The organism is Undibacterium paludis (assembly GCF_022568815.1).
Classification (GTDB): Bacteria; Pseudomonadota; Gammaproteobacteria; order Burkholderiales; family Burkholderiaceae_D; genus Undibacterium.
Genome location: NZ_JAKZHX010000006.1, coordinates 230,687 through 343,540, shown reverse-complemented (window position 1 = coordinate 343,540; position 112,854 = coordinate 230,687). Strand labels below are relative to the sequence as shown.

At 51.2% G+C, this 112,854-nt stretch carries 86 protein-coding genes and 1 tRNA gene (1 of these 87 running past the window's edge); 30 read left to right on the top strand and 57 right to left on the bottom strand.

The features are described from left to right. Positions 1–1,269 precede the first annotated feature (1,269 nt). From LZ463_RS12780 to LZ463_RS12725, 12 genes are all read right to left on the bottom strand, one after another. Positions 1,270–4,443 carry a transglutaminase-like domain-containing protein gene (locus tag LZ463_RS12780; RefSeq protein ID WP_241456116.1) on the bottom strand — a complete coding sequence of 1,058 codons (3,174 nt, stop codon included), beginning with the start codon at positions 4,441–4,443 and terminating at the stop codon, positions 1,270–1,272. 82 nt (positions 4,444–4,525) lie between these two features. After that, positions 4,526–5,410 carry a choice-of-anchor A family protein gene (locus LZ463_RS12775; RefSeq protein WP_241456115.1) on the bottom strand — a complete coding sequence of 295 codons (885 nt, stop codon included), beginning with the start codon at positions 5,408–5,410 and terminating at the stop codon, positions 4,526–4,528. Between the two features lie 33 nt (positions 5,411–5,443). Beyond that, complete coding sequence (locus LZ463_RS12770) at positions 5,444–12,523, bottom strand: carboxypeptidase regulatory-like domain-containing protein (RefSeq protein ID WP_241456114.1); 7,080 nt, start codon at positions 12,521–12,523, stop codon at positions 5,444–5,446. A 431-nt stretch (positions 12,524–12,954) separates the two neighbouring features. Continuing rightward, complete coding sequence (locus tag LZ463_RS12765; protein ID WP_241456113.1) at positions 12,955–13,590, bottom strand: hypothetical protein; 636 nt, start codon at positions 13,588–13,590, stop codon at positions 12,955–12,957. A 48-nt stretch (positions 13,591–13,638) separates the two neighbouring features. Beyond that, a complete protein-coding gene (locus LZ463_RS12760; RefSeq protein WP_241456111.1) occupies positions 13,639–16,860 on the bottom strand; it encodes a transglutaminase-like domain-containing protein in 3,222 nt (1,073 codons plus the stop codon). A 205-nt stretch (positions 16,861–17,065) separates the two neighbouring features. Further along, complete coding sequence (locus LZ463_RS12755; protein ID WP_241456110.1) at positions 17,066–17,293, bottom strand: helix-turn-helix domain-containing protein; 228 nt, start codon at positions 17,291–17,293, stop codon at positions 17,066–17,068. Between the two features lie 183 nt (positions 17,294–17,476). Then, positions 17,477–17,568 (bottom strand) — tRNA-Ser (locus LZ463_RS12750). Between the two features lie 93 nt (positions 17,569–17,661). Then, positions 17,662–18,912, bottom strand: a complete 1,251-nt coding sequence (locus LZ463_RS12745) for an aspartate kinase (protein WP_241456109.1) — start codon at positions 18,910–18,912, stop codon at positions 17,662–17,664. Between the two features lie 722 nt (positions 18,913–19,634). Further along, the gene (locus LZ463_RS12740; protein ID WP_241456108.1) at positions 19,635–20,201 is read right to left on the bottom strand and encodes a DUF1415 domain-containing protein; all 567 of its coding nucleotides are present in this window, start codon (positions 20,199–20,201) and stop codon (positions 19,635–19,637) included. A 111-nt stretch (positions 20,202–20,312) separates the two neighbouring features. After that, entirely contained in the window at positions 20,313–21,002 is a 690-nt protein-coding gene (aqpZ, locus tag LZ463_RS12735; protein ID WP_241456107.1) for an aquaporin Z, read from the bottom strand. Between the two features lie 279 nt (positions 21,003–21,281). After that, positions 21,282–22,868, bottom strand: coding sequence for a malate synthase A (gene aceB, locus LZ463_RS12730; RefSeq protein WP_241456106.1), 1,587 nt, complete (start codon positions 22,866–22,868; stop codon positions 21,282–21,284). A 32-nt stretch (positions 22,869–22,900) separates the two neighbouring features. Then, a complete protein-coding gene (locus LZ463_RS12725) occupies positions 22,901–23,581 on the bottom strand; it encodes a haloacid dehalogenase type II (protein ID WP_241456105.1) in 681 nt (226 codons plus the stop codon). 145 nt (positions 23,582–23,726) lie between these two features. Here LZ463_RS12725 and LZ463_RS12720 point away from each other — a divergent pair, with 145 nt between their 5' ends. After that, positions 23,727–24,632 (top strand): LysR family transcriptional regulator, encoded by a 906-nt coding sequence (locus tag LZ463_RS12720; protein ID WP_241456104.1) that lies wholly within the window; start codon positions 23,727–23,729, stop codon positions 24,630–24,632. Positions 24,633–24,641: 9 nt separating this feature from the next. Here LZ463_RS12720 and LZ463_RS12715 read toward each other — a convergent pair whose 3' ends face one another. Next, on the bottom strand, positions 24,642–26,249 hold the full coding sequence (locus tag LZ463_RS12715) for a hypothetical protein (protein ID WP_241456102.1): 1,608 nt from the start codon (positions 26,247–26,249) through the stop codon (positions 24,642–24,644). 217 nt (positions 26,250–26,466) lie between these two features. Between LZ463_RS12715 and LZ463_RS12710 the strand changes: the two genes are divergently transcribed. Continuing rightward, entirely contained in the window at positions 26,467–28,923 is a 2,457-nt protein-coding gene (locus tag LZ463_RS12710; protein WP_241456101.1) for an HzsA-related protein, read from the top strand. Positions 28,924–28,972: 49 nt separating this feature from the next. On the opposite strand, the gene LZ463_RS29100 is transcribed toward LZ463_RS12710, so the two are convergent. From LZ463_RS29100 to LZ463_RS12685, 4 genes are all read right to left on the bottom strand, one after another. Further along, the gene (locus LZ463_RS29100) at positions 28,973–30,676 is read right to left on the bottom strand and encodes a methyl-accepting chemotaxis protein (protein WP_277624040.1); all 1,704 of its coding nucleotides are present in this window, start codon (positions 30,674–30,676) and stop codon (positions 28,973–28,975) included. Positions 30,677–30,892: 216 nt separating this feature from the next. After that, positions 30,893–31,096 carry a cold-shock protein gene (locus LZ463_RS12695; RefSeq protein WP_007878889.1) on the bottom strand — a complete coding sequence of 68 codons (204 nt, stop codon included), beginning with the start codon at positions 31,094–31,096 and terminating at the stop codon, positions 30,893–30,895. Positions 31,097–31,371: 275 nt separating this feature from the next. Next, complete coding sequence (locus tag LZ463_RS12690; RefSeq protein ID WP_241456099.1) at positions 31,372–32,157, bottom strand: enoyl-CoA hydratase/isomerase family protein; 786 nt, start codon at positions 32,155–32,157, stop codon at positions 31,372–31,374. Positions 32,158–32,226: 69 nt separating this feature from the next. After that, entirely contained in the window at positions 32,227–32,706 is a 480-nt protein-coding gene (locus tag LZ463_RS12685) for a thioesterase family protein (RefSeq protein ID WP_241456098.1), read from the bottom strand. A gap of 189 nt (positions 32,707–32,895) precedes the next feature. Here LZ463_RS12685 and LZ463_RS12680 point away from each other — a divergent pair, with 189 nt between their 5' ends. The 5 genes from LZ463_RS12680 (at position 32,896) to LZ463_RS12660 (ending at position 39,289) form a co-directional block, all read left to right on the top strand. Beyond that, a complete protein-coding gene (locus LZ463_RS12680) occupies positions 32,896–34,098 on the top strand; it encodes an acetyl-CoA C-acetyltransferase (RefSeq protein ID WP_241456096.1) in 1,203 nt (400 codons plus the stop codon). Between the two features lie 24 nt (positions 34,099–34,122). Next, complete coding sequence (locus LZ463_RS12675) at positions 34,123–36,273, top strand: 3-hydroxyacyl-CoA dehydrogenase NAD-binding domain-containing protein (RefSeq protein ID WP_241456095.1); 2,151 nt, start codon at positions 34,123–34,125, stop codon at positions 36,271–36,273. A 155-nt stretch (positions 36,274–36,428) separates the two neighbouring features. Continuing rightward, a complete protein-coding gene (locus LZ463_RS12670; protein ID WP_241456130.1) occupies positions 36,429–37,823 on the top strand; it encodes an MBL fold metallo-hydrolase RNA specificity domain-containing protein in 1,395 nt (464 codons plus the stop codon). Between the two features lie 36 nt (positions 37,824–37,859). Further along, positions 37,860–38,297 carry a hypothetical protein gene (locus LZ463_RS12665; protein WP_241456093.1) on the top strand — a complete coding sequence of 146 codons (438 nt, stop codon included), beginning with the start codon at positions 37,860–37,862 and terminating at the stop codon, positions 38,295–38,297. Continuing rightward, positions 38,294–39,289, top strand: a complete 996-nt coding sequence (locus LZ463_RS12660; protein ID WP_241456092.1) for a CapA family protein — start codon at positions 38,294–38,296, stop codon at positions 39,287–39,289. Before LZ463_RS12665 ends, LZ463_RS12660 begins: the two co-directional genes overlap by 4 nt. A gap of 14 nt (positions 39,290–39,303) precedes the next feature. On the opposite strand, the gene LZ463_RS12655 is transcribed toward LZ463_RS12660, so the two are convergent. After that, positions 39,304–39,603, bottom strand: a complete 300-nt coding sequence (locus tag LZ463_RS12655; protein WP_241456089.1) for a 2Fe-2S iron-sulfur cluster-binding protein — start codon at positions 39,601–39,603, stop codon at positions 39,304–39,306. Positions 39,604–39,729: 126 nt separating this feature from the next. On the opposite strand from LZ463_RS12655, the gene LZ463_RS12650 reads away from it, so the two are divergent. After that, positions 39,730–40,068 (top strand): hypothetical protein, encoded by a 339-nt coding sequence (locus LZ463_RS12650; protein WP_241456086.1) that lies wholly within the window; start codon positions 39,730–39,732, stop codon positions 40,066–40,068. An 85-nt stretch (positions 40,069–40,153) separates the two neighbouring features. On the opposite strand, the gene LZ463_RS12645 is transcribed toward LZ463_RS12650, so the two are convergent. From LZ463_RS12645 to LZ463_RS12630, 4 genes are all read right to left on the bottom strand, one after another. Continuing rightward, entirely contained in the window at positions 40,154–40,450 is a 297-nt protein-coding gene (locus LZ463_RS12645; RefSeq protein ID WP_241456084.1) for an SCP2 sterol-binding domain-containing protein, read from the bottom strand. A gap of 102 nt (positions 40,451–40,552) precedes the next feature. Continuing rightward, positions 40,553–41,218: a class I SAM-dependent methyltransferase gene (locus LZ463_RS12640; RefSeq protein ID WP_241456082.1), complete on the bottom strand. Its 666-nt coding sequence runs from the start codon at positions 41,216–41,218 to the stop codon at positions 40,553–40,555. Then, positions 41,211–42,014 (bottom strand): HAD family hydrolase, encoded by an 804-nt coding sequence (locus LZ463_RS12635; RefSeq protein ID WP_241456081.1) that lies wholly within the window; start codon positions 42,012–42,014, stop codon positions 41,211–41,213. Before LZ463_RS12635 ends, LZ463_RS12640 begins: the two co-directional genes overlap by 8 nt. Continuing rightward, positions 42,011–42,952 carry a CysB family HTH-type transcriptional regulator gene (locus LZ463_RS12630; protein WP_241456079.1) on the bottom strand — a complete coding sequence of 314 codons (942 nt, stop codon included), beginning with the start codon at positions 42,950–42,952 and terminating at the stop codon, positions 42,011–42,013. The genes LZ463_RS12635 and LZ463_RS12630 overlap by 4 nt, the downstream gene beginning before the upstream one ends. Before the next feature lie 325 nt (positions 42,953–43,277). Here LZ463_RS12630 and LZ463_RS12625 point away from each other — a divergent pair, with 325 nt between their 5' ends. Further along, positions 43,278–45,494, top strand: a complete 2,217-nt coding sequence (locus tag LZ463_RS12625) for a patatin-like phospholipase family protein (protein WP_241456077.1) — start codon at positions 43,278–43,280, stop codon at positions 45,492–45,494. A 65-nt stretch (positions 45,495–45,559) separates the two neighbouring features. Here the strand turns inward: LZ463_RS12625 and LZ463_RS12620 are convergent, their stop codons facing one another. Together LZ463_RS12620 and LZ463_RS12615 are read right to left on the bottom strand one after the other, a co-directional pair. Further along, entirely contained in the window at positions 45,560–46,726 is a 1,167-nt protein-coding gene (locus LZ463_RS12620) for an ABC transporter substrate-binding protein (protein WP_241456075.1), read from the bottom strand. 71 nt (positions 46,727–46,797) lie between these two features. Continuing rightward, positions 46,798–47,781, bottom strand: coding sequence for a fumarylacetoacetate hydrolase family protein (locus tag LZ463_RS12615; RefSeq protein WP_241456073.1), 984 nt, complete (start codon positions 47,779–47,781; stop codon positions 46,798–46,800). A gap of 188 nt (positions 47,782–47,969) precedes the next feature. Between LZ463_RS12615 and LZ463_RS29095 the strand changes: the two genes are divergently transcribed. Next, positions 47,970–49,703, top strand: coding sequence for a methyl-accepting chemotaxis protein (locus tag LZ463_RS29095; RefSeq protein WP_277624038.1), 1,734 nt, complete (start codon positions 47,970–47,972; stop codon positions 49,701–49,703). 112 nt (positions 49,704–49,815) lie between these two features. Here LZ463_RS29095 and LZ463_RS12600 read toward each other — a convergent pair whose 3' ends face one another. Continuing rightward, positions 49,816–50,916, bottom strand: a complete 1,101-nt coding sequence (locus tag LZ463_RS12600; protein WP_241456072.1) for a hypothetical protein — start codon at positions 50,914–50,916, stop codon at positions 49,816–49,818. A 405-nt stretch (positions 50,917–51,321) separates the two neighbouring features. On the opposite strand from LZ463_RS12600, the gene LZ463_RS12595 reads away from it, so the two are divergent. Then, entirely contained in the window at positions 51,322–53,163 is a 1,842-nt protein-coding gene (locus LZ463_RS12595; protein ID WP_241456071.1) for a DUF885 domain-containing protein, read from the top strand. A gap of 282 nt (positions 53,164–53,445) precedes the next feature. Next, on the top strand, positions 53,446–54,330 hold the full coding sequence (locus LZ463_RS12590; RefSeq protein ID WP_241456070.1) for an HDOD domain-containing protein: 885 nt from the start codon (positions 53,446–53,448) through the stop codon (positions 54,328–54,330). 70 nt (positions 54,331–54,400) lie between these two features. Here LZ463_RS12590 and LZ463_RS12585 read toward each other — a convergent pair whose 3' ends face one another. From LZ463_RS12585 to prpB, 7 genes are all read right to left on the bottom strand, one after another. Next, positions 54,401–56,290 carry a propionate--CoA ligase gene (locus LZ463_RS12585; RefSeq protein WP_241456069.1) on the bottom strand — a complete coding sequence of 630 codons (1,890 nt, stop codon included), beginning with the start codon at positions 56,288–56,290 and terminating at the stop codon, positions 54,401–54,403. Positions 56,291–56,329: 39 nt separating this feature from the next. Further along, the gene (locus LZ463_RS12580; RefSeq protein WP_241456067.1) at positions 56,330–57,049 is read right to left on the bottom strand and encodes a hypothetical protein; all 720 of its coding nucleotides are present in this window, start codon (positions 57,047–57,049) and stop codon (positions 56,330–56,332) included. A 122-nt stretch (positions 57,050–57,171) separates the two neighbouring features. Continuing rightward, entirely contained in the window at positions 57,172–58,362 is a 1,191-nt protein-coding gene (gene prpF, locus LZ463_RS12575) for a 2-methylaconitate cis-trans isomerase PrpF (RefSeq protein WP_241456065.1), read from the bottom strand. A 124-nt stretch (positions 58,363–58,486) separates the two neighbouring features. Continuing rightward, positions 58,487–61,081 carry a Fe/S-dependent 2-methylisocitrate dehydratase AcnD gene (acnD, locus tag LZ463_RS12570; protein ID WP_241456062.1) on the bottom strand — a complete coding sequence of 865 codons (2,595 nt, stop codon included), beginning with the start codon at positions 61,079–61,081 and terminating at the stop codon, positions 58,487–58,489. Positions 61,082–61,159: 78 nt separating this feature from the next. Continuing rightward, on the bottom strand, positions 61,160–61,639 hold the full coding sequence (locus LZ463_RS12565; protein ID WP_241456061.1) for a GNAT family N-acetyltransferase: 480 nt from the start codon (positions 61,637–61,639) through the stop codon (positions 61,160–61,162). Between the two features lie 22 nt (positions 61,640–61,661). Next, positions 61,662–62,810, bottom strand: a complete 1,149-nt coding sequence (gene prpC / locus LZ463_RS12560) for a bifunctional 2-methylcitrate synthase/citrate synthase (protein WP_241456060.1) — start codon at positions 62,808–62,810, stop codon at positions 61,662–61,664. A gap of 97 nt (positions 62,811–62,907) precedes the next feature. Then, positions 62,908–63,798 carry a methylisocitrate lyase gene (gene prpB, locus LZ463_RS12555; RefSeq protein WP_241456059.1) on the bottom strand — a complete coding sequence of 297 codons (891 nt, stop codon included), beginning with the start codon at positions 63,796–63,798 and terminating at the stop codon, positions 62,908–62,910. A gap of 208 nt (positions 63,799–64,006) precedes the next feature. Here prpB and prpR point away from each other — a divergent pair, with 208 nt between their 5' ends. The 9 genes from prpR to LZ463_RS12510 all read left to right on the top strand — a co-directional run bounded on the left by prpR (position 64,007) and on the right by LZ463_RS12510 (position 73,117). Next, positions 64,007–65,596 (top strand): propionate catabolism operon regulatory protein PrpR, encoded by a 1,590-nt coding sequence (gene prpR, locus LZ463_RS12550; protein ID WP_241456058.1) that lies wholly within the window; start codon positions 64,007–64,009, stop codon positions 65,594–65,596. A 124-nt stretch (positions 65,597–65,720) separates the two neighbouring features. Beyond that, positions 65,721–66,086, top strand: coding sequence for a response regulator transcription factor (locus LZ463_RS12545; RefSeq protein ID WP_241456057.1), 366 nt, complete (start codon positions 65,721–65,723; stop codon positions 66,084–66,086). After that, positions 66,083–66,694 carry a chemotaxis protein CheC gene (locus LZ463_RS12540; RefSeq protein WP_241456055.1) on the top strand — a complete coding sequence of 204 codons (612 nt, stop codon included), beginning with the start codon at positions 66,083–66,085 and terminating at the stop codon, positions 66,692–66,694. The genes LZ463_RS12545 and LZ463_RS12540 overlap by 4 nt, the downstream gene beginning before the upstream one ends. Next, the gene (locus tag LZ463_RS12535) at positions 66,694–67,722 is read left to right on the top strand and encodes a sensor domain-containing diguanylate cyclase (protein ID WP_241456053.1); all 1,029 of its coding nucleotides are present in this window, start codon (positions 66,694–66,696) and stop codon (positions 67,720–67,722) included. The genes LZ463_RS12540 and LZ463_RS12535 overlap by 1 nt, the downstream gene beginning before the upstream one ends. Positions 67,723–67,841: 119 nt before the next feature. Beyond that, positions 67,842–68,675, top strand: a complete 834-nt coding sequence (locus LZ463_RS12530; RefSeq protein ID WP_241456129.1) for a putative selenate ABC transporter substrate-binding protein — start codon at positions 67,842–67,844, stop codon at positions 68,673–68,675. Beyond that, entirely contained in the window at positions 68,675–69,538 is an 864-nt protein-coding gene (locus tag LZ463_RS12525; RefSeq protein WP_241456051.1) for a phosphonate ABC transporter ATP-binding protein, read from the top strand. Before LZ463_RS12530 ends, LZ463_RS12525 begins: the two co-directional genes overlap by 1 nt. A gap of 43 nt (positions 69,539–69,581) precedes the next feature. Beyond that, a complete protein-coding gene (locus LZ463_RS12520) occupies positions 69,582–70,412 on the top strand; it encodes a PhnE/PtxC family ABC transporter permease (RefSeq protein WP_241456050.1) in 831 nt (276 codons plus the stop codon). A gap of 44 nt (positions 70,413–70,456) precedes the next feature. Continuing rightward, the gene (phnE, locus tag LZ463_RS12515; protein ID WP_241456127.1) at positions 70,457–71,239 is read left to right on the top strand and encodes a phosphonate ABC transporter, permease protein PhnE; all 783 of its coding nucleotides are present in this window, start codon (positions 70,457–70,459) and stop codon (positions 71,237–71,239) included. Positions 71,240–71,506: 267 nt separating this feature from the next. Then, a complete protein-coding gene (locus LZ463_RS12510; RefSeq protein WP_241456049.1) occupies positions 71,507–73,117 on the top strand; it encodes a methyl-accepting chemotaxis protein in 1,611 nt (536 codons plus the stop codon). 1 nt (position 73,118) lies between these two features. Here the strand turns inward: LZ463_RS12510 and LZ463_RS12505 are convergent, their stop codons facing one another. The 9 genes from LZ463_RS12505 to LZ463_RS12465 form a co-directional block, all read right to left on the bottom strand. Continuing rightward, on the bottom strand, positions 73,119–74,693 hold the full coding sequence (locus LZ463_RS12505) for a hypothetical protein (protein WP_241456048.1): 1,575 nt from the start codon (positions 74,691–74,693) through the stop codon (positions 73,119–73,121). Between the two features lie 164 nt (positions 74,694–74,857). Further along, positions 74,858–75,529 carry an OmpW/AlkL family protein gene (locus LZ463_RS12500; RefSeq protein ID WP_241456047.1) on the bottom strand — a complete coding sequence of 224 codons (672 nt, stop codon included), beginning with the start codon at positions 75,527–75,529 and terminating at the stop codon, positions 74,858–74,860. Between the two features lie 14 nt (positions 75,530–75,543). Further along, complete coding sequence (locus LZ463_RS12495) at positions 75,544–77,070, bottom strand: alpha/beta hydrolase (RefSeq protein ID WP_241456046.1); 1,527 nt, start codon at positions 77,068–77,070, stop codon at positions 75,544–75,546. 314 nt (positions 77,071–77,384) lie between these two features. Then, positions 77,385–80,546, bottom strand: coding sequence for an efflux RND transporter permease subunit (locus LZ463_RS12490; RefSeq protein WP_241456045.1), 3,162 nt, complete (start codon positions 80,544–80,546; stop codon positions 77,385–77,387). A 3-nt stretch (positions 80,547–80,549) separates the two neighbouring features. Beyond that, positions 80,550–81,758, bottom strand: a complete 1,209-nt coding sequence (locus LZ463_RS12485; protein ID WP_241456044.1) for an efflux RND transporter periplasmic adaptor subunit — start codon at positions 81,756–81,758, stop codon at positions 80,550–80,552. Between the two features lie 131 nt (positions 81,759–81,889). Continuing rightward, positions 81,890–82,366, bottom strand: coding sequence for a DoxX family protein (locus LZ463_RS12480; protein WP_241456041.1), 477 nt, complete (start codon positions 82,364–82,366; stop codon positions 81,890–81,892). Positions 82,367–82,418: 52 nt separating this feature from the next. Then, positions 82,419–83,231 carry an HvfC/BufC N-terminal domain-containing protein gene (locus LZ463_RS12475; RefSeq protein WP_241456039.1) on the bottom strand — a complete coding sequence of 271 codons (813 nt, stop codon included), beginning with the start codon at positions 83,229–83,231 and terminating at the stop codon, positions 82,419–82,421. Continuing rightward, positions 83,228–84,115: an MNIO family bufferin maturase gene (bufB, locus tag LZ463_RS12470; RefSeq protein ID WP_241456037.1), complete on the bottom strand. Its 888-nt coding sequence runs from the start codon at positions 84,113–84,115 to the stop codon at positions 83,228–83,230. The genes LZ463_RS12475 and bufB overlap by 4 nt, the downstream gene beginning before the upstream one ends. A gap of 27 nt (positions 84,116–84,142) precedes the next feature. Then, a complete protein-coding gene (locus LZ463_RS12465) occupies positions 84,143–84,397 on the bottom strand; it encodes a BufA1 family periplasmic bufferin-type metallophore (protein ID WP_241456036.1) in 255 nt (84 codons plus the stop codon). 224 nt (positions 84,398–84,621) lie between these two features. On the opposite strand from LZ463_RS12465, the gene LZ463_RS12460 reads away from it, so the two are divergent. Continuing rightward, the gene (locus LZ463_RS12460) at positions 84,622–84,891 is read left to right on the top strand and encodes a hypothetical protein (RefSeq protein WP_241456035.1); all 270 of its coding nucleotides are present in this window, start codon (positions 84,622–84,624) and stop codon (positions 84,889–84,891) included. 42 nt (positions 84,892–84,933) lie between these two features. Continuing rightward, on the top strand, positions 84,934–85,152 hold the full coding sequence (locus LZ463_RS12455) for an RNA-binding S4 domain-containing protein (protein WP_241456034.1): 219 nt from the start codon (positions 84,934–84,936) through the stop codon (positions 85,150–85,152). Here LZ463_RS12455 and LZ463_RS12450 read toward each other — a convergent pair. The 3 genes from LZ463_RS12450 to mobB form a co-directional block, all read right to left on the bottom strand. After that, positions 85,140–85,568 carry a hemerythrin domain-containing protein gene (locus LZ463_RS12450; RefSeq protein ID WP_241456033.1) on the bottom strand — a complete coding sequence of 143 codons (429 nt, stop codon included), beginning with the start codon at positions 85,566–85,568 and terminating at the stop codon, positions 85,140–85,142. The two genes, LZ463_RS12455 and LZ463_RS12450, sit on opposite strands and share 13 nt — an antisense overlap. Before the next feature lie 140 nt (positions 85,569–85,708). Further along, positions 85,709–85,909, bottom strand: coding sequence for a YjfB family protein (locus tag LZ463_RS12445; RefSeq protein ID WP_241456032.1), 201 nt, complete (start codon positions 85,907–85,909; stop codon positions 85,709–85,711). A 24-nt stretch (positions 85,910–85,933) separates the two neighbouring features. Beyond that, positions 85,934–86,500, bottom strand: a complete 567-nt coding sequence (gene mobB / locus LZ463_RS12440) for a molybdopterin-guanine dinucleotide biosynthesis protein B (RefSeq protein WP_241456030.1) — start codon at positions 86,498–86,500, stop codon at positions 85,934–85,936. Positions 86,501–86,695: 195 nt separating this feature from the next. On the opposite strand from mobB, the gene LZ463_RS12435 reads away from it, so the two are divergent. The 3 genes from LZ463_RS12435 to LZ463_RS12425 all read left to right on the top strand — a co-directional run bounded on the left by LZ463_RS12435 (position 86,696) and on the right by LZ463_RS12425 (position 89,431). Then, positions 86,696–87,760: an ABC transporter substrate-binding protein gene (locus LZ463_RS12435; RefSeq protein WP_241456029.1), complete on the top strand. Its 1,065-nt coding sequence runs from the start codon at positions 86,696–86,698 to the stop codon at positions 87,758–87,760. Positions 87,761–87,992: 232 nt separating this feature from the next. Next, complete coding sequence (locus LZ463_RS12430) at positions 87,993–88,583, top strand: outer membrane beta-barrel protein (RefSeq protein ID WP_241456028.1); 591 nt, start codon at positions 87,993–87,995, stop codon at positions 88,581–88,583. Positions 88,584–88,852: 269 nt separating this feature from the next. Continuing rightward, entirely contained in the window at positions 88,853–89,431 is a 579-nt protein-coding gene (locus LZ463_RS12425; RefSeq protein ID WP_241456027.1) for a porin family protein, read from the top strand. A 91-nt stretch (positions 89,432–89,522) separates the two neighbouring features. Here LZ463_RS12425 and ppc read toward each other — a convergent pair whose 3' ends face one another. The 4 genes from ppc to edd all read right to left on the bottom strand — a co-directional run bounded on the left by ppc (position 89,523) and on the right by edd (position 96,814). Further along, complete coding sequence (gene ppc, locus LZ463_RS12420; protein WP_241456026.1) at positions 89,523–92,309, bottom strand: phosphoenolpyruvate carboxylase; 2,787 nt, start codon at positions 92,307–92,309, stop codon at positions 89,523–89,525. 203 nt (positions 92,310–92,512) lie between these two features. Then, a complete protein-coding gene (pgi, locus tag LZ463_RS12415; RefSeq protein WP_241456025.1) occupies positions 92,513–94,147 on the bottom strand; it encodes a glucose-6-phosphate isomerase in 1,635 nt (544 codons plus the stop codon). Between the two features lie 137 nt (positions 94,148–94,284). After that, positions 94,285–94,926, bottom strand: coding sequence for a bifunctional 4-hydroxy-2-oxoglutarate aldolase/2-dehydro-3-deoxy-phosphogluconate aldolase (gene eda, locus LZ463_RS12410; RefSeq protein ID WP_241456024.1), 642 nt, complete (start codon positions 94,924–94,926; stop codon positions 94,285–94,287). Positions 94,927–94,972: 46 nt separating this feature from the next. Next, positions 94,973–96,814: a phosphogluconate dehydratase gene (edd, locus tag LZ463_RS12405; protein ID WP_241456021.1), complete on the bottom strand. Its 1,842-nt coding sequence runs from the start codon at positions 96,812–96,814 to the stop codon at positions 94,973–94,975. Positions 96,815–97,146: 332 nt separating this feature from the next. Here edd and zwf point away from each other — a divergent pair, with 332 nt between their 5' ends. From zwf to LZ463_RS12390, 3 genes are read left to right on the top strand one after another with little or no spacing between them, the layout of a single operon-like run. Continuing rightward, positions 97,147–98,607, top strand: coding sequence for a glucose-6-phosphate dehydrogenase (gene zwf, locus LZ463_RS12400; RefSeq protein ID WP_241456019.1), 1,461 nt, complete (start codon positions 97,147–97,149; stop codon positions 98,605–98,607). 14 nt (positions 98,608–98,621) lie between these two features. Then, positions 98,622–99,296, top strand: a complete 675-nt coding sequence (gene pgl / locus LZ463_RS12395; protein WP_241456017.1) for a 6-phosphogluconolactonase — start codon at positions 98,622–98,624, stop codon at positions 99,294–99,296. A gap of 22 nt (positions 99,297–99,318) precedes the next feature. Continuing rightward, on the top strand, positions 99,319–100,215 hold the full coding sequence (locus LZ463_RS12390; protein ID WP_241456126.1) for an SIS domain-containing protein: 897 nt from the start codon (positions 99,319–99,321) through the stop codon (positions 100,213–100,215). Here the strand turns inward: LZ463_RS12390 and LZ463_RS12385 are convergent. The 5 genes from LZ463_RS12385 to LZ463_RS12365 all read right to left on the bottom strand — a co-directional run bounded on the left by LZ463_RS12385 (position 100,208) and on the right by LZ463_RS12365 (position 107,355). After that, positions 100,208–101,443 (bottom strand): PepSY-associated TM helix domain-containing protein, encoded by a 1,236-nt coding sequence (locus tag LZ463_RS12385; protein ID WP_241456015.1) that lies wholly within the window; start codon positions 101,441–101,443, stop codon positions 100,208–100,210. The genes LZ463_RS12390 and LZ463_RS12385 overlap by 8 nt on opposite strands. A gap of 15 nt (positions 101,444–101,458) precedes the next feature. Beyond that, on the bottom strand, positions 101,459–103,639 hold the full coding sequence (locus LZ463_RS12380) for a TonB-dependent siderophore receptor (protein ID WP_241456013.1): 2,181 nt from the start codon (positions 103,637–103,639) through the stop codon (positions 101,459–101,461). 422 nt (positions 103,640–104,061) lie between these two features. Beyond that, positions 104,062–105,084, bottom strand: coding sequence for an SRPBCC domain-containing protein (locus LZ463_RS12375; RefSeq protein WP_241456011.1), 1,023 nt, complete (start codon positions 105,082–105,084; stop codon positions 104,062–104,064). A gap of 50 nt (positions 105,085–105,134) precedes the next feature. Continuing rightward, complete coding sequence (locus tag LZ463_RS12370; protein WP_241456010.1) at positions 105,135–106,145, bottom strand: acyl-CoA desaturase; 1,011 nt, start codon at positions 106,143–106,145, stop codon at positions 105,135–105,137. 412 nt (positions 106,146–106,557) lie between these two features. Next, the gene (locus tag LZ463_RS12365) at positions 106,558–107,355 is read right to left on the bottom strand and encodes a hypothetical protein (protein WP_241456008.1); all 798 of its coding nucleotides are present in this window, start codon (positions 107,353–107,355) and stop codon (positions 106,558–106,560) included. 295 nt (positions 107,356–107,650) lie between these two features. Between LZ463_RS12365 and LZ463_RS12360 the strand changes: the two genes are divergently transcribed. Continuing rightward, a complete protein-coding gene (locus LZ463_RS12360) occupies positions 107,651–108,493 on the top strand; it encodes an HDOD domain-containing protein (protein ID WP_241456005.1) in 843 nt (280 codons plus the stop codon). Between the two features lie 51 nt (positions 108,494–108,544). Here the strand turns inward: LZ463_RS12360 and ribA are convergent, their stop codons facing one another. The 4 genes from ribA to LZ463_RS12340 form a co-directional block, all read right to left on the bottom strand. After that, positions 108,545–109,177, bottom strand: a complete 633-nt coding sequence (gene ribA / locus LZ463_RS12355) for a GTP cyclohydrolase II (RefSeq protein WP_241456002.1) — start codon at positions 109,175–109,177, stop codon at positions 108,545–108,547. Between the two features lie 274 nt (positions 109,178–109,451). Continuing rightward, positions 109,452–111,329 (bottom strand): dihydroxy-acid dehydratase, encoded by a 1,878-nt coding sequence (gene ilvD, locus LZ463_RS12350; RefSeq protein WP_241455999.1) that lies wholly within the window; start codon positions 111,327–111,329, stop codon positions 109,452–109,454. Between the two features lie 303 nt (positions 111,330–111,632). Next, positions 111,633–111,953 (bottom strand): hypothetical protein, encoded by a 321-nt coding sequence (locus LZ463_RS12345; protein WP_241455997.1) that lies wholly within the window; start codon positions 111,951–111,953, stop codon positions 111,633–111,635. A 9-nt stretch (positions 111,954–111,962) separates the two neighbouring features. After that, positions 111,963–112,854: the 3' portion of a class 1 fructose-bisphosphatase gene (locus LZ463_RS12340; protein ID WP_241455996.1), read on the bottom strand. The gene runs 110 nt beyond the window's last position; 892 of the gene's 1,002 nt are visible here — the last part of the coding sequence; the start codon falls outside the window, past its right edge; its stop codon occupies positions 111,963–111,965.

The window sequence follows — 112,854 nt, the reverse complement described above, 5'->3', positions numbered from 1 at the left end:
GTAATTGAGAGTCTTTTCTCCCCCAACTTGTAAATATTTGCATCAATGACGCCCCTCAAAACTTAAATATATATTCTTGCGGACACAATTCATGTTTGAACACAAAACGACACCGAGATGTTCCTGGGGAAGTAAAGCCGCCAGCGCGAAAAGTCAACAATGCTTCCGCTTAATCCATTTGGGATACTGATGCGATTCACGCGACCACAGGCTGAAGCAAAAGGCACGGCAGCATTTTGAAACAAGTGTGTGATGGCGCAGTAAACCTGATCGCAATGTGTTGCGAGTATGCTGTTCGACTGCTTTAGTACCGAGGGCTAATTGGTGACCTCACCTATGTTTTTCAACTAAGCCCAAATATCTATCGATTTCTGTAAAAAATGCAGATCGAACCAGATGCCAATAAGTGGTTAATCGAACGCCGAACAGAGCAAGGACAGAATTCAAGCACACGATAGTTTTGAAATTTTAAAATATTGAATATAACTAAATGGCAACAGAATCAATAAAGAAAAAACGAAATAACCAACCAAGTGGCCATTTTTAATTTTCAAGGATTTGTCTATAAACTTAAAATAAACAAACGGAAAAGCATAAAACAAAACAAACCACGTTAAGCTTAGCGCCACAAAATTAGCTAAATGATTTCCGCAATAAATTATTACAAAAAACTCGTTTGTCACATATGTCATCAAGACAGCGACTCCAAACCAACGCGCGAGTTGCCTTAACTGCTTTACAAACAATTGAGCATATGTACTAACAGAACACACAAGCAACAATATAGCCCACGCCGCCCAAAGCTGGATACTCATTCGAAGCCTTTCTAATTAAAAGTCAAATTTAACAAAGTCAAAGCGATGAAATTGATGATTGTATAAATCCGGCAAGTGTCACAATAAGTTTTTTGTTCGCACTGATTAAAATATAGTCAGCTCAGTGTTCGACTAAAACAAAACCTCCGCTGTTTTCTGCAAAAAGTGCAGAACTGGCGGAGGGATTTGGTTTAACTAAACGCTGAACACGGCAACAGGGGAAGACAAACAACTAAAAACGATCAATTACTGTTTACGGCTTAATTTATTCCATATCGCCCAAGTCAATATCCAATCCAATGCACCTAAAATCGCTATCCAGAGTCGAGCATATTCAACTGGAACAAAATGCGACGAAAATATAATTAAGGCATTCCCTCCCACAAAAATTAGCAGGACAATTGCTATCCTTGCAAATAGCGTCAACTTTGCACTAACAACATCCATTTTCCCACTAGACATATACCTCCCTAATTCGATCAGTGTAAAACGCATATTTAACATTTAACCAAGACATGATTAAAAATATCAAAATACCAAAAATTGGTCCACCCCAAATTGCAGCCATACCTGTAGACATTTCTCCGTAACCAAGATTTGCCAAGTATCCTCGAGTATCGCCTTGTTCCATATTTTGAATGGCAATTACTTGAAGAAATCCAAGAAGAGTTAGCAAGATGGGCAATAAATATGCAGAGCATAAAATGAACAGTGGGATTAACATTAAATAAATGCCAACACTCATAAATAAAACAGTTAGTGTTGGACCAACCCAACCTCCATTTGCGCCACCTGAAATCTTATAAGCACTTGCACCGGTATCTGAATCAGTAATCAAATAGCCACATCCCGTCCACCCAAATGTACTTATATTCCTTTCATGAACAGTCACTTCTTTTCCTACAGCTAAAGCGTTAGTAATTTCAGATTTTATGTCTTGATTGATCTGCAAGTTTTGAAGCACCAAGCTATGAATCGCGGCATTTGAAGAATTAAGTGTGTATATTTTTTGTCCTTGACTAGCAGCAACGGCGAGTGCTTTTACTGCCGATATCCCCTGTATTTGATCTGTATCAGCTAAAGAACCCGCTTTGACTATTGCCTCTAAAGTCATATGTTCTTCTGCCGATGCAGCCATTCCAATTTGACGAACGAAATTCTTCTTAATGGTACTCACATTATATTTCACCTCCACTTGAGAGTGGAGGTAGTCAATATCAATCATCAAACCAGGAAAATTGACATTTCTTATAATACTAAAAAAATAATTCGGTTCCACAGCAGTGTAAACACGCCCATAACTGGGTAAACGAAAAATTGAGACATTATCTTCAGACAGTCCGATTAGGTGGTCTCTGACATTCACATTAACAAAATAGCTAATGATTCCAGCTTCTAGAAAATCACCAGTAATTTCATCCTTCGTTAGGTTACTTATTATTGAAGTGTCACTTGGCTTTTGTTGAAACTGCGTCAGCTTGTCTTTAGTGGCCGTAATTCTGTCTTGCAAAATCTTAAGCTGCTGTGGACTCACCCCCTGCAAATCAAGCCCAATCGCATCATACTCACCCACAGTAACGTCATTGTCATCCCCACCGGCCCAGACACCCGTACTTGGATTGAAATACTGGTTGGCTTGCTTTACCGAACTACCCATCGCAAAACTGTTGGCACTGGTGGCAACAACCTGCCCTTCCACCCTGAATTCTGCTTTCATGTTCAACAAATAGCCCGGCAAAGAAGTCGGCAGTTCGCCTGGTTGTATTGGTGTGCCATCCGTATGTGCTTTTGGCATATAGCTGTTGATCAAATCCTGGTCTGCCTGCGTCGCTGGCACAAAGCTTAACGTGATTTTCTTGCCCGCCAGTTGCGGTGTACTACGGTTCAATTCGATGACGGGGGTATCGCTGGTGCTGATGCCATCTGCCGGGTAGAGGTTGGTCTTGAACTTCCAGCGCAGATTGTCTGGCAGGGTCTGGAATTCACTGCCTGTGGTGACTACCCTGTAAGGCAAACTCCCCAGCAGGATGCCATAGGTTTCTGTCTTGATCTTTTGTGTTCCCAGTACGTCACCCACGGTGGCATTGGCTTTTTGGCTGTTGATGTAGTTTTGTACCTGGGTCTGGTAACTATTAATCTGCGTTTGCAGATTGGTCTGATTCAAGTTTTGCACATAACCACCTGCTTCATTGACAGTCGCGCCTTGTTGTATCTGAGTGAGTAAATCCTGGCTGTTGACCGGGACTTTATTCCTGATATCCATACCCGCAGTAAACTGATACTGTTTGAAGCTCGCATCCATAGTCACCCAGGTATTTGGATTCTTATTGACCGCACCACGACTAGGGGTGTAATCCACAAAGGCTTCCACCCACACATGCTCCATACGTACAGCAACAATCTTTCCGCCATTATTGAGGCCGATATTGGGGATGCCACCCTGCCCTAACAAACTCTGCGCTGCTTCAATCTTAGTGACGCCGCCTACCCAGTTCATGACTTTGTCTGCTGGCACGTCTATTGTCCCGTAAACATAGCGCGCTGGTATGCCTGCCGAGCGATACAAGGCTATCAGCAGGCTGGCCGTATCAAAGGCATTGCCGCGTTTGTTTTGCAATGTCAGTTCACTGCCCTGTATGCTGCCGTAACTGGGGATGAAACTGATGTTGTTTCTGACCCAATTATAGATTTGTACGGGGTTATTGCTCAAAGCGGCTGCCTGGGCCTTGATGGCTGGTGTCAGTTGTACGTCTTCTGTCTCAGCGGTGTCTTGTGCAGTGGGGATGGCTGGCAAAGTGGCCTGGGCCAGTTGTAGTCCATCGGGAATTTTACCTGCCAGCATGACTTTGTCATACTTGGGTGGGAACAGGCTAGCCTGGTATTGGGCCTTGCTTTCGTTGGGCTTTCTGACTTTGTTGCTGGGGCTGCCGAAGGGCAGCTTGTTGGGGTCTGTATATTGATGCGGTTTGGTATTGGGGTATTTGTCCATAAAGCCGCTCAGATCAGTCAAGGCTGTCTGGCGGTCACTGGTCTGCCCCTTGTCGTCAGCCTGGACTACCCTGTCCATGATTTTGTTGAATTCGGTCTGGCGGCTTTGATAGTCACTAACGGCCTTGCGATGACGTGCCAGTATCTCTGCGGGTAGCTTGGCATCCTTGAGGTGCTGTTCTGTGTCTTTAAAGCTTTGGTCTATATCATTGTAGATTGCTTTGATCTGTGTGTTGGCATTACGTATGCTGCTGACACGCTGGTTAAGCAATGTGGTGTTGCTATTGGTTGTTGCCGCTAAGGCGAGCAGGCCCGTTTTGGCTAGGGTATTGCTTGATGCGTTGACTACTGGCGCTGTCGCCTTGACGTCATCCTGGATCTGTTTGAGTAACTGGCTTAGGCGTTCCTCTAGACTTGCTGGTTTGGTGACCGCATTGCTGTTGCCGCCCGTTGCCAGCGCCGGGAATTTGCTTGACGCAAGCCCACTTGCGCCACTATTTCTTCCACCCAAGGCATTCTTTGCCTGGTCTGCCACAGCGCGTGCTTGTGCCGCTACCGAACATGGGTACAGCGTCAGGCTGCTAAAGGTGACTAAAACCAGACTGGAGATGCTGCGTTGTATGGTGTTGTTGCGGAACATAGTGTGCTCTTCTTAATGGGTCATTCAAGCGACTGGGTCGCTTTTTTAATATTTTTTACTGCCTGGCTTGTCTTGAACCAGCTCAATTGGTCGGCACAAACAGGGTGGAACCGACTGCCATATTGGTATCCCAACTCGCTGCAATGACAGTACCTTCTATCTTGCCGCCTGAATTCTTGATGCAGGCAAAGGGCGCCAGGATGCTGCCAAATACACCTGCATTGTTAAAGTTGATCAATTCAGCATCGTACATATTGAAGAGAACCTTGCTGTGGCGGTTGATGAATTCTGTCATGGTGATGCCAAACTTTAGGGTACGCTGGGCGTCGCTTGCCACATTGAGGATAATGTAGGCGCTGGGCTTGACGTTGACGAGGTCAAAGTCGTGAGTGCTGATGACATGATCAGCGGTAAGATTGAAGATTTCTATGTCACGGTTGCTGCCAGTCAGGGTGACGCGAGCATAGGTCTGGCTGACCGTACCTGTCGCTGGCGTGGTGCGTATCTGCTGCGACAGCACGCTCAGGTAGGCGCGTTCGGCTTCAAAATCAATGGGGCTGATAGCGACCTTGCGGAAATCAAGATAGGTCGCTGCCTTGGAACCGAGCGTACCGGCATACACAGCATAGGCATTGTTTTTGTTATTACCAAGGCTGCCACCGTAGGAAGTGAGATTACCGGCAACGACCATGACGGGATTGGTATCGTTGTAGTTGACACTGCCACCCACTGTGCCGCCAGGGGTGTTGAGTATGCCACCGACTGCCATGCGACCATCGACGTTGGTGATGTTGCTAACATTGCCAAAGACGAAAGCTGCATATTGCCCTGCGACGCCGAGGTCAATCTGTTGTGCACCCGCCAGGGCTGGCGACAAGATCAGCCCTGCTGAAAGGCACAGGAGCACTGCATTACGCGCAAGCAGGCGTAAGCTGAAGTTGAAAGGCTGTTGTAAGTGTAATGTCATGATCATTCAATTCTTCTGTTTTTACCGTCACGCTTAACGCGCAACTTGCCTCTCAACCACGGCAATGAGGTTGGCCAGGGATTTGCTGGCCGGGCCTATGCCGGTTTCTATGTTCTTCATCTTCGCCTGTACCGTAATCAGCAGACGCAGGGCTTTGTCCATGCCGTTACTGCCCATGGCGGTATTAACCTGGTTCAGCAAGTCAATGATGGCTGTGCGTTGCGCAAGCTGTGCTGGCGTTGACAAACTCAAACCTTGTATCAAGCTGATGGTTTGCGCATTGATCTGGCTGGCGCTTTGTACCTTGACTGCCTGGTCTTGTGACTTGTATGGCGTTGCATTGCCACCGTTGACCATGCTGACGGCCAGGTTGGTGTTGTAGGTACCAGCAGATACGGGCGCCTGCCAGCGTACGGATACTACTGTGTCGGCAGCAGAGGCGGCAGTCAGGTTCCAGGTGGCGGTGACGTCGCCATTGGCATTGCTGCCTATTGTGGCGGCTGGCGTGCTGGACTTGACCACAGAACCGGCAGGCAGACTTTGGACGATGCGTACAGGTTGGGCTGCTCCGGCATTGGTGATGGTGCTGTTCATTGTGCTGACGTCACCTGGCAGCAATGCGTTCAGATCAACAGTTGCCGGGTTCAGATAATCCAGGCTCTGCTTGATCATGGCTGGCCAGCGGCTTTCATTGGCTTGCGCTTTCAAGGTGTCATTCCAGTCAAAACCAAATGCCAGGGTTTTGCCATTGCCATAGTTGGCGCTGACGATACCTGGACTGGTGGTTGTGCCTTTCAGTGTTGCCTCTGTCGTGCCACCTGCCGTTGCCAGTTTGATCTGGGTAGCAGGTCCGGTCAGATCAGCACCACTGAACACGCCGCCAGCCAGGCTTAGTTGTTGCAAGGCTGTTGCATAGGCACCGTTATTGGTGACGCCTGAACACTGCGCCAACTGGGTATTGGTTGCCGTCACCAGGCTGTCAAGCATAAAGCCTTGACCACGTTTGATCGCGGCCAGCAATTCAGACGCAGCAGGCTCTGGCAATGCACTGGCGCCGTTGCTGACCCAGTAGGTGCTGTAATTACCGCTACGCAGTTGCGTCAGGAAAGTTACTGCGTCAGTGCTGATAGTGTGGCTGATCCCCTGGTTTGACAGGACAGTGTCTAGTGCACTTGCCCTGCTGGCATCGCACTGCGCCAGAGTCGCGGCATTTTCTGTCGGGAATTTGGTGGCAGCACATTTACCCAGCAGTTCATCCGCAGCGCGTTTGCAGGCACTGTAGACGAGCACGTTTTGCCATGGCGTTGCTGCCTGCTTGATGTTCAGACTGACGACGGAAGGAGTCAGTGTAAAGCTGACCTGAGCCAGTGTCAGGGTGTTGCTGCCGACTTTGGCGCTGAGGGTGGCCGTATACTGGCTGCCTGCTGTACCAGCAGTAACCCAGTCCGTTGTACCACTGAACTGTGCTGCCATGCCCAGATTGGTGTTATACGGGAAGCTGGCAAGTGCTTTTTGGCTGCTGTCAGTAATGCTGATTGTCAGCGGCAGATTAGGTAAATCAGCATTGCCCTGGTTGCTGGCGGTGAACGGGAAGCTCACTGTATTGCCAACCGGAACCTGGCTGGCAGAAGCGGTTATGCTGCCTTTCAGGCCACTACCGGTCGTGGCAGTAGAAGCGACCAGGAACCCGCCACTGGCTTGCGCCAGAACAGTGTTACCAGCATCACTGACGACGACTGAGGTCGTATATTGACCGGCCGGGGCAGCGCTGAGGCTGATGCTGTAGTTGTAGTCTTGCGCCGCATTGACTGCCAGGCTGGTCAGACTCTCAGTTTTGGTGAAACGGGTACTACCGTCAGGATTTTTGACGGTGACCTGTACTTGCAGGCTGGCCGCCGCAAGAGTTGTTGAGAGGTTGCTGATTTTGTCGTGCAACTTGACGGTATCAGTCGGTGCGTAACTGGTTTTGTCATTGTCAATAACAGCGCCGAGTTTGTACTGTGGAGCCGTGACACTGATGTTGGTTTGTGCCAGTGTGACAGTATTGGCACCGAAACTCGCTGTCAACGTAGCGACATACGTCGTGTCATTGCTGGCGCTAGCTACCCAGCTTGTGTTACCAGTGAAGATACCGCCTTTGTCGAGATTGGTCGTGTATGGGAACTGGGCAATAACTTTTTGGCCAACCGGGTCAATGATGTTAACACTGAGTGTCTGGTTTGTCAGGGCGCTATTACCCTGGTTGTTGACACTGAAGTTGAGCGTTAATGTGCTACCCGCCTGTACCTTGGACGGAGTAACTGTCACAGTGCCAGTGAGACCATTACCGTTGCTGGCGGAGGATGTCACTACAAAGCTGGTCGTGGATTGCACCGTAGTGGTGCCAGCGGTTGCAACAACCTTGACCGCATACTGACCAGCAGGCGCTCCCGCCAGCGCAAGGCTATAGGCGTAATTTTTGCTATTCGCTGACGGCAGTTGGGCCAGAGTTTCGGTTTTACTGAAACGTACTGTGCCATCCGGATTGGTCACGGTAGTGACAACCTGAATATTATCGACCGGCAGGTTTTGTGCAAGATTATTGATGGTGTCGCTCAACTGCACTGTATCTGACGGTGCGTAGCTGATCTTATCAACGGTTACCTTGGTGCTCAGCACTGTGCCAGGGCTAACGATGTTCAATGCCGTCACTGCCTGAACATATGGCTGACCAGCAGCATCAAGGATTTGTGCTACCAGCTGGTATTTACCAGACAGGGTTGTACCCGTGTTCCAGACAGCGTTGACATTTGCTTGTGCGCCAGCCACAACTTTAATTGTCTGCGCTGGCAAACTCGCCACATTGATACCATCGATTGTTTGAATGCTGAATTGTACCTGGGCATTATTATCAAGACTGCCGAGATTGCTGACCACCGCGCTCACCTGCGCATTGCTGTTGGATTGGTAGCTGGCCTGGTCGGCCATGACAGTGATGCCGAATTTGCCCGGCAAATTGGCCAGATTCAGTGAAACACTGTTATTAGTCAAATCAAAATCTTCTAACGAGTGTATGCCTGTGCCGTCATCATCCGCAACAACCACGAGGGTCTTGATATCGGCGACAGAGCCCGTGAAGCTGAGGCTAACATCCTGGTATTCATTGACGTTCAGGTCAACACTGGTCACTGCTGTACCCAGCAGAGTGCCGCCTGTTCCAGCTTGCCCGCTGTAATAAGCTACTTTGGTACCCGCCAATATCGGCAACAAACCTGCATTACCAATACGAACAGTGAAAGTGGATGGTTTCGTGGCGCCCTGATCATTGACCCGTATATAGGATGCAGTGATATCAGGCACGGCTGTAGCTGGTGCGCCAACCCTGGCATTGAGGCGATAGTTATTGCCGACCTCCCAGCTATTCTTTTCAAAACGCGGGACGCTGCCATCGTCGTTGATATTGGTAATGTGGTAGCTGTGCTGGTTCCAGATCTTGCGCACGGCAACCCAGGAGTTATTCACGTCACTGAATGCGCGCAGACCATGGAAGATTCCCGGACCATTGGGGAATGTCCATTGATTTGCGGCGATCAATATATCTGCATGGCCGTCACCGTCCACGTCAACGATCACTGGCTCTTCAAAGGCCGTGCCGCTGGAATTGGGTGTTTCAAATAAGGATTTTCCGTCTGCACCACGGTATACACGCAGCGCGATTTCATCACCATAGACAACCTGTGCCTGACCATTGCCCGCAAAGTCAAATGCTGAAGATGACGTAGCCGCAGAAGTCAGGTCTTGCACGACGTTACTCCACAAGATCGAACCATCCCCACGGAACACAGTATAACGAGATGCCGTTGCGACGCCAATTTCCGGGATACCGTCGCCATCAATATCAGCCACAATAGGTGCACCACCTTGCCCACCACCAGGAATATTGACTGGCCCCCAGATGATGTTGCCGTTGTGATCGAGCAAGCTCAACTTACCATTGCCAACAACCGCAATTTGCGGGTACTGGTCGCCAGTAAAATTACCTACCGCATCAAGCCCGTCACCTACTGTGGTGTTTTTCCACAAGGTGGCGCCATCACTGCCGCGATAAGCTTGCGCACCTGCCAATACAACTGGATTACCATCGAGATTGATGTCGGCCACAATAGACAGCGCACTAAATGAGTAGCCGCCATAGCTGACACCTTTATAGTCACTGCTACTGCCCTTCCAGCGTGTAGTACCGTCTGAATTGAAGACCATGTTACCAAGCACGATTTCAGGCTTACCGTCATGATCAAGATCGGCAATTGATGGGCCACCCCAGAACAGCCAGTCAGCCCCCATGGAACGGTCTGCGCTGAGCCACTTGAGTTTGCCGGTGTTATCGATTGCCATCAAGCCACCGCCCTCTCTCACTGCAACGATAGATACCTTGCCATTGCCATCGAGGTCAGCACCAGCCAGCGAGGAGTGCGGCATCGTGCGCAAAGTAGGGTCTGAAACGGTCCAAAGATCGGAACCGTCTTTACCACTGACTGCACGCAAAACACCGTCGTAAAAGCTGACGCCCTTAAAGCTGTTGAATACGACACCAGGAATATCTCGCTGATCGTATTTTCCGTCACCGTTTGTGTCTTGTATCGGCAAGACTATAGGTGTGTTCATCACTTCTGTGTATTCAGGCATGACAGGACTGCCCTTCCATTCCCATTTGATCTTGGGCTGGAATAAGCCAGGGTTAGGCTTGATGGCTGCCGCGCTCGCGGTTGATCCGACGTTATTGGCCTTGTTTGTTTCTATCAATACCTGATCACTGTCTGCCCAGACTGAAATAGGTGCATCCCTGAATGGCATGGTGCCTTGTACTTGGACCTGGACAGTTTTGATTTCATTCACCGCCAAGGTCTCTGCAAAGACAAGGCTTCCTAATTGCTGATCTATACCTGCATCGTAGATGCCGTTCTTGTTGGTATCCTGGAATGCCAGCAGTTTCATACCCGCTGGAATATCAACGGCTCCCTGATTCTGCAGAGAGACACTGACCTGGCCAGTGAGTTTCAAGGATTGTGGGTCGGTCATCGCGGCAACGCGACTGACATTGGTAACAACAACGTCAGGCAGCAATTTGACTGCCTTGACCTTGCGCAACCTGACCTGCCCCATATCAACAAGCGCTATGCCATCTATCAGCACGTAATTGCTGGAATCAACATACTGTGCAATTGAGAAAGTCAGGCTTACACCGGCATTTTTATCCCTCACCAAATTGGAGAAAGTGAATTTACCCTGGGCATCGCTGGTCGTAGTGTGCGGACCAGCGCCATCAGTGGCAACAATAGCGACGCCTGGCAAAGGTGCATTTGTTCCGGCGTCCAGCACCAGCCCAGTCACAGTAGAGCTTGTTACAACGGGCGTCTCAACGGAAAGACTAGGTGAGAATACAAAATTGTTGCCTGCTGTGACACGTACTGGAGTGATAACTGATTTGAAGCCTGTTTTGCTGACTGTCAGTTGAATATCGCCTGGCGTTACACTGCTAATCTGATAGGAACCGCTGGCATCTGTTGTCGCGGAAATTCCCGAGCCTGAAACTGTTGCACCTACAATCGGTGACCCGTTTGCGGCATTGACGACTACGCCAGAAATGCTGCCTGTGGCTGCATTACTTGCCTTTGTCAGTTTCAGCACGCCCAAATCCATTGCCTGACCACCAGCCAGCGTCAGCGTCGCGGTCAATGTTCCGTAATTCGGGGGCGCAATTGTCACACTATAGCTGCCCTGGGACTGTTGACCAAATACAAAGCTACCGTCACTACCGGTCACTATATCAACGGTCGCATTACCGCTCAGTACGACATGCACACCCACTAACGGTGTACCGGACTGGCTATCCACAACCTGGCCTTTGATACTGGAAGGTGCTGACAGTGCTGGCGAGAACGTCAATGTTGCACCGGCGGCCGTATGCAGCGTGCTAGTTATTGTCTGGAGTCCTGCATAGCTGACAGTGACCGCAATATCCCCAGCTGGAAGGTTGGTTATCTGATAAGCACCTTTGGAATCGGTAACCGCCGAGAAGGACGCGCCAGAAATTGTCGCACCTGCAATCGGTGCGCCCGTAGAGGCATTTGTGACAACACCATAAATTGTTGCTGTTGTTGAGTTAGCGGCTTTAATGAGTTTCAAAACACCCAAATCCAGCGTTTGGCCTGCCTTAAGAACAGTACTTGTATTCAGTGGGCTGTAGTTAGCCAGTATAAAGTTGATGGTGTAGTTACCTGGCGCCTGATTATTGAACACAAACGTACCATCGGCAGCGGTAGTCAACTCGGCTGTGGCGGCACCAGACAAGGTGACTTTGACACCAGCGACTGGCAGACCTGTCTGACTTTCAAGCAACTGACCTTTGATGATTCCCAGACCTGGATTTGTCGGACTCAACTGACTGGCGCTCAAGGCGCGCAAAGCTACAGCTGTCTGGTATGGGTCACCACCCCAGCTACCGTCAGGCATCTGGGTGCTTAAAATATAGTTTTGTAGCGCGCTCGCCATGGGCGCAGCAGGAATAAAGTCGTGAAGATTTTCGTAGGCAAGGGCGCTGAGGAAGACTGAGTTATTCCAAGTACCGGGAGAGGATTGTTGACTCAGGAGGTAGTTGACGCTGGACTGGATGGATGCGCTTAAAGCAAATGTACTTGCATGTGCCCGGTACGCTGCCAGGGCGTAAACACTACTATAGATATCCGTTCGCCCCATCAATTGAAATGACCCGTCTGTTTGCTGCACTGCTTGCAGGTAGGCGATTGCATTTGCCACACCGTCTGTTCTTCCAGCCCGCTTTAAAGCCAGCAAGGATAGGGAAGTATCAAGAACTGAGCTGGCATAATCGGGGGCGCTGGCAAAACCACCGTCTGCATTAATGCGCGAGACCAATGTGGCTACGAGCGAAGAGGTATCACCTTGGACAGCAGCCTGCGCAATAATCTTGCGGGCCAGGTATTCTGTGCTGGCATCCTGGTCGGAGACGATGAGGTTATTGAGTTCACCGGGAGAGGTTGCCAGCAATTGCAGGGTTTGCGCTGTCTCGCTGCGTACCTGAAGAGGTACGGCGATTGATGAGGTTTCAACTGCCAAATGCCCATCGGGTTGTACTTGGGTATTTAACCATTTTAAGCCATTAACTATGGATACAGAAGTTTGTGCAATTGCACTCCCACCTGTGATTAACATCAATACCGCAAGACAAACGAATACATTTCGTACGAGTGTACGCAAAAATGGATGCACAACAGACCCCTGAATTGAACGAATTGAGTCTGTGCTTGAGCTGAGGTGAAACTGGCGCGGCAGACGTCATTGAAAATTTGCAAACGCCGCATGCTAGCAATTGTTAACTAATGTAGCAAGCATTATTTAAAAATAAATTCACATAAATTGCCCCGCGTCAAGTATTGTTAATTTTACATACAACATTCTTGGGGGAGTTGTAACAAGTCAAAACAATGCTGTTTAGTGGGTTTGGATTGTGTTGTGCTCTTCAATTCCTCAATCCAATATAGTATTGATCACTCATATCTCACCAGCTCGAAAATATTCATGCCATCTTGCATATGACGAATCACGCGCATATCCGATTCATCGATATTCAGCAACGGAACAATCTTTTCGGATATTAAGATTACATGCTGCCGATTTGAAAAATTTTCATTTGGAATCATCATTAACTTTTCAGCCAATGTTACTGCCGTCCCACGTATTTGAAACTGTTGTTGAGGACCAAAAGTATCTCCAAAAATACTTCCATCGGCCAAAACAATTCGTACATTTAATAACGGAGAATACGTTTTTAGAATACTCAAAGCTGCTGAAAATGCCGACTTAGCATCAACAGGGGCAGATGCCGACTCAATATCCCTCCAGTACGCAAGAACCTCTCCGGCTACTTGATAAATTATGACTCCTTGCCATTTTTTTATTAAATTTACGACTTGGTTCTGCTCTTCGGAAAGAAATTGAATTAGTTCATGAGGTTGCATTCTGCTAGTAAGCATATCGGCATTTTTTATGCTCATGGACAAAACCGTGCCAGCTCCACTAAACGGTTCATTCGAAACATCAGTAAAAACATGACGAGAATCAGCGTTCTTTCGATTGATTAGTCGATCACGCAATTCCAAAAAAAATTCTTGTATCACTCCCATAAAGAAATATTTCCTCATCAAGTTTTGATATTAAGCAAATAATCGCTTTCATGGAAAAAGTGATCCTGCACTTCCACCAGCCAATGCACCTAACAACGCAAGCACTTCTTGTGGAGTGTATCCAAGCATGACAAGTGACTCACCTAAACAATTGGTAATATATGCCCCTGTTCCTTGAGCGCCTGCGGCTCCTAAACCTTCGGCAGAAAGTGCACCGGTAAGCCATCTTGCTACGAAATACTCATTTGCCCAACCTTCACCAATAATCGCCGCACCAGCAGCATCTGCGGCTAAAAACGCTTCCCCACCAACCGATAAAATCACTACTACTTCTATTAAAATAGCACTTAATGCAATTATTAAAGCAGTAATTGCGATTAAAAGGCAGGCGAATCCAATCTTGTCAAGCGCAGTAAATCCACCGTTTGCACCGCCAGATATCTTGTAAGCCCCTGCCCCGGTAACCGGGTCCATAATAATGTACCCGCTTCCAGTCCAGCCATTCGAACTAATGTTAGTTTCGTGAACTGTAACCTCTTTCCCGGTCGCCAGGGCATTGGTAATTTCCAATTTAACATCTTGGCCTATCTGTAAATTCTGTAAAATTGAATTATGCAATGCTTTATTATTTTTATTGAGCAAGTACACTTTTTGGCCAAGTGTTGCGGCAATATTCAGAATTTTTACTGCTGAAAATCCCTTAGGTTGCATGGGATCGTTAATAGCAAGATTTGGATTCCGGAATAGCACTTCTGGTACAGCACTTTCTGCGACAGACGCATCAGCACCAGCATGTCGCATGAATTGAAAAATTGCTAATGGATTGAAATCCTTTGCGACAGTGTGATAACGCAAATAGTCCACATCCATAACAACCCCAGGAAAACTAACGCTACGAACAACCCCATAAAAATTATTTGGCTCTGCTGACACAAAGAAGCGTCCGTAGCTTGGTTGACGATAGGTGACTATGTTGCCTCCCATACGAGCCGTGAGCTTGTCACTTACATCCACTTGTGCAAAATAACCCAACATTCCCGCTTGTAAGATATTTCCAGTAATATCTTCTTTGGTCATACCGCTGATAGTTGATGCGTCGCTTTGGTTCTGCTGGTATTTAAGGAGTGCTGCTTTAGCGCCTTCCATTTTTACCCGAAAATCACTGACTTGCTGACCACCAACTCCCTGCAAATCCAATCCAATCGAATCATACTCACCCACAGTAATATCATTATCATCCCCACCATCCCAGGCACCTGTACTTGGATTGAAATACTGGTTGGCTTGTCTGACTGAACTACCCATCGTGAAACTGTTGGCACTGGTGGCGACAACCTGCCCTTCTACCCTGAACTCTGCTTTCATGTTCAGCAGATAGCCTGGCAGAGAAGTTGGTAACTCACCAGGCTGAATCGGCGAGCCATCTGCATGAGCCTTGGGCAAATAGCTGTTGATCAAATCCTGGTCTGCCTGCGTCGCTGGCACAAAGCTTAACGTGATTTTCTTGCCCGCCAGTTGCGGTGTGCTACGGTTCAATTCGATGACGGGGGTATCGCTGGTGCTGATGCCATCTGCCGGGTAGAGGTTGGTCTTGAACTTCCAGCGCAGATTGTCTGGCAGGGTCTGGAATTCACTGCCTGTAGTGACTACCCTGTAAGGCAAACTTCCCAACAGGATGTCATAGATTTCTGTCTTGATCTTTTGTGTTCCCAGTACGTCACCCACGGTGGCATTGACTTTTTGGCTGTTGATGTAGTTTTGTACCTGGATCTGATAGCTGTTCATCTGCGTTTGCAGATTGGTCTGATTCAAGTTTTGCACATAACCACCTGCTTCATTGACAGTGGCGCCTTGCTGTAATTGTGTCATCAAATTCTGGCTATTGACCAGGACTTTGTTTTTGATGTCCATACCCGCAGTAAAATCATACTGCTTGAAGCTGGCATCCATCGGTACCCAGGTATTGGGATTTTTGTTCACAGCACCACGGCTGGGAGTGTAGTCAACAAAGGCTTCTACCCAGACATGTTCCATGCGGATGGTGCTAATCTTGCCGCCACTAGCCAGTCCTATGTTGGGTATGCCACCCTGACCTAGCAAACTTTGCGCTGCTTCAATCTTAGTGACGCCGCCTACCCAGTTCATGACTTTGTCTGCTGGCACGTCAATTGTGCCGTAAACATAACGTGCTGGCGTGCCTGCAGCCCTATACAAAGCTATCAGCAGACTGGCCGTATCAAAAGCATTGCCACGCTTGTTTTGCAGAGTCAGTTCACTGCCTTGTATGCTGCCGTAACTGGGGATGAAACTGATGTTGTTTCTGACCCAGTTATAGATTTGTACGGGGTTATTGTTGAGTGCTGCCGCCTGCGCCTTGATGGCTGGTGTCAGTTGCACATCTTCTGTCTCTGCGATGTCCTGGGCGGTTGGTACATCGGGAAGTGTTGCTTGCGCCAGTTTCAAGCCATCCGGTATTTGCCCGGCCAGCATAACTTTGTCGTACTTAGGTGGGAACAGGCTGGCCTGGTACTGGGCCTTGCTTTCGTTGGGTTTTCTGGCTTTGTTGCTCGGGCTGCCAAATGGCAGTTTATTCGGGTCTGTATATTGATGTGGCTTAGCGTTCGGATACTTGTCCATGAAACTGCTCAGGTCTGCCAATGCTGCCTGACGATCACTGGTCTGGCGTTTGTCATCAGCCTGGCCGACTCTTTCCATGATTTTGTCAAACTCTGCCTGACGGCTTTGATACAGTGCGACTGCCTTGCTATGGCGTGCCAATATCTCGGACGATAACTTGGCATCTTTAAGGTGTTGCTCTGTATCTTTAAAGCTTTGGTTAATATCGCTGTAGAGTGCTTTGATCTGGCTGTTTGCACTACGGATGGTGCTGACGTGTTGATTGACCAGATCTGTGTTGTTGCTGGCCGTAGCGGTCAGCGCGAGTAAGCTGGTTTTGGCTGGAGTGCTGGTTGTAGTACTAGTTACTGTGCTGGCTGCAGGGGCAACAGCTTTGACTTCATCCTGAATTTGCTTGAGCAACTGGCTCAGTCGTTCTTCTGAGCTACTTGTTTTTATAGTGGTCGTTGTATTGGAACTGCTTGTGAGTGAGAAAAGTTTCGTCGATATTCCGCCCAGTGCTACATTACTTTTGATCCGATATGATGCAGCGTGTACTTGAGCTGATACCGCACATGGGTAAAGCGTCAGGCTGCTGAATGTGATCAATACGACGCAGGAGACAATACGTTGGAAATTATAGTGACGAAACATAGGCTTATCAAAATCACAATCGGACAGCCTTGGATGTTACCATGGTTAGAATTTATTGCAAAATAAGCTAAATTGTTCGTTTGCCAGCTGAATTGACCCGGTCAGTTTGATCCACCTTCCACTTCCTGGCGAAGGCGGCCACTCGATCATACGCCCCTTCAAATCCCAGTTTTTTCAGATCAAGATGAAGCTGTTTTAGGCTGCGTCATTGTTTCCGATTTTTATCCGTCTCTGTCTTAAACCAGCTTGAAAGCTGCAATGCATATTTGTCGATGGCACTGGCTGTTTGTCGTTCTGCATAGGCAGGCTCAGTGACTTCAGAGCGCAGATAGCGCCGGACAGTGTTGCGAGAGATGCCAAGTCGTCTGGCGATCTCCCGTAATGGAATCTGGTCACGTATGTGCCAGCGTCGAATAATACCTAGTAATGCCACGTCAATCACTCCTGCTCCCTACTCATCAAGATAAGTAGGATTGTGTGCTAAACGTGGGTCAATTTCAGATGCAATTTATCCAGCAAAGTGGGGCAATTTTCAGTGCAAATCAACACGAATGGCATACTGAGGAATTCAGAAAAAGAAAAAGCCCTTGAAAATCAAGGGCTTTTTCAGTATTGCTGGCGGAGATGGTGAGATTCGAACTCACGATTCAGGTTACCCCAAATGCTTCCTTAGCAGGGAAGTGCCTTCGGCCACTCGGCCACATCTCCACACTATTACAACCAAAGACTACTCAGTTGCAATCGAGACCGTGATGATAGCTGCTTGTATGATTTTGGTCAACAGGCGGGCTACAAAAATTTTTACGCGCTTTCCAGACCGAAGGCTTTATGCAGGGCGCGTACGGCCAGTTCCATGTATTTTTCATCTATCAGGACGGAAATCTTGATTTCTGACGTGGAGATCATCTGGATATTGATGCCCTCTTCTGACAGGGTGCGGAACATTTGCGAAGCGATACCAACATGGCTGCGCATGCCCACGCCGACGACAGATACTTTGGAGACCTTGGAATCGCCAACGATGCTGGCGGCGCCAATGTGGGCCTTGACGCTGTTTTCCAGCACGTCCATGGCTTTGACATATTCACCGCGTGGTACGGTGAAGGTGAAGTCGGTCTTGCCTTCGACAGACTGGTTCTGGATGATCATGTCGACTTCGATATTGGCATCGGCAACCGGGCCCAGGATCTGGTAAGCGATGCCTGGCCTGTCCGGCACACCCAGGACGGTGATCTTTGCTTCATCACGGTTAAACGCGATGCCGGTGATGGTAGCTTGTTCCATGTGTGTATCTTCCTCAAACGAAATCAGGGTGCCGGAATTGGCTTCTTCTTCCAGCGGCATTAATGGGTCTGTCAGTGATGACAGAACGCGGGTAGGCATGCGGTAGTTGCCGGCAAATTCGACAGAGCGGATTTGCAGCACTTTGGAGCCGAGCGATGCCATTTCCAGCATTTCTTCAAAGGTCACGGTTTTCAGGCGGCGCGCTTCTGACACCACGCGCGGGTCTGTCGTATAGACACCGTCAACGTCGGTGTAGATCAGGCATTCCTGCGCCTTCAATGCTGCGGCGACAGCCACGGCAGAGGTGTCCGAACCGCCACGACCCAGGGTCGTGATATTGCCTTTGTCATCCACCCCCTGGAAACCGGTAATGATAACAATTTTGCCTGCATCGAGGTCCGCCTTGACCTTGGCATCGTCTATCGATGCAATCCTGGCCTTGGTGTAGGCAGAGTCTGTTTTGATGGCGACTTGCCAGCCGGCATAGGACACTGCCTGTTTGCCAATGGCTTGCAGGGCCAGCGCCAGCAGGCCAACCGAGACTTGTTCGCCGGTAGAGGCAATCATGTCAAGTTCACGTGGGTCAGGCTGTGCAGAAATTTCTTTTGCCAGGCCGATGATACGGTTTGTTTCGCCAGACATGGCCGAGGGCACCACAACTATCTGGTGACCGGCATCATGCCATTTGGCAACGCGCTTGGCGACATTCTTGATGCGTTCTGTCGAACCCATCGAGGTACCGCCGTATTTGTGGACGATTAAAGCCATAGATATAGAAACTGAGATAGAAGACTAAAGGGTGAAAAATGCGAGAAATCAACCTCTTACTGTACATGCTGCCCTGCAAAATAACAAGGCACTTGCGAGCAGAAAATCAGAAGAAACACTGGCTTGCGTCGAAGTGAAAACAAATTTTCTACAGATACATGGCAATAAGGCTAAGAGATTTGATGAAAATACAGAGCATATTTATTGCCCTGAGACACAAAGCGCAAAGGGCGCGGCCTGGCAGGCATGCCTAACTATGGGGGTATAAGATATTTTCCTGCAGTACACCTCTTATAAACAAAATGAGAAGCAGCATACTCCCCATTAGTATATAGAGAGGCAATGATTTATATCGTTGCCAGATAGGAATCTGACTGCAAATTACTTATTTGCATATGAATATAAGAATTCAATGTAAGAAGTCGGTTGATGACAAGAAAAACAATCAGGTCGCGACCTGATTGCTTACAATGAATTGGTGATAAGACTCACGCGAAACCACCCCAAAGCTTGCGGCTTAGCCTACTGTCCAAGTCGTCCTACCTTCGCGGGCGGGTATCCATGCCTGATCAGCCTGGCCAGTTTTACTGTCTGCGTGGGTGATCAACGATGGATTCCCGCTAAAAGCAGGCGGGAATGACGGCTTGAGATATATTGCGCTCATTGTGATCCGTGCATGGCAGACGCAAAAACCGCCTGGAACAATTTCGCATAGGTCCAGTTTACTTCTTCCCGTATTTGGAAAACAGTCTGCGCCAGCCGTCATGGCCGAGTTTGCGCATGGTTTCCATATTCTTTTCGTAAATTTGCTCAGCTTCAGGAAAAGCCTGCACTGCCCTGTCTATGCTTTCTTCACGCAAGAGATGCAGGGTCGGGTAAGGAGAGCGGTTGGTGTAATTTTCTATGTCATCCTGCTCGGTGCCGGCAAACTGGTAGTCGGGATGAAAACTGGCTATCTGCAAGATGCCGTCAAGCTCCAACTCTTCGAGCATGCCGTCGGCAACATCAAGGAAATCATTGAAATCGAGAAAGTCGTTCAGCGCCAGCGGATGTATCAACAACGTGGTTTCAATTTTTTCGGGATTAGCTTCAGCCAGTTGTTCAAGTTCGTGCTCCAGTTCTTCGAGCAAGGCTTCTGGTGTGCGGGCCTGACTGACAACATAGCGTATCTGCTGCTTGACTTGCACAGCTTTGGCAAATGGGCAGAGATTGAGACCGATGACGGCTTTTTCCAGCCAGGCTTCAGTTTCTGAAATAACGTCGTCGGTATTGATGATGGAACTGGGCATGATAAAAACAGAAATGAACAAGGCCCGAGAATACCATGCCAGATTGGCAGATGCATGACATCTGTCAATCGACAAGCTATTTTCAGGCCCGAGTCAAATTCACTACTACTTTTACTTTGCTTCGCCTGCGATTGCCTTGTAGCTGACAGCACCCAATACTGCACCAACGATGGGAGCAATCCAGAACAGCCACAGTTGCTGCAGGGCCCAGCCACCGACATAGATGGCAACGCCGGTACTGCGTGCCGGATTGACGGAGGTATTGGTGACGGGGATGCTGATCAGGTGTATCAACGTCAGGCCAAGGCCAATGGCGATTGGTGCAAACCCTTGAGGTGCCCGGCTGTCGGTGGCACCAAGGATAATGACCAGGAACATCATGGTCATCACCACTTCCGTGACCAGGGCAGCCACCATGGAATAGCCGCCAGGTGAATGCTCGCCAAAACCATTCGAGGCAAAACCGCCGGACACATCAAAACCTGCCTTGCCGCTGGCAATCAGGTAAAGCACGCCACCGGCGACAATACCGCCAAGGACTTGCGCAACAATGTAAGGCAGCAATTTGCTGGCAGGAAAACGGCCACCAGCCCACAAACCGATGGAGACTGCCGGATTAAGGTGGCAGCCAGAGATATGGCCTATTGCATATGCCATGGTCAGCACGGTCAGGCCGAAGGCCAGTGAGACCCCATGCAGGCCGATGCCCACGCCAGGGAAAGCTGCCGCCAATACTGCACTGCCACAGCCACCAAGTACCAGCCAGAATGTTCCCAGGAATTCAGCGCCATATTGTTTCATTTGCTCACTCACTTTTCAAAGAGTATGAAATTGATAGTTTCTCCGCACGACAAACCGCAGCAGATATGCCTATGGATATGCCTGCGCAGTGAGTGACAATATAGCAAATTTATATTGCCATATTGTTAAAATATGTGATGTAAAACGACTTTTTCTGCGATCTGCCTGGCGAATTAAAGATATTTATCAAAAGCCAATGTTTTCTGTATGCAAAAAAATAGGCCCCGATTATCTCGGAGCCCGTTTTTGTCTATGACCTTTAATCCTTTAGTGCTTGAATCAGATTTCTTCGTACAAAGGCAGGGTCAGGAATTCAGCAAAATTTTCTGAAGTCGACATTTCTTCAAAGATTTGTGCTGCACGGTCATAGGTGGCGCCTGTACCCGCCACTTCCTTGACCTTGGCCAGTTCTTCCGGAATCATGGCGCGCACCATGTCGGCCGTCACTTTGCGGCCATCTTCCAAATTGCCTTTGGCAGAACGTATCCATTGCCAGACTTGGGAGCGACTGATTTCTGCTGTTGCCGCATCTTCCATCAGGTTATGGATAGGTACGCAGCCATTGCCAGCCAGCCATGCGCCAAGGTAATGGATGCCGACGTTGATGTTGTAACGCAGGCCTGCTTCGGTAATCGGTGTTTCTGGTTGGAAGTTCAGCAAGTCTTTGGCGCTGACTTCGATGTCAGGGCGCTGCTTGGAAATCTGGTTAGGCGCGTCGCCCAATACTTTCTTGAATTCTGTCATCGCCAGTTCGACAAGTCCTGGGTGGGCAACCCAACCACCATCGTAGCCATCTGTGGCATCACGGGCTTTGTCATTACGCACGCCGCCCATGGCGATCTCGTTTTTCTCAGGATCGTTCTTGATAGGAATCAGGGCCGCCATGCCACCTATCGCAGGGGCATTGCGCTTGTGACAGGTTTTCAGCAACAACAGAGCATAGGAGCGCATGAAGGGCGCGGTCATAGTGACCTTGGCACGGTCTGCCAGGCAGAAGTCTTTGTCGTTCTTGAATTTCTTGATGCAAGAGAAGATGTAATCCCAGCGACCGGCATTGAGGCCAGAGCTATGTTCGCGCAGTTCATACAAAATCTCATCCATCTCGAAAGCTGCAACAATGGTTTCGATCAGCACCGTAGCCTTGATGGTGCCTTGTGCAATGCCAATTTCATTTTGCGCCATGACAAAAATATCGTTCCACAGACGTGCTTCCAGATGGGATTCCATCTTTGGCAGATAGAAGTAAGGACCGGCGCCACGTGCCAGTTGTTCTTTGGCGTTATGGAAAAGAAACAGGGCAAAATCAAAGATGCCGCCAGAGATGCGCTTGCCATCAACGAGCACATGTTTTTCATCAAGGTGCCAGCCACGTGGACGAACCACCAGAGTAGCAATCTTGTCGTTGAGTTTGTAGGACTTGCCGTTTTGTTCCAGGCTGATGGTGCGGCGCACGGCGTCGCGCATATTGATCTGGCCGGTGATCTGGTTATCCCAGTTCGGTGTATTGGAATCTTCAAAATCTGTCATGTAGCTGTCAGCGCCGGAGTTGAAGGCGTTGATGACCATCTTGCGCTCTACCGGACCGGTGATCTCCACACGGCGGCATTCCAGCGCTTTGGGAATAGGTGCGATCTTCCAGTCACCTTCGCGGATATGCCTGGTTTCTAGCAAAAAGTCTGGCTGCTCACCGGCATCCAGGCGCTTGGCGCGTTCTACACGGGCGGCCAGCAATTCCTGGCGGCGCGGCTCAAAGGCGCGGCTCAGTTTGGCGACCAGAGCCAGTGCTTCGGGTGTCAGGATGTCGGCAAAGCCTGGCTTGATTTCGCCAGTAATCTGCATGCCCTCAGGTAAAGTCAGTTGTGTCATGGTGGTCTCCGGAAAAATAAATTAAAACGAAATCAGTAACGGTGTTTTGCTATAAAAGGAATCAGGTCTTGCAGGCTGCTGCCCTGACCATGTGGTGTGACGCCCAGCTGTTCCAGCGGCGCGGCTTGCCGATTGACCCAGAAAGTGGTGTAGCCAAACCAGGTGGCGCAACATGCGTCCCAGCAATTGCTGGATACGAACAGGATATTCTTGACAGGCATACCAAACACATCAGGCGCCATCTGGTAAGCCTCGGGGGCGGTCTTGAATTTCTTGACGACTTCCACCGATAACAAATGGCTGAATATGCCCTGCATGCCCGCAGCGTCGACGGCCGACTGCAGCATATGCATATTGCCGTTCGATAAGATCGACATCTTCATGTCTTGCGCCTGCAAGGCTTGCAAGACAGACAGGTTTTCAGGAAAAGCTTTCAGCTTCGCATATTGCCCCATCAAGCTGTTTTGCGCATCCAGCGTCAGTTCCAGGCCCAGCTTCTGGCAGCAGAACACCAGCGCATCCTGCGTGACTTCCCAAAATGGCTTGTACATGCTGCACATGGTGCGCAGACGGGTATATTCAATTTGTTTGTCGCGCCACAACTCTGCCAGCGCCCTGCCCTGGCCGGGAAAAAGCTTGTCTGCCAGTTCGCTGACGGAATATACGTCGAACAGGGTACCGTAGGCATCAAAGGCAATCGCTGAAATAGGCATGTTGGTTTAATGGCAAATAGAAATTAACTGCTTTTTTGAATGATTAACATCATGAAAGCAGTATATTCAATATAAAATCATATAATCGATCAAATTCATCACTACATTTTTTCATTTTAGTTACAAATGAAGATAGTAAATTGCCATGGATCAATTTAAACAAATCTCGACTTTTGCTGAAGTTGCCAACCGCGGCAGCCTGTCCGCGGCGGCGCGGGCCGAAGGGGTGGCCCCCGCCATGATAGGCCGCAGACTGGATGCGCTGGAAGAAAGACTGGGCGTCAAGCTCTTGCAGCGCACCACTCGCAAACTGGCCTTGACGAATGAAGGGGAAGCTTTTCTTGAGGATTGCCAGCGCATACTGGCGGACCTGGAAGCAGCAGAAACAGCCGTGTCAGAGCGTAGCGCCCGCGCCAGCGGCACGTTGACAATATCTGCACCGGCCGGTTTTGGCCGTCAGCATGTGGCGCCGCTGATGCCGTCTTTTTTGAGTGAACACCGCGATGTCAAACTGACCCTGAGCCTGAATGATCGTGTGGTGGACCTGATTGGCGAAGGCATAGACGTGGCCATACGCATTGCCGCATTGACAGATTCCAATCTGATCGGCGTCAAGCTGGCCGACAACAAGCGTGTGGTGGTGGCGGCCCCTGCCTACATCAAACGCCATGGCACACCGCAAACCCTGGATGAACTGAGCAGGCATAACTGCCTGGCTTTCAGCGCCGACGGCAGCCAGCGTGGCTGGACCTTTCGCCAGAATGGCAAGAATGTGACGTTAAAAGTCGAAGGCAATATGGTCTGCAATGACGGTGAAGTGCTGCATGACTGGGCCCTGTCCGGCAAGGGCCTGGCCTGGCGCTCAATGTGGGAGGTCGGGGCAGAAATCGACAGTGGCAAACTGGTGACGGTACTCGATGAATTCAATGCGCCGGGCAATGATATCTATGCGATCTTTGCGCAAAGGCGTCACCTGCCCTTGCGCATACGCGCCTTCATCGATTTTTTGCGACACGCCTACAGCCAGCCCAATTACTGGAACAAATCCTGAATCGACTGCCTACTTCCCGACCGCAAACAAGACCGCATTATTGATGCCGTATACAGCACCATCGGCGCCGATGGCGGTTGGCGTATAGGATTCGCCAAGACCACTGGTCAGACGTACCCTCTCACTCAGGGTATTGCTTGCCAGGTCCCAGCGGTACATGTAACCGTCTTCGCTATTGACGATAATGGAGCGGGTAAACGGGTCAACCGCCGCAGTGTTAATACACCATTCATACACACCGCCGGGCCAGTTGGGATCAGGCGTAGCACCAAGTATGGTCAGCACCTCTGTCATCACTTTCTGATCAGATATCGTGTCCTGCTGGGCAGTGTTCGGGTCCAGTATCGCCACCTTGTTTTTTGAATCGCCAGAACCGGCCCTCGCATAATTATTGTATTTGACCATGAGCAAATAGCCGGAACTACCCTTGTAACTGGGCACAATGCTGGCAGGCACGATCGATGCCGTATCATCCCAGCCAAATGACCCCGGCGTCTTGCTCACTGACAGATCGGCATTGAAATGCAATAACCAGCCACGCTGGTTATGGGCATTGGCTGTTGCTTCCAGCACGCCGATATACACATCACCATCAGGTCCTATGGTGGGTGAAGCCGTACTGTCATCCGATACAAAGGCCGAAGTTTTTTCTTTCGGATCCATCAGCCGCACCTTGCTCTTGATGGCCAGGGTGGCGCTATCCAGCGCCAGCAGATAACCGGCCTGACGCACAGCGGTTGCCGCATTGCCATTAACGACGACATACACGGTTTTCTGATCAGCCGATATCGCCGGTGCGCTATTGGTGGCAGGCTTGACGATAGTCGCGTCGTCGGTACTGCCCTGCACACTGATCCAGCTTGCATTGCCATCAGCAGAGATACGTGCAAAGCCGCTGCTCAGGCCCAGCGGACTGCCTGAGACTGCTGTAAAACCAAAGTAGATATTGTTTTGTGCGTCTGCAGTAATCGGTGTATTGATAAATACCGAGGCATTCATCAACACCTTGTCTGCCGCATATTTGGCGTCGCCGTAAAACACCAGGGTTTGTGTGGTAGAACTGGCGGAGTCAGCATCGTCACGATAATAGACCTTGCCACCGGCGCCCGGTGCGTAGATGCGATTATTGCTGGTCAGGGTCAGGTTGTAACTCGGTGTCCAGCGGTGGGCTGGCATGATGTAGTCGCTGGCGACACTCCAGATTTGTGATCCGGTACCGCCAGAACGCGCCTCAAACCGGTAAGTGTCTGCTGCCTCTGATTTGACCGGCAGGATCACCGTATTTTTTGCAGTAATGACAGGTGAGCCGTAGTGATACAGCAAATAACCGCCAGCCGAATATTGCGGCGCAAGGTCCACACCTGTTTTCCAGAGTACGCGATTGAGCGGCTGGGTCGCAATGCCGGAAATGGCATCATGCTGGGCATTGCGGCCAAGGCCGAACCAGGCAGGTCCATTGACTTGCGTTTCTTTGGGCGGGATGACATCGCCACCGCTGGTGACACCGCTCCCTCCACCGCCGCCACAAGAAAGCAAAGTGACTATACTCATTGTTGCCAGCGATAGCTTGAGCAATTTGATGGATCTGGAAATCTGTCTGGTTGGTTGTGCCTGCATGTCAGCCCCGGTGTTGGATAGTACTGGAACAGCTCCCCAAAGCCAGTCAGGTAACCAGGGTATGGTTGCAGAAATTACGATGGCTAATCGGGGAGTAAAATTCAAACTTTGTTGTAGTTGCACGGAAGATTGACTGAATTTTGCCAAAAACTCAAGAACGATTTGTAACACTCATTTACAATCAAGGCACTTCAACCTGTAATCCTGCCAGCCATTCATGAACAAGAATTTTGCCTGCATCGCCCTTCTTTATGGCGGCCTGCTTTTATCAGCTTGTAGGAAGAACGGCGAAGCAGACAAAGAAACACTACAAAAAGCAAATACGACACACTCGCCGGCAGTCACCATCCTGGCATTTGCGACAGACAAACTCATCACGACTGCCAGTGAAAACAACTATCTGCACTGGGATGTGCAAGGCGCCAGCAAACTATACCTCAGTCCCGAGCCCGGTGACGTCAGCGGGCTTGATACCATTGCCATACATCCCGACATCAGTACCGTTTATACACTGACGGCCACCGACGAAAAAGGCAATATCAGTACAGCCACCACGACGGCAGATGTATTGCAGGATACGGGGAAAGAAGCCAGTTATCCCATCATGTTTGTTACCCAGGTCCCCATGCAGACAGACCAGGCTGCACGCCTGTCCGCCTTTGCCAATCACATGACAGGAGTGGATCAAGTGCCACGCGGTGGTGACCTGATGTTGCGCTACCAGGATGGCAAATTGCGCAACCTGACCAGGGAAGCCGGCCTGGGCATGACAGGTTTTCAGGGTAATCAGGCCATCGCCGTACGCGAACCGGCGATACACTGGAACGGTAAAAAAGCCGTGTTCAGCATGCTGACCGGTGCACCACAAAATGCCGGTGAACCAGTCAAGGGCCACTGGCAAATTTATGAAATCAGCGGTTTGGAGCCAAACCAAAAAGCACAGGTCAGGAAACTGCCATTTCAGGATGAAAACTACAACAATGTGTCACCCCTGTATGGTGAGCAGCATGGCAATGATGACGCCATCATTTTCACTTCTGACCGCCCACACAATGGCAATGCACATCTGTATCCGCAACTTGACGAATATGAGGCAACGCCGACGATTAGCGGCATATGGAAACTGTATCTGGCAAGCGGTCAATTGCAATTGCTCAACCATACTCCCAGCGGTGCGTTCAATCCCATCTTAGACAGCTTTGGCCGGCTCTTGTTTACCCGCTGGGACCATCTACAGCAAGACCAATTGGCAGACCGTGATCGCGATGCACAAAACAATGGCTTTACCCTACCCTTCAATTCTTTCAACTATGCAGATGACGGTGTAAATGCGCACAAGCTGGTCAGCAGGTTTGAACAATTTCCTGAATCCAGGGTAGGAGGTGACAGCCCCTACGGCAAAGTAAATGGTTTTCGCAGTAATTTTTTTACGATATGGCAGATCAATCAGGATGGCAGTGGCGAAGAAACGCTGAATCACCTGGGCCAGCATGAACTGGCGCCTGGCTACATCATGCCAAATTTCAGCGATGACCCGCACTTGAAGGTGCACACCACAGACAAACTGGCGGCCAATGCCTTTGCCATCCGGCGCGAAGGCGGTCTGTTTCATTTGCGTGAAGACCCGCGCAAACCTGGCACTTATTACGCAACCCACGCTCGCGAAGCTGCTTCTTACACGACCAATCACCTGGTCAGGCTAACGGCTAGCCCTGACATGAACCCGGAGAAAATTATCATTACTCCGGTCACGGCAACATCAGCCAATGACATTCTGGAAGGCGGCCGCTACCGTAATCCCCTGCCCTTGTCCGATGGTCGCTTGCTGGCCAGCCACACCACGGAGAAACTGCCACCGGCAGAAGGGCTGGGGCTGCAAGACCTGCGTCTGAGATTCCTGCAAAAGAATAACAAAACCGGCCTGTATGCGGCAGGTGAAGCCTTGACCACAGGCATACAAAAAACGGTAAGCTGGTGGTCAGGCAATGTCAGGAAAGAATACAAAGGCACTCTCTGGGAACTGGAGGCGGTCGAAGTTCGCCCGCACCGCCGTGCAGTTCGCGCGCCTTCAGCACTGGAAGCACCGGAACGCGCCGTGCTGGCAGAAGCAGGTGTCAGCGAAGCAGACCTGCGTGCATGGCTGCAAAAAAATGAACTGGCCCTGATCGTCACACGTGACCAGACCAGCCGGGACAGGGCAGATATGCAGCAACCGTACAATCTGCAGGTGCCAGGAGGGGTAAAAACCATTTCGCAGCAACAGCCGGACGCAAAAATTTATCCGATCTCTTATTTCCAGATTTTTGCAGCAGACTTGTTACGTGCCTATGCAGACCGCCCAGGCCGCCGCGCACTCGCCACCCCTGTCAGCATGGATAAGCGATATCAGCAAACCGGCAAATACGCACCCGCAGGCGCTGTAAAAATCGCAGCAGACGGATCGACCGCCGCCTTTGTCCCTGCCGGTCGCGCCCTGACCTGGCAAAGTACTGACGCCGCAGGCAATGCCATCGTCCGTGAACGCAACTGGATTACTTTCCAGCGTGGTGAAATGCGGGTCTGCGCCTCATGTCATGGCGTGAACAGCCTGAATCAGGCAGGATTGCCGACACCAGCAAACAAGCCACAGGCATTGAAGGAACTACTTGGCTTATGGAAGACACTGCCCAAATAGGTGGCTGCAGGATGTTCCCGCTATGCCACCTGTTTTCAACAAACCGGAATTAAAATTCTTCCCAGTCATCCTGCGCCGCAGGTGTTGCGGTTTTCTTTGGCGTACTTGCTGCCTTTGCCGGCAAGGATTTCACGACAGGGCGCGGAGCAGGTTTGTCCTTGACAATGCTGCTGGCCGGTGCAACCGCCGGCCCCCTGACACCGGTGTCATTGGCATCAATCTTGAAGATGCTCACTGCATGGTTCAGGTTGTTGGCCTGGTCGCGCATACTGCTGGCTGCCGCTGCAGCCTGCTCAACCAGTGCGGCATTTTGCTGTGTTGCTTCGTCCATCTTGCCTATGGCCGTGCTGACCTGGTTGATACCGTCCCGCTGTTCTGAGCTGGCTGCCGTAATTTCAGCCATGATGTCTGCCACGTTTTTGATGGACACCACGATCTCACCCATGGTTTTACCGGCATCATCAACCAGGCGCGAACCTACCTCTACCTTATCGACAGAATTGCTGATCAATTCCTTGATTTCTTTTGCTGCATTGGCAGAACGCTGTGCCAGATTACGCACTTCGGTCGCCACCACGGCAAAACCACGTCCCTGCTCACCGGCACGTGCTGCTTCCACTGCAGCATTCAAGGCAAGGATATTGGTCTGGAAAGCGATGCCATCAATCACACCGATGATGTCGACTATCTTCTTGGAACTTTCCTTGATGGATGACATGGTGTGGACCACATCACCTACCACCTGCCCCCCCTTACTGGCCACTTCTGATGCATTCGATGCGAGGGTATTGGCCTGGCGCGCATTATCGGCATTTTGCTGAACGGTCGAAGTCAGCTCTTCCATGGAAGAAGCAGTTTCTTCGAGGCTGGCCGCCTGTTGCTCGGTCCTTGCCGACAAATCCATATTACCAGTCGCGATTTCTTCAGATGAGAGCGCGATGGAAGAACTCGATTGACGCACCATGGTCACGGTTTGCATCAGGCTCTGGCGCATGTTTTCCAGAGCAGACACCAGTTGGCCCATTTCGTCCTGGGATGCAGGCTTCAGTTGCTGCGTCAGGTCACCATTACCTATCGCCTCAAACTGAGTGATGGCCAATCGCAAAGGGTGGGAAATGGCGACCAGCAAGAAATAGGCAGAAACAAAAACAGCAACCAGGCCACCCAGCACACCCAATACATCAACCCAGACAAAAGTGACGAAGGCGTCTTCGCTATCTTTGAGTGAAACTGCTGCGCTGGTGAATTGATACTCGTTTAATTTTGCAATTTTGTCGGAATAAGCACTGTAAGCAGACGGCACAATTTTCATGTTGATATTGTCAGCCTCTTCCTTATTGCCCGCTTTGATGGCATTCAACATGGGAACATAGGCATCTTTGATGTACTTGTCCCTTAAAGAAGCAACTTCGTCAGAAATCTTCTTTTCTTCAACATCCTGGGGAAGAGACAGGTATTTTTTCCAGTTTTCGTCCGATTTTTCCAGAAAACCTTCTGCACGTTTGATCGTTTCTGCAGTGTCAGGAAATTCAGGATGAGAGATGGCACGGTCAAGTGCTGTACGGGACCGCAGGATTAATTCCCGGGATTGTCCCAATGCCTCAACGGAAGGGAGCTGATTGGAAAATATGTCCTTGATGACGGCATTACTATTTCTGACGCCATAAATACCCATCAACCCACCTATGAGTAGCATGACTGCCATGAATGCCATGGTACCTATCAGTCTTAACCTGATTGTCAGATTGAACATTGTTGCTTCTCCCTTTGAACGTTCCCCGTAATTTGGGAAACAAGAATAAAAAAAATTCTCATGAAGAGTCTTGATCAGGGACAACTTTAATGCATCTGCAGCTGTTTGAGTATAAAGAAAATGGTGAATAATGCACAAGATATTTTAATTTTTGCAAAAAAAATCCCCGATAAATCGGGGATTTTTCAGTGCAGAACTAAACTAACGATTCAGCAATTAGATTGCCTGGATGTTAGAAGCTTGCTTGCCTTTAGGGCCTGTCGTTACTTCGAAAGAAACGCGTTGGTTTTCTTTCAAAGATTTGAAGCCGTTAGATTGGATAGCGGAGAAATGAGCAAACAGATCTTCACCGCCTTCATCTGGAGTGATGAAGCCGAAACCTTTTGAATCATTGAACCATTTAACAATACCTGTTGCCATTACAATTTCCTATTTCAGTTAATGTGGGCATATGCCCGATAGATCGTTTCAACCAAGTAAGAAATGACAGACTGATACTGCACTACCACTTTGAATCTCAACGACTAGATGATTATACGCAGAATTTCGCGGAAAAGTAAAATAAAACATCTAGTCCAGAAATTATCTTGGATTTACTGGGGGAAATTCTTTTTTTTCCCTTAAAAACGTCATTAAACTGTCATATTCTCTACTTGAGTCAGCCAAATTGACGGTTCTAGCAGCCGGTCCTGGTCCTAATTAAGCTTGCAACCGAAGTGGGCTGTACGCTTATCCAGAAAAGCAGAGACACCTTCGGCAAAGTCGGGGGTCATGGTGACAGAAGCAAATGCTTCAATTTCATCGTTGACCTGCTGCTCCAGCGGGGTGGCGTCAGACTGGTAAATCAGGCGCTTCATCCTGGCATAGGTCTCTTGCGGGCCGCGTAGCAGTCTTAAAGCCAGCTTTTCAGTCACATCTTTCAACTGCTCTGGTGGTACAACCAGGTTGATCAGACCAAAGGCCAGTGCTTCATCGGCATCAAAGTTTTCTGAAAACAGCAGCCATTCCAGCGCCTTGCGATTACCGACCAGTCGTGGCAAAAACCAGGTATTACCGACGTCGGGACTGGCGCCTATCTTGGCATAGGCCATGTTGAATCGCGTTCCTTTGGCGGCCACGACCAGGTCAGCCGCATTCATGGTGCCCATGCTGCCACCGGCAACAGCACCGTGCACCGAGGCAATGACGATGGCCGGCAGTTTATGCAGGCGCAAGATTGCCTGATTCAATTCGGCCCCGATTTCGCGTATTGCCTCTGGGGAAGCAGGATCGCCAGGTCTGAAACTGCTGATATCACCTCCGGCGCCAAACACCTTGCCTTCAGCACGGATGATGACAACGCGGACGGAGTGATCCTCAGCCAACTCCTCAGTCAGCCGGTTTAGCAGGCGTATTTCTGCCGCCCCCATCACATTCATACAATTCGGATTATTGAAGACAATGGTTGCCAGGCCATTCGCTTTTTCCAGACGTATGCTCATGTCATCCTCCTGTTGGTTTTAGGCGCTCAGTACACTTACCATCCTAGTCAGTAGAAATGAGAAAGGCAATCAGGCTCGTCCATGCAACATGAAAGCAGCGGCACCTGTCGCAATTCTGTCACCTTTTTCATTGCGCAAATCCATCAGAACATTGGCCACGCGCTTGCCCAGCCTGGTGACTTCAGCACCGGCAATGAAGTACTTGCCACGCCCCGGCTGCAGGTAGTCTATGCGTAAATCTATCGTACTCATCTTGCCGAATTCCCTGATCTGCGAGAGTACATCGTCTTGCGGGCTCTGCTGCGCCATCTTGAGCAGGATGGCAAACCCAGCCACGCTATCCAGGACAGAAGCAATGACACCGCCATGCAACATGCCCTGGGCGAAATTGCCCAGCAGCTGCTCGCGCATCTCTATACCAAGGCTGGGCGAATCAGGGTCAAAACTGTCCAGCTTGACGCCCAGCAAGTTGCAAAAAGGAATCTTTTCTTCAATGACGATTTTGAGCATACCCCGAAATTCCGGGTTGTCGATAATGGTTTGTGTCATGGTTTTTATTCACATAAATTGCAGCCGTCAGGCTGCTTCACTATTATTTTCAAAGCTACATTAATTTAATCAAGCAATTGCTTTATTAATTGTATCATCATACACTCCCGGCTCAGCAATGCCTGATTTTGGTCATGTTGGCTGCCGCAACTTCCATCGATAACTCACCTCGCATCACAGGAGAATCAAATGACAGAAGCTTATCTTTTTGATGCCCCGCGCACACCGCGCGGTAAAGGGAAAAAGGATGGATCGCTACACAGCGTCAAGCCGGTTTCCCTGCTGTCCGACCTGATGCAGGACATGCAACAACGCCTGTCCCTGGATACAGCGTTGGTCGACGACGTAGTGCTGGGTTGTGTCACCCCCATCGCTGATCAGGGGGCAGATATCGCCAAGACAGCGGCCCTGGTCGCCGGATGGGATTGGCAAGTGGCAGGTGTCACGCTTAACCGTTTTTGCGCATCGGGCCTGGAAGCAGTCAATCTGGCAGCACAAAAAGTACGCTCAGGCTGGGAAGACCTGGTCGTGGCCGGTGGCGTTGAATCGATGTCGCGCGTGCCCATGGGGTCGGATGGCGGCGCCTGGGCAGCAGACCCGCAAACCAGCATGCAGACTGATTTTTTGCCACAGGGCATAGGCGCAGACCTGATTGCCACACTGGAAGGTTTCAGCCGCGAAGACGTCGACGCTTTTGCCCTGCGCTCACAACAGAAAGCCACCGCCGCCCGTGCCGGCGGCCGCTTCACATCGCTGCGCCCGGTACGCGACATCAATGGCCTGGTGATACTGGCTGAGGACGAATTCATCAAACCGCAATCAAGCATGGAAACACTTGCCGCACTCAAGGCTTCGTTTGAAATGCCGGGGAAAATGGGTTTTGACAGTGTAGCCCTCCGCAAATACCCAGAGATAGAACGTATCAATCATGTGCATACTGCCGGTAACTCTTCCGGCATTGTCGATGGCGCCGCCCTGGCCCTGATAGGTTCAGAAGCCATGGGTAAACGTCTGGGCCTGAACCCGCGTGCACGGATAGTCGCCTCTGCCGTTACCGGCACCGACCCGACCATCATGCTGACCGGCCCTGGCCCCGCCACCATCAAGGCGCTGGGCAAAGCAGGCTTGACCATCAGGGACATTGATCTGTTCGAAGTCAATGAAGCCTTTGCTGCTGTCGTCATGAAATTCATGAAGGACTTGCAGGTGCCGGAAGAAAAGGTCAACGTCAACGGTGGCTCCATCGCGCTTGGCCATCCCCTCGGAGCGACCGGTTGCATGTTACTCGGTAATCTGATTGATGAACTGGAAGCGCGCAAGCTGAAGCGCGGACTGATTACTTTATGTGTCGGTGGTGGCATGGGTATCGCCACCATCATAGAACGTGTGTAAAACCAGTCACCGAAAGCAGACGCCATGATCAACTACAGCAAAGATGCACAACACATCGTCACACTGACCATAGACATGCCAGGGCTGTCGGTCAATACAATGAATGCCTCATTCCGCTCGGCCCTGGCTGCTGCGGTCGCACAACTGGAAAGAGATAAGGACCAGATCAGCGGCGTCATCCTGACATCGGGCAAAGACAGTTTTTTTGCCGGTGGAGACTTGCGCGAACTGATACGGATACGTCCCGAAGATGCGCAGTCCTGCCTGGACATGGTAGAACGCAGCAAGGCCATATTGCGCAGGCTGGAAAAACTGGGTAAACCCGTGGTTGCCGCCATCAATGGCAGTGCTCTTGGCGGTGGACTGGAACTCGCACTGGCCTGTCATTACCGCATCGCGCTGAATCAAGCCAGGTCGAAAATCGGCTTCCCCGAAGTGACGCTGGGCTTGCTGCCTGGCGCAGGGGGCGTGGTGCGCACGGTACGCCTGCTGGGCTTGCAGGAGGCCATGCCTTACTTATTGGAAGGCAAGCAGGTATCCCCCGCTGCCGCCCTGGAAGCCGGTCTGATACATGCCCTGGCAAACAATCAGGCAGACATGCTGCAACAGGCTGCCATCTGGATACTAGCCAACCCGCAAGCAAAACAGGTCTGGGACAAGGATGACTATAAATTGCCTGGCGGTGCAACAAATTCACCCAAGCTGCTACCCATGATCATGGTGGCGCCTGCCATACTGCGCGAAAAGACCCGCGGCAATTACCCAGCGCCAGAAGCCATACTGGCCGCCATGGTGGAAGGCGCACAAGTCAACATCGACAATGCCTTGAAAATCGAAGGTCGTTACTTCACGCAACTGGCAACGGGGCAGATTGCCAAGAATATGACTGGCACCCTGTTCTTCCAGATGCAGGAAATCAGTAGCGGTAAAAGCCGTCCCCAGGACATTCCCAAGTCAAGCGTCAAAAAACTGGGGGTGATAGGTGCCGGCATGATGGGAGCCGGTATTGCCAACGTCAGTGCAGCACGCGGCATCGCTACCGTCTTGAAAGACCAGACGCTGGAAAAGGCTGAACAGGGTAAGGCCAGTGTCGCGCAAATCCTGAACAAGAAAGTTACACAAGGTCGTCTGTCTACCGAAAAAGCAGAAGCGCAACTGGCACTGATACAGGCCAGCGGGCAAGCCAGTGATTTCGCCGGTTGCGACCTGATCATAGAAGCCGTCTTTGAGAACCGTGAATTGAAAGCCAGCGTCAACCAGGAAGCAGAAAGCTATTTGCCAGACAACGGCGTCATGGCCAGCAATACCTCCACCCTGCCCATCAGCGGCCTGGCAAAGGCAGTCAACCATCCTGAACGTTTTATCGGCCTGCATTTCTTCTCGCCGGTAGACAAGATGCAACTGGTTGAAATCATCAAGGGCAGGCAAACTGATGCGGCAACGCTGGCCCGCGCCTATGACTATGTACTGCAAATCGGCAAAACACCTATTGTCGTCAATGATGCACGCGGATTTTTCACCAGCCGGGTATTCGCCAGCTTTGTCAATGAAGGCCTGAGCATGCTGGCAGAAGGCCTGCCCGCCGCCCTGATAGAAAATGCAGCGCTGTCCGTAGGTATGCCGGTCGGACCGCTGGCCGTGCAGGATGAGGTGTCACTGAGCCTGTCACGTCATGTGACAGAGCAGACCAGGGCTGATATGCAGGCTGAAGGACTGAGCTGGAAAGAACCAGCTTCTACCGCCGTCATCAATGTCATGCTTGATCAACATCAGCGGGCTGGCAAGGCAGCTGGTGCAGGATTTTATGAATATCCTGCAGAAGCAGGCATCCATGGAAGTAAAAAATACCTGTGGCCAGAATTGGGGAAATTATTTGGCAAAGCCGGATTTACCTTGCCCTACGCCGACTTGCGGGACAGGTTCCTCTACATACAGTCCATAGAAACCATGCGCTGCATGCAGGAAGGTACATTGGAATCCAGTCGTGACGCCAATATTGGATCAATTTTTGGCATTGGTTTCCCTGCCTGGACTGGTGGTGCGGTGCAATTCGTCAATCATGTTGGAGTAGAGCAATTTGCAAGACGTGCAGCAGAATTGCAAGCCAATTATGGCGAACGCTTTGCCTTACCGGACAGATACTTGGAATTTGCAAAAGACAGCCGTCAATATTGAGTTAACACAAAGAAATTGCAATGAATTGGCAACAGTCGTCGATTTGTTATTGACCAAGTTATCTCCGCAGTATTCAATTGAATATATGTTTTCTGGAGCTAGTTCGATGACAGACTGACCGATGAAAACAACTCTTTGACTGGAGGTGTAACTTGATCAAACTGCATTTCTTGGGAGCTGCCGGTACAGTAACAGGTTCACGTTATCTGCTGGTTTCTGATCAAACCAGCATTTTGGTGGATTGCGGTCTGTTTCAGGGCTATAAGCAATTGCGCTTGCGCAACTGGGAGGAACCACCTTTTGATCCTTCAAAAATTGATGCAGTCTTATTAACCCACGCCCATCTCGATCACTCTGGTTACCTACCCTTACTGGTCAAACTGGGATTCAAGGGGAAAATCTACTGCAGCAAAGCCACTTTTGCGTTATGCAGATTATTGCTGCGTGATTCTGCTCATCTGTTTGAAGAAGAGGCAGCCTACCTGAATCGACACCATCTGTCCAAACATGAGCAAGCACTGCCTTTGTATGACAGCAAAGATGTAGACAAGGCGCTCAAGCATTTTCATTACATAGATGAACACACCAACATTGCAATAGCTGATGACGTGCATGCAAAATGGGTGCCTAACGGACATATTCTTGGCTCCTGCAGCATCTCCCTGAAGATGGAACAGACCAGGTTGCTGTTTTCCGGCGATGTAGGTCGGCCACGCGACTACATCATGAAGGCGCCAGAATTTGCAGAAGAAACTGATTACCTCATTGTTGAGTCAACTTACGGGGATCGCCTGCACAGCAATAACATTCCCGAAAACGAATTACGTGACGTCATCAACAATACCGTACAACACGGTGGTTCGGTCCTGATACCGTCATTTGCCGTCGGGCGCGCGCAAACCCTGCTGTACTTACTGTATAAATTGCGCACAAACAAGCAAATACCTAACTGCCCCATTTATCTGGACAGCCCCATGTCAGAAAGTGCTACAGGCATCTACAGCCTCTATGCAGATTCACTAAAACTTTCAGCTGAAGATATTGCCGGGATGTTGGCTATGACTACCTACGTGAAAACGCCGGAAGAATCGCAGCGTCTCAACGGTGAACGCTGGCCAAAAGTGATCATCTCTGCCAGTGGCATGGCGACCGGCGGACGAGTGCTGCATCACATGAAGTATATGGCCCCCGACGACAGGAATTCCATTGTTTTTTGCGGCCACCAGGCTGGCGGTACAAGAGGTGAATCTCTGCTCAATGGTGCCAGCACAGTCCGCATTCACGGCCAGGATGTGAGGGTACGTGCCAAAGTTGTACAAATAGATGGCTTATCAGCGCATGCGGACTACCAGGAGTTGTTAGGATGGCTCAAACACCTGAAACAAACTCCATTACGTAGTTTCATCACACATGGTGAGCCAGCGGCGTCTGACCACTTGCGTCAGCAAATAGAACGCGAACTGGATTGGCGCTGTGAAGTACCTGAGCATTTATCCTGCTATAAAATAGACGGTAAAACTCTGACTTCCCTACGTGCGCAAATACTGTGATAATCGCTGTTCGTATAAACGGACATCGGTAAATCTATGCAAACACTTGCAGGAACGAGGAAGACGTATCGAGTATCTTCATTGATCAGTAGTGTTTTTTTGATGGTCAGTTGCCTGAGTGCGACCAGTCATGCAAAACCCCTATTGCGTTGCTATGTCAGCTATGCGGGTAGCGTGCAGACCATCCAGAGCCTGATAGTACAAGACCCGTACGATGTGAAAACAAACGACATCGGTGAACGTTTTACGTTCAAGGCAGTGATGGTTGGCAAGGAGCAAAGCATAGACTATGTCAAGCTGTATGCCTATTTCCAGACACGTCATGGTGATATCCCCATACATCAGGCAACTTACCTTCCCCCGTTCAAAGTATCCCCCCAGGAAAGCCCGCTGACGCCGCAAAATTCTGTCTACGCCGGTGCGGTCGAACGAGAACTGCAATACCGTTGCACCCTACAAGAGGTGCAACAATGAAATTCATCAAACAGACTCTGTATCACTTATTGTCAACTTTCACCTTGTCTGCGATAGCTGCAAGTGCGGCCCTGGCACAGGATGGCAGTGTCAGTATCCTGTTTGCCGGTGATGTGGTACTTGACGGTAAACCTGGCAAAATGATTGCCAATGGCAAAGACCCGTTCGCACCGTTTGCACCTTTATTCAAAAATGCCGATATCCGTGTTGTCAACCTTGAATGCGTGGTAGCAACCACCGGCGAAGCAGCTGACAAGAACTTTACCTTCCGCGCCCATCCCCGCACCCTCGATACATTAAAGCAGCACGTAGACGCGGTGTCGATTGCCAACAACCATTCAGGTGATTTTGGCCGTGCCGCTTTCCAGGAAATGCTGGGCCTGCTTGACCAGCAGAAAATACTGCACTTCGGGGGTGGTAATAATCTGCGCGAAGCTCATACACCGTTGATCATCGAAAAGAAAGGTTTGCGCATCGCCCTGCTCGGTTACAACGAATATATGCCGCGCAGCTTTGAAGCGCAAGCACAGGCCGCAGGTGTCGCCTGGAGTGAGGATGAACAGGTTGCTCTCGACATCCGCCAGGCACGTCAACAACACAAGGCAGACCTGGTTATCCCCTTCATGCACTGGGGCTGGGAAAATGACAAAGTCGCCGTCGACAGGCAACGTCAACTGGCGCGGGTCATGATCGATGCCGGTGCTGATGCTGTCATCGGTGGACACCCCCATGTGATACAGGACGTAGACAATTACAAAGGCAAGCCCATTATCTATAGCATAGGCAATTTTGTCATGGATGAACTGGACAATGAACCGCAGACACGTGGCTGGGTGATACGTCTGCAACTGGACAGAAAAGGCGTCATGGCATGGACGACCAGACTGGCAAAAATTGATGATGAAGGCGTGCCACATCCAGTACCCGATGCCAGCACGCCGTGCTGGAACCGTTCTGATGGCAAGCTCGGTCAATGCCGTAACAGTGAGTAATTAAAACCGGATGACTAAACCTTGACCGCCGCAGGCACATGCAGTACCACGTCCGAGCCGGCTCGCGCAACACAGGGCAATATCCAGCCATCCTGCTTTTCTTCCAGGCTCAGGCCCGGCCAGTCTATCTGGTAGGTGATCTTGCCGGACAGCAGCTTGCACATACAGGTGCGACAGGTTCCATTGCGGCAGGAATTGGGGATGCGCACCCCATCGAACAGGGCAGCCTCCAGCAGGCTGAACTCCTCACTGGCTTCGCAAAGCCAGTTCTGCGGCTGCACTGTTAAAGTCCAGGATTCATTCTGCGAGCTCATTTTTTCTTCCCGTCATCCTTGTCTTCATGCCTGAATTTTACTAGATTGAAAGTCTGCCCTGCATAGTCACACCAATTGCTTGAATTGCGTACTATGCCGGAGCAAATGTCATATCAGGAGCCCGTTATGATGACAGCCAGTGCCCATCTTATTTCCCAGCAGCAAGACGATTATTCGGAAAGGCGTAATGTTCGTGCACCCGATTTTATCCTGGTGCAACTTGATCCACGTGAAGTGATAGAAGGAGTCATGTTAGAAGAAGGATTTCAATCAGAGGATGCCCCCTCGGCCGGTAGCATGCGCGAGCATTGCCCTTATTGCAGTGGCGTACAACTGCAATTGATATTGCGCTACAAGTTCGTCAGGCGCTCCCACCTATTTTGCAGCAATTGTACACGTTGTTATGACGCGCTCTACCCTGATGGTAGTTCAGCATTGGCCTTAAGCGCCATGTCTCTGGTATAAAAATATAAAACAACAATAGAAAACGGCATTTCAATTCGCCAAAGCGAACAGAAATGCCGTCATGTCACAAGCTGTATTGCCTTGCTTACACGACTGTTTGCAAGCGCATGGCAACGCCCATGTCGCCAGATACTTTCAACTTACCCATCATGAAGCCGTTCATGGGATTCAATTTGCCAGTCAGCAAGTCCGCCAGGTTTTCAAGAGAAATCGTGATGGTGCAAACTGCTTCTTTATTGTCATTGCTGACGCTGTTTGGTGCCGCCAGGGCGTCAACAAATACGACACCTTCATCGCCGCAGTCAAATTTCAGGGTGGCGTTCAAACCGCTATCGTCACCAACTTTAGCGCGTATCGCTTCTGTGCAAGCTTGCAAGTCCATGTATTACTCCAGAAAAAAAATAAACGACTTGCAATGTATCACGGCAGTCTTTCGAGGAACAATACTAGAACAGACTCCGTGACAGATTTTCATTTCGCTATTTCACTTCAATACGCAGGTCAGCATCCAGTAGTAAGTATTCCTGAAAATACGGATATCACGGACAGAAGGACCAAATTTTTTGCGCAATGCACTATCTGTAGGGAAATTCTTCAGGATTTCCACCCTGCTACCATCTTCCTGCTTGCGCAATTGATAGGTATTGCCTTCGAGGTCAGTACGGGCAATCACTGTACTGCTGCCTTCTACATAGTTATTGTCTATCAAGACCAGCGTACCCCCCTTGCCTGCGACCTTGCTCAGATGCGCCAGCAAAGCCGGTTGTTCATCACGCAGGACATGCGACCAGAAAAAACCGGCAAAACAGGCTGAATACTGGTCTGCATCGGCTGGCGGCAAATCATACAGATCCGTCACCGAAAATTTCACTTTGCCGTCAGGATAAGATTTGGCCTGGGCCAGGTCTATCATGGACTGGTTGTAGTCAGTCGCCATGACAGAACTTGCCACCGGCGCAAAACGCTCAGTCCAGTATGCGGTACCGCAGGCCACTTCAAGCACGCGCTGATCTTTCAGGACCTCAATCACTTTACCCTGGATTTCACGCAGGTCCTGTTGGCGTTCCGGTTTTTGATAGACCTGCTCCAGCTTGCCGGCGCGTTGCGCATAATAATTGCGCATGGGGTCGTGCATTTTGTTTTCATTCATCTTTTGCTTTCAACAGAAAATCCACCAGTTCCACAAATCCCGCTCCATATTCAGCCTCGCAGACATACACCGGATGGGCATCGAACCTGTCGAGAAATTTGCGGACATTCGCCACACCCACCGATAAAGGATAGTGCGCAAACATGCTGGCATCATTGGCAGAATCACCAATAAATACATAGGTACTACACGCTTCTTCATCACTGATACCAAATACTTCGTGTAAGACACGCTCACTCATACTCTGTTTACTGAACGGCAGGACAGAAGCATGGGCATGAATGCTGCTCGTCGTCGCATGCAAGCCATGTTCCCGGATCAGTACAACTGCCTCATTCACTTGCGACATGGGCAGGGCTGGAATATTTTCCGCAATATCAAAGGCCAGGTCACCTATACGCTGTGCTGCATCAGCAGCAGGCAGGATGTCCGGAAAATGTCGGCGCATGATATCGGCAAAGTCCAGCAATTGCTGCCTATGCTGCTTGCGTACCTCGGCGTCAGCATAATACAGTGCCTGCTGAGCCCCCTTGCCATCTATCCAGAAAGCACTGGCGCCATTTTCAGCAATGACGGCATCAAAATCACATAGCCTTAACAAAGGCAAGGTCCAGTAAGTCGGCCTCCCTGTAACGGCAATGCGCCGCAGGCCCGCTGCTTTTGCCCTGTCCAGCGCCGCCAGGCTGGCCACTGTCAACTTGCCGTGGCTACTGAAGGTATCATCGATATCCGTCAGTATGCCACGCACCTGCCGGCGCTGTGCTGCCGGCCAGTTGCCCAATGGCTGCATGCTCATAAATCGTAAGTGTCCTTGTTACCCTGCATGACGTTATCGATCATCTTGCGGTTCAGGGTGGGATTAAGCAATTCTATGAAGGTATAGATGTAACTGCGCAAATACGCGCCCTGCTTGATGGCGACACGGGAAATATTCATGCCGAACAGATGACCGACGGGTATGGCCCGCAAATTCCTGTCGCGCTCGGCATCAAAAGCCATGCCCGCGATAATACCTATACCCATGCCCAGTTCCACATAGGTCTTGATGACGTCAGCATCAATGGCTTCAAGGAGGATGTCCGGCTTGAGGTTGCGTATCTGGAAAGCGTGGTCTATCTTGCTGCGCCCGGCAAAGGCGGCATCATAAGTAATGAGAGAGTAATTGGCAATCTCTTCGAGAGAGACATTCTTCAGCTTCAGCAAGGGGTGCTCAACCGGCACTACCACGACATGTTCCCACTGATAGCAAGGCAGGGAAATCAAGCCGTCAAATCCGGCGATGGCTTCTGTCGCAATGGCGATATCTGCCTGGTCACGCATGACCATTTCGGCAATCTGCTTGGGATTGCCCTGTAACAGCGACAATCTCACCTTGGGGTATTTTTGCATGAAGGCCTGCACTACCTTGGGCAGAGCATAGCGCGCCTGGGTATGGGTGGTGGCGATGGTGAAGCTGCCACTGTCCTGCGCTGCAAACTCCTTGCCTATGCGTTTGAGCCCGTCAATTTCCTGCATGATCAGTTCAACCGACTTCAGCACTGCCCTGCCCGGCTCGGTCAGGCCGCGTATGCGCTTGCCGTGACGAGTGAAAATATCCACACCCAATTCCTCTTCCAGTTCAATAATTGCCTTGGAAACACCAGGTTGCGATGTAAACAGGGCCTTGGCGGCCTCAGTCAAATTAAAATTCTGTCTTACCGCTTCGCGAACAAAACGCAATTGATGTAGGTTCATGGGTATTCTTGTGTGAGAAAGAAGGTCACTGTTGCTCTGGTCTGCTGCAAAACCGGAATGTTTCTATCTGGGACTGGTGACTGATTGAGGATGTCCATTCAAACCCCACCGGCGTCCTCACCGTTATCACAGACCAGGATTACTCTTACAATGTTAAGCATTTTACAAACAAGGCTTATACAATGCCTTATGCGAATAAGTACTGGTTAGCATCATTTCATATACATGCGCTAGTATATAGACCCTGAGCAAAGAATTCCATGTTTCCGCCACTTTCAACATGCACAAATCAAAACTATTGTTTTTTTCTACTCTCATCAGCTTCTTGCTTCAATCTGCAAGCATCCGTGCAGAAAGTCTTGTCACACCACCTCCACAAGTAAAAACCCCAAAAATCTGCCTGGCGCTGTCTGGTGGTGGCGCCCGTGGCTTTGCCCATGTCGGGGTATTGAAGGTCTTGGAAGAAATGCATATCCCCATTGATTGCATCGCCGGCACCAGCATGGGTGCCGTCGTCGGTGGCTTGTATGCAGCCGGATTTTCTGCTAGTGAGATAGAAACCAGGCTCGATGCCCTCAAATTGAATGACATCGCGCTGGACAGGGTGGAAAGGCGTTACCAGCCACAGAGCGTGCGGGAAGAAGATGAGCAATACCCGCTCGGCGCCACGCTGGGCCTGAGTGCCAACGGTGTGCGCCTGCCGGCTGGCGTGGTACAGGCAACCCAGTTCCTTGAGCTGCTGCAAAACTGGACTGCACATTTACAACCGGACATAGACTTTGATCGCCTGCCCATCCCATTTCGTACAGTTGCCACGGACCTTGAAACCGGCAAGATGGTGATTTTCACCAAGGGCCCTCTGCATAAAGCCATACGTGCAAGCATGGCCGCACCAGGGGTGTTTGCACCGATAGAAGTCGATGGCCGCCTGCTGTCCGACGGAGGTCTGGTCCGGAATTTGCCCGTCGACATTGCCCATCAGATGGGGGCAGATATCGTAATTGCCGTCAATATTGGCACTCCGCTGATGCCCCGTGACCAATTACAGACCCTGTTCAATGTCAGTCAGCAAATGGTGAATATCCTGACTGAACAAAATGTGGAGGCGCAAAAAGCCTTGCTCGGCCCCAGGGATATCTTGATAGAGCCGCAACTGGGCAATATCAGTTTCATGGATTTCGCCCGCTCACGGGAAGCCGTTGTCATCGGTGAAAAAGAAACCCATTTCATGCTGCAGAGGTTGAAAGAATTCAGCCTGCCGCCGGATGTCTACGCAGTCAGGCACCAGTTACGCCTGAACCCGCAACTGCCGGATATCAACATCGCCTTCGTTGACATCGTCACCAATGGCGCCGTGCCGGAAAGCGATATACGCCGCCAGCTCAACATCAAGACCGGCAGCAGATATAAGGCCGAAGACATCAACAGCAAGCTGGCCATACTCAATAATGCCCGGGACTTTGACAGCATCAGCCATGAACTGGTGGAACGTGACGGCGAATATGGTATACGGGTCAATGCCTATGGCCGCAACTGGGGGCCACATTTCCTGCGTTTTGGCCTGGCGCTGTCAAGCGGCTTTGAAGGCACCGGTGGTTTTAAACTGCAGGTTGGCCACAGACGCCCCTGGTTGACCGATGGAGGTCTGGAATGGCGCAATGACCTGGAATTTGGCAACAGCCTGAAATTACATACAGAACTGCGCCAACCCCTGTTTGAGCGCGAAGGCATGTATCTGGCGCCATTTGCCGAGATAGGGCAAAACACCAGGAACCTGTACAGCGGCAACACCCGGATCGCCGAATACAATTTTCGTGGCGACAAACTTGGACTCGATCTTGGTTTTCGTCTTGGCGAACAAAGCATACTCGGCGAAGCCAAGCTGGGTCTGAACTTCAATCATTACCGGGTACGTCCCAAGCTGGGCAGTATCTTGTACCGGGACGAAAATGGCAATATCGTATCCGAGTCCTTACCCAGCGCCGACCTGGAACAGCTTGGCCTGAAGGCAGCAATCGTCGTCGACCAGCTCAGTGATGCCAGCTTTCCGCGCAATGGTTACAAATTCGACGCCACGGCCTTTGCCGGTACCAGTGGCGCCAGCAAGCGTTTCCAGGAGCTGGCAGTCAATACGACCTGGGCCAGCAGCATAGACAATCACAGCATCAACCTTAAACTCAGCGCCGCCGGTTTGTTCCAGAGCGACACAGACATACGTGGCATCGGTTATACCCTTGGCGGTTTCCAGCAATTGTCTGCCTACCAGCCAGATCAGTTTTCCGGCAATTTCATGCTATATGGCAGTCTGACTTATCTGCTGCGCGCAGTAAAGTTTGACCTGGCGGGACAAAGCCTGTTCCTGGGTACGTCCCTTGAAGCGGGCAATGTCTGGAACAAAGGCGGCGATATTTCGATGCAGTCACTGCGCAAGAGCGCCAGCCTGTTTGCCGGTTTCAATAGCTTCATTGGACCAATTTATCTTGGCGTTGCCCTTGGTCAGGGCGGGGCGAAAAATGTATTCTTCCAGATGGGCAGGCAATAAAAAACCAGCCTGAGAGTCAAGCCTCTCGGGCTGGCATCATCTACCATGGATTTAATGCAGACTATTCAGCCACCATAAGCATAAGTGAATTTGCCGCCCTGTATCTTGCCCATAACGCGCGAGCGCTGGTCCAGACCCACATGATCTGTTGCACTCATATTGATGACACCTTGCGGCACCACCAGGCCATGTGTATTTTCCAGTGCACTGCGCAAAGCCTGCCGGAAGGCTTTGGTGCCTGGTTGTGCCGTATTGATCGCCACCGGTACGGCATTGGCGATCAATAGCCATGCGCCCCAGGCATCAGCCGCGAACTGGGTTACCGTGTCGGGGCCATAAGCTTTTTCATATTTAGAGACAAATTCCACGCTGACTTTTTTGACTGCATGTTTGTCAGGCAGTTGGCGTGCCACGACTGCGGGACCAGTAGGGAACAAGGTACCTTCTATGTCCTTGCCTCCCAGCTTCAAAAATTCCAGGCTGGCGATGCCATGGGTCTGGTAAATCTGTGACTTGTAACCACGCTCTATCAGTGTTTTTTGCGGCAATACTGCCGGCGTACCTGAACCTGCAATCAGGACGGCGTCCGGCTTCGCAGCCATCATCTTCAAGACCTGTCCGGTCACGCTGGTGTCTGTACGGGCGAACCTTTCATTGGCGACGATCTTGATATGGCGCAGCTCAGCCAGTTTCGAAAATTCACGCCACCAGCCCTCACCATAAGCGTCAGCAAAACCGATGAAGGCGACCGTTTTCACACCATGGTCTGCCATGTGCTGTGTCAGTATGGTCGTCATATGCGTATCGTTCTGCGGCATCTTGAATGCCCAGGCACGTTTGGCATCCATGGGTTCGACGATGCCTGCTGAAGCCGCCAGGGCGATCATCGGTGTTTCGCTTTCTGCCACAATGTCGAGCAGCGCCAGCGCATTCGGTGTGGTGTTGGGGCCGATGATGATATCGACCTTTTCTTCGGCAATCAGCTTGCGTACATTTTTGACAGCATTACCTGGATCTGTTCCATCATCAAGGATGATGTACTCTATCCTCTTCCCGGCCAACTCCTTGGGCCACAGTAAAACAGTATTTTTTGAAGAGCTGCCTATGGCAGCTGCCGGCCCCGTCGTTGAAAGATTGATCCCCACCCTGATCTGCGCGCTGGCAGCGACACACGCCAGCCCCAACACTGCCACAACTGCCGTACGCAAGGAAAAAGTAAAAATCAGGGACATACCGGACTCCAGTCAATGATGTGTATCGTCTGCAAATTGGGGCATCTGGGCAAACAGCCAGAACAGGCAACTTAAATCTTGTCCACCACGCTCTGGTCAATCGCACCGAAGATGGATTTGCCATTTTTATCCAGCATTTCTATCTTGATGCTGTCACCAAATTTCATATACGGTGTGACTGGTTCACCAACGGCAATCATTTCCAGCGCGCGTTTTTCTGCGATGCAGCTATAGCCTTTGCCGGCATCCTTGTTTGACACTGTGCCAGAACCAATGATGGTGCCGGCCCTGGCATTTCTGGTCTTACATAGATGTGTGATCAGTTGAGGGAAAGAAAACACCATATCGATGCCGGCATTTGGCTGGCCAACCAGCATGCCATTAAGGCTGGAACGCAGCGGCAGGTTGACTTTGCCATCCTTCCAGGCATCACCAAGTTCATCCGGCGTAACAGCCACCGGTGAAAAGCTGGACGCCGGTTTCGACTGGAAGAACCCAAAGCCCTTGGCCAGTTCAGCCGGGATCAGATTGCGCAGGGATACGTCATTGACCAGCATCAGCAGGCAGATATGGTCGGCCGCATGTTGCACTTTCACACCCATGGGCACGTCACCGGTCACGACAGCAATTTCGCTTTCAAAGTCGATACCCCACTCTTCCGATGCCATGACGATGTCATCACAGGGACCGATAAAATCATCGCTGCCGCCCTGGTACATCAGGGGATCATGCCAGAAGCTGTCCGGCATCTCGGCATTCCTGGCTTTGCGCACCAGTTCCACATGATTGACATAGGCAGAACCATCCGCCCACTGGAATGCCCTGGGCAAAGGCGCCATGCAGTTTTTTGCTTCAAAATCAAAGCTGTAAGTGGCACGTCCGGCATTTAGCTTGTTGTATAACTCTTCAAGCTGTGGCTGTATGAAATTCCAGTCGTCGAGGGCATGTTGCAAAGTAGGTGCGACGCCATCCGCGATACAGGCAGTTTTCAAGTCTCGTGAAACGACCAGCAATTGCCCGTCCCGGGAACCATCCTTCAGTGTTGCAAGCTTCATAAGTCCTCTGTTTTATCAACTGATTTGTGATTTTACATGAAGGAAATCTTAATTTTGTCAGGAAACCGACAGCAACTGCGACTAAACATCAATTTACTTACCTTAGTATCTGGTTTTTAGGTATGCTGAAAACTACAACGGCAGCTCCTAAAAAGTCCTAAAAACTGATTTATACAGGAATCTCAACCATGAACTTCAGTAATCTTAAAATCAGGGTACGCCTCAGCTTTGGTTTCGGGCTGACTTTGCTGACCATGTTATTAATGGTCGTCATCAGCGTTATCAGGCTCAATGAAATTGCCGACAGAAACAGGCAGATACTGGAAAACGATGCCGTTGGTGTCACCAGCGCCCTGGAAATTTCAGCACTGATACAGGAAAATGGCAGCCGCACCCTGGAACTGTTCATTACCCCTGACCAGAATGCCCGTACGAAACAGTACGGCGCAATAGATGCCAACAAGAAGAAAATCACCTCCCTGCTGGACACCTTGAAAAAACTGGCGCAGTCAGCCAAAGAAAAAGAAGCAGTGGAAAAACTGGTGGCGTCAAATGCTGCTTTTGTAGCCTCATTCAGCAAGACCGGCGACCTGATCGAACTCGATCAAAAAGATGAAGCCATCGCCATGATGGGCAAATCGACCTTCCCTGCCCTGAAACAATCCCTGACTGACATAGAAAAACTCAGTGAAGTGCTCAAGGCCGACATGAATGGCAATGGTGATGAAATCAAGAATATCATCATGTTTTCGCGCAATCTGATGATCGTACTTGGCATTATTGCTCTGCTCATCAGTGCCGCATTTGCTACCTGGATAGCGCGTTCCATCACCAGCCCGCTGGAGGCTGCCGTTAATGTCGCCACCAAGGTTGCCAATGGCGACCTGACCGGCCGCATAGAAGTCAAATCGCGTGATGAAACTGGTCAGTTGATGAGCGCCCTTGCTGACATGAACAACAGTCTGGTCATGACTATTTCACAGGTACATAACAGCGCAGCCATGATATCGACTGCCTCAAGTGAAATTGCCTCAGGCAATGCCGACCTGTCGGGCCGTACAGAATCACAAGCCAGCTCACTGGAAGAAACAGCCTCGTCCATGGAGGAGCTGACATCTACCGTCAAGCAGAATGCAGACAATGCCCGCCAGGCCAATCAACTGGCGATTTCTGCATCTGAAGTCGCGACCAAGGGTGGCCATATAGTCGGCCAGGTAGTCAATACCATGGGTTCCATCAAGGATAGCTCGGGCAAGATTGTCGACATCATCGGCGTGATTGACGGCATCGCCTTCCAGACCAATATCCTGGCACTGAATGCCGCGGTTGAAGCCGCACGCGCCGGTGAACAGGGACGCGGTTTTGCCGTGGTTGCTGCCGAGGTCAGGAACCTGGCGCAACGTAGCGCCAGCGCGGCCAAAGAAATCAAATCCCTGATTGATGATTCAGTTGAAAAAGTCAACCTCGGCAACAAGCTCGTGGATGAGGCAGGCATGACGATGGACGAGATCGTCACCTCCATCAAACATGTGGCTGACATCATGAGCGAGATTACCGCCGCCAGCCAGGAACAAAGCGCCGGCATAGAACAAGTCAATCTGGCCATTTCCAATATGGATGAAATGACCCAACAGAATTCGGCACTGGTTGAGCAGGCAGCCGCTGCCGCCGAAAGTATGCAGGAACAGGCGGGAGCGCTGACCCAGGCGGTCAGCATCTTCAAACTCGACAATATCATCAAGAGTCAGCCTGCGCCCAGTGTCAGCAAAGCCACTCCAAAATCGACAACATCGGCAGCCGAGAAGACACTGAGGATCAGCAGAGCCCCGGCAAAAACTGTAAATAGCGCAACACCAGCCAGGAAAAACTCCTCACTAGAAAAACCGGACACCGGGGCAAATACGGACTGGGAAGAGTTCTAGCCTGACCCAGCATCAGTGATGAAAGAAGTATGAAAAAAACGGCCCCTGAATTGAACTTCAAGGGCCGTTTTTTCGTGATAAACAAAGCTTACCGCAAAGAACAACATCCATGTCAGACTGACAGATCAACCTGCTGCAAGCTATGCGCCTTGCCATCTTCACTCAACCATACGCCGGAAGAACGGATTTGCCCGTCTGATTGATTCTGTGCATTATTGAGGGAAAACTGCGTACCAGCATTACCCAGATATAGCGCGCCGACATTTGCCTGCTTCAGCGTCTGCAACTGGTCATGCCCCGCGCTATCTTTGGTCCATACTTTCAGTTTCTGGTAAACCGCATCGTTTTCATCTATCCAGTGATTACCGTCGCTGTCGTAAGCGGCCAGCTCGGAAAAGCCATTGCCTGTACCAGGACCAAACAGCTCTGAGCCGTTATTGATCTTGCCATCATTATTCTTATCGAGTGCCAGGAAACCTGCCCCCTGCACAAAAGAGATATTTTCTTTTTTACCGTCACCATTGAGATCAAAAGCAAATTTCTGCGAAGTCAGTTGCGCGGAATTGCCAGAGAAGTTGATCACCAGTGGATCGACCTTTTTGCCATCACCAAGCCGGATATGGGTATCACTTTCTTCATGGTAGCTTCGGTTCAGCTCAAATGATAAATCGAAACTGATTTCCTTATTATCTGCAGTCACGATCTTGCCACTGGCCTTGAATGAAGTCTGCTCGGTTTCTGTGTAAGATTCATGGGTATCAACCTCCACACCCCAGCCGGCCTTCTGCGGCGCTGCATTTTTTGCTGCAGTTGCAGCCTCAGCCGTTTGGGTAGGCTGGGCTGGTGCGGCGCTCGTATCAACTTTCAAGTCTTCGCTGTTGAGCACATTGATCTTTTTACCTGTCAACAATTCTATGATGTATTTGATCAGGCGGACGCGCGGGTCGTTGTCTGCGTCACCTGCTTGCTCAACCGCATCGGCAGCTCCTGCAGCAGAATTGACGGGGGCGGCTTGCGCTGCCCGCGCGGCATCAGAAATTTGTACGGTACCGGTAACTGACCTGAGGTTGGCAGGCCCATTGGTCTTGGTATTATTACCTTCAAAGTCAGGGCGCTGGTCACCTACCCAGGCACGCAGCTTTTCCTGGGTTTCCCATGTGCTGCTGGCGGCATGGCTCGATGAAAGGGTGATGTCAGAAGAGGCAATTTTCATGATGCGGCCCAGCCTTGGCAATAGAAATCAAACAAGGAACCGCATGATCAGTTTTTTTGCCGGGGTAGAAGTTGCAGACCACAGGCATACAGACGTCAGTCATCCTTCGCCAGCCGCGACAGGACACAGGCACCATTGATATCAGTTCCATTGGCACGCGCCTGTCCCTCAATCCCAAGCCGCAAAGCATCAGAAACTGGAATATGCGCGATCTACTCAGATAACGGTCAAAGCAGGAAAAGCTTTAAGCATAAATTCAAAAAGCTCCGCTTATTTTCATCTTTTGCATTCAACCGACAAGCAGGGACTTGGCCAGCAAAAGCATCTTTGCAAGCGAACAATAATTTGGTACCTGATGGTATGCTTGCGGATTATTTTTCAATTTCCATTCTGCGGATCATTTTTATGCCCAAGCTCTGCTCACTTACCGGCACACTCATTTCTGCCGGCATCATTAGTTACAGCATCATCACTGGCAACGCCCTGGCAGCAGAGCAGGCGCACACCCAGGCTAACCAGGTGAAGACAATCGCGGCAGCAAAGCTGGAAAGCCAGCGCCTGCTCAAACTGGCTGATTATTACTATGAGAAGCAAACTGCTTTCGACCCCATGGGCGCAACCTACAATGGCGATAGCCGCTATGATGACTTGCTGCCCCAGACCTTACTGCCTTCGGTCAAGGCAAAACAGGTCGCCATGTGGAAGGATGTTGCCAGCAAGCTGGCGGCCATCAGGCGCGATCAATTGTCTGTCAATGATCTGGTCACCTATGACTGCCTGGATTTTGAAATTCGTGCGAATCTGGAATTAGCGAAGTTTGACCAGCATTTATTGCCCATCAATCAGATGGACAGCCTGCCCGTGACTTTGGCCCACTTCGCGTCCGGGCAAAATGCCCAGCCCTTGAAGACCGTGAAGCAATACGAAATTTTCCTGCGTCGATTGGAAAAATTGCCAACATGGCTGCATCAGGCAAAGGACAATATGCGCATCGGCATCAAGCGCGGTATCGTCTTGCCCAAGGCACTGGTCAATTCTGCATTGCCGCAATATGCGCAACTGGTCACAGAAAAGCTGGAAGATCATGCATACTTCGTACCGGTCAAAAACTTCCCTGCAGAGTTTTCTGACAAGGATAAACAACGCCTGGGCACTGCATACCGGCAGGTGTTAAGCAGTAAAGTCTTGCCCGCCCTGCGCGAGTTCCAGCAATTCCTTGCAAATGACTACCTGGCCGCCAGCCGCACCAGCAGCGGCCTGGGCGCCTTGCCGGATGGCGACAGCTGGTACCGCACCCTGGTCCGCGACCAGACGACGACCAACCTGGACCCGGAAACCATACACGGCATAGGCTTGAAAGAAGTTGCCAGAATACAAAGTGAGTTCGTCGCACTGGGACCCAGGCTCGGTTATCACGGTGACCCGGTTGGCTTGCCAGCCTGGATAGACACCCAGCCACAATACCGCCCTTACAAGACTGAGGCTGAAGTTCTTGATGGCTACCGCCAGATAGAAAAGTTGGTTGTTGCGAAGCTACCTGAACTCTTCAGCAAAACACCCAAGGCAGCGCTTGATATCCGTGCAGAACCAGAAATAAGCAGGCAGACTGCATCTGATCATTACACCCAGCCAGCCTATGATGGTTCACGCCCCGGCGTGTTCTGGGCCGTCATCAATAATCCGGCGGACTATAGCACTACCGGTATGAAGACCCTGTATCTGCACGAAGGCCAGCCGGGTCACCACTTTCATCTGGCCAGGTCGCTGGAACTGGATATCCCCAAATTCCGCAAATTCGGCGGTAATAATGCCTATACTGAAGGCTGGGCACTTTATGCGGAAACCCTGGGCCGGGAAATGGGTTTGTTTGAAAATGACCCGAATGCCTATCTGGGCCACCTGACGGACGAATTATTGCGTGCGACTCGACTGGTCGTCGACACAGGCCTGCATGCCAAGGGTTGGACACGTGAGCAGGCAATACAGTATCAACAGGCAACCCTGGGCTACAGTGAGGCAGCTTCGCGCCAGGCGACGGAACGCTATATGGCATGGCCTGGGCAAGCCCTGGGTTACAAGATAGGCTCGTTGAAAATCGTGGAACTCAGGCAAAGAGCGGCGACCGCCCTGGGCAAACGCTTTGATTTGCGCCAGTTTCATGAAGTGGTCCTGAGTGACGGCACCTTGCCGCTGGCCCTGCTGGAAGCCAAAGTGAATAAATGGATAGACAGCCAAAAGACAAATTGAGCAAGTTTTGATTTATTTTCCAACGCTTGATTGACCTGCAACCCTATCTGAAGCAGAATGAAATCATCTGAAATCATTCTGCAAATCTTGACCAGGAAAGAAGCTGCAGGCGTAATTTAATTACAAATAAGATAATAACTGCCTGCTGTTTGCTCGTTAGTTGCTTATTCGTTGCCTACTAATTAGTTGCGAATTAACTGTGAATTACTTGTTTATCGGATGGGTACATATACCCATGCAACCATAGTCAATGTTTGTTTAACTTGTGCAAAAGATATAGCGATGAATAAAATCGATGCGCTCAACAGCATAGCTGAACAAGCCAAACGTGGGGAGTTAGTCTTCCCCACGAATGTTGCGGCTTCTCTTAAGATACAGCAGACTCTCGATGATCCGAACTGTAGTATTGATACTGCAACCAAGCTGGTCCTGAATGAGCCCTTCCTCGCTGCACGCGTGGTTGCCATTGCCAATTCGGCAGCCTATAACCGTGGCAACGAAGTCACCAATGTCAAGGCTGCCATCAGCCGTCTGGGGTTCCGCACCTTGCGTGCCGTGGTTGCCTCGCTGGTTGTGCGCCAGTTGGCCGGTACCAGCAAAAACAAGCAGCTTCAGGCCATGACAAACAAACTGTGGGAGCACACCGCTCAGGTTGCTGCACTTGCACAAGTCATCGCCCGGCGCATCACCAAACTGGACCCGGACACAGCCATGTTTGCCGGTATTGTCCACGAGGTCGGCAATTTTTACCTGCTGTCACGCGTCGACGAATTTCCTTCATTGATAGAGCGCGATCAGCCAGCGCCCGATTCTGACCCTGATGAGCTGCCCTCTTTTTCTGACACCATCATCGACCGTGAATCAACCGAGTCACAAATCGGCTCAGCCGTGATCAAGAGCCTGAAATTGCCACCACCGGTGGTTGAAGCCGTGGAAGCATTGTGGTTCGGCCTGCGGGCCATGCCGCCAGAAACCCTGGGCGATACGCTGTTGCTGGCAAATGAACTGGCAACAACCCATTCCCCCATGGATATCCACTCTTATGCCGAAGAATCCGAGCAATATTCTTCGGAAATCGATTTTGTCGTCGGCGACGGAACGCTAAACAGCATACTGGAAGAGTCTGAAGAAGAAGTCAAAACCCTGGCCGCAGCCTTGCAAGGCTGACATTCCAACCTGAGGTCAACAAAGAAAGGGGCTTGGCAAGCCCTTTTCTTTATCTTTCAAGTACATACCCTCACCCAGCTAATGCGGCCTTGATTTGCTGCAAAGACGCTGGGTCCTCTATTGTTGTCAGATCCCCGGCGTCCCTGCCCTCGCAAATAGCCTGTATCGAACGACGCAGGAGTTTGCCTGAACGGGTTTTCGGCAGCGTGCTGACAAAATGAATGCGTGCCGGCCTGGCAACAGCACCTAATTGCTTATCGACGACAGCCATCACTTCGCCTTCCAGCGTCAGCTTTTGCTCGCCTGTGGCTATGAGGTCAGGATTTTTCACTATCGCAAAAGCGACCGCTACCTGTCCCTTGAGCTTGTCTTCGACACCGACCACAGCTACTTCAGATATCTGCGGGTGACTGGAGATACTTTCTTCTATTTCCCGCGTGCCCAGACGATGCCCCGCCACGTTGATCACGTCATCGGTACGGCCAAGAATGAAGTAATAGCCATCGGCATCCCTGATCCCCCAGTCAAAGGTGGAGTACAGTTGATCATGGGCGAAATTGGACCAGTAAGTGCTGACAAAGCGGGCATCATCACCGTACACTGTTTGCATGCAGCCCGGTGGCAGCGGGCCTTTGATGGCGACAACACCTTTTTCGTTGGTGCCACATTCTGCGCCTGTGCTTTCATTGATGACGCGCACATCATAACCATACATGGCAATACCCGGGCTCCCCAGGCGGCTGGCGGTGTTTTCCACGCCGCGCGCGACAGACAGAATCGGCCAGCCGGTTTCGGTCTGCCAGTAATTATCAACAATCGGCACGCCGAGTTCACTGGCAATCCAGCTTGATGTCGTTTCATCAAGTGGCTCACCGGCCAGGTACAAGGTTTTCAGTGACGACAGGTCATACTTGCGCATCAGCTCAGGTGGATGTTTTTTCAAGACCCGCACTGCAGTTGGCGCCGAGAACATGCGTGTGACCTTGTACTTTTCGACGATACTCCACCAGATACCGGCGTCTGGTCGTATGGGTGTCCCTTCGTACATGATGGTCGCCATGCCGGCAATCAGAGGTCCATAGACAATGTATGAATGACCGACCACCCAGCCTATGTCAGACGTGGCAAAGTAAGTCTCGCCAGGCTGGCCACAGAAGATATGTTTCATCGATGATGCCAGCGCCACAGCATAGCCACCGACATCGCGCTGCACACCTTTGGGCTTGCCCGTCGTGCCCGACGTGTATAGCACATAGGATATCGCATTTGATTCCAGCCACGTTACCGGGACCCGTGCATCAATATGCTGCGCCCTGGCCGTCGCATAATCGACGTCACGCCCCTCAACCAGGTTCATGCTGTCAAGACCGCGATCAACCAGCAGGACATGCCTGGGCTGATGGCCGGCCAATTGTATCGCTTCATCCAGCAGAGGTTTATACGGCACCGCCTTGCCACCGCGCATGCCGGCATCAGCAGACACCACCAGTACCGGCCTGGCGTCATCTATACGGGTTGCCAGACTCTTGGAAGCGAAGCCGCCAAATACCACGGAATGGACAGCACCAATGCGGGCGCAGGCCAGCATGGCAAAGGCCGCTTCGGCCACCATGGGCATATAGATGAGCACCCGGTCACCCTGCCTGACACCCAGGTCCAGCATGATGGCAGCCATGCGCTGCACCTCGACATGCAGCTCTGCAAAGCTATAGGTTTTTTCGGTATTGGTTTCGGTAGAAATGGCAATAAGGGCAGGCTGATCAGCCCTCGTCGGCAACCACCTGTCTATGGCATTGTGACAAAGATTGGTCTCGCCGCCGACAAACCATCTGGCAAAGGGTGGTCTGCTGTGATCCAGCACCTGCTCATAAGGTTTATGCCAGTCAATCAGGCTGGATTCCCTGGCCCAGAACCTTTGCGGATTCTGTATCGATTCCTGATAAAACGCTGCGTATTTCATGCTGTCTCCTGAGGTTGTGGTATTACCAGATTCTGAAAACTATGCTACCAATTCCGCCATGGCATTTCTTCTTTGTGCTGCCACCGGACTGCGCCTGACCCAGACAAACAGCCACATGATGGCAAGTTTGGTGATCGCGCTGACCGTGGCCAGAAATAACAAAGGCCAGCCGGCCTGCAAGCCCATGACAAAGGCAAATAATATGGTGGTCACATCCATTGCCAGAATAAACTGGCTCATTTTCAGTGACACGGCACCTGTCTTGCCAGAAGCCACAATCAGGCTGATCTGATGAACATAGCCTTGCGCCAGGAACAGGGTAATGATGACGATCAAAGCTTGTGATACCAGCCTGCCCTCATCGACAAACGTGTTACCCAATACAAGTCCCAGCACGCCAAGGTTCATCAACACACCTGCCATGATAAAAACCAGACGCGACGCCAAGGTCTTACGGTCGGCGTACATTTCCCATAGTAGTCTGAGTATCAACAGTGCCGCAATCATGCGCGGCCACACAATGAAATGATTGAAAGGTCTTATCGAATAACCATAGACAAAGAACGACCAGTAAGCGAGAAAGCTGACTGTGAACTGGTTCAGGGACAATACATCTGTCGGCCTGTCTGACCTGGTACCGTGCGCCGCCTGCAAATAATTTTTCTTTCTGTCATTGACCAGTTTGATCTGTGACCAGATGCCAAGCAGGCTGACAACAATGAAGATGGAATTGAGACTTCCTGCGATGCTGTACCACATGGATTTTCCTGCCCCAGATTTTTGTGTAAAAGCTCCCCCTGCATGCAGCTGGCTGCATGCATTGAAACTATGACTGAATTATTTGTCGCTTAAACTTGCCGCTGTTTTTTATGGCATAGGGATCAGAATGCGTCTCCCGGCACACGTACCCAGCCTTCCATCAGTACACGTGCGCTACGGCTCATGACTGCCTTGGTGACACTCCACTCACCCTGGGTTTGCACAGCTTCTGCACCAACTCGCAAGGTGCCGGAAGGATGACCAAAACGTACGGCATTGCGTGCACCACCACCCGCTGCGATGTTGACCAGGGTGTCGGGTATAGCGGCAGCGGTACCTATGGCGACTGCAGCCGTACCCATCATGGCATGATGCAACTTGCCCATGGATAGCGCGCGTACCAGCAAGTCAATTTCAGCAGCCCTGACCTGCTTGCCGCTGGAAGACACATAGTCAGCCGGCCTGGCGACAAAAGCTACCTTGGGTGTGTGCTGGCGATTTGCAGCCTCTGCAATGTCCTTGATCAAGCCCATGCGCACTGCTCCATGGGCACGTATGGTTTCAAACATGGCAAGCGCCTTGCTGTCGCCATTGACGGCATCCTGCAATTCGGTACCGGTGTAGCCTATGGCATCGGCATTGACAAAGATGGTCGGAATACCGGCATTGATCATGGTGGCTTTCAAGACGCCTATACCTGGCACCTCAAGCTCATCCACCAGATTACCGGTGGGAAACATCGATCCACCTGCGCCCTCTTCATCCGCAGCCGGGTCCATGAATTCGAGCTGAACTTCTCCTGCCGGAAAAGTCACGCCGTCGAGTTCAAAATCGCCGGTTTCCTGTACAGCCCCATTCGTCATGGGCACATGGGCAATGATGGTCTTGCCGATATTTGCCTGCCAGACACGTACGGTCGCCATGCCGTTTTGCGGAACCCGGTCTGCGTCGATCAAACCGCTACTGATGGCGAATGCGCCGACCGCTGCAGACAGATTGCCGCAATTGCCGCTCCAGTCCACAAAGGCTTTATCAATGGCGACCTGGCCAAACAGGTAATCCACATCGTGATCGGGCCTGCTGCTCTTGGACAGGATGACCGTCTTGCTGGTACTCGACGTCGCACCTCCCATGCCGTCGATTTGTTTGCCATAGGGATCAGGGCTGCCAATCACGCGCAACAACAAGGCGTCACGCGCAGCGCCTGGCACTTGCGCTGCCGCGGGCAAGTCTGCCAGACTGAAAAACACACCCTTGCTGGTACCACCACGCATATAGGTTGCAGGGATTTTGATTTGGGGTTGATGTGCCATGAATATGTTCTTTATGATTGATACCGGACATGATTTTCAGAGGGGGAAAACTGATCGCCAGTCATGCGAGTACAGACGCCAGCCCCCCCCCACTTTACGCCCCAATCTCTGGGGAAAATGCCACTCAGGCTGCCTTGGCAGACTCCAGGAAATCCTGGGCAAAACGCTGCAAGACGCCCCCAGCTTCATAGATCGATACTTCTTCTGCCGTATCGAGCCTGCATGTCACCGGCACGTCAACAAGCTCACCATTTTTGCGATGGATGAGCAGGGTCAGCGTCGCCCTAGGTGTGCGCTCACCGATGACGTCAAAGGTCTCAGTGCCATCAATACCCAGGCTCAAACGAGTGACGCCAGGCTTGAACTCCAGTGGCAACACACCCATGCCAACCAGGTTGGTACGGTGTATGCGTTCAAAGCCCTCGGCAACGATGGCTTCCACACCAGCCAGGCGTACACCCTTGGCAGCCCAGTCACGCGAAGAGCCCTGACCATAATCGGCACCGGCAATGATGATCAACGGCTGTTTGCGTTCCATATAGGTTTCTATGGCTTCCCACATGCGGGTGATCTTTCCTTCCGGTTCGATGCGCGCCAGTGAGCCGGCCTTGACCTTGCCATCAACAACGACCATTTCATTTTTTAGTGTTGGATTGGCGAAGGTGGCCCGTTGTGCTGTCAAATGATCGCCACGGTGGGTCGCATAAGAATTGAAATCTTCTTCAGGCAGGCCCATCTTGGCCAGGTATTCGCCGGCAGCGCTGTCGAGCATGATGGCATTCGACGGCGACAAATGGTCTGTCGTGATATTGTCGCCAAGCACGGCCAGGGCGCGCATGCCCTTCATGGTGCGTTCGCCTGCCAGTGCGCCCTCCCAATAGGGCGGTCGGCGGATATAGGTGGTTTGCGGGCGCCAGTCATACAGCGGGCTGACCTGCCCGCCATCATCAGCCTGTTTGGCAAACATGGGGATATATACCTTGCGAAACTGCTCAGGCTTGACGCTGTTGGCTATCACGGCATCAATTTCCGCATCGCTTGGCCAGATATCCTTGAGTGTCACTGGCTTGCCTGCTGCATCAGTGCCCAATACATCTTTCTCTATATCAAAGCGTATCGTTCCGGCGATAGCATAAGCCACCACCAAGGGTGGTGACGCCAGGAAAGCCTGTTTGGCATAAGGATGGATGCGGCCATCAAAGTTACGGTTGCCGGACAAGACCGCTGTCGCATACAGATCGCGCTCTATTACTTCTTTCTGGATGACCGGATCAAGTGCACCTGACATGCCATTGCATGAGGTGCAGGCATAGGCCACCACACCAAAACCGAGCTGTTCCAGTTCTGGCATCAGTTTGGCTTCTTCCAGATAAAGGGTCACGGCCTTGGAACCTGGCGCCAGGGAACTTTTCACCCAGGGTTTGCGGGTCAGGCCCAGCTTGTTGGCATTGCGCGCCAGCAGACCGGCGGCAATCATGTTGCGCGGATTATTGGTGTTGGTGCAACTGGTGATGGCAGCAATAATCACTGCACCGTCCGGCATCAGGCCAGGTACATCTTCAACTTTGCCACTGATGCCGCGCGCCGCCAGTTCCGATGTTGGTACGCGTTTATGAGGATTGGACGGACCGGCAATATTGCGCACAACGGAAGACAGATTAAACTTCAGCACACGCTCGTATTCAGCATTCTTCAACGTGTCTGCCCACAGGCCAGTTTCTTTGGCATAGGTTTCTACCAACGCCACCAGTTCATCATCACGGCCAGTCAATTTCAGGTATTTGATGGTTTGCTCATCAATGTAGAACATGGCCGCAGTCGAGCCAAACTCTGGCGCCATATTCGAGATCGTGGCGCGATCGCCCAGAGTAAGGTGAGAAGCTCCTTCACCATAAAATTCCAGATAGGATGAAACGACTTTTTGGTTGCGAAGGAATTCAGTCAAGGCCAACACAGTATCGGTTGCCGTAATACCTTCTTGCGGCTTGCCTGTCAGTTCGACACCGATGATGTCTGGCAGGCGCATCCACGATGCACGACCGAGCATAACGCTCTCGGCCTCCAGCCCGCCCACACCTATCGCAATGACGCCAAGCGCATCAACCATAGGTGTATGGCTGTCGGTACCAACCAGGGTATCAGGGTAAGCAACGCCATCGGTCACCTGCACCACAGGTGACATGCGTTCCAGATTGATCTGATGCAGGATGCCATTCCCCGGCGGGATCACATCAACATTCTTGAAAGCTTTCTTGGTCCAGTTGATGAAATCAAAGCGGTCTTCATTGCGCCTGTCTTCGATTTGGCGATTTTTTTCAAAAGCATCCGGATCAAAACCGCCGCATTCGACTGCCAGCGAATGGTCAACAACCAGTTGGGTCGGCACCACAGGATTGACCAGCGCCGGATCCCCCCCCTGCAAGGCGATGGCATCACGCAAACCAGCCAGGTCTACCAGGGCAGTCTGGCCCAGGATATCATGACAAACCACACGCGCCGGAAACCATGGAAAATCGAGGTCACGTTTGCGTTCTATTAATTGTTTGAGAGAATCTGTCAGCGTCGCAGGGTCACAGCGACGTACCAGATTCTCTGCCAGCACACGTGAGGTGTAAGGCAACTTGTCATAGGCGCCTGGTGCAATCGCATCAACAGCCGCACGGGTGTCAAAGTAATCGAGCCTGGTGCCTGGTAAGGATTTGCGGTATTGGATGTTCATGACTGTTGACTAAATAAGTATATGGTAGATTTTGTACTCTTCACGGGATGAGTACGATTGAGATTCAGAACTGGCGATTCAATTCTCGAGCTGCAACTTGAAACCCTCATGCGAGGCAACAAAACCCATGCTGCCGTAGAACCTGTGTGCCTGTATGCGTTTTTTGTCGCTGGTCAACTGCACCAACTTGCAACCACGCTCACGCGCCAGTTGCACGGCCTGCTGTATGAACCAGTGACCTATACCCTGACCGCGCAGATAACCGTCAACCCGCACGCTTTCTATCATGGCGCGGGTTGCCCCCTTGCGTGAAAGGCCGGGGATGAAGGTCACTTGCTGCATGGCGATGATGCGGCCATCCATTTCAGCAACCATCAGGAACTGATTACTATCCGCACTGATGCGATCAAAGGCTTCAACATAACAGGCTTCGTCAGAACCTACGCCTTCACGGTTCTTGCCAAGGTCGTCATCGGCTATCAATTCCAGCAGACGTGGCAAATCTGCCTTGACGGCACGCCTGATACTCAGTTTGGACAGATCTGCCTGCACTTTCATATCACTGGCCTTCCAGGTTGATTTACTTGCGCTTGTTCAAGGGGACAAATTTCAAATCCTCGGGGCCGACATAATTGGCGCTAGGGCGAATGATTTTATTGTCTATGCGCTGCTCTATGATGTGCGCCGCCCAGCCGGACGTACGGGCTATCACGAACAGTGGCGTAAACATCGCTGTCGGTACCCCCATCATGTGATAAGACACGGCAGAGAACCAGTCAAGATTGGGGAACATTTTCTTGATGTCCCACATCACTGTTTCCAGACGTTCTGCGATATCAAACATTTTCATGGAGCCGGCATCCTTGGACAGGGTACGTGCCACTTCCTTGATGACCTTGTTGCGCGGATCAGAAATCGTGTACACGGGATGACCGAAACCGATGACGACTTCCTTGTTTTCCACGCGCTTTTTGATGTCGGCTTCAGCTTCATCAGGATTGTCATAACGTTTCTGGATTTCAAACGCGACTTCATTGGCACCGCCATGCTTGGGACCGCGCAAGGCGCCGATGGCGCCAGTAATCGCGGAATGCATGTCAGAACCCGTACCGGCAATCACACGCCCTGTAAAGGTGGACGCATTGAACTCGTGTTCGGCATACAGAATCAGTGATGTATGCATGGCTTTTTCCCACAGTTCGCTGGGTTTTTCACCATGCAGCAAATGCAGGAAGTGGCCACCAATGGAGTCGTCATCAGTCTCGGTTTCTATGCGTTTGCCGTTATGGCTGTAGTGGTACCAATACAGCAGCATGGAACCGAGCGAAGCCATCAGGCGGTCCGCGATATCGCGTGCACCTGGTGTATTGTGATCATCTTTTTCCGGCAACACACAGCCGAGTACCGACACACCGGTACGCATGACGTCCATGGGGTGGGATGAGGCAGGCAGCCATTCGAGTGCGGCCTTGACGTTGGCAGGCAAGCCGCGCAAGGCTTTCAATTTGTTTTTATAAGCACGCAGTTCGGCTACGGTAGGCAACTTGCCATGTACCAGCAAATGGGCAATTTCTTCAAACTCACAGGCGTCTGCCACGTCCAGAATATCGTACCCTCGGTAATGCAGGTCATTGCCGGTTTTACCTACGGTACACAAGGCTGTGTTACCCGCGGTCACACCAGACAGGGCAACTGATTTTTTTGGTTTGAAAGGAACTGCTTCAGTCATGCTTTTCTCCGTTTTCTTACATTGAATAATTGCGATTCCCGCCTGCGGATACGTTGCACTGCAAAACGGGACTATTCCTGGACTTTATCCGGATCTTTTATTTGGATTTTTGCTGTGCGAACAAGGCATCGAGCTTTTGTTCAAAATCATGGTAGTTGATGCGATCATACAATTCCATGCGGGTCTGCATGGTGTTGACGACATTCTTTTGCGTGCCATCACGACGTATGGCGCCATACACGTTTTCTGCCGCCTTGTTCATGGCACGGAAGGCTGACAGCGGATACAGTACCAGACCGACATCGACGGCAGCCAGCTCTTCCACCGAATACAAGGGTGTCGCCCCAAATTCAGTGATATTAGCCAGGATAGGTACTTTGACCGCATTGGCAAACTGCTTGTACATGGACAGTTCAGTAATCGCTTCAGGAAAGATCATGTCGGCACCTGCTTCGACGCAGGCCAGGGCGCGGTCTAACGCTGCTTCAAGGCCTTCGACGGCCAGCGCGTCTGTGCGCGCCATAATGACGAAATCATCGTCTGTACGGGCGTCGACTGCTGCCTTGACACGATCGACCATTTCCTGCTTGCTGACAATCTCCTTACCCGGACGATGGCCGCAGCGCTTGGCGCCAACCTGGTCTTCGATATGGATGGCGGCTGCGCCGAACTTGATCATGGATTTGACCGTACGGGCAACATTGAAGGCCGAGGAGCCGAAACCGGTATCTACATCAACCAGCAAAGGCAGATCGCAAACGTCGGTGATACGGCGCACATCGGTCAGGACATCATCAAGATTGGAAATGCCAAGATCAGGCAAGCCCAGGGAACCGGCGGCAACACCGCCGCCAGACAGATAAATAGCCTTGAAACCGGCACGCTTGGCCAGCAAGGCATGGTTGGCATTGATGGCGCCGACCACCTGCAAAGGGGATTCTTCCTGCATCGCCTTGCGGAAGGCGGCACCTGCGGAGTGATGACTCATATATATGCTTTCAGGTTAATGAACAGATTTTCCCGTCACATTGCAATACACGTGCCAGCCACGACACCTGTCCTCCGGTGAACGCTTGATATCCATATAAATCAAATACTTATTCATTCAAAGCAGCTTAACAATCATTGTACACACCAGCAAAATTGTTTCATAATGACGTTTCATCGTGAAATATGAAACATCAACTGCAACAAAAATGAAACATCCCATCTCAACTCGCGACAACCAGGACAAGCCAGTCATCTGGACAGTATCGATTTCACGCCTGTTCGACATGTTCCGCGACATCATGGTGGAATATGATGTCAGCGCCGATATTGAACCCATACACATGGGTTTTGAAGAAGCAGCCCAGCATTTGCGTGAACGTCTGCAAACCGAGCGTTGCGATGCCGTCATTGCCGCTGGCTCCAACGGCGCCTACCTGAAGAATCGCCTGCCCGTCCCTGTCGTCATCGCCAAGGCCAGCGGCTTTGATGTCATGCAGGCGCTGGCCAGAGCCCGCAAGGTCTCGCCAGCCATAGGGCTAATCAACTACCAGGAAACCATGCCAGAGCTGGCCGACTTCAGGACCACCTTCGGCTTTCCCCTGGAGCAGCGTACCTATGTAACGGAGGAAGACGCCCGCGCCCAGATCAGTGAACTGAAGGCCAGCGGCGTAAAGGTCATCATCGGCGCCGGCCTGATTACCGACCTGGCCGAAGAAGCAGGGTTGACCGGTATTTTCATGTATTCGGCCACGTCAATACGCCAGGCTTTTGACGATGCGCTGGAAATTGCCCGCCTGACCCGCCTGGAATCAAGCCGTGGACGCCAGCACAGCGCTGCCGATTCGTTGCGGGCCAAACATAACCTTAATGACTTGCGCGGTGATTCGCCCGTCATGCAAACCACCCGCAAATTCCTGGCGCTGTATGCACGCTCTCCCGCCACAGTATTGTTACAAGGTGAAACCGGCACCGGCAAGGAATTGGCAGCCCAGGCCCTGCACAGGGAAAGTACCCGGGCACGCCAGCCATTTGTGGCGGTGAACTGCGGTGCCATTGCCGAAAGCCTGCTGGAGTCAGAATTATTCGGTTATGAAGAAGGGGCGTTTACCGGCTCCAAACGCGGTGGTCATGCCGGCCTGTTTGAAACCGCTCATCGCGGCACCGTATTTCTTGACGAAATCGGCGAAATGCCGCTGGGCCTGCAAACCCGTTTGCTGCGCGTACTGGAAGAACGTGAGATAACCCGCGTAGGCAGCATACGCCCCGTACCTGTTGACGTGCGCGTCATCAGCGCCACCCATTGCGACCTGGAAACTAGGGTAAAAGAAGGAAAGTTTCGTGCTGACTTGTATTTCAGGCTGGCGGTATTGCGCCTGCACCTGCCGACATTGCGAGAGCGCAGTGATGACTTGCCGGCGCTGGCAGAATGGTGCCTGAAGCATGCCCTGGCAGGAATGGGCGCAAGGCCTCACCCCAATTTGCAGGCCGAACTGGCAAGCTGTGCCGCTTTGTTAAGCCAATATAACTGGCCCGGCAATGTAAGAGAACTACGTAATCTGATGGAAAGGCTAGCCCTTTTTCTGGCCGCAGAACCCTTGCAGGCGCTGACGCCAGGTTTTGTGGCAAAGATCCTGCCTGAACTTGGTTCTGCGGTGGAAGAAACCCCGCTGGAGACGTCTGTTTCCAGGACTGAAAGCCTGGAACAGGTCTTGGAAAAATTCAAGCAGAATCGAGAAGCTGCAGCTGACTATCTGGGCATCAGCAGAACCACCTTGTGGCGTCGTCTGAAAAAGTAATTATTTGAAACATTAATTGATGATCTTGAGGGCGAAATTTACATGACTGTAAGGTAAAATGATTTCACGCCCTTGCCCATACGCCGCCAGCCGACATTGAAGCATTTGTCCCACATAAAATATTATGAAAAAATTACTAATTGTTGACGATAGCAAAGTCTCCCGCATGGTCATTCGTGCGCATGTGAAAGCGGTTCATCCGGACTGGGAGTTTCTTGAGGCGGGTAGCGGTGAAGAAGCCATCAAGTCCGTCGTCGAAAACAAACCCGATTATTGCACAATGGACATCAACATGCCCGGTATGCTTGGCACCGACGCCGCCGAACAGATTTTGCAGCAACATCCCCAGATACGGATTGCAATTTTCTCGGCCAATGTGCAGGACACCATGCAAAACCGGGCAAATTCCATAGGCTCCATTTTTGTTGCCAAGCCTGTAACGGAAAAGTCGATTACTATCGTACTCAATTATTTCGCGAGCGGCCAATGAACTTGCTGACTGAACTTCATCTTGATGCCTTGAGCGAGGTATTCAATGTCGGTGCAGGCAGGGCTGCTGCCAGCCTCAGCGACATCGTCGGTGAAGAAGTTCGCCTGTCTGTTCCTTCGGTAGAAATCCGCAAGTCCTCGGAGATCGATGTCACCGTCATGGGTTCGCAAAGCGAACGCTTTGGCGCAGTACACCAGACTTTCAGCGGCAGCTTTGAAGCTGAAGCCATTCTGTTGTTTACTGAAGAGCATGCACTGGAAATTGTGCGCGACATGATGGGTTCGCAAATAAGCATAGAAGACCTGGCCGAATTCGAACAGGAGGCCATGTGCGAACTGGGCAATATCATACTCAATGCCTGCCTGTCTGCCATGGCAGACATGCTCAATATCCCGCTTAACTGTTCATTACCCGATTATTCTGTTGCCACGACGGAAGAAATTTTCCGCCGCGTCAGCGATGATATTGATCAACCCTATGTCCTGCTCCTGCACATAGATCTGGCCATAGAAAGACGACATTCAGAAGGGCATTTGATATTCTTGCTCAGTTCGACATCCCTGGAAGATTTGGTGATTCAAATCGAACGTTTCCTGGGAGGAATTTGATGGCACAGGCGCTGTCCCCTTCCCCCTTTGCCCTGGAACAAATATTGAATTCCATCAGTATGGGGCTGATCTTGGTTGATGCCAACCAGACCGTCTGTCTGTGGAATGGCTGGGTGGAAAGACATAGCGGCATCACCGCCGAGCAAGCCATAGGCAGACATATTTCAGAAGCATTTGAAGAATTACCAAGCCGCGCCCTGCTCAGTGCTATTGCCAATACCCTGAGCTATGGTTTGCCGGTGGTGCTGTCAAATGCCCTGCATCGTTCACCCCTGCCATTATTTGAACGCAATGAGCAAGAGGCAGAAAAGAAGCGCATACATCAGTCGATCACCATCACTCCGCTCGATGCAGAGTTTGGCGGGCGAAATTGCCTGATACAGATCAACGATTCAACAACATCGATCAAGCGCGAAAAAATCCTGCGCACGCATTCAGAAATGCTGAAGCGTGAAGCAACAACCGACAGCCTGACCGGGATTTATAACCGTCGTTTTTTTGATGAGCACTTCAAAATGGCGATGGGGCATGCCGTGCGCCATCATGTACCCTTGTCAGTCTTCATGGTCGATATCGATTACTTCAAGGAATACAACGACAGCTATGGACATGTTGCCGGCGACAAGGCTCTTATACAGGTTGCCGCCGCCATGCGCAAACAACTAATGCGTGCGACCGATGTACTGGCACGATTTGGCGGTGAAGAATTTGTTCTGATGCTGCCCAATATGGCTGAAGACTCTGCCATGCAATTTGCAGAAAAGCTGCGTACTGCTGTGTGGGACTTGAACATACCACATGTCAACTCGCGCATTTGCGAACGCATCAGTGTCAGCATAGGTTGCAGCAGCTTCTTCAAACATGCAGAATCAGACGCCAATATCTTGCTCAAGTGTGCCGATGCTGCCTTGTATGAAGCCAAAAAAGCAGGCCGTAATCAATCGTATTATTTGCCTTTGCAACAGTTTAATTCATCCTCGGCAACCACCAAGGACAAGCCGCAAAAGACCGCCAGCAATCAGTTGTAGCCGCAATCCATCGAACCGCGTCTTGCACGGCCTGGCCGGCAAACGTACCTGCATCCACCGACCACACAGGAAATATCATGTCTGAGTTCATTTCACGCTTCACCATGTCACGTCGTAACATGATGATCGCTTCTGCCTTGCTGGCGATATCCGGCCTTACGCACGCCCAGCAAGTCTTGCGTGTATCCGCTATCCCTGATGAAGCGCCGACAGAGTTACAGCGCAAGTTCAAACCACTGGGCGCGATGCTGGAAAAGAAGCTGGGAATGAAAGTCGAATTCATACCCGTGACAGATTACGCTGCTTCGGTCGAGGGCCTGATCAATAAAAAACTCGACATGGTCTGGTTTGGCGGTTTCACCTTCATCCAGGCCAAGGTGCGCAGCAAAGACCAGGTCATTCCACTGGTACAGCGTGAAGAAGACGAAAAATTCAGATCAGTCTTCATCACGACCGACAAGACTATCACGAAGCTGGAAGACCTGAAAGGCAGGACTTTCACCTTCGGGTCCGAATCATCGACATCAGGCCACCTGATGCCACGCTCGTATCTGTTGGCCGCAAAGATCAATCCTGACACTGACCTCAAGCGCATCGCCTTTTCTGGCGCACATGATGCCACCGTTGCTGCCGTATCCGGCGGCAAAGTCGATGCCGGGGCCTTGAATATCTCGGTCTGGGAAAAACTGGTCGCGCAAGCCAAGGTTGACACCAAACAAGTCCATGTGTTTTATACAACCCCGGGATATTTTGATTATAACTGGACAGTCCGCAGTGACATGCCGGCCGATTTGCGCAAGAAAATCTCAGATGCGTTCTTGTCGTTAGACCCGGCCAATCCACAGGACAAGGAAATTCTGGACCTGCAACGCGCCAGCCGCTTCATCCCCACCAAGGCAGACAATTACAAGGCCATAGAAGCAGCCGCGCACAACGCCGGGCTCTTGAAGTAATGACTGCGATACAGCTGCGCGTGCAGCAACTGTGTGTGGATTTCCCCGGTGTGGCGCACTTTGCTGCTATAACGCCAGGATCCCGGCAAGAGCAGCAGAAATTTGCGCTGACAGACCTGGACCTGACAGTCAATCGAGGTGAACAGATCGCCGTCATCGGCCCCTCTGGGGCAGGCAAGACAACTTTGCTGCATGCACTGGCGGCAGCACACAAACCACTCCGTGGTGAACATGAGTTCATGGGGGAGCAAGTCTGGCAGTTGTCACATACCGCCCGACACGCCCTGCGGCGCCACCTGTTTCTGGCCCCGCAAACCCCACCGCTGCCGGCACGGCAGCGTGTTGTCACTGCGGTACTGGCCGGGCGACTACCGCAATGGACGCTGCCACAGGCAATACGCAACCTGGTCAAACCAGGCAATCCACTGGCAGCCTGGCAAGCCCTGCAAAAATTCGACTTACAACACAAGTTATATGCGCGGGTAGACAAACTGTCTGGCGGTGAACGCCAGCGTTGCGGGCTGGCGCGCCTGCTTTTGTCTGACGCCAGCCTGCTACTGGTTGACGAACCTCTGTCTGCTCTGGACCCCACCCTGGCCCTGCAAACCCTGCATAGCTTGCAGCAGGAAGCCAGCCAGCGCCAAGCCACGCTGATTTGCAGCCTGCATCAGGTGGAACTGGCACGCCAGCATTTCCCGCGCATCATAGGTTTGCGCGCAGGTCGTATTATGTTTGACAGTGACAAGGTCAGCGACCAGATGATAGAAGAACTGTATCGCAGTGTCGAAGGTCAAAATCAGGACAGGACTGAACTGATGCCGCCAGAGCAACTCGATTTGTCTGACGCGCCTCGCTGCTTTTAATAAGCAGTCCTTGATTTTCATGCAGCCACCTTTGAATCCTTCAATGCAAGATCAAGATTTCATCAGGCATGACCCGGCCTGGCGTGGCCGTATCATGCTGGCACTTTGCGTGCTGGTGCTGCTCTGGCCCATGCTGCAAGTCACCGAGTTCAAACCATGGCAATTACTTGATGCGCAGAGTTTGGGGGCGACTTATCGTTTTCTGTCAGGCTTTTTCCCGCCTGCCCATTCCGCAGAATTTTTGTTGATCGTACTCGATGCCACCTGGCAGACCATCGCCATTGCCACGGCAGGCATGACCCTGGCACTGTTGGGCGCCATCCCCATGACCTTGATCGTCAATGAACATCTGTCGGTATCGCGATTAGGCACAGGGCGCATGCATGGTGCCGCCAGGCTGGTACGCCAGGTCGTGCGCTGGAAACTGGTCCTGCTGCGCAGCGTACCTGAACTGGTGTGGGCATTATTATTTGTACGCCTGGTTGGCCTGGGGCCCAGCGCAGGGGTATTTGCCATTGCCTTAACCTATGCCGGCATGCTGGGTAAAGTCTATGCAGAAATACTGGAAACCAGCGATGCCCATGCGACTGACAGCCTGCTCAGGAATGGCAGCGGCAGGTTGACTGCCTTCCTGTACGGTGCCTTGCCAAATGCTGCACCAGAACTTGTTTCTTACACTATTTACCGCTGGGAATGCGCCATACGCGGCTCTGTCGTCATGGGCTTCGTTGGCGCAGGTGGACTGGGCCAGCGCATGGATGAATCGATGAAAATGCTCTCGGGCGCTGAAGTATCGACCATGCTGCTCGTCTTTGTCTTACTGGTCGCCATTGCTGACGGGGCCAGCAAATTATTCCGCCGGTGGCTGACATGAGCGCTTTCGACAGCAATGACAACAATGAACAGCAGGCTGGTGGCATGCCCGCATCGCCTGACAATTTCAATCCCGTCAAGCTGCTGGCAGCAGCAGCCATACTCATGCTGGTCATCAGCAGTTTTGTCAGCCTCAACATCGAATGGCGCTCCCTGTTCGCAGATGATGCGGCCAGCAAGACCTGGGAATTTTTGCAAGGATTCGCACCACCAGACCTGGCTGGTGCAGTGTTGAAGAAAACGGCTCTAGCCTCATTCGAAACCCTGGCCATGTCGGCACTGGGCACACTGATCGCCGCAGCCTTGGGCTTGTTAATGGCCCTGCCAGCCAGCGGCAGGTTCGGCCAAATCACCAAAAGTCTTACCCGTCTCTTCCTGAATATGGCGCGTGCAGTACCTGAACTGGTCTGGGCATCGATCATGCTGATTGCCGCCGGCCTCGGGCCCTTCGCCGGTACCCTTGCACTGGCAGCACATACGGCCGGCGTACTGGGTCGCCTGTTCGCAGAGACGCTGGAAAATACACCGCCGCAGGCAGAAAATACATTGCGCCTGAATGGCGCCGATGCAACCAGCGCCTTCCTGTACTCGACCTTGATGCAAAGCCTGCCACAAATGCTGTCGTATACGCTATATCGCTGGGAAAACAATATCCGTGCCGCCGCCATACTCGGTGTAGTCGGTGCCGGTGGTCTGGGGCAGATGTTGAAGTATCACCTGTCCCTGTTCCAGATGCAGACCGCTGCTACCGTCATCATCGCCATGCTGGTCATGGTCGCGCTGGTCGATGCACTGAGTTTTGCCTTGCGGCGCTGGCTTATGCGTTAGATTGAGCTTGAACGTGTGTGTTGCGTAACCAGATATACAGCCAATACACTTATTCACATGCAAACCCCTCGGCTTAAAAAACAGACCCGGAGTATTTGTGGTTTGTACGCACAACGGCTAGCTCAAGCCCCGGCACTCACATACAATCGAACGACAGGCAGATGTAGTTACAAAGCTTTCAACAGGGCAATGCAAGCACATCTGATTGAATTCGCAATTCTACCTTGCGCCTGAAATCCGGCTTGACTGACAAAGTGAGACGACTACATGAAACTCAGTACCCGCATCCTGCTATTGTGCGCCATCACCTTACTCGGCATTACTGTCGTTGCTGGCGTGTCGCTGTTTTCTTTGCGCCAGGCCATGATGAAAGAGCGGGTCGAACAAATCACCACCCTGACCACGCTGGCTTATGCAGCCATAGAAAAAGCCCATGCCCAGGAACAGTCCGGCAAAATGACACGAGAAGAAGCGCAGAAGCAGGCCAAGCTGGCGATTTCAAGTTTTCATAAAGATGAAATGTACTTCTTTGTGCGTGGCTATACCGATGACCTACTGCTCGTTCACCCCAATGCAGCCCGTATAGGCGTACCGCAAAAAGATATGAAGGAATCGGGCGATCGCTATCGCGCGTCACTGGAAAAAAGCAGCACAGGCATAGTCCAGGCACCGGGTACACGCCCCGGCGTAGAAGGACCGGTAGACAAGATCTACGCCGTGAAGAAATTTGCGCCCTGGGACTGGCTGGTCGGCACCGGCACCTATATCAATGACATCAACGATGCCTTCTGGAAGCAGGCGGGCGTACTGCTTGGCATAGGCAGCATTATGATGGCGCTGGTCGGTGCGCTGGCCTGGCAAATGACGCGGGCCATACTGGGCCAGTTGGGTGGTGAACCAGCCTACGCTGCAGAAGTGGTTGGCCATATTGCCGAAGGTGACCTGACGACAGAGATCGCATTGAAGATTAATGATCAATCAAGCCTGCTCTTCGCCATCAAGAGCATGCGTGACAAACTGGCCTCCGTCGTCAGCGAAGTACGTACAGGTTCAGAATCCATCGCCACGGCGTCTGGCGAAATCGCCTCAGGTAATCTGGACTTGTCCAATCGCACTGAACAGCAGGCTGGTGCACTGGAAGAAACCTCGTCTACCATGGAAGAGCTGACTTCAACCGTCAGGCAAAATGCCGACAATGCCAGACAGGCCAATCAATTGGCGATCTCTGCATCGGATGTCGCTACCGAGGGTGGCAGCGTGGTTGGCCAGGTCGTTGCCACCATGGGTTCCATCAATGAATCGTCGAAAAAAATCGTCGACATTATCAGCGTCATCGATGGCATCGCCTTTCAAACCAATATATTGGCGCTGAATGCGGCAGTCGAGGCAGCGAGGGCTGGTGAACAGGGACGCGGTTTTGCAGTCGTTGCCAGCGAAGTACGCAATCTGGCGCAACGTTCGGCTTCCGCTGCCAAAGAAATCAAGAGCCTGATTGATAGCTCTGCTGAAAAAGTGGATGAAGGAGGCAAGCTGGTTGCCATCGCTGGCGCCACCATGGATGAAGTCGTTGCCAGTGTCAGGCGCGTCACCGACATCGTTGGCGAAATTGCCTCGGCCAGCCAGGAGCAGAGCGCGGGTATAGAACAGGTCAATCATGCCATCACCGACATGGATAATATGACGCAGCAGAATGCAGCCCTGGTAGAACAGGCTTCGGCCGCAGCCCAGGCCATGAATGAACAGGCAGCCAGCCTTGCGCAGGTGGTGAATATCTTCAAGGTGCAGCAACAAGCCAGTGCAGCACCCCAGATAAGCCGGGCAACGGCTGTACGTCCGACAAAGTCAGACCAGGCAAATCAGCCACGTCGTTTACGTTGATTCAGTTATCCAAAAAGATTTTCCCGCTTAATGCGGCGATTATGTGCTGACGCCGCAGGGCCTGCTCACTTGCGGTATCGTCACGGCCTGCACTTTGCGTCAGGTCTGTGACTATTGTCTGTTTGTCCGGGAAATTTTTTGTATCAAGCAGTTTGCCGAATTCGTATCGCGACACGGATAAATTGCGGTCATGGTTTTTTTCCAGACGTGCGCTGCTCAATTGGTTTTTTTCAAAACCCAGATCAAGCTTGCTGCTCTCATGATCGTCCACTTTGATATAACGATAGTTTTGTGAATTCTTGTCCTCGCCAAGCACAGGCTTTCTGCCTGACTTTAACTCCAGATGAAAAGCTGCACTCAGGCTTGATTCCAGGTTCTGGCTTATCTTCCCGCTCGTCAGATGGCCTTCCTGTGTGGTTTTCTGACTGGTCTGGAAATTGAAATAATCACTTTCCTGCAGGCGTGCCGGATTGGGTGTAGTCGTCACTCCTGTAATTTTGGCATTAAAGTCGGCCAATCCGGTAAGTAAGGAGCCAGCACTGTTATCCCAAAAGGCAGGCGTTTTCGCAGGCAGTAAATACCCTGCTGCGCTGTCATCATCATTCGTATTGATTTTTTGCACGGCAGAAAATGCTTCTTTGTATTGCGCCACTAGCCCCTCATCGGCATTGCCACGCTTGGCAGCATTGTCAACTTGCCCCAGGAATTGCTGGATAGCCTTGTTTCTTTGCGTCGCATCACCCCTAAGCCCGGGATTATCGTGGCTGACATCAATATCAACAACACCGTCAGGTGATGTCAGCTTGAGTTGATGATGCGACTGGTCGATCTTGAAATCAAGCTGGCGGTCACCGGCCTTGATATTCAATTCCAGCGAACTGACCACAGATGTATCAAAACCCGACAAGGCATTCAGATTGATTCGCTGGTCGGCAAAATAACTTTGTGCAGCCGCTTCCAGACCTGCTGCCAACTTATCCAGTGCTTTGCTGTCAGTTTCGCTCAATTCCGTATCACTGCTGGCTTCAACACTCAAACCATTGGCATTGCTTTTGATGGACAAGGCGACCGTATGCCCCGAAGCCAGTTTCACTTTCAGCCCCAGGCTTTGATCGGGACGATCACGCAAATCATTCAGGCTGACCTCACCTGCTTCGGCCACGGCCTTACTGCTGGCGCCAGCCTCCACCGAAGTTGCGATGTAGGCCTGTTTGACCTCAGTGCCTGAAATCCGTAAGCGCTCTACCAGGCCAGTAGCGAGTCCATTGAAGCGTCCGGCTGTGGTGATAGTCGATGTGGCATTTTTTTCCAGCAAATAACTGAAGTGATCTGTATCCTTGTTTTCCCACCAGGCCGACGATACTGGAGTTGCAGATACAGCACCCGACTGGTCATAAGTCTGGCCCGCAGAATCAATGCGCAACGATCGCAAATTAACTTGATAGGCAGCTGTTGAAGAATTGCCTGTATTCGTCGGCACAGCTGTTACCGCGGACGCTGCCTGGTTACCTGCCTCCGGGGTCTGACTGACAGCAGGCTTGGTTGCCACATTTAAACTTGTAGAAATCGTCGACATGATTTACATGCATCCTTGAAATAAATCCTTGCTTTATCTTCAATTGATTATCGACAATATCCCTTATTTCTTTAGCAAAAATGACGGTGATACGTGCCATTGATATGGCACTTGTAATAAAAAAAGGGTTCCGGCTGGAACCCTTTTTTCCCAAAAAAACTCAATTAAAACTTGTAACCGATTGCAGCACCAAATACAACCGGGCGGAAATCGATTGTCGTCTTGCGCTGTATGCTGCCGGTCGTTGCAGTCATGTCAGATTTGACCTTGGCTGCAGCGATGGAAACATTGAAGAACCAGCGTTCGTCGATCTTGTAATTGACACCAGCCTGACCAGCCAATCCATAAGAATCTTTCAATTCAATCTTGGTTGGGCCGCCGGTAGCAATATCGCCACTTGCAGTGGATGTAGCGTCAAAGAATTGAGTGTAATTCACACCCAGGCCAACAAAAGGACGCCATGTATTTGTCGGCGCCCCAAAGTTATAGTTGACGAACAGGGTAGGAGCACGCTGCTTGACCTTGGCGATAACGCCGTATGGTGCCAGCGTGCCACGGCCATTGACGTCATGCTGTGGCGGAATACCGAGAACCAGGTCCAGGTCAAAATTGTCATTGATACGACGTGTGACGCCGGCTGCGATCGTCGTTGCATTGCCAACAGACAGGTTGGCGGGTTGCGGCGTCAGGAAGGCAGGGCCATTACTGGTAAAGTCAGGAGACTGGGAACTCACCTGTACATTGAGCACACCGGCATGTACCGAATAATCATAGGCATGCGCCGACATGGCAACCAGGCCAAACAGAGCACTAACGGCGAAATGAATTTTTTTCATGATGGCGTCCTCTCTTATTTAGCCAAGACTTGTTGCAAGAACGCACGCGTAGCTGCATGACAGAATGGCGGTACCAGGGTGCCGTGATAAACGCTGGCAACTGCTGTAGCCGGATCCTGCTTGGCAGCAATCGCCGCATTGATGACGGCAGTCTTGCTTTGCGCAAAGCCGACTTTGGCTGCGGCAAATGGATCTGCAGCACTGGTTGGAGAAGAATCCACGTCCAGGACTGTCAATGCAGCCGCTGGCAAACCCTTAGCCTGGAAGAAACCCGCTGTCGCCTGTGTGCTGGCATAGAACACCGTTGGATCGCTGCCGCCGCCACACAACATGACGGGCACATTTGGCACATAGTTGCGCAAGTCATTCTTCACACCGGCCTTACGGAAAGGATTGGCAGGAGTACAGTTCAAAGGATCTGCAGGATTGACGTTACAAGGATTTTTCTGTGCGTCAGCCAGATACACGTTGCGATAGCTGGTCTTGACCAGATTGCCGTCACCAAAGAAAGCCGCAAAGGCTGGAGAAGACGGGCCTGGCAGCGAGTCCTTGGCAAACATGGCAAATGCAGGCAACTTGCCAGTGGCGAACAGGTCATTGAAAGTCAGCGCGCCTGGCAGCAAAGTTTCTATACCGCTTGCGTACTTGTCCTCATACACTTCGTTTGGGTTTGAATACAGGCCACCGTAGGATTTTTGCCAGCTCGTGGTGATCAACGGGATAAAGACAGTGCCACCGGCGTTCGGGCTACCGGCAAAAGTCGCATCACCAAGCAGGGACATGGCGTAAGGACCGGACATGCCAGCCAGCGCACTGACCTTGAATTCAGATGCATAGGTAGTCTGCATGGCGCGCTGTGTTGCCATCGCTACGTGGCCACCTTGTGAATAACCACTGATGACCAGCTTGCCGGAATCCTGTGCGCCTATCGTTGCGAATGCCTTGCGTGCAGCACGCAGGGAATCCACCATGTCATTGGCTTGTTGTTCAGCATTGAGGTAAGGGTGATACGTCAGCGCAGAAGTATCGTAACCGGCATAGTTAGGTGCAACCACGATGAAACCCTGTGCCGCATACATGGCAGCAAGCAAGGTTGCTTCCGAGTTGTCGCGCAGGTTCGCCATGTTGAATGATTTCTCGACTGTGGTACCGTGCGCATACAGGATGACAGGACGTGGGCCGCTACAGGCCGGATCGCTACCCGACGGGACCATGATCGCGCCAGTCGCATCAGTCGCTTCATTGGCTCCACCAACTGTCGTGTATTTCATGTAATAAGTGCTGATTTCACACTTGGGATTACCAGTAATCTGGGTCAGACCTGGTTTGGCAGCATCAAGCGAGGCCTTGAAAACTGCAGGATCAAGCTTGGTCAATGCAGGGCCGCTAGCCTGTGGAATAGGGACCAGAACAGGTGGATTGGCTACCAGTGTGCCACGGGCCGGAGTATTGTCGATTGCTGGTCCTGGACTACCACCGCCACCGCAAGCCGATAAAACGGCAGCAGAAAGCAAACCCAGTGTTACGTGAATTTGACGCATTGTTATCTCCTGTTAAATATTTTTTTACAAGTTACTAGATTTGCCTATGCCCAATAATAATGGAACGAGCGTTCTAAAACTTGTAACTAGTATGTCATCTACACAATTTAGTGAATAGTAAAAACTATGTATCTAGAGTAAACACTCTTGGAAATTTTGTTTAATTGCCACGAAAAGATCTTTCATGCGAGGCAAATACAACACTCTTGAAAAACAAAGAAAAAAGAGATGCAATGCATCTCTTTTATTTCTAAAAAGAAATTATATCCCATTTCATATCAATCTCTCCAGATTGCATATGGAAAGCTCATGATTCAATCTTTACCGATGTTGCCGATTACAGTTGTGGGGATCACGACTCCAGTATCGTATCCCACTGCATGTACCTGTGTCCCGGTTTCATGACGGGTAAAATAGGCTTTGGCTTTTTTACCCAGGTTATCGAGATAGGTATAGGCAATGGGCACGACGAGCAGGGTCAGCAGTGTGGAGGTGATAATCCCGCCTATGACGGCCCTGCCCATGGGCGCCTGGGTTTCAGCACCATCACTGAGACCGATTGCCATGGGCAGCATGCCAAAAACCATGGCCAGAGTAGTCATCAGGATGGGGCGCAGCCGTACCTGACCGGCAGCCAGTACGGCATCAAACTGGCTCATACCCTGCTTTTGCGCCTGATTGATAAAATCGACAAGCAAAATCGCATTCTTGGTCACCAGCCCCATCAGCATAATAAAGCCGATAATGGAAAAAATGTTCAGCGTGCTGCCGGTAATCAGCAAAGCCAGCAAGACGCCTATCAGCGAAAACGGTAAGGCCGTCATGATAGCCAGCGGTTGCAGGAAACTACCGAATTGTGACGCCAGTATCAGATAAATAAAGATCACAGCAATACCGAGGGCAGCAACTGCTGCACTGAATGACTCCTGCATTTCCCTGGTCTGCCCGCCGATGTCGAAGCGATAACCAGGCGGCAGCTGTATGGTCTTGACCAGTTTTTGCACCTCTGCGCCAACGTCACCGGTGGGTCGCCCTTCCACATTCGCATAAATAGCAGCACGGCGCTGCAAGTCCTGCCTTTTGATGACACGCGGACTGGTACTGGGAATAAATTGTACTACCTGACGCAAAGGCACCATGACAGGATTGCCTTGCGCATCCTGCCTGGAACTGGCCAATGACAAGTCGGCAAGATCAGAAATTTTTTGCCGCCCCGATTTGGGTAACTGCACATTGATTTCATAATTCTGTCCGTCAGACGCCAGCCATTGACCTATGGTGTCGCCAGCAACAAAAGGGCGTAAGGCCGAGCCGATTTGCTGCACAGACAAACCAAGGTCATTGGCCAGTTCATTGTTAACCTTGACCAGAACGGTAGGATTGGCGCCCGTCAGGCTGCTTTCCAGGTCAGTGATGCCTTTGATCGCCGCAATTTTTTTCATCACGTCATTGATCACATCCTGCAACTTGTCCGCATCAGGCCCAAGGATGGCAACATAAATCGGCTTGTCGAAACCAACGGCCATCTCTATGCCCGGTATGCTTTTGAGGCGCTCACGAATCTGCATCTCTATCTGCTTTTGTGACTTGCGATGTGTCAGGCGGACTTCTGTCAGCTTCATGTTGATTTGCGCCGTATTACGCTCATTCTCTACGCCAACTGACGTGTTGATGGTTTGAATCGCCGGCATTTCTTTCAGAATTGCTTCTACCTGTCGTGTTTTTTCATCCGTGTAGGTCAGACTCGAACCGACAGGTGTCTTCAGATTGATTGTGATCTGACCTTCATCCGCTTCCGGTATGAATTCTGTCCCTATCATGGGCACCAGGAAAAAACTGGAGGCGAATAAACTCAATGCTAGCAGCAGTGTCGTTTTGCGTTTGCGCAAAACCAGTTGCAAAAGCTTGCCATAAATAATGTGCAGTTTTTCTATACCATGTTCCACAGCATCCATCAGCCTGGCCAGCCAGGGCAAATGCCTGAAACGGTTTTCTGCCGGGTCACGCCAGACAGAAGACAACATGGGGTCCAGCGTGAAACTGACAAACAGGGATACCAGCACCGCTACCGTGACGGTAATACCGAACTGGAAAAAGAATTTGCCTATCATCCCCTTCATAAAGGCAACCGGTACAAACACTGCAACAATAGCAAATGTGGTGGCCATGACGGCCAGACCAATTTCATTCGTGCCATCTTCAGCCGCCTGCTTATGTCCCTTGCCCATGCCCAGATGGCGGACAATATTTTCACGCACCACAATTGCGTCGTCGATCAGCAAACCTATGCAAAGCGAGAGCGCCATCATGGTCAGAAAATTCAGTGTAAAACCGAATGCCTTCAAGGCGATGAATGTGGCGATCACCGATATCGGCAAGGTCAGGCCGGTGATGATGGTACTTCGCCAGGAGTGCAGGAATAAAAACACAATCAGCACCGTCAGGCCAGCGCCTTCAAGTATGGTTTCTTTCACACCATCAAGTGAATGCCTGACAGAATCAGCATTGTTTTCGCTGACTGTCATCTTCACGTCCTTTGGCAAACGAGTCTTCAGTTCGTCGATAGCAGCCATGACGCCATCACCAACCTCGACGATATTGGCATCCTGTATTCGTGATATCGCCAGCGCGATCGATCTTTGCCCGTTCACACGAGAGATGGAATATTCTTCACGCTCGCCATCAATCACTTCGGCTACCTGCTCCAGGTAAACCGGTGCGCCAGCACGACGGGCCACGATAATTTTATTAAAGCCTTTTGCCTCGACTATCTTGGCTTCCAGCCTGACCAGCTGATCTTGCGCACCACGGGTAATCAAGCCGGCAGGCATGTTTTGATTGGTGTTCTGTATCGCAGTCAGCACTTCATTGACGCCGACACGATTGGCTGCCATGCGGTCAGGCAGGAGCCTTACCTCTACCTGGCGTATCACCGCTCCACGCGTATCAACCCGGCCAACACCAGGTACGCTCTGCAATTTCTTGACGATGATCTGGTCCGTCAGGTTCGACAACTCGCGCAGACTGCGCTCACCCGAACTGACTGCCATCTGCACCACGGGACGGCTATTGTCGTCATTACCGCCCTTGACGATGAAGGGATCTTTGACATCCCTGGGAAATCCGGGACGTATCTGTGCTACCTTGTCACGGACTTCCTGCAATACCTTGTCACCATTGACCGACAACTGGAATTCTATCCAGATACCAGCCCTGCCCTCATACGAACTGGCCATGATGCGCTTGACACCGCTGATGGTATTGACGACATTTTCAACCGGCTTGGTGATATCGTTTTCAACGATTTCTGGTGAAGCCCCCGGGTAACGTACTTCCATCCAGACCCCTGGCGATTCGACATTGGGCATGTTTTCCAGACCGAGACCTTTGTACGAAAAAATGCCCAGCACCATCAAGCCCACCATGACCATGGTGGCGAACACGGGGTTTTGTATACTGACTTTGGTCATCCACATGGTTCAGACCTTCGCAGCTGTGCCAGAAGCCGGGTTCTGGTTGGCATTGGTGCTCGCTCTGGGCATTTTCACCCGGCTTCCAGCCTTGACGCTATCAAGACGCGAGGCAATCACTACTGCCCCCGGCTCCAAACCATGTAAAATCTGTACATGCCCTTCATCATCACTGCGCAAACCCAGCTTGACCGGCTGTATCCTGACCTGATCATTGAGTACCTGGTACACCACATCAACGCCATTTACTTGCCTGACGGCTGTCAGGGGTACGCTGGCCGTCGAGGCGGTTTTCTCCAGTATCAGGCTGCCTTTGGCGAACATGCCTCCCTTGAGGCTGGCATGGGCATTATCGACAGCGATGTACACCATCATGGAACGAGAACCTGCCTCGGTTGCTGGATTAATCCTGGCAACCTTGCCTTCGAATTCACGACCACCAAAACCATCTACCTGGAACAATACTTTCTGTCCCGTTTTGACGCGCGGTATTTCACTGGCAGGCACTTGTGCCTCCAGCGTCATGCGCCCCAGACTGACAATGCTGTACAAGGGTGAGTCCGGTGATACTTTTTCGCCCGGCTGCACATGCCGCTTGCTGATGATCCCATCAAGCGGGGCACGCACCTGTGTATCGGCCAGTGCAAGTTGGGCAACCTGCTTTTGCGACATGGCCGACTTCAGATTGGCCTGAGCCAGTTCCAGACCATTATGTGTGGTATCAAAAGCATTCTGTGAAATGTAGTTTTGCTTGAGCAGGACCTCATTGGACTGCCTGTTTTTCTGGGCCAGGGCAAGTTTCGCCTGCGCTTCATCAACAGCAGCTTCCTGAGTCAGTAATCGCGCATGCAGGTCTGCCGCAGTAAAACGGGCGATTACCTGCCCCTTGCGTACAGCAACACCTTCCTGCATTGGTGCTTCTGCTACTTCAGCAACGACTTTGGCTCGTATCGTGACCTGGCTTTCCGGCACCAGTGATCCGGACAATGGCAATTTTGAGGAAAGCTCTCTTGATTCAGCGCTGGCGATATCAGCAGGCGACAGTTCAAAGACCAGCTCTTTTTCTGTTTTGGCGTCCGGCGTTCTGGCTTGCGCAACACTTTTGCCAGAATAAGCCAGGTAACCCAGGCTGCAAACAGCTGCAGCAATTACCGTCAATAAAGGCGTACGCCATTGAATTTGTCCGTGAACGTCACGGAAACTGAATTTGTTTTGCATGATGGAGATCAGTCAGATATGAGGCTAATTCTTGTCTTGTATCAAAGCAGACAAGGTTTATGTATCATCTGACTGAACTAATTCCGATTAGTTCATCATGCAAAACAGGCATATGGATCATATGCTGTGCTTCATGCAGCAAGCGCAGTCCGGCGTTTGCCCAACCAGGCATCCACTGACAATTTTCCTGGGCCAAAACTGACCAGCACCAGCAACAAAATACCCCAGTAAAAATGGGAATTGACGGCGGCCGGGCATTCAAGTTCAAATAATTGTGGATATGAAATTACTGCCATTAAATTCACGGCAAACAGGGCCAGGGCTGCTGGACGGGAAAAAATGCCAAGTACCAGCAAGACCGGTAAAACCAGTTCACCACCCGCCCCCATCCAGGCAGCCAGTTCAGGCGGAACGACAGGCACGATGTATTCCTCCCTGAACAATGACAAGGTTGACTGCCAGTCCGACACCTTGACCATGCCAGCTTTAAAAAACTGCCAGCCTACGTATAACCGTAACGCCAGACTCAGGGCAGAACCGCCCAGGACGCTGAGTTGCTCGTCAAAACGGGTGCTTAATTTATGAAAGTATTGCAGGGTGTTGTACATGAATGTTCTCCAATTAATCTCCTGCAACTTAGTCAATGCAAAGACTATTTACTTACACATCAGGCTCAGAAAATTTCACCTGCCTGAACAAACCGGCGGAAAACCAGGATTGCAAGTGACGATTGATATCAAAATCAATACCACTGTTGACTGCGGCATCCACGGCAACTTCCAGCGCATCGGCCAGTGTCGCGCCTTGCTGCAAGGCATTCAGGGCGAGCCAGGCAGGCTGGTCCAAAGAAACAAGTTGAACCGCCCAGGATGGTCTGCAAATCAGGCCATAACACGGTCGTTGAATATTGGCCGGAATGTCCATTGACGCATCCGGCTGATGCGCCAGCCAGATATCGACACAGGCCCAGTCAGAACGATACAGGCTGACGGCGGAATGCAATTCCAGTTGCGCCGTCTGGACATCGCACCCTCCGGCAGTAGCTTGCTGCACCAGCTCCGCCAAGCTCAGGCTATTGTCATCTGTAGCATAATAGGCACGATGCACCTGCCACTCCAGCGCAGCCATGTCAGGGAAATAAGGATAATCCGCCGCATCAGGTATGTTTTTCAGGAATGCCGGCAAATCCGCCCCGAAATCATTGAGGTCACCAGATATGGATGGATGGGTACGACCATAGGCCCGTGCCACCTGTTCAAAATACGCGTCACCCACCAGTTGATGTAATACAGGATAGGCATTAGCCAGCGCATTATTCCAGATAGCAGTCAAATTGCCACGGTACAGAGCCAGTCTGTCTTCGCCAAAGGGATGTGCATTGAACATGGGCATAGCTGCATCCGCATGTGCAGGATGAATCAAGGCATGTGCAAACTGCTCCTGTAATGCTGTCAGTGTGGTCGCGGACGTCATGCTGCAGTTGCCCTGGCAGGTTTAATGGCGGCAAGAATTTCCCTGGCTTTGTCGGCCTCGGCCAGCAAGACTGGCAGTGCGGGGATGGCAGTATCCCACTCTATCAAGACAGGAATACCTGTTCCAAGCAAATGACAGGCCTGAGTGAACAAGTCCCAAACCGGCCCGGCGACCTGGCTGCCGTGGTCATCAACCAGACAAATATCTGTCTGTAAATGCCCTGCCAGATGAATTTCACCAATCGATCCGCCTGGCAAAGCAGCCATTACCTTCAAGGCAGCGGATGCACTTTCTCCATGGTTGTTTTGATTGACATACAGATTATTAACATCAAGCAAGATACCGCAACCACTACGCCTGACCAGGGCCGCCAGGAATTCGGCTTCCGACATGTCGTCACTGGCAAAGCGCAGGTAGGTCGAGACGTTTTCTATCAGCACGCGCTGCTTCAGTCTGTCCTGCAACCACTCAATCCGCTGACTCACCATATCAAGCGCGGTTTGCATCAGGGGCAAGGGCAAGAGATCATTCAGGTGCCGGCCTGCAACAGCCCCCCAGCATAAGTGTTCGGATATCAACGCTGGCTCTACGCGCTCAACCAGACGCTGTAGTTTGTCGATGTGCAAATCTGAATAGCCATGGGCGGAACCCAGGCTCAAGCCTACGCCATGCAAACTGACGGGATAGTCTTGACGCAACGTCTGCAAAACATGCAGGTCATAACCGCCATCGCCAAAATAGTTTTCTGAATGCACCTCCAGCCAGTCGATAGCGACAGGTGCATTCAGAAAATCACGATAATGTGGCGTACGCAAGCCGACGCCTACCCCTTGCAGGGCAGACGCCGGTTGCGGGTACAAGCGAGCCTTATCAGTCAAACTCATTCAAGCTCGTCATTGCTCAACCAAGTATCAGGACTTGGGTGCTTCCAGTTTGCCACCCATTTTTTCGCAAGAACCGGCTGGTACTTTTTTCCATTCAGATGCGTCATTGTCTTTTTTAGCTTGACCTGCGCAAGAGTGGGAACCAGATTTTGTAGCGCAGTCATTCTGACCTGCTTTGGCGATACCAAAGCACTTTTCAGTTTTAGCTGGCTCTGCTGCCATAGCCAAACCAGAACCCAACAAACCTGCCAGTGCTACTGCTACCATTGCTTTGTTACTCATGTTCATCTCCTGTGAAGTGACCTACTTGGTAAATATCCTGGATAGGAAAATTTGAAACTACAGCCTATAGTCGACGCAGACAAAGCAAACTTACAAAAATTTTTTAAAATTTTTCAGCCGCACCATCCACACCAACTTGTACGCACTACATTTTCGATTGGATTCAAGCTGCGATCAGATTATCCTACTAGCTTATGACTTTTTTTCAAGCTAAAAGTTTCCATATGCTCAAGTTCATTGCACAATTACGTCAAAGTATCCTGGATTTACCGGCTGGCAACATCAATGTCACCCAATTTTGCCAGATCTGGCGCAACCAGACTGAATTATTGTCATCCCTGCCGCCACAGTTTGCCGAAGTCATGGAAAACCTGCTCGGCCGCCTGGAATCCGGCAGCATGTTCACCGAAGAAAGCTGCTCTTTCAGCCAGGCCGATTTGATTACGCAACTGGGAATCTGGCTGGACAAAGCTGAAACACGGCTAGCGAAATAGTGTAAGCTGCGTCCCTTCTATTGCGGTCTTGAAGGAAATTATATGCAAAAGCTGAGTTTTAGCCTGGAAGGCGACTATGTGGAACTGAACCAGTTACTGAAACTGGTGGGCCTGTGCGAAAGCGGTGGCGCAGGCAAGGCCATTGTTGCCAGTGGCGATGTCAGCGTGGACGGCCAGCAGGAATTGCGCAAGACTGCAAAGATACGCGCAGGCCAACTGGTCAGCCTGGGCGATATAGAGATACACGTTCAGGCTGGTTGAGCCTGATCAGCATTCATCAGTTTTTCAGGATTGCTTGCCATAAAACGCGCCAGCATGTTGTCCATGGTGTCCACATGATGTTCAAACCATAACGGCAATTCTTCAGCCAGGCGCGTTGCCAGATCCAGTTCGCCCAGCTCTACCCTGCGCCTGACTTCCTGCATGACTTCCAGGACAGCCTCGTGCTCTTGCCTGTGGCAACCGGCTGGTGGAAAAGCAGTTTCTGCCATCCAGCGATTCTCTTGCTCAAAATGTTCTATGGAATGAGCAATCAAGGCATCGAGCCTGCTCACAAAGGTGGCAGGATTGTCTTCCGACAGGGCGGCACAAAGCTCGACAAACTCTTTATGCGTCTCATCCATAGGCCCATAACTGAGGCTGAGGCGGTCAGACCAGCCCCAAGAATTTTGCTCCATAGTATTTCCAGAAATCCCAAAATGGGAAGATTATCGCCGATCAGGCAAGATCATGCTTGCGCCAGATCTAGAATTTGCTTGCCGGCCTGAAAAAACAAAAGCGCGCCACAGGCGCGCCTTCGACAGCCTCAACAAGAATATCAGGCAGTGGTATTGATATTCCGCCCCAGATTGGGCGGTAGGTTGGCCACAGACCTGTTTTCTGATACGGCTTCTATCAATGCAGTAGCACTTTCAGCTGTAATATCGTTAGCCTTTTTCAAGACGGCAATACTCACAGCCTGACTGGTGCCGACATCAGCCAGAGTTGTAGCAACATTGGCAATACCCGTTACATCCATGACAATTCCCCTTATCCGTCTACTTTATTTAACGGCGGCATGAGAGGAGTCTTTAGCAATTTCACGGCTTTTTTTCAACAAGTTGTTTTGCATCGCACAAAGCAGCCAATCGAGCACTACACGAGGCTGATTCAAATCCAGCCAAACCAGACCAGCACGCAAATCGGTGGGCGCTGGTACATCAGAGGCAACGGCCAGGACACCTGAATCATCAGTATAGATTGCCGGCTTGCCCAGGGACGGCCGATAAACTTCCAGTCTGGCTATGGCTTCCCATTTATATCCCTCAACCAGCGTCAGTTCGGCCGGTGACAGACGGCTCAGCAAATCATACAGGGGTAATTCCGGCTCATGCCGCAATTCGTGCACGATGGCATAACGATATGGCGAGGCGAGCAAGACTTCCTGCGCACCCGCATGACGCAGGCGCGCGCTATCCTTGTGAGGCGGCTCAACGAGCACATCATGATGGCTATGTTTGACGACATTGACAGTTTTTCCCGCATTCACCAGTTCTTTGACCAGGTATTCAAGCAGGCTGGTCTTACCAGAGCCAGACCAGCCTATCACGCCAAGTATTTGCTCAGACACTATTCATTACTCCGGGATTCAAAAATTCATATATGCATATAACTTACTAATATTAGCCTGAGACAAGTACCGTCATTGGGTCGTCACATTTTGATGTCACAATTGCCATATTGCAACAAACAACAGGTTATCAGGATGTTTCCTTTCTTCAGACTTTGGTTCCTATGTCTCTCTTTGTTCTGCAGCATTTTTTCCGTGCAAGCGCAGGCACAAGGCAACACCATTGTCATTGGTCAGGCCATCGATTTGTCGGGACCGAATGGTAGCATTGGACGCGACTATGTGGCCGGTATTACGACTTATTTCGATAGTATCAATGTTAATGGCGGCATTGGTGGCCGGCGCATCAAATATCTGGTGCGCGACGACCAGGGCATTCCTGCAGTGTCGGCTCAAGCTATCAATGATCTGCTGGAAAAAGACAAGGCTGAATTTCTGATAGGCGGCATAGGTGCTGCCGTAACAGATGCCGTACTGACCACACCAAAGTTCGTACAGAGCGGGCAAACCTTGTTCGCCCCGCTGGTGGCATCAACCAAAACCTATAATTCACGTGTGCTATTCTGGCGCCCTAGTCCAGAGCAGGAAATGCAATACATTTTTTCATATTTTGACAAGCTTGGTATCAAGAGTGTAGGCATTGCCTATCAGGAAAATTCACTGAATCAGGACATGTACCACTATGTCGTGGCTGAACTGAAAAAGCGCAATATGCTGATGAGCGGCCTGGTACGCATCGGCGGTTCAGCCGGCGACATGGAAAGAGAATCTGCCGTCCTGGCCAAATCCAGCCCCGGCATCGTCATTGCGATTGCCGACACCCTGGGCACAGGAACTTTTCTGAAAGAATTCCGCAAACAGGCGCCACGCACCTTTGTTGCTGGCATGTCCCTCATCAACCTGGAGAGGCTTGCCGAAGTTGCCGGCCCCAAGGCCCTTGAGTGGACGGTATTTTCCCAGGTAGTACCAAACCCACAGAGCAAAAAGACCGTGATACAGATGGATCATAGCAATATGATGAAAAAATTCAGGGACGAAGACTTGTCATCACTGACTTTTGAAGGTTTCATGGTTGCCAAAACCCTGGTGAAAGCCATACAAGCAGGCAAACCAGGACGGGATCCCCTCCAGTCGCTGGCCACACAAAAAAACCTGATCGACCTTGGTGGCGTAACTCTGGCCCCGTCAGAAGCTACACATCGCATGTCCAATTTCGTTGATATGGCCTTGTTCCGCAAGGGCGGCGGCTTGCTGTTTTAAGCGTATGGACATTTACATGCGCGTCGCCAGCCATCAATAAAGTCACCAACAAGGCTGATTTCAAAACTCGCCACAGAACTCGTCACAAAGCCGCATTAATTCAAATAACATTCTTTGACAATTGTCATATTCTCAATTAAAGTTCTGCGCCGCAACATCAATATTTCAGAAATAGCAACTAAGCGAATTCTGAAGCGGTGCTGCCTTATCCAAAAATTAATCAGGAATAAAAATGTTCAATAAAAAAATCATCGCTGCTGTGTTGGCAGTTTCTGGCATGTTCATCAATATGGCGGCAAATGCGCAAGCCTATGTAGGCGCGACGGTAGGTCAGGCACGCTGGAACGCGGATTGCAATGGCACGACGAATTGCAAGACAAATGACACATCTTTCAATATTCTCGGCGGCTATAACTTCAACGCCAACTGGGGCATAGAAGCAAGTTATTATTCTTTGGGGAAAATCAAAGCCAATTTCACCAACGTTGTCACCTATGGCAATGTTGGCAATATCACTGGCGAAATGAAAGCTACCGGCATTGACCTGGCGGGCGTATATCGCACGCAATTCAACAACAACTGGGGCATGTTCGCCAAACTGGGTATCGCTCGTACCAAAGGCGAAGGCACCATCTTTTTGAACAATACTGGCATTCTTGCTGATTCCAAGAATTCCACAAACGTCATGGCAGGACTGGGTGTCACTTATGCATTCACACCTAACTTCGCTGTGCGTGCCGAGATCGATTCGCGCAAGGCTGATTTCACCTACACAAGTGGCAACATCACCAATTTCAACATTGGTGTGCAGGCAGCGTTCTAAGTCATAAAATACTGTCCGTAGTGTCTGGCATCATGCCTGACACTACAGTCAATGAACCACGGATCTTGATATGTGGTTCTTGCATTAGTAATAAAAAAATACAATTCATTACAAAAACAGTATGAATTAGATTAATTCAAATAACATTCTTTGACATTCTATTGATTTTCGACTACAGTGCTGCGCCGCAACATCGACAATTTCAGAAATACCATCTGAGCAAACTTACAAAACGATGTTGCTTCACTCGAAAATCAATTAGGTACAAAATGTTTAATAAGAAAATCGTCGCTGCTGTTGTAGCAATCTCTGGCCTGTTCATCAATAGCGCAGCAAACGCACAAGCTTACGCAGGCGCAACAGTTGGTAAAGCACACTGGAATGTGGACTGCGCTGGCACAATAAACTGCAAAACCAATGACACTTCCTTCAACATCCTCGGCGGTTACAATATCAACGCCAACTGGGGTGTAGAAGCAAGCTACTACTCCCTGGGTAAAATCAAGGCAGGTTTCGGCACCGTTGCCGGCATAGGCAATGTGACTGGCGAGATGAAAGCAACTGGCGTGGATCTGGCTGGTGTATACCGTGCACAACTGGGCAACAACTGGGGCCTGTTCACCAAGCTGGGCGTTGCCTACTCCAAAGGTGAAGGTTCTGTATCTTTGGCCAACTACAGTATTTCTGACTCCAAGCACTCCACAAACGTGATGCTTGGCGTAGGTGCAACTTATTCCTTCACACCTAATTTTGCAGTTCGTGCAGAAATCGATTCCCGCAAGGTTGATTTCAACTACACAAACGGTAACATCACCAATCTGAACATTGGTGTACAGGCAACATTCTGATTTTTTCAGTTTCCGCTTGCATAGCAAATGTCATGAAAAAACGCACGGCTTCAATGCCGTGCGTTTTTTTGCAATGGCGAACTCAAATACCTTAGCCGCTATTACGCAAACCGGCAGCAATACCGTTAATGGATAGATGTATACCACGGCGCACCCGTTCATCTTCATCGCCATTGCGGTAACGTTCCAGCAATTCCACCTGCACATGGTTCAGGGGTGACAGATAAGGGAAACGGTTACGTATGGAGCGTGCCAGCAAAGGATTTGCCGCCAGCAACTCATCCTGTCCAGAAATAGCTTTCAATATGGTGATGGTTGCCTCATGCTCAGCCTGTATGCGCGGGAAAATGCGGTTACGCAAAGACTCATCCTTGACCAGTTGCGCATAACGGCTGGCAATACCGATATCACTCTTGGCCAGCACCATTTCCATATTTGACAGCACAGTACTGAAGAATGACCATTCCCTGAACATTGCCTGCAAAGTCTGCAAACCGGTATCAGGATGTGCTTTCAGATAAGCCTGCACGGCAGAACCAAAACCAAACCAGCCCGGCAACATCAGGCGGCATTGCGACCAACTGAACACCCAGGGAATGGCGCGCAAATCTTCTATCGCAGTAGACTTCTTGCGTGATGCCGGACGGCTGCCTATGTTCAGGCCGGCAATCTCGGAAATGACTGTCGACTCCCAGAAATACTGCTCGAAGCCTTCTGTCTCATACACCAGATCACGGTAGGCTTTGAAGGCATGATCTGACAACTCTTCCATCGCCGATAAAAATTCAGGACGTGGCGCCGGTTCAGTATGGGCCAGCAAACTGGCTTCCATGGTGGCAGCAGCCAATACTTCCAGGTTGCGCCGCCCTACTTCAGGGTTACCATATTTTGCAGTGATGACCTCGCCCTGCTCCGTCAGGCGAATCTGCCCCTGCACCGCACCGGCAGGTTGCGCCAGGATAGCCTGATAGCTTGGGCCGCCGCCACGGCCGACAGAACCGCCACGGCCATGGAAGAGGCGCAACCTTACCTGATGTTTGGCAAACACGTCTATCAAATCCAGTTCTGCCTTGTACAACTCCCAGCCAGAGGTCAGGAAGCCACCATCCTTGTTACTGTCTGAATAGCCAAGCATGACTTCCTGCGCATTGTTGCGGCTGCTCAGCAATCTCGCATAAGCTGGTATGCCAAACAGCCTGTCCATGACAGGTGCACTGTTCTGCAAATCACCTATGGTTTCAAACAACGGGATGATATTGACATCGACACGCCCCTCTGCCGGATGCAACAGGCCAGACTCTTTCAACAGCAAGGCCAGTTCCAGCATGTCGGACACACCATCAGTCTTGGAGATGATGCAATTCGGTACCGCACCTTTGCCATAGCGTTTTTGCGCTGTGCAGGCAGCGCGATAAATCGCCAGCTCGGACTGGGTTTCTTCAGAATAGTTGAGATAGGGCGATGCCAAGGGACGGGCCGAGCTGATCTCTTTGACCAGGACTTCTATACGCTGTTCTTCATTCAGGTCCAGGTATTTCAAGTCAGGATTTGCTGCTTGCAGAAGCTCCGCCACCACACGTTCATGCACATCTGAATTCTGGCGCAAATCAACAGGGGCCAGATAGAAACCAAACACTTTCACGGCGCGGCGCAAATGACGCAAGCGGCCACGGGTAATCGCCGCCGAGCCATTCGCCAGCAACGAATGATGGACAATGTCAAGATCAGTCGCCAACTCCTCGGCGCTTGCATAGGCTTCAGCAACACCACTGGGGTGTATGACAGGTTCCAGATTGAGTAATTGCTTGTACGTTGCAGACAGTCTTGCATAAACGCCGCTGATGGCCAGGCGATAAGGTTCGTCGGAGCGATGCGGTGAGTGATCTGGTGAACGCTGTGCCAGCGCCAGTAAATCATCAGATACCTTGACCAGCAGATTCGCCATCGACAATTGCGAGCCCAGGGTATGCAATTCATCAAGATAGAATTTAAAGGCACGGGTTGCCTGCATCGCCAGGGTTTTTTCCAGCACAGTAGCTGTGACAAAAGGATTGCCATCACGGTCACCGCCTATCCAGCTGCCCATTTTCATGAAGCTTGGCAGCTCGGTTTGTGCCAATGCCTTATCCTTACTGGCAAGCACATCTTCCAGACCGGCATACAGATGCGGCAATTCACGCAGGAAGGTGTAGTCATAAAAACTCAGGCCATTTTCCACTTCATCCAGCACTGACAATTTGGATGTGCGCAGCATGCGCGTCTGCCACAAGGTCAATACGGCACGCCCCAGTGCTTCTTCGTTGGCGGCGGATTCTTCCGGCGTCAACTGCATGCGGTCACGCTCGTCTAGCAGGCGGGTAATCGCCATCTGGCAATTCAGGATACTTTTTCGCTGCACTTCTGTCGGGTGGGCGGTCAAAACCGGGAACACTTGTGCAGTCTGGAAAAAATCGAGCAATTGCTGGCTGCTGTGGCCAGTGTTATATAAAGCTTCTATGGTATGCGCCAGGCTACCCTGACGCGGTGCAGAGCCTGCAATCAAGTGGGCCCTTGTACGGCGTATGTGATGCTGGTCTTCTGCCAGGTTCACCAGATGTGAAAAATAGCTGAAGGCACGTATGACCTGGGTAGTCTGGTCATTCGTCAAGGTATCGAGTGTGGTTTCCAGTTCTGCTCGTGCAGCCTCATCGGCATCACGGCGAAAGCGTATGGAATTCTGGCGCACCTGCTCGATGAGATCAAATATTTCATCGCCATGCTGGTTCCTTACTGTATCGCCTAAGATGCGGCCCAGCCTGCGTATATCTTCACGCAGGCTCTGGTCTTTGTCGTCGCTGATGTCGTTCATTTTCAATTGTGGGTGTAAGTGGGCATTCATGCTGACAAATTCTACGGTAAGGGTAAAAACAGATCGATGAAAATTCTTGAGAGTCTGGCAGCGACAATATATTTACGCTACCCTGTACATGGTCAGACAGAGCAAGCACCTGCCTTGACGGGATGCTTATCTCAACTTTGACAAACTAATATATCAAACACGCTGATGCTGGCTTACAACATCAACGTGCCTGAATATTGATGTCAGGCAGCCTTTTTCAGTTTATGGCTACGCCCTACGGCCATCAACAATCCCTTAGTGGAACTGTCGTAGTCTTCCTTGACGGCACCTGGGTCAAGGCTGATCAATTGCTGCGCCAGGGACTTACCCAGTTCCACACCCCATTGGTCAAAGGCATTGATATCCCAGATAACAGACTGTACGAACACCTTGTGTTCATACAGGGCGATCAATGCGCCCAATGAGCGTGGCGTCAAAGAATCCAGCAGGACTGTCGAAGTCGGGCGATTACCTTCAAACACCCGCGGGGCCAATACCTTGTCAGGCAGGTCACCAAGCTCTGCGCGCACTTCCTGCATACTCTTGCCCCAGGCCATGGCCTTGGACTGGGCAAAGCAATTTGCCAGCAAAGCCTGATTATGCCCCGGCAAACCGGCATCGTCATCGGCCACTACAATAAAGTCGGTCGGGATGATCGTTGCGCCCTGGTGCAATAACTGGAAGTAAGCGTGCTGGCCGTTCGTACCGGCTTCCCCAAACAGTATCGGTGAAGTCGTGTAATCAACCCTGTGACCTTCGCGCGTGACGGACTTGCCGTTGCTTTCCATCTCCAGTTGCTGCAAATAGGCTGGCAGACGTGTCATGCGCTGATGATAAGGAGCAATCGACAGAGCCTGCAAGCCGAGGAAATTGATATTCCACACACCAATCAACGCCATCAGCACGGGCAAATTCTGTTCGAGCGGAGCCTGCGCAAAATGCAGGTCCATCTCATGTGCACCTGCCAGCATTTCTTCAAAACGGTCAGCCCCTACATACAGTGCAATCGACAGGCCGATTGCACTCCACATGGAATAACGGCCGCCGGCCCAGTTCCAGAACGGGAAGACATTTTCCGGCGCAATACCAAAATCAGCAGCCGCTTTGACATTGGTACTCAAGGCCACGAAATGCTGGCATATCTGGTCAACAGGGCAACCGTGGGACAGCATCCACTCGCGTGCAGTACGGGCATTGGTCAGGGTTTCCATGGTCGTGAAAGTCTTGGACGCCACCACGAACAACGTAGTTTCTGGGTCAGCATTGGCCAGGGCGTCGGCCACATGCCGGCCATCGACGTTGGAGACAAAATGCAGCGACAGGTTTTTTTGCGACCAGGGCGCCAGGGCGATGCAAGCCATCTGTGGGCCAAGGTCAGAGCCGCCTATGCCTATATTGACGATGGTGCGTATGGCCTTGCCGGTATAACCCAGCCAGCGCCCTTCCCTGACAGCATCACTGAAGGTACGCATCTGCGCCAGCACCTGATGCACATCAGCGGCAATGTTCTCACCATTCAGATAAAACGATTCCCCCTTGGGCAAGCGCAAGACGGTATGCAGGACAGCGCGGTTTTCAGTGTGATTGATGGCTTCGCCACGCAGCATCGCATCACGACGCCCTTCCACATCCTGTTGCCTGGCCAGCGCCAGCAAGTTCAGCTTGGCCGTCGTATCCATGCGTTGCTTGGAATAATCCAGCATGATGCCGCAGGCTGATGCAGAAAAATGTGTAAAGCGCTGGGGATCAGCACGGAACAATTCTTTCAGACTGGGCATGTTGGTGGCACGTTGCTGCAACAAACCCCAGATAGGAGTACGCGAAACGGAAGTAAGCATGATCTTGCTATATTGGCGAAAGTGATTGGCGAAAGGTATGAGACATCTCAAACAAGGTTCAGTATCCTCTCATTAAGCTGCTGCGCGACCTAACCAAAACCAACGCCGCTCGCTACACTTAATCAGAGATTCCTTTATTATTTTTTTCCCGCTGCAGCCGCGGCAGCGGCCAGTGTAGCAATCCCAGTCCAGTCACCGGCATTGATCAGGGACGCAGTGCACATCCAGGAACCACCGACACACAGGATATTTGATTGCTGCAATAAAGCTGGTGTCGCTTCTACCGTAACACCACCGGTCAGACAGAATTTCACATCCGGGAAAGGACCACCCAGGGCTTTTGCCATCCTGGCGGCGCCCACGATGTCAGACGGAAAGAGCTTGACCACATTGAAGCCATGCTCCAATGCCAGCATCAGGTCACTCGCGCCACCAACACCTGGAAAATAAGGCAGGCCGGATTCCGCAGCGGCCCTGGCCAGCACCGGTGTGATACCGGGGCTGATACCGAAGGCCGCGCCAGTTTCTTTCACGGCGTCGAGCTGCGCCTGCATCAATATGGTGCCTGCGCCGACTATCACGCCTGGACATGCCTTGACCACCTCGCGCAAGACTGTCATGGCATTTGGTGTGCGCAAGGTGATTTCCACTGCTGGCAAACCGTTTTCCGCCAGCGTGTTCACACAGCGTATCGCCTGATCGACATCATCTGTCACCAGAATAGGCAGGACGCGAATCTGTTCGAGTTGTGTGATGATGCTTTGTGTACTGTGACTCATGATGTATTTACTTTACATGTAAGATGTTGGATGAATACTGGAACGTTTAATCAATGAACAGCGTGGAAGCACCATGCTCAGGTGCAGTGACAACCCGACGTTGTGCGGCAAACAGGTCACGACCATAACCGAAGGTCGGGTCTTTTCTTAATTCGCGTACTGGGCGCTGCTGCCATTCTGCTTCATCAACCAGGGCACGCAATTCCCCTGTATGCACATTCAACTCAACGATGTCACCATCACGTACTTTACCCAATGCGCCCCCTTGCGCAACTTCAGGACTGACATGCAGGGCTGCCGGCACCTTGCCAGAGGCACCGGACATGCGACCATCGGTCACCAGGGCAACCTTGTAGCCAGCAGACATCAGACTGCCCAGCACAGGTGTGAACTGATGCAGTTCGGGCATGCCGTTCGCCTGCGGTCCCTGGAAGATCACGACTGCCACAAAATCCATATTCAATTCACCCGCCTTGTAGGCTTTGACCAGGGCGTCCTGCGACTCAAAGACCTTGGCTGGCGCCTTGATGATCCAGGCATCTTCAGGTACGGCTGAAGCCTTGACGATGGCGCGGCCAAGGTTGCCTTGCAACAGGCGCAGGCCACCAGTTGGCGCAAATGGATCGGTAACTTTGCGTACGACTGTAGTATCAGTCGATTCTGCCGGCAGCGCCTCCCATTTGACCTTGCCGTCTTCAGTCAGGACAGGACGGCTGGTGTGCGAATTCAAACCATCATTACCATATACCGTCATGACGTCAGCATGCATCAGACCCGTCGACAGTAATTCACGGATGACGAACACCGGGCCACCGGCGTCTTCAAAGGCATTGACATCGGCAGTACCGTTGGGATAAACGCGTGTCAGCAGAGGAATCACCGACGACAATTCGTCAAAGTCCTGCCAGTCTATGATGATGCCGGCAGCGCGGGCCACGGCTATCCAGTGTATGGTGTGATTGGTCGAACCACCGGTCGCCAGCAAGGCGATGACTGCATTGACGATGGTCTTTTCATTGACGAGATAGCCGATAGGTGTGTAGTTACCGCTTTGCTCGGTCAACTGCAATACCCGCTCGACAGCCGCATCTGTCAGTACGCTACGCAAAGGGTCAGTTGGATGGACAAAGGCAGCACCCGGCAAATGCAGGCCCATGGCTTCAAGCAGCATCTGGTTGCTGTTGGCTGTACCATAGAAAGTACAGGTACCGGCGCTATGATAGGCCGCACTTTCTGCTGCCAGCAATTCCTCTTTGGTAGCCTTGCCTTGTGCATAGCGTTCACGCACAGCGGCTTTTTCCTTGTTCGACAAGCCAGAACCCATGGGGCCGGCCGGAATAAAAATCGTCGGCAAATGACCAAAAGCCAGTGCGCCTATCAGCAAGCCGGGGACAATCTTGTCGCAGATGCCAAGACACAAAGTAGCGTCAAAAGCATCATGACTGAGCGCCACGGCTGTCGCCTGGGCAATCACATCGCGCGAGAACAGTGACAGTTCCATGCCAGGACGCCCCTGCGTCACACCGTCACACATGGCTGGCACAGCGCCGGCCACCTGGGCCGTACCGCCAAAACGCAAGGCTGTCTGACGTATTTGTGCAGGATAGGACTCATAAGGCTGATGCGCCGACAGCATGTCGTTATAGGCAGTGACAATGCCGATATTTGGTTTTTGCGCCTGGTTAAGCCAGATCTTGGTACCGCTATCCATGGCGGCATTGGCATGCGCCTGGTTCGCGCAAGACAGGCTGGCACGGCGCGGGCCGCGGTTGCGCATGGCGTCAAGTTGGGAAATATAAGCACTGCGCAAGGTTTTGCTGCGCTCTGTAATGCGTTGAGTGACCTTGTCGATAACAGGGTGCAACGTAGTGGATGGGGATGTCGTCATATAAACACCTGATGCCCTTGGGGCTTTAAATAAGAAAGCTTTAGCAAGACTGATGCAATGTCAGCAAAGATAGCATAATTTAGCTTTTTTCTGTAACAAACTTTCAGTATTTTCTTAATTAGCCGTTTTTTTAAGCAAAAACATCAAATTTATCGTAATGAAACTACATTTTTGATTATTTTCTGGCATAATCAACACTCAGATAAATTAGCACCATGTATTGCTTGCCACGCTTATGCACCACTTCAACTTGCAGCCTGGGCTTGCATTTTGAATTTGCACGCTGAATTTGCAATTTAACGATATCAACCAAAACACAACACGGAGTCAGCATGACCACATTTGTCTTATTTGGCGGCACTGGCGATCTTGCCAAGCGCAAGATCATCCCTGCTTTGTATAGCGCATTTGTGAATGGCAGGCTGGACCAGAATTTCAAGTTCATCGGGGCAGCCCGTGAAAAACTGTCTGACGATGATTTTCGTGTGCGGGTGGCAGCCGCCATTGAGTCTTACGCTGCCAATGTGGATGGTGCAACAGAAGAAAAACGCACCGCCTTCCTGGCAACGACACACTATGCAAAGATAGACGCACGCCAGCCTGATGATTTCGCTGCACTGAAAGACAACCTGCATACCAGCGAATCAAACGCTACCCTGTTCTATCTGGCGACCGGCCCGGACATCTTCATCCCCGTCGTCGAGCAATTGTCCAAGCATGGCCTGGTAGAAGGCAATGCCCGTGTTGTGGTCGAAAAACCACTGGGCCGTGATGCGCAATCAGCCAAAGAAATCAACCAGTCCCTGCGCACCTACCTGAACGAAAACCAGATTTACCGTATTGACCATTATCTCGGCAAAGAAATGGTGCAAAACCTGTTGGCGCTGCGTTTTGCCAATTCCTTCCTTGAGCCTTTGTGGAACCGCAAATGGATACAGGATGTGCAGATTTCCATCTCTGAACAGGTAGGCGTGGAATCGCGCGGTGATTTCTATGATCATACCGGCGCCCTGCGTGACATGGTACAAAATCACTTGCTGCAACTGGTGTCCATCGTTGCGATGGAACCACCGGTGAACGCCAATCCAGATGCGATACGCGATGAAAAGGTCAAGGTCTTGCGCGCCCTGCACAAGTTCACACCGGACGAAGTCAGCAAAAAAACCGTGCGGGGCCAATACCGCGCAGGCGCGGTCGATGGCAAGCCCGTCATCGCCTACCAGAATGAACCGGGCGTGCCACCAGCGTCCCGCACCGAAACCTTTGTCGCCATACGCGCAGAGATCGATAACTGGCGCTGGGCTGGTGTACCGTTCTACCTGCGCACCGGCAAACGCATGGCCAGCCGCAGCGCCGAAATCACGATCAATTTCAAGCCTATTCCCTACTCCATCTTTGGCAAGTCACAAGGGCCTTTGCGCTCCAACCGCCTGGTCATTTCCCTGCAGCCAGAAGAAAGCGTACAACTGTATATGAAGGCCAAGGAACCTGGCGAAGGCATACGTCTGTCTGACGTGGCGCTGAACCTGGACTTTGCTGAAGTCTCCAATTCCCGTCGCGTTGAATCCTATGAACGTCTGCTGCTCGACGCCATGCACGGTGACCTGACCCTGTTCGTGCGTGACGATGAACTGAGCGCGGCCTGGGCCTGGATAGACCCTATCATGAGCGCATGGCAAAACGACAGCGAAGGCTTGAAGTCCTATATCTCGGGCAGCTGGGGACCATCTGCCGCCAGTTATCTGCTGGCACAACATGGGGCGGCCTGGGGTGAAGAATTCGTAGAGAGCTAAGCGAAGACATGAATATGAAATATCATACATTTGACAATTTTGCGGCATTGACCGAAGCTCTGAGCCAGCAATGGCTCGATGTCATCAAGACGACGCCGAATGACAGTAACGCCAGCTTTGCGCTGGCTGGTGGTTCGACACCAGCACCGGTCTATCAGCGCCTTGATCAATTATTGAGCGATATCGACGGACATCAACCCATCAAACTGGTGGCAACTGATGAACGCTGGGTGCCGGATCAGGATACGCAAAGCAATGAAGGTCTGTTCCGCCGTTGCCTGTCCGGTTCTGCGATAGACAAGCGCTGGAAGCTGGTATCGTTGAAGAATGCCGCCAGCAACCCTGAAGTGGCAACCGAAGCCATCAATGCACGCCTCAATGAGCAGTTGCCGCAAGCCTTCAGCGCAGTCCTGCTGGGCATGGGAGCAGACGGGCATATTGCCTCACTCTTCCCTGGCGCACCTACACAACATGATGATCTGGCCTGCCTGGCAGCAGTACATCCACAAACCCGCCAGAGCCGCATGTCGCTGTCACTGCCCCGCTTGTTGAACACACAGCGCATCTGGCTGGTGATTACCGGCGTGGAAAAACGTCAGGTGCTTGACAGGGCCATGGAAGAAAACCTTCCTGTTGCTTCCCTGTTGCGTGACGCAGGCTGTACCATTGATGTTTTCTGGTGCCCCTAAGCTAGATACTACCGTGCTCACTATGGCCAATCCCTTTTCCGACAATAAAACCAGCAATCCGCCTGAAAAAGGCTTGCTGGCCCGCATACGTACTGCCAGCACTGCCCTCAGTCGCGCAGAACGTCAGGTGGCAGAATTTTTACTGCATAAACCACACGATGCGCTGGAGATGTCGATACGGGTATTGGCCCAAGCTTGCGATGTCAGCGAACCGACGGTGGCACGTTTTGCCCAGAGCATGGGCTTTGACGGCTTCAAGACTTTCAAGCTGGCCTTTGCAAAAAGCCTGGCAACCGGCATCCCTTTCCTGCATCTGGATGTGAACCAGGCTGACCATGTGCGAGACGTCTTGCCCAAGGTATTTGACCGTACGATCGCAGCCCTGATGGAGGCGCGCAACAATGCCAACACGGCAAGCTTTGAAGCTGCAGTCAGTTTGCTGGCACGTGCCCGTCGCATAGAATGCTATGGCCTTGGCTATTCAGGTGCACTGGCGATTGACGCCCAGCTCAAGTTTTTCCGCTTTGGCATACCGACTACGGTGTTTTGCGATGCCCACTTGCAGGCACAGTCAGCAACCCTGCTCAATAGTGATTGTGTGGTCGTGGCATTTTCCCGCACCGGCCGTACCCGTGACCTGATCGACAGCGTGCAACTGGCGAAACAGGCAGGCGCAAAAATACTTGTACTGTGCGCCAGCGGCGGCCCCCTGGCCGAACTGGCCGATGTGCACATTGGTGTCGATGTCGAAGAAGACCCGGATGTCTATACGCCGATGACTTCGCGCCTGGCTCACCTGACCTATATTGATGCGCTGGCGGTAGCAGTCACACTATTACGCGGCCCGGCAGCCATAGACATGCTGGAGCGGGCCAAGGCCAGCATCAGTGAAAAAAGACTGGTACCCAAAATCAGTTGAGTTGCGCCTGTATGACGCCAGTGCTGCGCCGCTGCGTAACCAGCCGTGCCGCACGTTTCCTGACCCAGATGATCACACCAGTCAGGCTGAGCATGGCAACCACCAGTCCCAACAGCGAAATCATGATACGCCCCGGCATGCCCAATATACGCCCGGAATGCAGGGGAAACTGGGCTTGCAGAAAGATATCACCAGCGCTGCCTGTCCCCGGTATTTTACCCCCAAGAGCGCGTCCGTCCTGAGCATCAAAATACAACCAGGCATTACCCAGGCCGCCGTCGCCGTGATCATTGCCCGCTTCAAAAAAGCCGGCCCCATACACACCAAAAGCCGGTGAGTAAAACACTCCACCCAAAGGCAAGGTCCAGCCACGCTGTCTTGCATCTGCATTGGCCAGTGCAACGATCTGCTCACGCGTCAGGCCAACTGGCCTGATGTGTTCAGGCGCCAGCGGCGTGCGACTGGCAAATACATCCTCGCTCAATGGTGAAAACAAGGCAACCACAGGGCGCACGACCTGCGAATTCAGGTTCATGGAAACCGAAGTAATCGCCAGCAGCAGCATGAACAACCACAGCCAAACGCCGCCTGATCTGTGCAAGTCAAAATTGAGCTTGTGACCACCCTGCTTCCAGCGAAAAAAAAATGATTTGCGCCAGCTGGACCAGTTGGGAAAAGACAGCCACAGGGCAATAAAGCAGTCAACAACCCACACCAGGCCGATCAGGCCCATGAGCCATATACCCAGCTCTACGCCACCAGCTGCCGGGATGTGCATGGTGTAATGGAGTTTGTACAAAAACGGCAGAAGATTTTCACGGCTCAGTGAAATTTCACCCCATTGACGCTTGCCCTGGATGTCGGCAGTAAACGGGTTCACTGCAATCTGGTTGAAGCCCAGTTCATAAGGTTTGCCCGTTGCAGGGTCCAGCCGGCCTTCTACTGACATCTGTATGGTGTGCCCAGGCTCGGCCTCGGTCAAGACATAAGTAACCAGCATTCTGGGGTCACGCGCCTCAACCCGATTGGCCAGCTCCAGTCCGGACATGGGTTCAGGGCTTGTCGCAGTTGCCTGCCTATACGCATGAAACAGTTGCGGATTAAGCCAGGCATCGAGTGCATGATCCCAGGAAATCAATGCTCCGGTCAGGCCGGCGATGAACAGAAAGATTGCCGCCGCCAGCCCAAACCAGCGGTGCAGTACAACCAGGGCTGGGCGTACACTCATGTTGACCTCTGCTGATCAATATTTCCAGTTGACAGAAATGCTGGCATTTCTTGGGGCAGCATAATAAGCCTGACTCCAGTACAGACTGCTCAGGTACTTCTTGTCAGTGGCATTATTCAGGTTGGCAGTCACGCTAAGATTCTGGCTGAAGTCATATCGCGCCATCAGGTTAAGAATTGCCCGGCTGTCCTGACGGATGATGACGCCATCGCCTTCATCCCTGAAAATGGCGTCTTGCCAGTTGACACTGGCGCCGACCTTGAGCTTATTCAGCGCTGGCACCTGATAAGTTGTCGACACGCGCAACAGTTTTCTTGGCACATAGGTTTTGGTGTCTTTGCCATCGTCGCCCTTGATGCGCATCTGGGTATAGCCAGCGCTGACATTCCAGCCACTGGACAATTCACCGCTGGCGTCAAACTCCACGCCTTGTGATTCGGCATTGATACCTTTGTAAAATGCCTTGGTCCCAATGTAACCAGCCTGCTCAGCCGCATTGTTTTGCGCAATCTTGAACACAGCTGCGGACAGGTTGAGCTTGCGGTCCATCAGTTCAGCTTTGAGACCAAGCTCATTACTCTTACCCTTGAGCGGGTCCAGCGTCCTGCCTTTGGCGTCAATCTCGCTTTGCGGGTTGAATATTTCTGTATGGCTGGCATAAGCCGACATTGTCGGTGTTATCTCGTACACCAGACCAATGTAAGGCGTGGTCTCGCGTGCGGACTTGACGCTGCTGACACCGTAAGAGCTGCCAGTACTGTCAGCCTTGGTCAGGTTGGCCCCGACTATCAGTTTCAGCGGGTCAGCCAGGCTGAATCTTGAGGCGACATAAAAAGTCTGGCGTTTATCTTCATAAGAACTGCCATCGGTGAAAGCATTGAATGCCGGCTCCGGATAATTACCCTTCCAGCCGTTGAGCGCAGGCAAGTCCGTGCCTATACCTGCGCCATAATGCGAGATATCGCTGAAAGTGGATTTTGACCAATTGACACCCAGGCTGACATCATGCACGCGACCAGCCAGCGTAAATTTACCACTGGCATACAAGTCGAACAGAGTTTGTGTATTGTCTGAATCATAGAGTGAAGGATAACTCTTCAGGCCCAGGCCGGTTTTACGATCGGGTGTGCCATATACATAAAACAGCTTGGAGTTGATTTTTGCCTTGTTATGACTCAACACAGCCTTGACTTGCCAGTCGCTGCCTATCTGCTGGTTCAGTTCGGCAAAACTGCGATCGTCCTGGGTGTTCCAGCGCGCCCAGTCGGTGGCTGTACTGGTGGAATTGCTGAAATTGGTCGGGCTGCCATCCGTGAAATACAAAGGCAGGGCTCCCCACATGCCACCTTTTGCCTCGCTCTTTTGATGTGCATGCCCTACAGTCAACAAGGTGGTATCGCTAAGTATGGCCTCGACAACACCATATGCCACTTTTTTTTCCGGCGAATAACGGTCAAGGTAAGAGTCCCCTGCCTGTCTGGCCACGACCACACGCGCAGCAACCGTGCCCGCTTTATTCAATGCACCTGATACATCAGCATCGAGGCGGCGGGTATTCCATGAACTCAAGGTCAGGCCTGCATTCGCCTGGAATTGATAAGTCGGACGCTTGCGGATGAAATTGACTGTCGCAGAGGGATTGCCAGTAGCCGACATCAGGCCATTGGCGCCGCGCACGATATCTATTCTGTCATAGATGGCTGTATCAATATCACCGGCCACATTGCCCGAAGTGAAAGGTACACCCATGCCGTCATACTGGAAGTTCGTGATATCAAAACCGCGCGCCATGTAATAAGTGCGATCGGTCTCGACCTTTTCTACCGACACGCCAGTGGTGTTGGCCAGCACTTCATTAATATTGACTTGTTTGAAGTCATCCATCCTGGCACGGGTCACCACAGAGACTGATTGTGGTGTTTCGCGCAGGCTCAGGTCCAGCCTGGTGGCAGAGCTACTTTTGCGTGTTGTGTAAGCGCCAGTCTTTTCTGTATTGGCTTCCGTCACTGCCGTTCCCTTGACCACAACTTCAGGCAGGGCTGAAGCCTGATCTTTGTCAGTCGGTGTTTGTTGCGCAAAACTCATGACCGGCGCCAGCAAGGCGACAGACAAAGCCCACGCCATAGGGCGCAAGCGGGGCAAGTCTGTTGAATACGTATCGCAAGAGTCAGAAAGGGGAGTAAATCGCTGAGCCATGAATCGCCTTGAAAATGAATGTCCATGCTGGCTGCATGACTTGCAGCACAAGAAACAAGAGTGAGTTAACAATTCGCATTTTACTTAAGCAAAAAGTTAATTGCAAATCATTCTCATTAACATTTATATTTACATTAAAGGCGTGATTATTACTGCCCTGTGATTCCTGCTACTGAATGCCTTGCAGAACCTTGCCGGCAAATGACCTGAAAGAACAAAAGAAATCAATATCCAGGGCAATACACATGGATTATGTGATCCCATCACCCTGCACTATCGTGATGTTTAACGGGTAAACCCACCCGGCAAGGCAGGCGTCTTCGTTATGCCAGGCTTTACCCTGCAAAATCAGCGCCATCATCCCAATTTCGGCAAAAAGGATAGCGGATCCGGATGTTGCCTTTGCTGGCTGACTTGATTAGTCAGCTTACTTTTTGCGCTGCTCTTTGCTTGTAGAAATCCAGGATCACTTCTTCAAAGTCCGCAATCAGCAGGCGAGCAACCAGATCAGCGTACCAATTAAATTCCGTGCTGACCCGGTAATGTATCTGTACCGCCAGTTCAGAGGTGTGTGCTGTCACGGGCTTGATGGAGTACCTGGTGTCAATCAGGTCAAAATAGCGCCCGCCTATGCTGACATGATCATCGAGTGCATTTGCCGGGAATGAGTCCTGAAAAAACCGGTACTTCCAGAGAACATATCGATTCTCTTTCCAGTCATTGGAAACCTGGTCAAAATAAATTTCCTTACCCATGGTAACTCTTCTGACCAGGCCTTCTGGCGTAGTTTGTGTGACACCGGAAACCGGTAAAGGAACTCCAATGCGATACATCCACGCCCGGTCGACTTCATCTGCGCGTATATGTTCTACCTTGTGCAATTGCTGCCAGATTTGCTCAGGGCTTGCCTGCACCAATACCTTGCGCTCCAGCATGGCAATGCGCTGGAGGTCAGGCTCGGCTGGCGGGACTATACCAAGCAGCAAAGGCAGCAGCACAAAACTCCCTAGAGCCTGTTTTGGCCAATTGGTATTGCGGCAAACCAGGCCCATCAGTATGCCACCAAGTGCACCGACCATCGAAAATAAAGGGATGATGATAATGGCACAAATCAGGCCCTCAATAAAAACCACCAGCGTTCCCAGCACGAACAATGTATTGGCAATGACAGGACCTAAGGCATAGAACCACCAGCTGCGGCGTCTTTGTCGTTCGGCGATAAAGACTGTGGTCGCACCGACCGCCATAGGCACCAGCAAGATAAATGCGCCAGCCATCGCCGTGTATGCGGCATCGGGTTTGCCTGAAAATATCAGGCGCAAAATAACCCCAATCAACGCACCCGAGATGATGGGCAGCCAGCTTGAGAATGGCAGCAATTTTTCATTCAAATTATCATGTTTACCCGCTGCAGAAAACACCGGCTCCTCACTTGCATTTTCCAACTGTGTAGCATGTTTCCCGTCCGGTATTTGGGATTGGTTCTGGTCTCTTTTCATACTACTCTTTCACAGGCTTGAAGGGGCATTTTGGGTACTGTTACTGTTAGCGGCTTATCCTGCCTGACAACCGTCAGACTTTGCCCGGTATACCTATATAATTCCGGTCGAAATGGCAAATCATCAGGTAGCTTCACATTCGATACCAGGCCCATCTTTTGTAGCAACATCAGCACCCACCAACCGGGATCCCATTCCCCATCCTGCAAACCCAACCTGGCAGAACCGGGGTAGGCATGATGATTGTTGTGCCAGCACTCGCCCATGGTCAGCAAAGATACCCAGGCGACATTGCGTCCCTGCACGGCAGCGCCACGCACTTCATAATGCATTTGTCCCTGAATTTCTTCCTGACCATGGGCAAAGTAACCAATAAGCCAGTGGCCAAATACAGCAACGCTGATACGTGCGCAAACACCCCAGAAAACATATCCCCAGCCACCGAGTGAATAGAAAATCGGGGCTACCAAGGCATGCTGGAGCATCCAGGTTTTCTCCAGGAATTGATAGAACCTGTCATCCGCAATCCTGGCTTCTATATGTATCTGCGGCGGATCTTGCAAATGCAATTCGCAATTCAACTGCCACCAGGCATCAACCCAGAAGGAGCTGCCATGCCTGAGGTAATCATGGCAATCAGGCATACGCTGGGCGTAATCACGTAGTTCATGCTGACGCAATAATCCTATCGGCCCGGCCAGACCCACCTGCACCCCAAGATAAACCAGCAGGTATTCCAGCCATACCGGGCAGGCAAAACTGTCGTGTATGAGTTTTCTGTGGCTGCCCAGTGAATGTCCGAACAAAAGGACAGTAGCAGTAGACAGCAAGAACAGCACGAAGGCGCCATGACTATAGTTGAGTAAGCCACCAATGACTGCCGCCGCAGACATGCCAATAAACCAGAGCGACTTGGCTGGGGCATAGCGGATTTCACCTGCCTGTACTGACAAAACATCTTTCGCGTTGATCCTGTGGTGCGGGATATGACAGGTACTCTCTTTCATCGCAAACTCCGTGTTGATGATGATTTTATTGACGCCATGCGCCTGCCTGCATTTACCACCAGACAGCCTGTGCGTCCGATACGTCTTAAAAACAAAGCTTCTTAAGACCAGTAAAGATGCGGCAAAAGCATATTTAATTCATTAATTAACTAACTAGCTAATTATCTACAAAGTTAAATCAAATGAACGCCCTTGTCAAATCTTTCCAGAAGACGATGAGAGTCGGCCCTGCTCCGTTCAATTATTTGGTCGAACAGAACCGCATTTGGCGATACCCGATTTGAAAAAGTCTGCTATGTAACAACGTATGTATCAGCGTAATCCGACTCGTGTCCAAATTGGGTTGGCGCTGGGTTGGGATGATTGGTGACCAGTTAAAAGTAACTGCGACAGCCTTACAGTATTGGTTTTCTCAATCGCAACCCACATTCTCGCTACAGGCTGCCCTGTACTTTGCTTTCTTCTGCACAGTACAATTTCCTCCGTTGACATGGCAGGCGACGGTATACGTGGTTTCTGTAATGTTGACCCAATCACCAATTTCGCATTGTTTCGATTCTTTTTCTGACGCAGGCAAATACCTTTCACTGAGAGTACTGATCTCCACCACACCGTCACGCAATGGCTTGACTTTGTAGGAATAAGGCTGATCCTGAAAATTTTCTTCATGATAGATTTTGCCGGCCTGCTTCAAATCAAAAATAGAGAAACCGCTGCCTGGTGTAGTACCGGAGCAGCTTTCAAGTTCGCCTATGCCAATATGCAAGCCCGTTTTAGCTATAGCCTGGCTTTTCACTGGCATATCACTCAGCACTTCCATGGTCTTTTTGCTAAAATGCACAGAGCGAAACTGCTCTTCTCCGACATCAATACCAAAAGTATGTGCAGCAGTTGTCTCACTGATTTGCAGTGAAAAATAGTCGCCATCATCCTGGAATTCGACCTTGACGAAATCTTTAGGCAGCATCGTTTCATTTGCATTGGCGACATCGATGTCATGCTTTTTTAATTGCTGCAGATTAAAATTTTCCAGTACTTTCAAGAGTCTGGCTTCATTGTAAGGTCCAAAATTCCTGGCAAGGGTTTCAATCAGGGCATCAGCACTATTGATTTCCTGTGCATCTGCCACTAACGGCTGTATGGCATTGCCTGTAACAGGCTGACTGGCAACCGGCTCCTGGTCGGCACTGGCAGAACCTGGCGGCTCCACAGTTTTTTTGCTGCAGGCAATCATGCTAAGGAAGAGGACGGCAACAAATATGAATCTGATCTGCGAACAGTAAATTGTCATGGGTAAGGCAACTAAAAGCTTGAATGGTCTGGAACAAACCCGTCATTGTAGCCCTCGCCTGCTCCCGAAAACAGTCATTCCAAAGACTGGGGCGATACGGGCTTGCTTATAGTTGTTCTGTCTGTAGTTATTTCGCAAAGATTTACAAATAGACACAACTGCCGCGTACATTTCTGGCAAGCTAGAAGACATCTTCAGAACAGGAGTCTGATCCATGAATCCCATCTCGCTGGCCCAGATTATAGATAGTGTCCAGGACTTGCCCAGCCTGCCGGCCATCGTGATGGAATTACTCAATCATGTCGATAACGACAATCTGGATATGCAGGAATTGACTCACAAAGTCAGCCTGGATCTGGCACTCACAGCCAAGACGCTACGCTATGCCAATTCGCCTTATTACGGCGCCATGATCAAGGTCACCACGGTACAGCAGGCAATTTCTTTACTGGGCTTGAATACGGTAAAGCAGATCGTGATAACGGCAGCATTGAGCGGCTGCTTCCCCGAAAATAATTGCAAAGGCTTTAGTCATAAAGACTTCTGGCGCCATTCGAATGCCGTCGCCATTGCGGCAAAAATATTGGCCAAACGATTAAACCTCAATACCGATGTTGCCTTTACAGCAGGTCTCTTGCATGACATAGGTGCCCTTGTTCTGGCGACCAGCTATACCAGCGCCTATGAAGCTGTCTTGCTGCAAAGACTGGAGCAGCCGAGTACTCAGTTTGAGGTTGAAAAGCAGCTACTGGAAATTGATCATGCCGCCATCGGTGAAGCACTGGCGGTACAGTGGAATTTTTCTGACACGATGATCAAAGCAATCGCCGGGCACCACCAGCCAGATAAACCTGGCCTTGGATTTCTGGCGACTATCATCCATGTGGCCGATGGTATTGCCCATGCCCTGGGTGTGACCACAACACCTGATCTGGCTCCACCTGAAGTTTCAGGTCAGTCCTGGGAAAGCCTGGGCCTGGACGAAGAATCATTCAGTCAGATATTGGCCGAAGCTGCTGCAGCCTTTAAAAAGCTACAGCAAGACATTGAAGTCTGATCTGAAGACCGACTCTGATGCCTGCCAGGATTTTCAAAAATCCTGGCAATATTACAGTTCCTGTTCTATCAGATGGCCCAGCTTGGTCACCTTGGTGCTCAGGTAACGTTCGTTGTAGGGGTTGCGTTTGACAATCAGGGGCACGTGCTCCTGCACCTTGACGTTCATGCCTTCCATCGCCGAAATCTTGCGCGGGTTATTGGTCATCAAGCGCACTGACTCTATACCCAGATGTTTGAGCATGGGGTTACACAGGCTGTAGTCGCGCAGGTCGGCGGCAAAGCCGAGTTTTTGATTGGCTTCTACCGTGTCAGCACCTTCGTCTTGCAGATGATAGGCGCGCACCTTGTTGAGCAAACCTATGCCACGCCCCTCCTGGCGCAAATACAATAGAGCACCACGCCCTTCCTGGGCGATTTTTTGCAGGGCCAGCTCGAGTTGCGGGCCGCAGTCGCAACGCTTGCTGAATAAGGCGTCGCCGGTCAGACATTCTGAATGTATGCGCGCAAGTACGGGTTTGCCGTCAGCAACATCGCCCAGGGTCAGGGCGATATGCTCTTTACCTGTTGCCGTTTCTACAAAAGCATGCATGCGAAAGGTCGCCCAGGTCGTAGGCAGGTTACAGGAATCGACAAACTCCAAAGCCTGTTCGTTTGAGGTAACAGGCTGCTCATTGCTAGACATACAGTTCTCGCGGATTCTTATTCTGGATAAAACTTAAGATCATGGCCAAATGACAATAACAATTGTCAGCCCAGACTAGAGTATAAACGAGGCGCGCATTTCCTACCTGTTGCGACGAACGATCGTTTTATTCTTGATCACAGCTATATAGGGTCGGTATTCCAAAAAGCAAGTAACGAACGAAGTAGAGGATTTACACAATAAAAAAGGGCACCGGTAAAAACCGGAATGCCCTTTGAGTTTGGCAAGCAGACAAGCTGCTCAGTCTACAGCACTATTTACGCTGCAACTGTGTAATATCCCTGACCGCGCCACGATCAGCCGACGTTGCCAAAGCAGCGTAGGCCTGCAGGGCCTGTGACACATAGCGGTCGCGGTTGACAGGCTGCCAGGCTTGCGGACCACGTGCTTCCATCGCTGCCCTGCGTTGCACCAGATCGCTGTCGCTGACTTTCAGGTTGATGGTACGGGCCGGAATATCGATTTCTATAATGTCGCCCTCTTCCACCAGGCCTATCGCCCCACCCTCGGCAGCTTCCGGTGATGCATGGCCTATCACCAGACCGGAAGAACCACCAGAGAAACGTCCATCTGTGAACAGGGCGCAGGCTTTGCCCAGGCCCTTGGATTTGATATAGGAAGTCGGATACAGCATTTCCTGCATGCCGGGACCACCTTTGGGGCCTTCATAACGGATGATGACAACATCACCTTCATGCACCGTATCGCCGAGGATGGCTTCTACCGCAGCGTCCTGGCTTTCAAACACACGGGCCTTGCCGGTGAATTTGAGGATGCTTTCATCGACGCCTGCGGTTTTGACGATACAGCCTTTTTCTGCCAGGTTGCCGTACAACACAGCCAGGCCACCATCCTGCGAATAAGCATGTGCCTTGTCGCGTATGCAGCCCGCTTCACGGTCGGTATCGAGGCTGTCAAAGCGCTTGTCTTGTGAGAAAGCCGTCTGGGTAGGCACACCACCCGGTGCGGCGCTGAACAGCTTGCGTATTGCCGCATTGTCAGTCACGGCAATGTCATTCTGCGCAATCGCATCTGCCATGGTCGGGCTATGCACGGTAGGACGCGAAGTATCAAGCAAACCGGCGCGTGCCAGCTCACCCAGGATAGAGATAATGCCGCCAGCCCTATGCACATCTTCAATATGGTATTTGTCGGTCATTGGCGCGACCTTGCACAGACAGGGTACCTTGCGCGAGATGCGGTCGATATCGGCCATCTTGAAATCCACGCCAGCTTCATTGGCAGCAGCGAGCAAATGCAAAACGGTATTGGTGGAGCCGCCCATGGACACATCGAGTGCCATGGCATTTTCAAAAGTGGCCTTGTTGGCGATGGAGCGTGGTAGGATGGAATAATCGTCCTGTTCATAATGGCGCTTGGCCAGTTCTACGACGAGGCGGCCTGCGCGCAGGAACAGTTCCTTGCGGTCAGCATGGGTTGCCAATATCGTGCCATTGCCCGGCAAGGACAGGCCCAGTGCTTCAGTCAGGCAGTTCATGGAGTTTGCCGTGAACATGCCGGAACAGGAACCGCAAGTAGGACAGGCAGAACGTTCTATGCGGCCTATCTCTTCATCCGACACCTTGCTGTCACCCGCCTTGATCATGGCATCGACCAGATCAATCTTCATGATCTTTTGCTCGCCAGTCTGCTTGGGGTGCAAAGTCTCCAGCACCTTGCCTGCTTCCATGGGGCCACCAGAGACAAATACGACAGGGATATTCAAACGCATGGCAGCCATCAGCATACCGGGCGTGATTTTGTCGCAGTTGGAGATACAGACCATGGCGTCAGCGCAATGGGCATTGACCATGTACTCAACCGAGTCAGCAATCAACTCACGGGATGGCAGCGAATACAGCATGCCGCCATGACCCATGGCGATACCGTCATCCACGGCTATCGTATTGAATTCTTTGGCAACACCACCAGCCGCTTCAATCTCACGCGCCACCATCTGGCCCAGGTCTTTCAGATGCACATGACCAGGTACGAACTGGGTGAAGGAATTGACGACGGCGATGATAGGTTTATCAAAATCACCATCCTTCATGCCAGTTGCACGCCACAAGGCGCGGGCACCGGCCATATTGCGGCCATGGGTGGTGGTACGGGAACGGTATGCGGGCATGTCAGACTCCAGGCTGGCGATAAAATGAAAATGTTACATCAGCATGCGCTTGGGGATTCCATATGTCAAATATTGAATTTATTAACCATTAAGTCGAATTAGATACTAATTAAATTCAAAACAAAAAGACTCACCACAGAGACACCGAGAAAGGCAGGACAAAACCTCATATTTTTAAAGGGTTTGGGGGTTTCTTTGTGCCCCTCTGTGTTGAGAGGTCTTTACTCAAGTTACAAACAGCCATAAAAAAACGCGAAGCTTACACTTCGCGTTTTCAAATACCAGTCATCCCAATTTTGAATACTAAGAGATGTCCTTACTTGCCATTTCTTGCAATTGCAATAATTCGATCGCGGCGTTCAATTTTTTGTGAACTATAAAAAGTTCAAGACATAACTCGACCACGACACTCACCAAACATGCCAAAAAAATCACGAGCAAGTTTGAAATTGGCAGCGTATTCAGAAAGTAGTATGCAACCACTGTTACCAAGCCAACGACAATTGCGTTTGGCCCGCGCCGGTAACTCTCGTACAGAGTCGCCTTGGCATTTACCCTGCGCTCTGCTTTACGCAAGATCATCTCAGCTTCCAGATCACCTACTTGTTGTGTTATGTCTGCCATCTGTCCTGGCTATTCCTGATGGTATTGCGTCACTCTTTCGACTTCGTTTTTTGAACCCAGAAACACCGCCACACGCTGATGCAGTTTTTCTGGCTGGATGTCGAGCATGCGTTGCTTGCCGTCCGTCGATGCGCCGCCAGCCTGTTCTACGATGAAGGACATGGGATTGGCTTCGTACATCAGGCGCAGTTTGCCTGCCTTGTCGGGCTCACGCATATCTGCCGGGTACATGAAGATACCGCCACGGTTCAGGATACGGTGTACGTCAGCGACCATGGAGGCGATCCAGCGCATGTTGAAGTCCTTGCCGCGCGGGCCTGTGCTGCCTGCCAGCATTTCTTCCACATAGCGCGTGACTGGCGGGTACCAGTGGCGGGTGTTCGATGCATTGATGGCAAATTCCCTGGTGTCTGCCGGGATTTGCATATTGCGTTGTGTCAGTACCCAAGAACCCATTTCACGGTCAAGAGTGAAGCAGTTGACGCCATTACCTGTGGTCAGCACCAAGACTGTCTGCGGGCCATATACGGCGTAGCCGGCTGCGACTTGCTTGCTGCCGGGTTGCAGGAAGTCTTTCTCAGTCGGTTTGGCCATGCCATCCGGCGCCTTCAATACCGAGAAGATGGTACCGATGGAGACATTCACGTCGATATTGCTGGAACCATCCAGTGGATCGAACAGCAACATGTATTCGCCCTGTGGGTAGCGGTTAGGTATCGGATGGATACTCTCCATTTCTTCTGACGCCATGGCTGCCAGGTGGCCGCCCCATTCATTGGCTTCAAGCAGGATTTCATTCGACAGGATGTCGAGTTTTTTCTGTACTTCACCCTGAATGTTTTCACTACCCGCCGTACCCAGCACTTCACCGAGCGCGCCCTTGCCTACTGCATGGCTGATG

Coding starts and splice junctions, on each gene's coding strand:
- LZ463_RS12780 (WP_241456116.1), bottom strand. CDS start 4,443: ATGTTCCGCAACAACACCATACAACGCAGCATCTCCAGTCTGGTTTTA.
- LZ463_RS12775 (WP_241456115.1), bottom strand. CDS start 5,410: ATGACATTACACTTACAACAGCCTTTCAACTTCAGCTTACGCCTGCTT.
- LZ463_RS12765 (WP_241456113.1), bottom strand. CDS start 13,590: ATGGGAGTGATACAAGAATTTTTTTTGGAATTGCGTGATCGACTAATC.
- LZ463_RS12760 (WP_241456111.1), bottom strand. CDS start 16,860: ATGTTTCGTCACTATAATTTCCAACGTATTGTCTCCTGCGTCGTATTG.
- LZ463_RS12745 (WP_241456109.1), bottom strand. CDS start 18,912: ATGGCTTTAATCGTCCACAAATACGGCGGTACCTCGATGGGTTCGACA.
- LZ463_RS12740 (WP_241456108.1), bottom strand. CDS start 20,201: ATGCCCAGTTCCATCATCAATACCGACGACGTTATTTCAGAAACTGAA.
- aqpZ (WP_241456107.1), bottom strand. CDS start 21,002: ATGAAACAATATGGCGCTGAATTCCTGGGAACATTCTGGCTGGTACTT.
- aceB (WP_241456106.1), bottom strand. CDS start 22,868: ATGACACAACTGACTTTACCTGAGGGCATGCAGATTACTGGCGAAATC.
- LZ463_RS12725 (WP_241456105.1), bottom strand. CDS start 23,581: ATGCCTATTTCAGCGATTGCCTTTGATGCCTACGGTACCCTGTTCGAC.
- LZ463_RS12720 (WP_241456104.1), top strand. CDS start 23,727: ATGGATCAATTTAAACAAATCTCGACTTTTGCTGAAGTTGCCAACCGC.
- LZ463_RS12715 (WP_241456102.1), bottom strand. CDS start 26,249: ATGCAGGCACAACCAACCAGACAGATTTCCAGATCCATCAAATTGCTC.
- LZ463_RS12710 (WP_241456101.1), top strand. CDS start 26,467: ATGAACAAGAATTTTGCCTGCATCGCCCTTCTTTATGGCGGCCTGCTT.
- LZ463_RS29100 (WP_277624040.1), bottom strand. CDS start 30,676: ATGTTCAATCTGACAATCAGGTTAAGACTGATAGGTACCATGGCATTC.
- LZ463_RS12695 (WP_007878889.1), bottom strand. CDS start 31,096: ATGGCAACAGGTATTGTTAAATGGTTCAATGATTCAAAAGGTTTCGGC.
- LZ463_RS12690 (WP_241456099.1), bottom strand. CDS start 32,157: ATGAGCATACGTCTGGAAAAAGCGAATGGCCTGGCAACCATTGTCTTC.
- LZ463_RS12685 (WP_241456098.1), bottom strand. CDS start 32,706: ATGACACAAACCATTATCGACAACCCGGAATTTCGGGGTATGCTCAAA.
- LZ463_RS12680 (WP_241456096.1), top strand. CDS start 32,896: ATGACAGAAGCTTATCTTTTTGATGCCCCGCGCACACCGCGCGGTAAA.
- LZ463_RS12675 (WP_241456095.1), top strand. CDS start 34,123: ATGATCAACTACAGCAAAGATGCACAACACATCGTCACACTGACCATA.
- LZ463_RS12665 (WP_241456093.1), top strand. CDS start 37,860: ATGCAAACACTTGCAGGAACGAGGAAGACGTATCGAGTATCTTCATTG.
- LZ463_RS12660 (WP_241456092.1), top strand. CDS start 38,294: ATGAAATTCATCAAACAGACTCTGTATCACTTATTGTCAACTTTCACC.
- LZ463_RS12655 (WP_241456089.1), bottom strand. CDS start 39,603: ATGAGCTCGCAGAATGAATCCTGGACTTTAACAGTGCAGCCGCAGAAC.
- LZ463_RS12650 (WP_241456086.1), top strand. CDS start 39,730: ATGATGACAGCCAGTGCCCATCTTATTTCCCAGCAGCAAGACGATTAT.
- LZ463_RS12645 (WP_241456084.1), bottom strand. CDS start 40,450: ATGGACTTGCAAGCTTGCACAGAAGCGATACGCGCTAAAGTTGGTGAC.
- LZ463_RS12640 (WP_241456082.1), bottom strand. CDS start 41,218: ATGAATGAAAACAAAATGCACGACCCCATGCGCAATTATTATGCGCAA.
- LZ463_RS12635 (WP_241456081.1), bottom strand. CDS start 42,014: ATGAGCATGCAGCCATTGGGCAACTGGCCGGCAGCACAGCGCCGGCAG.
- LZ463_RS12630 (WP_241456079.1), bottom strand. CDS start 42,952: ATGAACCTACATCAATTGCGTTTTGTTCGCGAAGCGGTAAGACAGAAT.
- LZ463_RS12620 (WP_241456075.1), bottom strand. CDS start 46,726: ATGTCCCTGATTTTTACTTTTTCCTTGCGTACGGCAGTTGTGGCAGTG.
- LZ463_RS12615 (WP_241456073.1), bottom strand. CDS start 47,781: ATGAAGCTTGCAACACTGAAGGATGGTTCCCGGGACGGGCAATTGCTG.
- LZ463_RS29095 (WP_277624038.1), top strand. CDS start 47,970: ATGAACTTCAGTAATCTTAAAATCAGGGTACGCCTCAGCTTTGGTTTC.
- LZ463_RS12600 (WP_241456072.1), bottom strand. CDS start 50,916: ATGAAAATTGCCTCTTCTGACATCACCCTTTCATCGAGCCATGCCGCC.
- LZ463_RS12595 (WP_241456071.1), top strand. CDS start 51,322: ATGCCCAAGCTCTGCTCACTTACCGGCACACTCATTTCTGCCGGCATC.
- LZ463_RS12590 (WP_241456070.1), top strand. CDS start 53,446: ATGAATAAAATCGATGCGCTCAACAGCATAGCTGAACAAGCCAAACGT.
- LZ463_RS12585 (WP_241456069.1), bottom strand. CDS start 56,290: ATGAAATACGCAGCGTTTTATCAGGAATCGATACAGAATCCGCAAAGG.
- LZ463_RS12580 (WP_241456067.1), bottom strand. CDS start 57,049: ATGTGGTACAGCATCGCAGGAAGTCTCAATTCCATCTTCATTGTTGTC.
- prpF (WP_241456065.1), bottom strand. CDS start 58,362: ATGGCACATCAACCCCAAATCAAAATCCCTGCAACCTATATGCGTGGT.
- acnD (WP_241456062.1), bottom strand. CDS start 61,081: ATGAACATCCAATACCGCAAATCCTTACCAGGCACCAGGCTCGATTAC.
- LZ463_RS12565 (WP_241456061.1), bottom strand. CDS start 61,639: ATGAAAGTGCAGGCAGATCTGTCCAAACTGAGTATCAGGCGTGCCGTC.
- prpC (WP_241456060.1), bottom strand. CDS start 62,810: ATGACTGAAGCAGTTCCTTTCAAACCAAAAAAATCAGTTGCCCTGTCT.
- prpB (WP_241456059.1), bottom strand. CDS start 63,798: ATGAGTCATCACTCCGCAGGTGCCGCCTTCCGCAAGGCGATGCAGGAA.
- prpR (WP_241456058.1), top strand. CDS start 64,007: ATGAAACATCCCATCTCAACTCGCGACAACCAGGACAAGCCAGTCATC.
- LZ463_RS12545 (WP_241456057.1), top strand. CDS start 65,721: ATGAAAAAATTACTAATTGTTGACGATAGCAAAGTCTCCCGCATGGTC.
- LZ463_RS12540 (WP_241456055.1), top strand. CDS start 66,083: ATGAACTTGCTGACTGAACTTCATCTTGATGCCTTGAGCGAGGTATTC.
- LZ463_RS12535 (WP_241456053.1), top strand. CDS start 66,694: ATGGCACAGGCGCTGTCCCCTTCCCCCTTTGCCCTGGAACAAATATTG.
- LZ463_RS12530 (WP_241456129.1), top strand. CDS start 67,842: ATGATGATCGCTTCTGCCTTGCTGGCGATATCCGGCCTTACGCACGCC.
- LZ463_RS12525 (WP_241456051.1), top strand. CDS start 68,675: ATGACTGCGATACAGCTGCGCGTGCAGCAACTGTGTGTGGATTTCCCC.
- LZ463_RS12520 (WP_241456050.1), top strand. CDS start 69,582: ATGCAAGATCAAGATTTCATCAGGCATGACCCGGCCTGGCGTGGCCGT.
- phnE (WP_241456127.1), top strand. CDS start 70,457: ATGCCCGCATCGCCTGACAATTTCAATCCCGTCAAGCTGCTGGCAGCA.
- LZ463_RS12510 (WP_241456049.1), top strand. CDS start 71,507: ATGAAACTCAGTACCCGCATCCTGCTATTGTGCGCCATCACCTTACTC.
- LZ463_RS12505 (WP_241456048.1), bottom strand. CDS start 74,693: ATGTCGACGATTTCTACAAGTTTAAATGTGGCAACCAAGCCTGCTGTC.
- LZ463_RS12500 (WP_241456047.1), bottom strand. CDS start 75,529: ATGAAAAAAATTCATTTCGCCGTTAGTGCTCTGTTTGGCCTGGTTGCC.
- LZ463_RS12495 (WP_241456046.1), bottom strand. CDS start 77,070: ATGCGTCAAATTCACGTAACACTGGGTTTGCTTTCTGCTGCCGTTTTA.
- LZ463_RS12490 (WP_241456045.1), bottom strand. CDS start 80,546: ATGTGGATGACCAAAGTCAGTATACAAAACCCCGTGTTCGCCACCATG.
- LZ463_RS12485 (WP_241456044.1), bottom strand. CDS start 81,758: ATGCAAAACAAATTCAGTTTCCGTGACGTTCACGGACAAATTCAATGG.
- LZ463_RS12480 (WP_241456041.1), bottom strand. CDS start 82,366: ATGTACAACACCCTGCAATACTTTCATAAATTAAGCACCCGTTTTGAC.
- LZ463_RS12475 (WP_241456039.1), bottom strand. CDS start 83,231: ATGACGTCCGCGACCACACTGACAGCATTACAGGAGCAGTTTGCACAT.
- bufB (WP_241456037.1), bottom strand. CDS start 84,115: ATGAGTTTGACTGATAAGGCTCGCTTGTACCCGCAACCGGCGTCTGCC.
- LZ463_RS12465 (WP_241456036.1), bottom strand. CDS start 84,397: ATGAGTAACAAAGCAATGGTAGCAGTAGCACTGGCAGGTTTGTTGGGT.
- LZ463_RS12460 (WP_241456035.1), top strand. CDS start 84,622: ATGCTCAAGTTCATTGCACAATTACGTCAAAGTATCCTGGATTTACCG.
- LZ463_RS12455 (WP_241456034.1), top strand. CDS start 84,934: ATGCAAAAGCTGAGTTTTAGCCTGGAAGGCGACTATGTGGAACTGAAC.
- LZ463_RS12450 (WP_241456033.1), bottom strand. CDS start 85,568: ATGGAGCAAAATTCTTGGGGCTGGTCTGACCGCCTCAGCCTCAGTTAT.
- LZ463_RS12445 (WP_241456032.1), bottom strand. CDS start 85,909: ATGGATGTAACGGGTATTGCCAATGTTGCTACAACTCTGGCTGATGTC.
- LZ463_RS12430 (WP_241456028.1), top strand. CDS start 87,993: ATGTTCAATAAAAAAATCATCGCTGCTGTGTTGGCAGTTTCTGGCATG.
- LZ463_RS12425 (WP_241456027.1), top strand. CDS start 88,853: ATGTTTAATAAGAAAATCGTCGCTGCTGTTGTAGCAATCTCTGGCCTG.
- ppc (WP_241456026.1), bottom strand. CDS start 92,309: ATGAATGCCCACTTACACCCACAATTGAAAATGAACGACATCAGCGAC.
- pgi (WP_241456025.1), bottom strand. CDS start 94,147: ATGCTTACTTCCGTTTCGCGTACTCCTATCTGGGGTTTGTTGCAGCAA.
- eda (WP_241456024.1), bottom strand. CDS start 94,926: ATGAGTCACAGTACACAAAGCATCATCACACAACTCGAACAGATTCGC.
- edd (WP_241456021.1), bottom strand. CDS start 96,814: ATGACGACATCCCCATCCACTACGTTGCACCCTGTTATCGACAAGGTC.
- zwf (WP_241456019.1), top strand. CDS start 97,147: ATGACCACATTTGTCTTATTTGGCGGCACTGGCGATCTTGCCAAGCGC.
- pgl (WP_241456017.1), top strand. CDS start 98,622: ATGAAATATCATACATTTGACAATTTTGCGGCATTGACCGAAGCTCTG.
- LZ463_RS12390 (WP_241456126.1), top strand. CDS start 99,319: ATGGCCAATCCCTTTTCCGACAATAAAACCAGCAATCCGCCTGAAAAA.
- LZ463_RS12385 (WP_241456015.1), bottom strand. CDS start 101,443: ATGAGTGTACGCCCAGCCCTGGTTGTACTGCACCGCTGGTTTGGGCTG.
- LZ463_RS12380 (WP_241456013.1), bottom strand. CDS start 103,639: ATGGCTCAGCGATTTACTCCCCTTTCTGACTCTTGCGATACGTATTCA.
- LZ463_RS12370 (WP_241456010.1), bottom strand. CDS start 106,145: ATGAAAGAGAGTACCTGTCATATCCCGCACCACAGGATCAACGCGAAA.
- LZ463_RS12360 (WP_241456005.1), top strand. CDS start 107,651: ATGAATCCCATCTCGCTGGCCCAGATTATAGATAGTGTCCAGGACTTG.
- ribA (WP_241456002.1), bottom strand. CDS start 109,177: ATGTCTAGCAATGAGCAGCCTGTTACCTCAAACGAACAGGCTTTGGAG.
- ilvD (WP_241455999.1), bottom strand. CDS start 111,329: ATGCCCGCATACCGTTCCCGTACCACCACCCATGGCCGCAATATGGCC.
- LZ463_RS12345 (WP_241455997.1), bottom strand. CDS start 111,953: ATGGCAGACATAACACAACAAGTAGGTGATCTGGAAGCTGAGATGATC.